Annotated in this window: 110 protein-coding genes, 2 tRNA genes and 3 pseudogenes (2 of these 115 cut by a window edge); 58 read left to right on the top strand and 57 right to left on the bottom strand. The window is 59.0% G+C overall.

The annotated features are described in order from the left end of the window. The 3 genes in view from AC0V6M_RS12550 to AC0V6M_RS12540 are tightly spaced (at most 10 nt apart) and all read left to right on the top strand, a layout consistent with a single transcriptional unit that may run on beyond the window. On the top strand, positions 1-175 hold the end of the coding sequence (locus tag AC0V6M_RS12550; protein WP_486139141.1) for an enoyl-ACP reductase FabI. 614 nt of this gene lie to the left of the window's left edge; only the last 175 of its 789 coding nucleotides appear in the window; the start codon falls outside the window, past its left edge; the stop codon is at positions 173-175. Positions 176-185: 10 nt separating this feature from the next. Then, the gene (locus AC0V6M_RS12545; RefSeq protein WP_486139140.1) at positions 186-656 is read left to right on the top strand and encodes a GNAT family N-acetyltransferase; all 471 of its coding nucleotides are present in this window, start codon (positions 186-188) and stop codon (positions 654-656) included. Then, positions 653-1,741 (top strand): esterase/lipase family protein, encoded by a 1,089-nt coding sequence (locus AC0V6M_RS12540; RefSeq protein WP_486139139.1) that lies wholly within the window; start codon positions 653-655, stop codon positions 1,739-1,741. Before AC0V6M_RS12545 ends, AC0V6M_RS12540 begins: the two co-directional genes overlap by 4 nt. Before the next feature lie 15 nt (positions 1,742-1,756). Here AC0V6M_RS12540 and AC0V6M_RS12535 read toward each other — a convergent pair whose 3' ends face one another. Both AC0V6M_RS12535 and AC0V6M_RS12530 read right to left on the bottom strand, forming a co-directional pair. Further along, positions 1,757-3,073 (bottom strand): ammonium transporter, encoded by a 1,317-nt coding sequence (locus tag AC0V6M_RS12535; protein ID WP_486139639.1) that lies wholly within the window; start codon positions 3,071-3,073, stop codon positions 1,757-1,759. Between the two features lie 129 nt (positions 3,074-3,202). Continuing rightward, complete coding sequence (locus tag AC0V6M_RS12530; RefSeq protein WP_486139138.1) at positions 3,203-4,225, bottom strand: 2-hydroxyacid dehydrogenase; 1,023 nt, start codon at positions 4,223-4,225, stop codon at positions 3,203-3,205. 82 nt (positions 4,226-4,307) lie between these two features. Between AC0V6M_RS12530 and AC0V6M_RS12525 the strand changes: the two genes are divergently transcribed. Next, positions 4,308-4,790, top strand: a complete 483-nt coding sequence (locus tag AC0V6M_RS12525) for an SH3 domain-containing protein (RefSeq protein WP_486139137.1) — start codon at positions 4,308-4,310, stop codon at positions 4,788-4,790. Positions 4,791-4,800: 10 nt separating this feature from the next. Here AC0V6M_RS12525 and AC0V6M_RS12520 read toward each other — a convergent pair whose 3' ends face one another. Together AC0V6M_RS12520 and AC0V6M_RS12515 are read right to left on the bottom strand one after the other, a co-directional pair. Beyond that, entirely contained in the window at positions 4,801-5,244 is a 444-nt protein-coding gene (locus AC0V6M_RS12520; RefSeq protein WP_486139136.1) for a hypothetical protein, read from the bottom strand. Then, the gene (locus AC0V6M_RS12515; RefSeq protein ID WP_486139135.1) at positions 5,244-6,440 is read right to left on the bottom strand and encodes a thiolase family protein; all 1,197 of its coding nucleotides are present in this window, start codon (positions 6,438-6,440) and stop codon (positions 5,244-5,246) included. Before AC0V6M_RS12515 ends, AC0V6M_RS12520 begins: the two co-directional genes overlap by 1 nt. 189 nt (positions 6,441-6,629) lie before the next feature. On the opposite strand from AC0V6M_RS12515, the gene AC0V6M_RS12510 reads away from it, so the two are divergent. The 23 genes and pseudogenes from AC0V6M_RS12510 (at position 6,630) to AC0V6M_RS12400 (ending at position 28,243) form a co-directional block, all read left to right on the top strand. Then, positions 6,630-8,060, top strand: a complete 1,431-nt coding sequence (locus AC0V6M_RS12510) for a coniferyl aldehyde dehydrogenase (RefSeq protein ID WP_486139134.1) — start codon at positions 6,630-6,632, stop codon at positions 8,058-8,060. A 202-nt stretch (positions 8,061-8,262) separates the two neighbouring features. Continuing rightward, positions 8,263-8,637 carry an NADH-quinone oxidoreductase subunit A gene (locus AC0V6M_RS12505; RefSeq protein WP_472640909.1) on the top strand — a complete coding sequence of 125 codons (375 nt, stop codon included), beginning with the start codon at positions 8,263-8,265 and terminating at the stop codon, positions 8,635-8,637. Next, positions 8,634-9,233, top strand: a complete 600-nt coding sequence (locus AC0V6M_RS12500) for a NuoB/complex I 20 kDa subunit family protein (protein ID WP_486139133.1) — start codon at positions 8,634-8,636, stop codon at positions 9,231-9,233. The genes AC0V6M_RS12505 and AC0V6M_RS12500 overlap by 4 nt, the downstream gene beginning before the upstream one ends. After that, a pseudogene (locus AC0V6M_RS12495) lies at positions 9,230-9,844 on the top strand (NADH-quinone oxidoreductase subunit C); the annotation flags it as partial. The gene AC0V6M_RS12500 and the pseudogene AC0V6M_RS12495, both read left to right, overlap by 4 nt. 184 nt (positions 9,845-10,028) lie before the next feature. After that, the gene (locus AC0V6M_RS12490; RefSeq protein ID WP_486139132.1) at positions 10,029-11,246 is read left to right on the top strand and encodes an NADH-quinone oxidoreductase subunit D; all 1,218 of its coding nucleotides are present in this window, start codon (positions 10,029-10,031) and stop codon (positions 11,244-11,246) included. Between the two features lie 320 nt (positions 11,247-11,566). Next, positions 11,567-11,803 (top strand): hypothetical protein, encoded by a 237-nt coding sequence (locus AC0V6M_RS12485; protein WP_486139131.1) that lies wholly within the window; start codon positions 11,567-11,569, stop codon positions 11,801-11,803. After that, on the top strand, positions 11,796-12,464 hold the full coding sequence (locus AC0V6M_RS12480) for a complex I 24 kDa subunit family protein (protein ID WP_486139130.1): 669 nt from the start codon (positions 11,796-11,798) through the stop codon (positions 12,462-12,464). Before AC0V6M_RS12485 ends, AC0V6M_RS12480 begins: the two co-directional genes overlap by 8 nt. Positions 12,465-12,588: 124 nt before the next feature. Next, a complete protein-coding gene (locus tag AC0V6M_RS12475; protein WP_486139129.1) occupies positions 12,589-12,777 on the top strand; it encodes a hypothetical protein in 189 nt (62 codons plus the stop codon). Continuing rightward, a complete protein-coding gene (gene nuoF, locus AC0V6M_RS12470) occupies positions 12,764-14,056 on the top strand; it encodes an NADH-quinone oxidoreductase subunit NuoF (protein WP_486139128.1) in 1,293 nt (430 codons plus the stop codon). Before AC0V6M_RS12475 ends, nuoF begins: the two co-directional genes overlap by 14 nt. Beyond that, entirely contained in the window at positions 14,053-14,526 is a 474-nt protein-coding gene (locus tag AC0V6M_RS12465) for a hypothetical protein (RefSeq protein WP_486139127.1), read from the top strand. Before nuoF ends, AC0V6M_RS12465 begins: the two co-directional genes overlap by 4 nt. Further along, the gene (gene nuoG, locus AC0V6M_RS12460) at positions 14,519-16,552 is read left to right on the top strand and encodes an NADH-quinone oxidoreductase subunit NuoG (RefSeq protein WP_486139126.1); all 2,034 of its coding nucleotides are present in this window, start codon (positions 14,519-14,521) and stop codon (positions 16,550-16,552) included. The genes AC0V6M_RS12465 and nuoG overlap by 8 nt, the downstream gene beginning before the upstream one ends. Before the next feature lie 160 nt (positions 16,553-16,712). After that, positions 16,713-17,762 carry an NADH-quinone oxidoreductase subunit NuoH gene (gene nuoH / locus AC0V6M_RS12455; RefSeq protein ID WP_486139125.1) on the top strand — a complete coding sequence of 350 codons (1,050 nt, stop codon included), beginning with the start codon at positions 16,713-16,715 and terminating at the stop codon, positions 17,760-17,762. Then, complete coding sequence (locus AC0V6M_RS12450) at positions 17,759-18,250, top strand: hypothetical protein (protein ID WP_486139124.1); 492 nt, start codon at positions 17,759-17,761, stop codon at positions 18,248-18,250. The genes nuoH and AC0V6M_RS12450 overlap by 4 nt, the downstream gene beginning before the upstream one ends. Next, a complete protein-coding gene (nuoI, locus tag AC0V6M_RS12445) occupies positions 18,247-18,732 on the top strand; it encodes an NADH-quinone oxidoreductase subunit NuoI (protein WP_486139123.1) in 486 nt (161 codons plus the stop codon). The genes AC0V6M_RS12450 and nuoI overlap by 4 nt, the downstream gene beginning before the upstream one ends. Positions 18,733-18,759: 27 nt before the next feature. Next, on the top strand, positions 18,760-19,383 hold the full coding sequence (locus AC0V6M_RS12440) for an NADH-quinone oxidoreductase subunit J (RefSeq protein WP_472645246.1): 624 nt from the start codon (positions 18,760-18,762) through the stop codon (positions 19,381-19,383). Continuing rightward, positions 19,380-19,700, top strand: coding sequence for an NADH-quinone oxidoreductase subunit NuoK (gene nuoK, locus AC0V6M_RS12435; protein WP_472638715.1), 321 nt, complete (start codon positions 19,380-19,382; stop codon positions 19,698-19,700). The genes AC0V6M_RS12440 and nuoK overlap by 4 nt, the downstream gene beginning before the upstream one ends. A 7-nt stretch (positions 19,701-19,707) precedes the next feature. Next, a complete protein-coding gene (gene nuoL / locus AC0V6M_RS12430) occupies positions 19,708-21,699 on the top strand; it encodes an NADH-quinone oxidoreductase subunit L (protein ID WP_486139122.1) in 1,992 nt (663 codons plus the stop codon). A 15-nt stretch (positions 21,700-21,714) separates the two neighbouring features. Continuing rightward, positions 21,715-23,268 carry an NADH-quinone oxidoreductase subunit M gene (locus AC0V6M_RS12425; RefSeq protein ID WP_486139121.1) on the top strand — a complete coding sequence of 518 codons (1,554 nt, stop codon included), beginning with the start codon at positions 21,715-21,717 and terminating at the stop codon, positions 23,266-23,268. Further along, a complete protein-coding gene (gene nuoN, locus AC0V6M_RS12420) occupies positions 23,268-24,746 on the top strand; it encodes an NADH-quinone oxidoreductase subunit NuoN (RefSeq protein ID WP_486139120.1) in 1,479 nt (492 codons plus the stop codon). The genes AC0V6M_RS12425 and nuoN overlap by 1 nt, the downstream gene beginning before the upstream one ends. A 29-nt stretch (positions 24,747-24,775) precedes the next feature. Then, positions 24,776-25,507, top strand: a complete 732-nt coding sequence (locus AC0V6M_RS12415; protein WP_486139118.1) for a biotin--[acetyl-CoA-carboxylase] ligase — start codon at positions 24,776-24,778, stop codon at positions 25,505-25,507. Between the two features lie 6 nt (positions 25,508-25,513). After that, a complete protein-coding gene (locus tag AC0V6M_RS12410) occupies positions 25,514-26,290 on the top strand; it encodes a type III pantothenate kinase (protein WP_486139117.1) in 777 nt (258 codons plus the stop codon). Between the two features lie 10 nt (positions 26,291-26,300). Then, a complete protein-coding gene (locus tag AC0V6M_RS12405; RefSeq protein WP_486139116.1) occupies positions 26,301-27,959 on the top strand; it encodes a ribonuclease J in 1,659 nt (552 codons plus the stop codon). Beyond that, complete coding sequence (locus AC0V6M_RS12400) at positions 27,959-28,243, top strand: DUF1467 family protein (protein ID WP_486139115.1); 285 nt, start codon at positions 27,959-27,961, stop codon at positions 28,241-28,243. The genes AC0V6M_RS12405 and AC0V6M_RS12400 overlap by 1 nt, the downstream gene beginning before the upstream one ends. A gap of 23 nt (positions 28,244-28,266) precedes the next feature. Here AC0V6M_RS12400 and AC0V6M_RS12395 read toward each other — a convergent pair whose 3' ends face one another. Both AC0V6M_RS12395 and AC0V6M_RS12390 read right to left on the bottom strand, forming a co-directional pair. Further along, positions 28,267-29,226: a hypothetical protein gene (locus tag AC0V6M_RS12395; RefSeq protein ID WP_486139114.1), complete on the bottom strand. Its 960-nt coding sequence runs from the start codon at positions 29,224-29,226 to the stop codon at positions 28,267-28,269. Continuing rightward, a complete protein-coding gene (locus AC0V6M_RS12390; protein ID WP_486139113.1) occupies positions 29,195-30,922 on the bottom strand; it encodes a hypothetical protein in 1,728 nt (575 codons plus the stop codon). Before AC0V6M_RS12390 ends, AC0V6M_RS12395 begins: the two co-directional genes overlap by 32 nt. Positions 30,923-30,992: 70 nt before the next feature. Here AC0V6M_RS12390 and AC0V6M_RS12385 point away from each other — a divergent pair, with 70 nt between their 5' ends. The 4 genes from AC0V6M_RS12385 to AC0V6M_RS12370 all read left to right on the top strand — a co-directional run bounded on the left by AC0V6M_RS12385 (position 30,993) and on the right by AC0V6M_RS12370 (position 34,990). After that, entirely contained in the window at positions 30,993-31,301 is a 309-nt protein-coding gene (locus AC0V6M_RS12385; protein WP_486139112.1) for an Hpt domain-containing protein, read from the top strand. A gap of 85 nt (positions 31,302-31,386) precedes the next feature. Further along, positions 31,387-32,589 (top strand): hypothetical protein, encoded by a 1,203-nt coding sequence (locus AC0V6M_RS12380; protein WP_486139111.1) that lies wholly within the window; start codon positions 31,387-31,389, stop codon positions 32,587-32,589. Positions 32,590-32,628: 39 nt separating this feature from the next. Beyond that, positions 32,629-33,588 (top strand): hypothetical protein, encoded by a 960-nt coding sequence (locus tag AC0V6M_RS12375; protein WP_486139110.1) that lies wholly within the window; start codon positions 32,629-32,631, stop codon positions 33,586-33,588. A 7-nt stretch (positions 33,589-33,595) separates the two neighbouring features. Further along, complete coding sequence (locus AC0V6M_RS12370; protein WP_486139108.1) at positions 33,596-34,990, top strand: sensor histidine kinase; 1,395 nt, start codon at positions 33,596-33,598, stop codon at positions 34,988-34,990. A gap of 30 nt (positions 34,991-35,020) precedes the next feature. Here AC0V6M_RS12370 and AC0V6M_RS12365 read toward each other — a convergent pair whose 3' ends face one another. From AC0V6M_RS12365 to gltX, 3 genes are read right to left on the bottom strand one after another with little or no spacing between them, the layout of a single operon-like run. Next, on the bottom strand, positions 35,021-35,230 hold the full coding sequence (locus tag AC0V6M_RS12365; RefSeq protein WP_486139107.1) for a hypothetical protein: 210 nt from the start codon (positions 35,228-35,230) through the stop codon (positions 35,021-35,023). 24 nt (positions 35,231-35,254) lie between these two features. Then, positions 35,255-36,541 carry a citrate synthase gene (locus AC0V6M_RS12360; RefSeq protein ID WP_486139106.1) on the bottom strand — a complete coding sequence of 429 codons (1,287 nt, stop codon included), beginning with the start codon at positions 36,539-36,541 and terminating at the stop codon, positions 35,255-35,257. A 59-nt stretch (positions 36,542-36,600) separates the two neighbouring features. After that, on the bottom strand, positions 36,601-38,016 hold the full coding sequence (gene gltX / locus AC0V6M_RS12355; protein ID WP_486139105.1) for a glutamate--tRNA ligase: 1,416 nt from the start codon (positions 38,014-38,016) through the stop codon (positions 36,601-36,603). 28 nt (positions 38,017-38,044) lie between these two features. Here gltX and AC0V6M_RS12350 point away from each other — a divergent pair, with 28 nt between their 5' ends. Beyond that, a complete protein-coding gene (locus AC0V6M_RS12350; protein ID WP_486139104.1) occupies positions 38,045-40,261 on the top strand; it encodes a ComEC/Rec2 family competence protein in 2,217 nt (738 codons plus the stop codon). A 33-nt stretch (positions 40,262-40,294) separates the two neighbouring features. Here the strand turns inward: AC0V6M_RS12350 and lexA are convergent, their stop codons facing one another. From lexA to AC0V6M_RS12305, 9 genes are all read right to left on the bottom strand, one after another. Further along, a complete protein-coding gene (gene lexA, locus AC0V6M_RS12345; protein ID WP_486139103.1) occupies positions 40,295-40,996 on the bottom strand; it encodes a transcriptional repressor LexA in 702 nt (233 codons plus the stop codon). Between the two features lie 132 nt (positions 40,997-41,128). Beyond that, positions 41,129-42,331: a molybdopterin molybdotransferase MoeA gene (locus AC0V6M_RS12340; RefSeq protein WP_486139102.1), complete on the bottom strand. Its 1,203-nt coding sequence runs from the start codon at positions 42,329-42,331 to the stop codon at positions 41,129-41,131. Continuing rightward, a complete protein-coding gene (gene moaC, locus AC0V6M_RS12335; RefSeq protein ID WP_486139101.1) occupies positions 42,328-42,801 on the bottom strand; it encodes a cyclic pyranopterin monophosphate synthase MoaC in 474 nt (157 codons plus the stop codon). The genes AC0V6M_RS12340 and moaC overlap by 4 nt, the downstream gene beginning before the upstream one ends. Positions 42,802-43,092: 291 nt before the next feature. Further along, positions 43,093-43,878, bottom strand: a complete 786-nt coding sequence (gene trpC, locus AC0V6M_RS12330; RefSeq protein ID WP_486139100.1) for an indole-3-glycerol phosphate synthase TrpC — start codon at positions 43,876-43,878, stop codon at positions 43,093-43,095. Between the two features lie 9 nt (positions 43,879-43,887). Then, the gene (gene trpD / locus AC0V6M_RS12325; protein WP_486139099.1) at positions 43,888-44,880 is read right to left on the bottom strand and encodes an anthranilate phosphoribosyltransferase; all 993 of its coding nucleotides are present in this window, start codon (positions 44,878-44,880) and stop codon (positions 43,888-43,890) included. Then, the gene (locus tag AC0V6M_RS12320; RefSeq protein WP_486139098.1) at positions 44,877-45,476 is read right to left on the bottom strand and encodes an anthranilate synthase component II; all 600 of its coding nucleotides are present in this window, start codon (positions 45,474-45,476) and stop codon (positions 44,877-44,879) included. Before AC0V6M_RS12320 ends, trpD begins: the two co-directional genes overlap by 4 nt. A 15-nt stretch (positions 45,477-45,491) precedes the next feature. Then, on the bottom strand, positions 45,492-46,340 hold the full coding sequence (locus AC0V6M_RS12315) for a phosphodiester glycosidase family protein (RefSeq protein WP_486139097.1): 849 nt from the start codon (positions 46,338-46,340) through the stop codon (positions 45,492-45,494). Then, a complete protein-coding gene (trpE, locus tag AC0V6M_RS12310; protein WP_486139096.1) occupies positions 46,337-47,926 on the bottom strand; it encodes an anthranilate synthase component I in 1,590 nt (529 codons plus the stop codon). The genes AC0V6M_RS12315 and trpE overlap by 4 nt, the downstream gene beginning before the upstream one ends. Further along, positions 47,877-49,814 (bottom strand): peptidylprolyl isomerase, encoded by a 1,938-nt coding sequence (locus tag AC0V6M_RS12305; RefSeq protein ID WP_486139095.1) that lies wholly within the window; start codon positions 49,812-49,814, stop codon positions 47,877-47,879. Before AC0V6M_RS12305 ends, trpE begins: the two co-directional genes overlap by 50 nt. 204 nt (positions 49,815-50,018) lie before the next feature. Here AC0V6M_RS12305 and tpiA point away from each other — a divergent pair, with 204 nt between their 5' ends. The 3 genes from tpiA to pyrG all read left to right on the top strand — a co-directional run bounded on the left by tpiA (position 50,019) and on the right by pyrG (position 52,985). Further along, the gene (gene tpiA / locus AC0V6M_RS12300) at positions 50,019-50,780 is read left to right on the top strand and encodes a triose-phosphate isomerase (protein WP_486139094.1); all 762 of its coding nucleotides are present in this window, start codon (positions 50,019-50,021) and stop codon (positions 50,778-50,780) included. Positions 50,781-50,880: 100 nt separating this feature from the next. Next, positions 50,881-51,246, top strand: a complete 366-nt coding sequence (gene secG, locus AC0V6M_RS12295; protein WP_486139638.1) for a preprotein translocase subunit SecG — start codon at positions 50,881-50,883, stop codon at positions 51,244-51,246. Positions 51,247-51,350: 104 nt separating this feature from the next. Then, entirely contained in the window at positions 51,351-52,985 is a 1,635-nt protein-coding gene (pyrG, locus tag AC0V6M_RS12290; protein WP_486139093.1) for a CTP synthase, read from the top strand. 374 nt (positions 52,986-53,359) lie between these two features. Here the strand turns inward: pyrG and AC0V6M_RS12285 are convergent, their stop codons facing one another. Continuing rightward, complete coding sequence (locus AC0V6M_RS12285; protein ID WP_486139092.1) at positions 53,360-53,836, bottom strand: Hsp20 family protein; 477 nt, start codon at positions 53,834-53,836, stop codon at positions 53,360-53,362. 208 nt (positions 53,837-54,044) lie between these two features. On the opposite strand from AC0V6M_RS12285, the gene grxC reads away from it, so the two are divergent. The 4 genes from grxC (at position 54,045) to AC0V6M_RS12265 (ending at position 55,997) form a co-directional block, all read left to right on the top strand. Then, a complete protein-coding gene (gene grxC / locus AC0V6M_RS12280; protein WP_472645275.1) occupies positions 54,045-54,308 on the top strand; it encodes a glutaredoxin 3 in 264 nt (87 codons plus the stop codon). 10 nt (positions 54,309-54,318) lie between these two features. Then, positions 54,319-55,137 carry a carbon-nitrogen hydrolase family protein gene (locus tag AC0V6M_RS12275; RefSeq protein ID WP_486139091.1) on the top strand — a complete coding sequence of 273 codons (819 nt, stop codon included), beginning with the start codon at positions 54,319-54,321 and terminating at the stop codon, positions 55,135-55,137. A gap of 8 nt (positions 55,138-55,145) precedes the next feature. Then, the gene (locus AC0V6M_RS12270; RefSeq protein ID WP_486139090.1) at positions 55,146-55,751 is read left to right on the top strand and encodes a DUF1178 family protein; all 606 of its coding nucleotides are present in this window, start codon (positions 55,146-55,148) and stop codon (positions 55,749-55,751) included. A gap of 169 nt (positions 55,752-55,920) precedes the next feature. Next, a tRNA-Arg gene (locus AC0V6M_RS12265) sits at positions 55,921-55,997 on the top strand. Positions 55,998-56,003: 6 nt separating this feature from the next. On the opposite strand, the gene AC0V6M_RS12260 is transcribed toward AC0V6M_RS12265, so the two are convergent. From AC0V6M_RS12260 to AC0V6M_RS12250, 3 genes are all read right to left on the bottom strand, one after another. After that, the gene (locus tag AC0V6M_RS12260; RefSeq protein WP_486139089.1) at positions 56,004-56,258 is read right to left on the bottom strand and encodes a hypothetical protein; all 255 of its coding nucleotides are present in this window, start codon (positions 56,256-56,258) and stop codon (positions 56,004-56,006) included. A 7-nt stretch (positions 56,259-56,265) separates the two neighbouring features. After that, positions 56,266-56,919: a haloalkane dehalogenase gene (locus tag AC0V6M_RS12255; RefSeq protein WP_486139088.1), complete on the bottom strand. Its 654-nt coding sequence runs from the start codon at positions 56,917-56,919 to the stop codon at positions 56,266-56,268. Positions 56,920-57,027: 108 nt separating this feature from the next. Next, entirely contained in the window at positions 57,028-57,891 is an 864-nt protein-coding gene (locus tag AC0V6M_RS12250) for a mechanosensitive ion channel family protein (RefSeq protein WP_486139087.1), read from the bottom strand. 261 nt (positions 57,892-58,152) lie between these two features. On the opposite strand from AC0V6M_RS12250, the gene AC0V6M_RS12245 reads away from it, so the two are divergent. The 4 genes from AC0V6M_RS12245 to AC0V6M_RS12230 all read left to right on the top strand — a co-directional run bounded on the left by AC0V6M_RS12245 (position 58,153) and on the right by AC0V6M_RS12230 (position 61,454). Then, positions 58,153-58,470, top strand: coding sequence for an FtsB family cell division protein (locus AC0V6M_RS12245; RefSeq protein WP_486139086.1), 318 nt, complete (start codon positions 58,153-58,155; stop codon positions 58,468-58,470). A gap of 322 nt (positions 58,471-58,792) precedes the next feature. Continuing rightward, positions 58,793-59,806 carry a pyruvate dehydrogenase (acetyl-transferring) E1 component subunit alpha gene (gene pdhA, locus AC0V6M_RS12240; protein ID WP_486139636.1) on the top strand — a complete coding sequence of 338 codons (1,014 nt, stop codon included), beginning with the start codon at positions 58,793-58,795 and terminating at the stop codon, positions 59,804-59,806. Beyond that, a complete protein-coding gene (locus AC0V6M_RS12235; RefSeq protein WP_486139085.1) occupies positions 59,806-60,078 on the top strand; it encodes a hypothetical protein in 273 nt (90 codons plus the stop codon). The genes pdhA and AC0V6M_RS12235 overlap by 1 nt, the downstream gene beginning before the upstream one ends. Continuing rightward, on the top strand, positions 60,078-61,454 hold the full coding sequence (locus AC0V6M_RS12230; RefSeq protein WP_486139084.1) for a pyruvate dehydrogenase complex E1 component subunit beta: 1,377 nt from the start codon (positions 60,078-60,080) through the stop codon (positions 61,452-61,454). The genes AC0V6M_RS12235 and AC0V6M_RS12230 overlap by 1 nt, the downstream gene beginning before the upstream one ends. 90 nt (positions 61,455-61,544) lie before the next feature. On the opposite strand, the gene AC0V6M_RS12225 is transcribed toward AC0V6M_RS12230, so the two are convergent. The 3 genes from AC0V6M_RS12225 to AC0V6M_RS12215 are packed head-to-tail and all read right to left on the bottom strand — an operon-like array spanning position 61,545 to position 64,887. Beyond that, complete coding sequence (locus AC0V6M_RS12225; RefSeq protein ID WP_486139083.1) at positions 61,545-62,264, bottom strand: TadE/TadG family type IV pilus assembly protein; 720 nt, start codon at positions 62,262-62,264, stop codon at positions 61,545-61,547. Beyond that, the gene (locus AC0V6M_RS12220) at positions 62,261-62,866 is read right to left on the bottom strand and encodes a TadE/TadG family type IV pilus assembly protein (RefSeq protein WP_486139082.1); all 606 of its coding nucleotides are present in this window, start codon (positions 62,864-62,866) and stop codon (positions 62,261-62,263) included. Before AC0V6M_RS12220 ends, AC0V6M_RS12225 begins: the two co-directional genes overlap by 4 nt. An 8-nt stretch (positions 62,867-62,874) precedes the next feature. Next, positions 62,875-64,887, bottom strand: coding sequence for a pilus assembly protein TadG-related protein (locus AC0V6M_RS12215; RefSeq protein WP_486139081.1), 2,013 nt, complete (start codon positions 64,885-64,887; stop codon positions 62,875-62,877). 188 nt (positions 64,888-65,075) lie between these two features. Between AC0V6M_RS12215 and AC0V6M_RS12210 the strand changes: the two genes are divergently transcribed. After that, positions 65,076-65,738 carry a hypothetical protein gene (locus AC0V6M_RS12210; protein WP_486139080.1) on the top strand — a complete coding sequence of 221 codons (663 nt, stop codon included), beginning with the start codon at positions 65,076-65,078 and terminating at the stop codon, positions 65,736-65,738. A gap of 46 nt (positions 65,739-65,784) precedes the next feature. Next, complete coding sequence (locus AC0V6M_RS12205) at positions 65,785-66,249, top strand: EF-hand domain-containing protein (RefSeq protein ID WP_486139079.1); 465 nt, start codon at positions 65,785-65,787, stop codon at positions 66,247-66,249. Positions 66,250-66,255: 6 nt separating this feature from the next. On the opposite strand, the gene trmFO is transcribed toward AC0V6M_RS12205, so the two are convergent. Then, the gene (gene trmFO, locus AC0V6M_RS12200) at positions 66,256-67,641 is read right to left on the bottom strand and encodes a methylenetetrahydrofolate--tRNA-(uracil(54)-C(5))-methyltransferase (FADH(2)-oxidizing) TrmFO (protein ID WP_486139078.1); all 1,386 of its coding nucleotides are present in this window, start codon (positions 67,639-67,641) and stop codon (positions 66,256-66,258) included. Between the two features lie 65 nt (positions 67,642-67,706). Between trmFO and AC0V6M_RS12195 the strand changes: the two genes are divergently transcribed. Further along, positions 67,707-68,393 (top strand): lysoplasmalogenase family protein, encoded by a 687-nt coding sequence (locus tag AC0V6M_RS12195; RefSeq protein WP_486139077.1) that lies wholly within the window; start codon positions 67,707-67,709, stop codon positions 68,391-68,393. Between the two features lie 110 nt (positions 68,394-68,503). Here the strand turns inward: AC0V6M_RS12195 and gyrA are convergent. Then, positions 68,504-71,261: pseudogene (gyrA, locus tag AC0V6M_RS12190) on the bottom strand (DNA gyrase subunit A). 357 nt (positions 71,262-71,618) lie between these two features. Here gyrA and AC0V6M_RS12185 point away from each other — a divergent pair. Further along, positions 71,619-72,998, top strand: a complete 1,380-nt coding sequence (locus AC0V6M_RS12185; protein ID WP_486139076.1) for a hypothetical protein — start codon at positions 71,619-71,621, stop codon at positions 72,996-72,998. A gap of 75 nt (positions 72,999-73,073) precedes the next feature. On the opposite strand, the gene AC0V6M_RS12180 is transcribed toward AC0V6M_RS12185, so the two are convergent. From AC0V6M_RS12180 to AC0V6M_RS12165, 4 genes are read right to left on the bottom strand one after another with little or no spacing between them, the layout of a single operon-like run. Further along, positions 73,074-73,802 (bottom strand): NYN domain-containing protein, encoded by a 729-nt coding sequence (locus AC0V6M_RS12180; protein WP_486139075.1) that lies wholly within the window; start codon positions 73,800-73,802, stop codon positions 73,074-73,076. Between the two features lie 57 nt (positions 73,803-73,859). Continuing rightward, positions 73,860-74,501 (bottom strand): carbonic anhydrase, encoded by a 642-nt coding sequence (locus AC0V6M_RS12175; protein ID WP_486139074.1) that lies wholly within the window; start codon positions 74,499-74,501, stop codon positions 73,860-73,862. Further along, entirely contained in the window at positions 74,501-74,809 is a 309-nt protein-coding gene (locus AC0V6M_RS12170; protein ID WP_486139073.1) for a P-II family nitrogen regulator, read from the bottom strand. Before AC0V6M_RS12170 ends, AC0V6M_RS12175 begins: the two co-directional genes overlap by 1 nt. Continuing rightward, positions 74,806-75,798, bottom strand: a complete 993-nt coding sequence (locus AC0V6M_RS12165) for a sodium-dependent bicarbonate transport family permease (protein ID WP_486139072.1) — start codon at positions 75,796-75,798, stop codon at positions 74,806-74,808. The genes AC0V6M_RS12170 and AC0V6M_RS12165 overlap by 4 nt, the downstream gene beginning before the upstream one ends. 111 nt (positions 75,799-75,909) lie before the next feature. Between AC0V6M_RS12165 and lipA the strand changes: the two genes are divergently transcribed. Together lipA and AC0V6M_RS12155 are read left to right on the top strand one after the other, a co-directional pair. Then, positions 75,910-76,875, top strand: coding sequence for a lipoyl synthase (gene lipA, locus AC0V6M_RS12160; RefSeq protein WP_486139071.1), 966 nt, complete (start codon positions 75,910-75,912; stop codon positions 76,873-76,875). Continuing rightward, entirely contained in the window at positions 76,875-77,336 is a 462-nt protein-coding gene (locus tag AC0V6M_RS12155) for a type II toxin-antitoxin system RatA family toxin (protein WP_486139070.1), read from the top strand. The genes lipA and AC0V6M_RS12155 overlap by 1 nt, the downstream gene beginning before the upstream one ends. Here the strand turns inward: AC0V6M_RS12155 and AC0V6M_RS12150 are convergent. From AC0V6M_RS12150 to AC0V6M_RS12140, 3 genes are read right to left on the bottom strand one after another with little or no spacing between them, the layout of a single operon-like run. Then, positions 77,297-77,797: a CinA family protein gene (locus tag AC0V6M_RS12150; RefSeq protein WP_486139069.1), complete on the bottom strand. Its 501-nt coding sequence runs from the start codon at positions 77,795-77,797 to the stop codon at positions 77,297-77,299. The two genes, AC0V6M_RS12155 and AC0V6M_RS12150, sit on opposite strands and share 40 nt — an antisense overlap. After that, entirely contained in the window at positions 77,794-78,360 is a 567-nt protein-coding gene (locus AC0V6M_RS12145; RefSeq protein ID WP_486139068.1) for a hypothetical protein, read from the bottom strand. The genes AC0V6M_RS12150 and AC0V6M_RS12145 overlap by 4 nt, the downstream gene beginning before the upstream one ends. A gap of 12 nt (positions 78,361-78,372) precedes the next feature. Continuing rightward, complete coding sequence (locus tag AC0V6M_RS12140; RefSeq protein WP_486139067.1) at positions 78,373-79,530, bottom strand: bifunctional 2-C-methyl-D-erythritol 4-phosphate cytidylyltransferase/2-C-methyl-D-erythritol 2,4-cyclodiphosphate synthase; 1,158 nt, start codon at positions 79,528-79,530, stop codon at positions 78,373-78,375. Between the two features lie 80 nt (positions 79,531-79,610). On the opposite strand from AC0V6M_RS12140, the gene dusB reads away from it, so the two are divergent. From dusB to hflX, 7 genes and pseudogenes are all read left to right on the top strand, one after another. Then, the gene (dusB, locus tag AC0V6M_RS12135) at positions 79,611-80,627 is read left to right on the top strand and encodes a tRNA dihydrouridine synthase DusB (RefSeq protein ID WP_486139066.1); all 1,017 of its coding nucleotides are present in this window, start codon (positions 79,611-79,613) and stop codon (positions 80,625-80,627) included. Between the two features lie 2 nt (positions 80,628-80,629). Next, entirely contained in the window at positions 80,630-81,745 is a 1,116-nt protein-coding gene (locus AC0V6M_RS12130; RefSeq protein WP_486139065.1) for a two-component system sensor histidine kinase NtrB, read from the top strand. Next, complete coding sequence (locus AC0V6M_RS12125) at positions 81,742-83,154, top strand: sigma-54-dependent transcriptional regulator (RefSeq protein ID WP_486139064.1); 1,413 nt, start codon at positions 81,742-81,744, stop codon at positions 83,152-83,154. The genes AC0V6M_RS12130 and AC0V6M_RS12125 overlap by 4 nt, the downstream gene beginning before the upstream one ends. A 59-nt stretch (positions 83,155-83,213) precedes the next feature. Further along, entirely contained in the window at positions 83,214-85,439 is a 2,226-nt protein-coding gene (locus tag AC0V6M_RS12120) for a sensor histidine kinase (RefSeq protein ID WP_486139063.1), read from the top strand. 69 nt (positions 85,440-85,508) lie between these two features. After that, complete coding sequence (gene ntrX, locus AC0V6M_RS12115; RefSeq protein WP_486139062.1) at positions 85,509-86,897, top strand: nitrogen assimilation response regulator NtrX; 1,389 nt, start codon at positions 85,509-85,511, stop codon at positions 86,895-86,897. Positions 86,898-87,090: 193 nt separating this feature from the next. Further along, positions 87,091-87,633, top strand: a pseudogene (hfq, locus tag AC0V6M_RS12110) (RNA chaperone Hfq); the annotation flags it as partial. A 27-nt stretch (positions 87,634-87,660) separates the two neighbouring features. Further along, positions 87,661-88,965: a GTPase HflX gene (gene hflX, locus AC0V6M_RS12105; protein WP_486139634.1), complete on the top strand. Its 1,305-nt coding sequence runs from the start codon at positions 87,661-87,663 to the stop codon at positions 88,963-88,965. Positions 88,966-88,971: 6 nt separating this feature from the next. On the opposite strand, the gene mazG is transcribed toward hflX, so the two are convergent. The 11 genes from mazG to AC0V6M_RS12050 form a co-directional block, all read right to left on the bottom strand. Continuing rightward, on the bottom strand, positions 88,972-89,748 hold the full coding sequence (gene mazG / locus AC0V6M_RS12100) for a nucleoside triphosphate pyrophosphohydrolase (RefSeq protein WP_486139061.1): 777 nt from the start codon (positions 89,746-89,748) through the stop codon (positions 88,972-88,974). An 83-nt stretch (positions 89,749-89,831) separates the two neighbouring features. Then, a complete protein-coding gene (locus tag AC0V6M_RS12095) occupies positions 89,832-90,002 on the bottom strand; it encodes a hypothetical protein (protein ID WP_486139060.1) in 171 nt (56 codons plus the stop codon). Beyond that, complete coding sequence (locus AC0V6M_RS12090) at positions 89,999-90,766, bottom strand: MBL fold metallo-hydrolase (RefSeq protein ID WP_486139059.1); 768 nt, start codon at positions 90,764-90,766, stop codon at positions 89,999-90,001. The genes AC0V6M_RS12095 and AC0V6M_RS12090 overlap by 4 nt, the downstream gene beginning before the upstream one ends. Beyond that, positions 90,763-91,539 carry a TatD family hydrolase gene (locus tag AC0V6M_RS12085; protein WP_486139058.1) on the bottom strand — a complete coding sequence of 259 codons (777 nt, stop codon included), beginning with the start codon at positions 91,537-91,539 and terminating at the stop codon, positions 90,763-90,765. The genes AC0V6M_RS12090 and AC0V6M_RS12085 overlap by 4 nt, the downstream gene beginning before the upstream one ends. Beyond that, positions 91,539-93,119, bottom strand: coding sequence for a methionine--tRNA ligase (gene metG / locus AC0V6M_RS12080; protein ID WP_486139057.1), 1,581 nt, complete (start codon positions 93,117-93,119; stop codon positions 91,539-91,541). Before metG ends, AC0V6M_RS12085 begins: the two co-directional genes overlap by 1 nt. Beyond that, the gene (locus tag AC0V6M_RS12075; protein WP_486139056.1) at positions 93,112-94,074 is read right to left on the bottom strand and encodes a DNA polymerase III subunit delta'; all 963 of its coding nucleotides are present in this window, start codon (positions 94,072-94,074) and stop codon (positions 93,112-93,114) included. The genes metG and AC0V6M_RS12075 overlap by 8 nt, the downstream gene beginning before the upstream one ends. After that, complete coding sequence (gene tmk, locus AC0V6M_RS12070; RefSeq protein WP_486139055.1) at positions 94,071-94,721, bottom strand: dTMP kinase; 651 nt, start codon at positions 94,719-94,721, stop codon at positions 94,071-94,073. The genes AC0V6M_RS12075 and tmk overlap by 4 nt, the downstream gene beginning before the upstream one ends. Beyond that, on the bottom strand, positions 94,718-95,848 hold the full coding sequence (locus tag AC0V6M_RS12065) for a D-alanyl-D-alanine carboxypeptidase family protein (protein ID WP_486139054.1): 1,131 nt from the start codon (positions 95,846-95,848) through the stop codon (positions 94,718-94,720). Before AC0V6M_RS12065 ends, tmk begins: the two co-directional genes overlap by 4 nt. 103 nt (positions 95,849-95,951) lie before the next feature. Next, a complete protein-coding gene (locus AC0V6M_RS12060) occupies positions 95,952-96,998 on the bottom strand; it encodes a lytic murein transglycosylase (RefSeq protein WP_486139052.1) in 1,047 nt (348 codons plus the stop codon). A 79-nt stretch (positions 96,999-97,077) separates the two neighbouring features. After that, positions 97,078-97,815, bottom strand: a complete 738-nt coding sequence (locus AC0V6M_RS12055) for a sulfotransferase-like domain-containing protein (protein ID WP_486139051.1) — start codon at positions 97,813-97,815, stop codon at positions 97,078-97,080. Beyond that, entirely contained in the window at positions 97,812-98,729 is a 918-nt protein-coding gene (locus AC0V6M_RS12050) for an aminotransferase class IV (protein ID WP_486139050.1), read from the bottom strand. Before AC0V6M_RS12050 ends, AC0V6M_RS12055 begins: the two co-directional genes overlap by 4 nt. A gap of 69 nt (positions 98,730-98,798) precedes the next feature. On the opposite strand from AC0V6M_RS12050, the gene AC0V6M_RS12045 reads away from it, so the two are divergent. Further along, a tRNA-Ser gene (locus tag AC0V6M_RS12045) sits at positions 98,799-98,888 on the top strand. 48 nt (positions 98,889-98,936) lie between these two features. Here the strand turns inward: AC0V6M_RS12045 and lpdA are convergent. The 4 genes from lpdA to AC0V6M_RS12025 are packed head-to-tail and all read right to left on the bottom strand — an operon-like array spanning position 98,937 to position 102,456. Next, positions 98,937-100,346 carry a dihydrolipoyl dehydrogenase gene (gene lpdA, locus AC0V6M_RS12040; protein ID WP_486139049.1) on the bottom strand — a complete coding sequence of 470 codons (1,410 nt, stop codon included), beginning with the start codon at positions 100,344-100,346 and terminating at the stop codon, positions 98,937-98,939. A gap of 31 nt (positions 100,347-100,377) precedes the next feature. Beyond that, positions 100,378-100,761, bottom strand: a complete 384-nt coding sequence (locus AC0V6M_RS12035; RefSeq protein ID WP_486139048.1) for an acyl-CoA thioesterase — start codon at positions 100,759-100,761, stop codon at positions 100,378-100,380. Then, positions 100,754-101,164, bottom strand: coding sequence for a hypothetical protein (locus AC0V6M_RS12030; RefSeq protein ID WP_486139047.1), 411 nt, complete (start codon positions 101,162-101,164; stop codon positions 100,754-100,756). The genes AC0V6M_RS12035 and AC0V6M_RS12030 overlap by 8 nt, the downstream gene beginning before the upstream one ends. Further along, complete coding sequence (locus AC0V6M_RS12025; protein ID WP_486139046.1) at positions 101,161-102,456, bottom strand: pyruvate dehydrogenase complex dihydrolipoamide acetyltransferase; 1,296 nt, start codon at positions 102,454-102,456, stop codon at positions 101,161-101,163. The genes AC0V6M_RS12030 and AC0V6M_RS12025 overlap by 4 nt, the downstream gene beginning before the upstream one ends. 121 nt (positions 102,457-102,577) lie before the next feature. On the opposite strand from AC0V6M_RS12025, the gene AC0V6M_RS12020 reads away from it, so the two are divergent. Further along, positions 102,578-103,027, top strand: a complete 450-nt coding sequence (locus tag AC0V6M_RS12020) for a universal stress protein (RefSeq protein ID WP_486139045.1) — start codon at positions 102,578-102,580, stop codon at positions 103,025-103,027. Between the two features lie 27 nt (positions 103,028-103,054). On the opposite strand, the gene rnr is transcribed toward AC0V6M_RS12020, so the two are convergent. The 8 genes from rnr to AC0V6M_RS11980 form a co-directional block, all read right to left on the bottom strand. Then, a complete protein-coding gene (gene rnr, locus AC0V6M_RS12015) occupies positions 103,055-105,364 on the bottom strand; it encodes a ribonuclease R (RefSeq protein ID WP_486139044.1) in 2,310 nt (769 codons plus the stop codon). An 82-nt stretch (positions 105,365-105,446) separates the two neighbouring features. After that, positions 105,447-106,853 (bottom strand): M28 family peptidase, encoded by a 1,407-nt coding sequence (locus tag AC0V6M_RS12010; protein ID WP_486139042.1) that lies wholly within the window; start codon positions 106,851-106,853, stop codon positions 105,447-105,449. Positions 106,854-106,892: 39 nt separating this feature from the next. After that, positions 106,893-108,437: a proline--tRNA ligase gene (proS, locus tag AC0V6M_RS12005; RefSeq protein WP_486139041.1), complete on the bottom strand. Its 1,545-nt coding sequence runs from the start codon at positions 108,435-108,437 to the stop codon at positions 106,893-106,895. 92 nt (positions 108,438-108,529) lie between these two features. After that, positions 108,530-109,132, bottom strand: coding sequence for a polyhydroxyalkanoate synthesis repressor PhaR (phaR, locus tag AC0V6M_RS12000; protein WP_486139040.1), 603 nt, complete (start codon positions 109,130-109,132; stop codon positions 108,530-108,532). A gap of 75 nt (positions 109,133-109,207) precedes the next feature. Next, positions 109,208-110,266, bottom strand: coding sequence for an alanine racemase (gene alr / locus AC0V6M_RS11995; RefSeq protein WP_486139632.1), 1,059 nt, complete (start codon positions 110,264-110,266; stop codon positions 109,208-109,210). After that, positions 110,256-111,929 carry an MFS transporter gene (locus tag AC0V6M_RS11990; RefSeq protein WP_486139039.1) on the bottom strand — a complete coding sequence of 558 codons (1,674 nt, stop codon included), beginning with the start codon at positions 111,927-111,929 and terminating at the stop codon, positions 110,256-110,258. The genes alr and AC0V6M_RS11990 overlap by 11 nt, the downstream gene beginning before the upstream one ends. Before the next feature lie 68 nt (positions 111,930-111,997). After that, positions 111,998-112,426: an iron-sulfur cluster assembly scaffold protein gene (locus AC0V6M_RS11985; RefSeq protein ID WP_486139038.1), complete on the bottom strand. Its 429-nt coding sequence runs from the start codon at positions 112,424-112,426 to the stop codon at positions 111,998-112,000. Positions 112,427-112,436: 10 nt separating this feature from the next. Further along, positions 112,437-112,833, bottom strand: the 3' portion of a protein-coding gene (locus AC0V6M_RS11980; protein WP_486139037.1) for a CvpA family protein. The gene runs 143 nt beyond the window's last position; 397 of the gene's 540 nt are visible here — the last part of the coding sequence; its start codon lies beyond the right edge, outside the window; the stop codon is at positions 112,437-112,439.

The following is a 112,833-nucleotide window of genomic DNA, read 5'->3' as shown; positions in this document are numbered from 1 at the left end:
AACCTATCGTCACACGGACACCAATGCCCCGATGCGCAGCAATGCGACGCTGGAGGCGGTGGGCGGCACGGCGGTCTATTTGTGCAGCGATGCGGGCGCTTTTACGACTGGCGAGATCATCCACGTCGATGGCGGCTTCCACGTTCTGGGCATGCCGCAGCTCGAAAATTTGTGATCGGTGATTGATGATCATGCATTTTGGTGAAGCCAGCCTTGCGGATGAGAGCGTCCTGAAACTGCTGGAATACCACCATGCGGATATGCAGGTCGTCTCGCCGCCGGGCACGGCCTATGCTTTTGATATCGAGCGTCTCAACGCGCCTGACATTCGACTGTTTGGCGCGTGGGAAGAGGGTGTCTTGCTGGCGGTAGGCGCGCTGCGTTCCCACTCAGATTTTGCCGAAATCAAGTCGATGCGCGCCGCGCCCGAGGGAGCTGGGCGAGGGGCGGGCAAGGGATTGCTCGCTCGCATGCTGGAGATTGCGCGCGCCGATGGCTTTCATACCGTAAAGCTCGAGACCGGAATCAGTCCTGCTTTCGATGCTGCAAATGGCCTTTATCGCAGCTTTGGTTTCACTGAGACCGAGCCGTTTGCCGGATATCAGGACAATGGCGACAACCGCTTCTACGCCCTCTCTTTGAGTGCTGCGCAGTGACCGAGACCAAACCTCCACGCCCCGGCTTTTTGAGCCTCGCCAGCGAGCTCTTGGCTCTGCCCAAGGTGATTGTTGCCCCTCTGCGTTCCGCCGATCCGGTTGAGCCATTTGCGAACGGCAAAACTGCTCTGGTCATTCCCGGAATGCTATCAAACAATGCCGCGACCGCGCTGCTGATCGCAAACTTGCGGCAGGCCGGGTTTGACGCGCATGGCTGGGAAAATGGTCTCAATACCAAGGTTACGCCTGCGCGCATCACCGCCGTGGAAGAGCACGCTGCAAGATTGTCAGATCAGGCCGCGCAAAAGATCGTCGTGATTGGCTGGAGCCTTGGCGGTTTATACGCACGGCTGCTGGCACACCGCCTGCCGCATCACATTGATCTGGCCGTGACATTGGGATCGCCGTTCTCAGGCGATAGCCGGGCAAACAATGCCTGGCGTCTGTATGAGGCGATGAACGATCACAGCGTCGATAACCCGCCGTTTGACGAGGATTTGTCGGTTAAACCGCCTGTGCGTACTCTGGCGATTTGGTCGAGCAGGGACGGGGTGATCCATCCTGAATGCACCGCTGGAACGCCAGAGCAGTCGGACCTGCGGATTGAACTGCCCTATAAGCATCTCGAGCTCGCCGCATCGCGCCGCGCGATCCGCGAGCTGGTGGGTATCCTGCGCGAAGAAATGCGTGACGGCGCGCCTTCTGCGCTCGCCTTGGCCCGGCTGCCTGTTCTGACGGACGAAGAAATCGCCCGCAGGCTGCCCGTTTGGACGGTGCTGTCGGACACGTTCCTAGACACCGAACTCGACGAGCATCACTATTTCCGCATCGCTGAGATGATCACTGAGGCGGGCTATTCCAAGGAAGAGCTGGAGACGATCTACCGCTGCGAGGTGGAGCCAGCGTTCTCGTTCAACCTGCTAAACCCTGCGGGCGAATGGGCTGGGTGGCCTGAGGAATTCATCTTGGAACGCGTACTCGCAAGCCGCAAAACACCCGAGACGCAGGCCCGGCCGCGCGTCATCATGCACGATCACATCAAATCGGAATGGGTGAAGATCAGCCGCGCTTTGGACGCGCTCTAAAACCTCGCCAAATCCTTAGTCGATGTCCCAGGCGCGCTCGCCGTGGCTGGTCACATCCAGGCCTTCGATCTCTTCATCCTGTTTGACGCGCATTGGGAAGAATGCGGAAACCATCAGCGCAAGGATCGCCGTGCCAATCGCGCTCCACAAGGCAACCGCGCCAACACCAACGAATTGTGCGAGCAACTGGCTGCCCATGTCCATGCCGGGGAAATAGCCTGTTCCGCCAAGCTCTGGGGCGAGGAACACCGCGAGCAGCATAGTGCCCAGCAATCCGCCCACGCCGTGAACCGCAAACACATCGAGCGAATCGTCAATGTGCCATTTCAGCTTAATCAGCTGGATCGCGCCGTAACACACCAGCGAACCCGCTATACCGAACAGGATCGCTGCGCCGGGTGAGACAAACACTGCCGCTGGCGTTATCGTGGCGAGGCCCGCAATCGCGCCCGTCGCCCAGCCAATCGTGGTCGGCTTACCCAGCGCGAGCCGTTCAACCAGCAGCCAGGTTAGCGCGGCTGCACTGGCGGCAATATGAGTGTTGATGATCGCGGAGGACGCGTTGTCATTCGCGCCTAGAGCAGAGCCGCCATTAAACCCGAACCAGCCCACCCACAGCAGCGCTGCGCCTACCATGGTCAGCGCGGGCGCATGCGGCATAATCATCTTCTTTGGAAAGCCGTCTCGCTTGCCCAGCAGCATTGCGACCAGCAGAGCTGAGACACCGGCGGTGGTGTGGACCACCAGGCCGCCCGCAAAGTCGAGCGTGCCAAACTGGGTTGCGAGCCAACCGCCGCCCCAGAGCCAATGCGCAACCGGCGCGTAGACGACGAGGCCCCAAAACCCGCAAAATGCCAGCACCCATGCAAAGCGCGCGCGTTCAACCCATGCGCCTACCATCAGCGCTGGGGTGATCACCGCGAAAGTCATCTGGAAAAGTGCAAATGTGCTTTCCGGCACCAAAGTGCCATCGCGCACCGTGCCCAAATTATCGAACATCAAGGCGTTGCCCGCACCCATCCAGCCAGTCGTCACCTGACCAAAGGCGACAGTGTATCCAGCAATCACCCACAGAACGGAGGCAAGCGCGGCAATCGCGCCGCATTGCAGGACGACCGAGAGCAGGTTTTTAGAGCGCACTAGGCCGCCGTAAAACAGCGCCAGACCCGGCAGGGTCATCAGCAGCACGAAGGCGGAAGAGGCCAAAATCCATGCGGTATCGCCCGTGTCCGGTACCACAGCAGCTGGCACCGCGGCTTGCACAGCCTCTTGCGCCGAAAGCGGTGCGGCCAGACCCGCAGCAACGATGAGTGAAAGCGCCTTGCGCAGCATCCTAATGTCCCCCCAATGCCGCATTTTGTTACGGTCATTGCTCAAATTGATCCCTTTGCACGCGCTTTGTTTCAATCCGCGCACAATATCAATGGCATTAATTACAGTTACCCAGCGATCATTGCGCAATTATTGGGCGATCAGTGCCTCCAGCACTTGATCAGGCGGGCGGTGCCCATCGGCCCAGAAGCGGATATTGGCGATTACCTTCTCGCCAGATGCCTCGCGCCCTTCCGCCGTCGCGCTGCCGATATGGGGCAGGGTCATAACATTCGGGTGCTGGAGCAGGCGTTTATCGACGTTCGGCTCATCGGGATAAACGTCCAGGCCCGCACCGGCGAGATGGCCGCTGTAAAGCGCCTCGATCAACGCTTCTTGATCGATCAATTCCCCGCGTGCGGTGTTGATCACGCTTGCACCCGGCTTCATCAACGCAAAGCGCCGGGCATCCAGCATATTGCGTGTCTCATCGGTCAGCGGGCTGTGGAGCGTGACGATGTCGGCCTCAGCCAGCAAATCATCGAGCTGTTCGACGAAGCGCGCTCCAAACATCTTCTCAATCGCCTCTGGCAAACGCTTGCGATTGTTATAGACGATTTCCAGCCCGAAAGCGCGTGCGCGGTGCGCGACCGCCTGACCAATCCGGCCCATGCCGACAATTCCCAGCGTCTTTTCGCCGAGTTTACGGCCCAGCAGTCCGGATGGCGCCCATCCGGTCCATTCGCCGCGCCGGACCAAGGCCGTGCCTTCACGAATGCGCCGCGGCACACCGATAATCCCCGCCATCGCAATATCGGCGGTGTCATCGGTGAAGACACCCGGCGTGTTGGTGACGAAAATCTTGCGCGCCGCTGCGGCCGCCAGATCAATATGCTCAATCCCCGCACCGAAACTCGCGATCAGGCCCGGCTGCTCGCCAGCCTCGGCGATCATTTCCGCATCAATCCGGTCGGTAACGGTTGGGACCAGCACATCGCAGGTTTTCATCACCTCGATCAAAGCCTCGCGGCTCATTGGCTCGTCAGTGGTGTTGAGCTGGCAATCGAACAGCTCGCTCATCCGCGCCTCCACAGAAGGCATCGGCTGGCGGGTCACCACCACTTTCATTTCGCGCGCATTGCGGCGCTGGGTCTGCGCAGGTTCATTTGGCATGGGCTAGGGCTAATGGCTTGTGGGCGCACAGGTCAAGCGCGCTTGAAGCCGCGTGCCCAATGAAGCTATGGATGGAGCTGTTATGAAACGATTTGTTGTCTCTGTCTTAACCGCGCTGGGCCTGCTCGCTTTGGTGCCCCTTGGCGCGCCGCTGAATGCGCAGGACCGCGAGACGCCCTATTGGGCTTCGATTGATTCTGAGCAGGTCAATATGCGGGTCGGGCCGAGCGTCGATTACCCGATTGAATGGGTCTACAAACGCAAAGGCCTGCCGATCAAAGTCATCCGCTTGCGCGAAGGCTGGCGCTTGATTGAAGACCCCGATGGCCAGCAAGGCTGGGTCACGCGCAGTCTGCTCAGCGCCGCGCGCACGGCCATGATCATCGGCGAGGGGCCGATTGACCTGCGTGCCTCCTCCAGCGCCGCTTCTGCGCTCAGATGGCGGGCCATGCCGGGCAATGTCGGCAGGCTGGGAGAATGCGAAGCGGGTTGGTGTGAGCTCGATATTGCCGGGCGCAAGGGTTGGGCACCGGAAGACCGCCTATGGGGCACCGGCGCTCCCTGACGGACACGCGCTATTCCAGCGGCGTGATCTCATAGCTTTCGCTGCCGTCTGACAGTGTTGTGGTGAAGCTGCCATCAGCATTGGCCGCGTCATTATCCCAGCAACGTTGCTCTCGCGCTTCGCCATCTTCGCCGCGCGGATTGAAGCAAAACGTCGCGCCATCAACGTCCCACGTGCCGCTGCCCACGCGGACATTCTGCGGATTGTAGTCAATGTAGGTTCCGTCCGGGTCCAGCTTCGTCTTGGCGTAGATCGTGCCATTGCTGCCAATGGCATACAGGCCAGGGACCATCACAAAGCCTGGCGCATCGGTGGTTTCAGCGCGGGCAGGGGCCTCGGCTGCTTCACCGCTGACTTCCGTATCATCCGCGCCGCCGGTCGCCGTCTCACCACAAGCACTGAGCGTGATTAGCGCTGGCAGAGCGAGACAAGCGGCGACTTTGCGAAACTGCATCAAACGATCTCAACCGCAACGGCGGTTGCTTCACCGCCGCCGATGCACAGGCTGGCGATGCCCTTGGTCTTGCCCTGTTTTTTGAGCGCATTGAGCAAGGTCACAATGATCCGGGTGCCGCTGGCGCCGATGGGGTGCCCCAGGGCCGTGCCGCCGCCGTTGACATTGATGTTCGCGTGATCAATGCCGAGGTCGCGCATTGCGAACATGGCCACGCAGGCGAACGCCTCGTTCACTTCCCACAGCTCAACATCGTCAACCGACCAACCGGCACCCTCAAGCACTTTTTCAATCGCTCCAATCGGGGCAACAGTGAAATCCTTCGGCTCGCGCGCATGGGCGGCCATGGCGACAATCTTGGCGACCGGTATCGCGCCCTTTTCCGCCGCGACGCTTTCGCGCGTCAGAACGACCGCTGCCGCGCCATCAGAGATGGAGCTGGAGGTTGCCGCCGTGATCGTGCCGTCCTTGGCGAAGGCTGCACGCAATTGCGGGATCTTGTCCGGCCGGCCTTTGCCCGGTGCTTCGTCAGTGTCGACGGTGACATCGCCCTTGCGCGTCTTGAACGTCACCGGCACGACTTCATCCGCAAACGCGCCGCTTTCAATCGCAGCATTGGCGCGGCGCAGGCTTTCGATGGAATATTCGTCCATTTCCTCGCGCGTCATTTGATAGTCGTTCGCTGTGTCCTGAGCGAAAGTGCCCATCGCGCGGCCTTCCTCATAGGCATCTTCGAGCCCGTCGAGAAACATGTGGTCATAGGTCGTGTCATGGCCGAGCCGCGCGCCAGAGCGGTGCTTCTTCAGCAGGTAAGGCGCATTGGTCATGCTCTCCATGCCGCCGGCGACCACCATATCGATCGTGCCCGAAGCCAAAGCCTCGCTGCCCATTATCACCGTCTGCATGCCAGAGCCGCAGACCTTGTTGACCGTGGTCGCTTGGACAGTTTTCGGCAGACCAGCCTTGATCGCGGCCTGGCGGGCAGGGGCCTGACCCAAACCAGCAGGCAGCACGCAGCCCATATAAGCGCGGTCGAAGTCTTCGCCGTTTACACCCGAACGCTCTACCGCAGCCTTCACTGCTGTTGCGCCAAGGTCCGTCGCCGAAACATCGGCCAGCGCGCCTTGCATTCCGCCCATTGGCGTGCGCGCGTATGAGAGAATGACGATCGGATCATTGGCGGAAAACTGGGCCATTTGGGGTTCCTTGGCTAAAATCTTAAGTTTCGTATCACTGAGTGATGTCATGCGCGATGTAATGCTGCGCTGCGGCATTGGCAATGTGCAGTTTCATGGTGCGACGCGCACTCGCATTGTGCTTGTCACCTGCGCGTTTTTTGGCGACAAGCATGGCAAATCAAAACTCAAATTTCTGGAGAGAACCCCATGGCCGATGATCGCAAAGCAGACTTGGACGCCATTTTGCGGCGCCAGCGAGAGGCCTTTACCGCGTCCCGTCCCGAAAGCATGAACATGCGCAAAGACCGGGTAAAGCGGGCGATGGCGCTGCTGAAGGATCACAGCGAGAACCTGTGCAAGGCGATGAGCGCGGATTTCGGCAATCGTTCCGTCGATCAATCAATGATCACCGATATTGCGGGCACAGTTGGTGCAGGCAAACATGCACTGAAGAACATGGACAAATGGGCCAAATCTGAAAAGCGGCCCGTACAATTTCCCTTGGGGCTGCTGGGTGCAAAGGCCGAGATTCGTTATGAGCCAAAAGGCGTGATCGGCATTCTCAGCCCGTGGAACTTCCCGGTGAACCTCGCGTTCTCGCCGTTGATGCAGGTTTTGGCAGCGGGCAATCGCGCGATGATCAAGCCGAGCGAATTTACTGAGCGCACCAGTCAGCTGATGGCGGAATTGGTCGATGAGTACTTTACGCCAGACGAGGTCGCTGTGATCACCGGCGGGCCAGAAGTGGCCGCTGCGTTCTCCGAACTGCCATTTGATCATTTGGTCTTCACTGGCTCCACGCCAACCGGGCGCCGCGTGATGGAGGCTGCATCAAAGAACCTGGTGCCAGTAACGCTAGAGCTGGGCGGAAAATCGCCTGTTATCATGGGCAAGAGCGCCGACTTTGCCAAAGCGGGTGAGCGCATTGCGCTGGGCAAAATGATGAACGCAGGCCAAATCTGCCTCGCACCGGACTATATGTATGTCCCTCAGGACAAGCAGGAAGAAGCAATCCAAGGTGTCTCCGACGGGGTGGCCAATATGTATCCGACCCTGCTCGAGAATGACGACTACGCCTCCATCGTCAGCGATCGCCATTTTGAGCGCCTTCAAGACATGGTCGCCGATGCCCGCGATAAGGGCGCGGAGGTGATCGAGGTCAATCCCGGAAATGAGGATTTCAGCTCGGCAAACCAGCGCAAAATGCCGCTCACCATCCTCAAAAATGTGACCGATGAAATGGAAGCGATGCAGGAGGAGATTTTCGGACCTGTCCTGCCGGTAAAAACCTACAAGACTGTCGATGATGCCGTTGATTATGTGAACGAAAATGACCGTCCGCTGGGCCTCTACTACTTCGGCCAAGACACCGAAGAGCAAGAGCGCGTGCTGACCCGCACAATCTCTGGCGGGGTCACCACCAACGACGTGATCTTCCACGTTTCAATGGAAGACCTGCCGTTTGGCGGCGTCGGACCATCGGGCATGGGCAGCTATCACGCAATCGAAGGCTTCAAGGAATTCAGTCACGCCCGCGCGGTCTATCACCAGCCCAAGATCGACATTGCCAAACTGGGCGGGTTTAAGCCGCCTTATGGCAAAGCCAGCCAGAAAGCCGCCGCAACAATGATGAAGTGATGGGGAAAACCACGCGCTGCTGAATGCTACGTTTTTGCGTCGCGGAACCCAAGCACACTTCAATCCACGCAAAGCCGCCGGATCGGGCGGTTTACCTAGTCTCATCAAATGATGCAGGAAATGCCTGATTCGCGGGCTTGCGCGGCGTGCACGAGAGGCCTAAGCGACCCCCTGGGATATTAATCACTGTCTGGACTTTATCGTGGTCGACCTTAGCCAGTATCTGCCGATACTGATTTTCATCGCCATAGCCTTTGGCTTGTCGTGCCTTTTCGTATTTCTGCCAATGGGCGTCTCGCGCCTTACCGGGGCGCACAATCCAGACGCTGAAAAGCTGTCTGAATATGAGTGCGGCTTTCCTGCGTTTGAGGACGCGCGCAGCCAGTTTGACGTGCGCTTTTACCTCGTCGCGATCAGCTTCATCATCTTCGATCTAGAGGCCGCATTCCTGTTCCCATGGGCAGTTAGCCTGGGCGAGACAGGTTGGGTCGGATGGATCGGCATGATGACGTTCCTCGGCATTCTGGCGATTGGCCTCACTTACGAATGGAAGAAGGGGGCTCTGGACTGGGAATGAGCACTTCAGCAAACATCACCCCGGGTAGCCCGATCCTTGACGCCGCTGGCAAGCCGATGAGTGGCCTGCCCACCGCGCAAGGCGGCGAAGTGCGTCAGCCTGATGCGGATTACTTCAATGCGCTCCAGACAGAAGTGAACGACAAGGGTTTTCTGGTCACTTCGACCGAAGACCTGTTCCAATGGGCGCGCACTGGCTCGCTGTGGTGGATGACGTTCGGCCTCGCATGCTGCGCGGTTGAGATGATCCACGTGAACATGCCGCGCTATGATATGGAGCGGTTCGGCATCGCCCCGCGCGCGTCACCGCGCCAATCGGATGTGATGATCGTCGCTGGCACCCTGTGCAACAAGATGGCTCCGGCCCTGCGCAAGGTCTATGACCAGATGTCCGACCCAAAATATGTGATTTCGATGGGCAGCTGCGCCAATGGCGGCGGCTATTACCACTATTCATACAGCGTCGTGCGCGGATGCGACCGGATTGTTCCGGTTGATATCTACGTGCCTGGCTGCCCGCCAACGGCAGAAGCGCTCCTCTACGGCGTGATGCAATTGCAGCGTAAGATCCGCCGCACCGGGACGATTGTGCGATGACAGTCCTCCATTCCGCTCCCAAAATTGCCTCCAATGAAGGTGTGCTGGATGCGCTGACCAAGGCGCTGGGCAAATCCGTCATTTCTGGCGAAGAAAAGCATGGCGAGATCATCCTCACCGTAGCGCGTGACAGCATTGTCGATGTGCTGCGCACCTTACGCGATGACCATGCCTATCAGCAGATGATGGAAATCGCCGGGGTCGACTATCCTGACCGCGCAGAGCGGTTTGAAGTCGTCTACATGCTGCTCTCGCTGACCAAGAACCACCGCATCATGGTCAAGCTGTCGACCGATGAGGCGACCGCCGTCCCATCGATCACTGACCTCTGGCCGAACGCTGGCTGGTTGGAACGCGAAGTGTTCGACATGTACGGCGTGAAGTTCGCCGGGAATCCAGACCTGCGCCGCATCCTCACCGACTATGGCTTTGAAGGGCATCCGTTCCGCAAGGATTTCCCGATGACCGGCTATACCGAGCTGCGGTATTCCGAAGACGAGAAACGCGTTGTCTATGAGCCGGTAAAGCTGGCGCAGGACATGCGGACTTTCGACTTCCTCTCACCATGGGAAGGCGCGGAATATGTGCTGCCCGGTGATGAAAAGGCGGACGAAGAAACCAACGGCAAGGGAGGTGACAAATGAGCAGCTTCCCCAACCCGTTCGCCCTGAGCCTGTCGAAGGGCTGTTTTTCTTCTCGCAAGCCACAAAGAGGTGAAGTGCAGGGCTTCGGAGTCGAAGACGGCGCAAAGCGCCACCGGCTCAGCCCGAACGGTTTCCTTTGGAGAGCTATGTCATGAGCCACGGCATACAAATCGAAGAATCGCCGACCACTGACGGCGATGTGATCACCAATTACACGATCAATTTCGGGCCCCAGCACCCTGCGGCGCACGGTGTGTTGCGGATGATTATGGAGCTGGATGGCGAAGTGATCGAGCGGGTCGACCCGCATGTAGGCCTGCTCCACCGCGGCACCGAAAAGCTGATCGAGCATAAGACGTATCTGCAAGCGCTGCCGTATTTCGACCGCCTGGATTATTGCTCTCCGCTTTGCCAAGAGCACTCTTATGTGCTGGCGATTGAGAAGCTGCTGAACATCGAAGTGCCAGAGCGCGCGCAATATCTGCGGGTGATGTTCGCGGAGCTCACACGCATCTGCAACCACATGCTCAATATTGGCGCGCACGTGATGGATGTTGGCGCGATGACGCCGAACCTATGGGTGTTTGAGCTGCGCGAGGATTGCCTCAATTTCTTCGAACGCGCATCGGGCGCGCGCATGCACTCCGCCTGGTTCCGCCCCGGCGGCGTGCATCAGGATGTGCCAGAAAAATTGCTCGTCGATATGGGCAATTGGATCGACAACCGCCTGCCGGAATTGTTCGGCGATGCGATGAGCCTAGTGATCGACAACCGCATCTTTAAACAGCGCAATGTCGATATCGCCGTGGTCAGCCGCGATGACGCGATTGCATGGGGCTTTTCCGGCCCGATGATCCGTGCCGCAGGCATTCCATGGGACCTGCGCAAATCGCAGCCTTACGATGTCTATGACCGGATGGAGTTTGACATTCCTGTCGGCACCAATTCCGATTGCTATGACCGGTTCATGGTGCGCGTGAAGGAAGTTTATGAAAGCGCCAAGATCATCAAGCAATGCCTCGCGGAAATTCCAGAAGGTCCGATTGCGAGCCAGGACGGCAAGGTTTCCCCGCCAAAACGCGGCGAGATGAAGCAGTCGATGGAAAGCCTGATCCACCACTTTAAGCTTTACACAGAGGGCTTCCACGTGCCTGAGGGCGAGGTTTACGTCGCGACTGAAAGCCCGAAGGGCGAGTTTGGCGTCTACCTAGTCAGCGATGGCAGCAACAAGCCGTACCGCTGCAAGATCCGCCCAACCGCGTTCAGTCACCTGCAAGCGATGGATATGATGAGCAAAGGCCACATGCTGCCCGACGCGACCGCCATTCTTGGCGCTATCGATGTGGTGTTCGGGGAGTGCGACCGGTGAGCCGAATGTCCGATACTCAGTTCCAACGTTATTATGCCATACTGGGCTTGATCTCCGCCGCGCTCCTAGTGGCAATGATGTTGTCTGGTGCGGAATTTGACGACGCACTCCGATTTGCGGGTAGCTTTTTAGGCATAACGGGATTTGCGCTTCTTGGATTTGGCCTGTGGACCCGCCGTTATCGTCACAGTGAGAAGAATAATGGCTGATCGTACACCCGCACCTGATACGCCGGAACGCCGCGCACGCTGGGCTCTTTCGAATGCGCGAGCGGAGCACTGCTCGTCGCGGTCGACGTCATATTTTGGGGAGTGTGACCGTTGAAATTTCTTAACATGTTCGTTTCGTTTTTGAGTGGGATCGCGATTGCTATCGGTGTGGCCTACATCATCATCGGGCTGTGGGGCGTCTCATCACCCGATTCCTTGGTCGACTTTCTAGGTGGCGGCTGGGTTTCCAATGATTATCTGGTGTGGGGGCTTATCCTGCCTATCGTCGGCTATCTCGGCTTGCTGAGAGCAAAGGCTGAGCGCGGAGAGCTAACGAACAATGGCTGACCGTACACCTGCACCCGATACGCCGGAACTCCGCGCACGCTGGGGCTCTTTCGAATGGACGAAAGAGAACCGTAAAAAGGCGGATTACCATATCGCCAAATACCCTGATGGGCGGCAAAAATCGGCAGTAATGCCGCTGCTCGACCTTGCGCAACGTCAGGTTGGCGAAGAGACCGAGACGCAGGGCTGGTTGCCGCTGCCGGTGATTGAATATGTCGCGAAATATATCGACTTACCGGTGATCCGCGTGCTCGAGGTCGCGACGTTCTATTTCATGTACAACATGAAGCCGGTCGGGAAATATCACGTGCAGGTATGCGGCACGACGCCGTGCATGCTGCGCGGGTCGGATGACATTATCTCTGCCTGCAAGAAACGCGGGATGGAGTTCGGCAAGGTCTCCGAGGATGGTCTCTGGACCCTGACCGAGGTCGAATGCATGGGCAATTGCGCCACTGCGCCAATGGTCCAGATCAATGATGACAATTACGAGGATCTGACGCCAGAACGCCTCGACACGGTGCTGGATGCGCTGGCCAAGGGTGAGCAGCCCAAGCCCGGCACGCAAGAGCCAGGGCGCCACACGTCTGAGCCGGCCAATGCACTGAGCAACCTTACCGATATGGTCGATGCCAACCACGATTATCGGGGTGACTGGTGATGTGTTTCCAACTCCCCGTCTGCCCTGAGCCTGTCGAAGGGCTGTCCTTCACCCGTGGCGCTTCGTCCGAAGAAAAATCAGTGCGCCGACAAACTCAGCACGGACGCGCTGGGGAAATCGCGCAATGAACGGCGCGACACTCGCTTATACCGTCATGGGTCTCGGAGGTTTCGGCCTCGGAGCGTATATGAGCGCGACGGGTGAGCGCACTATGGGTATCGTATTTATGGCGGCGGGCCTCGCGTTTCAGGTGCTGGCCCTGCGGACCCTCAAAAAGGCACGAGAAAAGGATTTGACCGATGCTGGCCGATAAGGATCGCATCTTCACCAATGTCTATGGCTTCCAGGATTGGGGCCTGAAGGCGGCGCAAAAGCGCGGCGATTGGGACAACACCAAGGCGCTGATCCAGCGCGGCAACGATGCGATCATCGACGAGATGAAGGAATCGGGCCTGCGCGGACGGGGCGGGGCGGGCTTCCCAACCGGGCTCAAATGGTCGTTCATGCCGAAGGAAAGCAAAGACGGCCGTCCAAGCTTCCTCGTCATCAATGCCGACGAATCTGAGCCGGGCAGTTGCAAAGACCGCGAGATTATCCGCCACGATCCGCACAAGCTGATCGAAGGCGCATTGGTCGCTGGTTTCGCGATGCGGGCCCGCGCGGCCTATATCTACATTCGCGGTGAGTACATCCGCGAGGCTGAGACGCTGCAAAAGGCGATCGACGAAGCTTATGACGCCGGGCTTATCGGCAAGAACGCCAGCGGTTCAGGCTATGACTTTGACGTGTTCATGCACCGCGGCGCGGGCGCATATATCTGCGGCGAAGAAACCGCGATGATCGAAAGCCTTGAGGGTAAGAAAGGTCAGCCCCGGCTGAAGCCTCCTTTCCCAGCGGGCGCGGGCCTTTATGGCTGCCCCACGACGGTCAACAATGTCGAGAGTATCGCGGTTGTGCCGACGATCCTGCGGCGCGGGGCATCGTGGTTCAATTCCTTCGGGCGCGAGAACAACCACGGCACCAAGCTGTTCCAGATCAGTGGTCATGTGGAGCGGCCATGCGTCGTCGAAGAAGAAATGAGCATCCCGTTTCAAGAGCTGATCGAGAAGCATTGCGGCGGCATCACGGGTGGTTGGGACAATCTGCTCGCGGTGATTCCGGGCGGTTCATCCGTGCCTCTGGTGCCAGCGGAGCAAATTCGTAGCGCGCCAATGGATTTTGACGGGCTGAAAGAGCTTGGCTCTGGCCTGGGCACGGCAGCGGTTATCGTGATGGACAAGAGCACCGATATTGTCCGCGCGATCTCGCGTCTCAGCTATTTCTACAAACACGAGAGCTGCGGCCAATGCACGCCGTGCCGCGAGGGCACTGGCTGGATGTGGCGCATGATGGAGCGGCTACGCACTGGCGATGCCGCCATCGAAGAAATCGATATGCTGCAAGAGGTTACCAAGCAGGTGGAAGGCCACACGATCTGCGCGCTTGGCGATGCGGCGGCCTGGCCGATCCAAGGCCTGATCCGTCACTTCCGCCCAGAGCTGGAAAAACGCATCCACGATCACAACGCACAATTCGCGGAGGCGGCGGAATGAGCGCGTGGCTAAATCGAATCTCAAAGTCGAAACTTACTTTGGCATGCTATGCGTTAGGAGCACTGGCGTGCCTTCCCGCATTAAAGCTATCAGCATTAGGAGCTCTCTTTTTCGGATCTCCAGTTCTTGTGCTTGGCTTGACGCCATTGCTGGTTTTCGTGCCAATCGGCGTTGCGGTCAGCCAGTTGGAAGACGTACATTATAATCTTACCGCCGATTATAACTTGTGGGATGCCGGTCGCTCAAACCTTGCTACATTTGTTTTTGTGGTAGCGCTTATAGTTGTTGCCTACACGACCTACCGTGTCATCTCTGGCCCCGCGTTTGGCTTCAATTTTCGTTCCTTTGAGAGATTGCTGGCTAGCCTGGCATATCCAGGCCTCCTCTTTGTATTCGCGCGAGCCGCTCGCATGCTTCATGAGATCAGATTTGTTGTGAACACACATTACACCGAGATTGCCGATGCCTAAGGTAACCGTAGACGGCGAAGAAATCGAAGTCCCCGAAGGCGCGACTGTCCTTCAGGCGGCGGAGCTAGCCGGTAAGGAAATTCCGCGTTTCTGCTATCATGAGCGCCTGAGCATTGCGGGCAATTGCCGCATGTGTCTGGTCGAAGTGAAGCCGGGGCCGCCAAAGCCTCAGGCGTCTTGCGCGCTCCCAACCAGCGAAGGGCAGGAAATCCGCACCGACACGCCAATGGTCAAAAAGGCGCGCGAAGGGGTGATGGAGTTTCTGCTCATCAACCACCCGCTTGATTGCCCTATTTGCGACCAAGGCGGCGAGTGCGACTTGCAAGACCAAGCGGTGGCATACGGACGCGGCGGCTCGCGTTACGAGCGAGAGAACAAGCGCGCCGTTACCGAGAAATATATGGGCCCTCTGATCAAGACGATCATGACCCGCTGCATTCATTGCACCCGCTGTGTGCGCTTCTCCGAAGAGATCGCAGGCGTGGACGAAATCGGCGCGCTTTACCGCGGCGAAGACATGCAGATCACAACCTATCTGGAGCAGGCCGCCAGCCACGAGCTATCCGCGAATGTGATCGACCTGTGCCCCGTCGGCGCTCTGACGTCGCGCCCCTATGCGTTTGAGGCCCGTCCGTGGGAATTGAAACGCACGCTCAGCATTGATGTGTCGGACGCGATTGGCGCCAACATCTCGCTGCATTCGAAGGGCCGCGAAGTCATGCGGGCGCTGCCGCGCGTCAATGATGACGTCAATGAGGAATGGCTGTCGGACAAGGGCCGCTATCAGGTCGATGGCCTGATCAAGCGCCGTCTCGATAAGGTCTTTATGCGCCAGAAATCAGGGAAGGGGCGCGGCAAGCTGACCGAGGCGAGCTGGGACGAAGCGTTTAAGGCCATCGCAAAGCAGCTCAAAGGCGCACCAAACAGCATCGCGGCCGTCGCGGGCGATATGGTCGATTGCGAAACCATGTTTGCGGCCAAGGCGCTGCTCAAGGCTAGCGGATCGGACCTTACCGAAGCGCGCCAAACCGGCATGACCTATGATGTGTCAAACATCGCAGCGGTCAATTTTAACTCGACCCTGGCAGGGATCGAGACCGCGGATTGCATCCTGATCGTGGGTAGCCATGTCCGTTGGGAAGCAGCTTTGCTCAACGCTCGGCTGCGCAAGGCGGTGAAGGGCGGGGCCAAGGTCTATGTGATCGGCCCAGAATGGGAAACGACCTATCCGGCGACCTTCCTGGGCAGCGATCTGTCTGTGCTGAACCGCATCCCCAAGGCTTTGGGCGATGCGATGAAGGCGGCAGAGCGCCCGGCGGTGATCCTGGGCGGCGCGGCTTTGGCGAAGGGGGCCTTGGCTCCGGCGCTGAAACTGGTCGACAAGTTCAAACTGGTTCGCGACGATTGGAACGGCTTTAACGTGCTGCACATGTCGGCGGCGCGCATGGGCTCTTTGATGCTCGATTTCACTGTGCCGGGCGGCGTGGCGGATCTCGCGGAGGCGGCGCCCAAAGTGGTGCTGTCACTCGGCGCAGATGAGATGAACCACGAGCCGTTCGCGGACAGCCTCAAGGTCTATATCGGCCATCACGGCGACAAAGGCGCGCATATGGCGGACATCATCCTGCCCGCTGCAAGCTATGCGGAAAAAGCCGGAACCTATGTGAACACAGAAGGCCGCGTACAGTTCTCCGAAAAGGCTGTGTTTGCACCGGGTGATGCCCGTGAGGATTGGACGATCCTGCGCGCTTTGGCTGACGCTCTGAAAGTGAATGTCGGGTTTGACAGCTTTGCAGAGCTGCAAGCCAAGATGATCGCGGAAGTGCCGGCGCTGGGTGAAGAAGGCCTTGCAGATTATGGCGCTCTTCCAAAGGCGGACAGCAAAGCGAAAGCAGACGGCCTGATCGAGAGCTATCCGATTGCCGATTTCTACCTCACCAACCCCATCGCGCGAGCCAGCGATGTTATGCAGCGATGTTCAGCGGAACTGCTCCACGGTGATGATGTGCGGGAGGCGGCGGAATGAGCGATGCACTAATAATAACTGGTGGAGTGATCGTAGCGTTGGCCTTGGTCGTTACGATCATGAGAGTTTCCGATTGGATTACAATGCGGAAGACTAACGAAGACCTAAAGAAGCGTGTTCCTGACGCTTCCAAAATTCATGAATCGAGTTGGCACGGCTAATGACCGAATTCTTCCAATCTCTCGGCATGAACTACGATTTTGCGTGGTTCACGGCCACCATCGTCGGTATTCTCGCGATTTCGCTGATCGTGATGTTTTCGGTCGCGATGGTGATCTATGTCGACCGTAAGGTGCTGGGCGCGATCATGCTGCGGCGCGGGCCCAATGTGGTTGGTCCGTTTGGCTTGCTGCAAAGTTTCGCCGATGGTCTGAAGGTCTTCCTGCAGGAAACCATCATTCCCACCGCGGCGAATAAGGGCATCTTCCTGCTCGCGCCGATCATCACCTTTACCGTGGCGCTGGCCGCGTGGGCGGTGATCCCGTTCGACGCGGGCGTGGTGCTGGCCGATATCAATGTCGGCCTGCTCTATGTGCTAGCGATCAGTTCGCTGGGCGTTTACGGCGTCGTGATGAGCGGGTGGGCGAGTAACTCCAAATACCCGTTCTTCTCCGCCATGCGCGCCGCCGCGCAGATGATCTCTTACGAGGTCTCCATCGGCTTCGTGCTGGTCTGCGTCGTCCTCTACGCGGGGACGTTCAATATGACCGGCATTGTCGAGGCTCAGCGCGGCCACGGACTGGGCGTGGTCAACGGCTTCTTTATCAATCCGCTGCTGTTCCCGATGTTTGTGGTGTTCTTCATCTCAGCCTTGGCCGAGACCGCGCGCGCGCCGTTCGACCTGACCGAGGCGGAATCGGAGCTCGTCGCTGGCTATCAGACCGAATACAGCTCAATGAGCTTCGCGCTGTTCTGGCTCGGGGAATATGCCAACATCTTGCTGATGTGCTCGCTGTGCACGCTGCTGTTCATGGGCGGTTGGTTGCCGCCGATTGAGTGGGCGCCGCTGTATTATGTGCCGGGGATCGTGTGGTTCCTGGTGAAGACCTTCATGTTCTTCTTCATGTTCAGCTGGATCTGGGCGACTGTGCCGCGTTACCGCTATGACCAGTTGATGCGTCTTGGCTGGAAAGTCTTCCTGCCGATGAGCCTGCTGTTTGTGGCGCTGATCAGCGGATACCTGATGGCGACGGGGCATTTCGCAAAATGATGCGCCTCGCTCCCACCCTCGCATTGGCTCTAATGGCTAGCGGGACAGCCGCAGCCGAGGGAGACGTGCGCGAGCTGACTTTCCATTGCCAGGTGGCCTCGCTCGATGGTGATGTGCGCCCAGTCAGCGGCACAATCACGGATGTTGAAAGCAAACATCCTAACAGTGGGGCCTATCTGAAACGCGCCGTCAAAATCTCTGATCGTGATGAGCAGTTATCAAGCAAGTTTAACGTGTCTCTCCGCTACGGTGCCATTCCTAACAGAACGTTCGAAGCTGTCATCATGTCTGATCCTGTTGAGGGTGCGCCGGCCTTTGGCCCAATAACGCATTTCAGATCCTATGACTTTGATTGGAATGGATCTGTCGAAAATGAGGCCATTGTGGTGCTTCAACACTGGCACGAAAAGCGTCCGGCCGTCAGATCCGGTCTGACCCGTACTGGCGCGGGTATTTGTAAATTTGAAGAAAAGGGTATCGCGGCATGAACGCGAAACAACTCATTAAATCCTTCACCCTGTGGGAATTTCTCAAGGCGCATGCGCTGACCTTGAAGTATTTCTTCAAGCCCAAGGTGACGATCAATTATCCGTTCGAAAAGAACCCGCTGAGCCCGCGTTTTCGCGGAGAGCATGCTTTGCGCCGTTATCCCAATGGTGAAGAGCGCTGCATCGCGTGCAAGCTGTGTGAGGCCGTGTGCCCGGCGCAGGCGATCACGATTGAGAGCGAACCGCGTGACGACGGTAGCCGCCGCACCACGCGCTATGACATCGACATGACCAAATGCATCTATTGCGGCTTCTGCCAAGAAGCCTGCCCAGTGGATGCCGTGGTCGAGGGGCCAAACTTCGAATATGCGACCGAAACGCGCGAAGAATTGCTCTATGACAAGGACAAATTGCTGGCCAACGGGGACAAGTGGGAGCGAGCCATCGCTGCAAACCTTGAAGCCGATGCGCCCTATCGCTAGGGGCGCGCGGGACGGACACCGGGGATCATGATTCAAACTCTCGCCTTTTATCTCTTCGCCAGCCTAGTCGTGGCGAGCGCCGTCATGGTCATCATGGCGCGCAACCCGGTGCATTCTGTGCTGTGGCTCATTCTGGCCTTCTTCAATGCGGCCGGCCTGATGGTGCTGGTCGGCGCGGAATTTATCGCTGCGCTGCTGGTGATCGTTTATGTTGGCGCGGTTGCGGTGCTTTTCCTGTTCGTGGTCATGATGCTGGACATCGATATGGCCGCGATGCGCGCGGGCTTTATCCGCAATTTCCCATTTGGTCTGGCAATCGCCGCGATCCTGCTGGCGGAGCTGTTTCTGGGCATTGGCGCTTACCAAGCAGGCGGTCTGACACTGGGCACACCAGATGGCACCGGTCAGGCGGCGATGGGCGCGAGCAATATCGAGGCCATCGGTGCGCTGCTGTATGGCAAATACATCGTCCTGTTTGAGATCGCGGGCATCATCCTACTGGTCGCTATGATCGGCGCGATTGTGCTGACCCACCGCGAGGCCAAGCCTGGCGCGCGTGGACGTCAGGACATCGGCAAGCAAATCAGCCGCCGCCCTGAAGAGGCGACAGTTATGAAGAACCCGAATACGGGCGAGGGGGTCGAACTATGAGCGACTTAGGCGGAATTGGCATTGAGCACTTCCTGGTCGTCGGCGCGATCCTGTTCGTGCTCGGCGTGCTGGGGATTTTCCTCAATCGCAAGAATGTGATCGTGATCCTGATGTCGGTCGAGCTGATCCTGCTCGCGGTAAACATCAATCTGGTCGCCTTCAGCGCGTTCATGAATGATCTCACTGGCCAGGTCTTTGCCATGCTGGTGTTGACCGTAGCCGCAGCAGAGGCCGCGATTGGCCTTGCGATCCTAGTGATTTACTTCCGCAACCGCGGGACCATCGCGGTTGATGACGTCAATCGGATGAAGGGATAATCGGTCCATGCATTCGATACTGATCATCGTATTCCTGCCGCTGCTGGCAGCTATCATCGCCGGGCTGGGCAACCGTATGCTTGGCAATGTCGCGGCAAAGTCGATCACCACTGGCGCGCTGTTCATTTCAGCCGCGCTTAGCTGGCCGATCTTCCTAAGCTTCCTGAGCGGCTCCGCGGAGGCTGAGGTTGTCCACGTCCTCGATTGGGTACGCTCGGGCGATATGACGTTCGATTGGGCGCTGCGCGTCGATGCGCTGACCGCCGTAATGCTGGTCGTCATCAACAGCGTGTCTGCGCTCGTGCACCTCTACAGCTGGGGTTATATGGAGGAAGACCCGGATCAGCCGCGTTTCTTCGCTTATCTCTCGCTATTCACCTTCGCGATGTTGATGCTGGTGACCGCGAACAACCTGGTCCAAATGTTCTTTGGCTGGGAAGGGGTGGGCCTGGCGAGTTACCTGCTGATCGGGTTCTGGTTTAAGAAACCAACCGCTGGTGCCGCCGCGATCAAAGCCTTCGTGGTGAACCGCGTCGGCGACCTTGGCTTTATGCTGGGTATCTTCGGCATCTATCTAGTGTTCCAAACCACATCGATCCCAGAGATTTCGGCCGCCGCGCCCGCGATGAGCGGGTCGAGCATCGGCTTTCTCGGCATGCGGCTCTACACAATGGATATCATTGCGATCCTGCTGTTTGTGGGCGCGATGGGTAAGTCAGCGCAGCCGCTGCTGCACACCTGGCTGCCAGACGCGATGGAGGGCCCAACGCCCGTTTCTGCGCTGATCCACGCCGCAACCATGGTGACCGCTGGCGTGTTCATGCTGTGCCGCCTCTCGCCATTGTTTGAGACCGCTCCAACGGCACTGATGATTGTGACCGTGGTGGGCGCGGCGACCTGTTTCTTCGCGGCGACCATCGGCACAACGCAGTGGGACATTAAGCGCGTGATCGCGTATTCGACCTGCTCTCAGCTCGGCTATATGTTCTTCGCTGCGGGCGTGGGCGCGTACAATGTGGCCATGTTCCACCTGTTCACGCACGCGTTCTTTAAGGCGCTACTCTTCCTTGGTGCGGGCAGTGTGATCCATGCCATGCATCACGAACAAGACATGCGCTATTACGGCGGCCTGCGGAAACAGATCCCGATCACCTTCTTTGCCATGCTTATGGGTACGCTCGCGATCACCGGTCTAGGCGTCTACCACCTCGGTATGGGCTTTGCCGGCTTCTGGTCGAAAGACGCCGTGCTGGAGGTCGCCTTTGCGCGTGGGACAGAGATTTCAGTCACTGCCTTCTGGCTCGGCGTGGTCGCTGCTCTGCTGACCAGCTTCTATAGTTGGCGCCTGATGTTCCTTACCTTCTGGGGCAAGCCGCGCTGGATTGAGAGCGAGCACATTCAGCACAGCGTTCACAAGACGCCTGCTGAGGCTGGCGAGGACACAACCGGCGGATATCACCCGCATGAAAGCCCGATCACGATGCTGATCCCGCTTGGTCTGTTGACCATTGGCGCGGTAGCCGCTGGTCAGGCGTTTGCGCCAAGCTTCCTAGATGATGCAGCGTTCTGGGCTGGTTCAATCTTCTACAACGCAAACCTGATGAGCGCGATGCACGCCGTTCCGTATTGGGTGAAGTACTCAGCTTTGGTCGTGATGATCATCGGCTTTGTCGGTGCCTATGTCGCCTATATCGCGAAGCCAGACATTCCCGCGAAGTTCGTTGCGATGTTCCCATGGCTGCACCGTTTCGTGTACAACAAGTGGTATTTCGACGAGCTCTATGACGCGATCTTCGTCAAGCCAGCATTCTGGTTTGGCCGTCAGTTCTGGAAACTGGGCGATATCGGCACTATTGACCGCTTTGGGCCAAACGGCGTTGCCTGGGTGGTGGAGCAAAGCTCTGTCGCGGCGAAGAAGGTCCAATCGGGCTATCTCTACACTTACGCATTGATCATGTTGCTGGGGCTGGTGGCCGCTGTGACATGGGCCTTGTTCTAAGGGGGGCATGGAATAATGGACGGCTTCCCAATTCTCTCGCTCATGATGCTTGTGCCCTTGGCCGCAGGCATCGGTTGCTTCTTCGTTGGCGCAAATACTGCGCGCTGGCTCGCTTTGATCGGCACTTTAATCACCTTCGTGCTCGGCGCGCTGCTGTGGGCCAATTACGAAATCGGCGGTCCGCAATGGCAGTTCACTGAAAGCGCTGAGCTGTTTGCGGGCTTCAAATATGCGCTTGGGATCGATGGCATCGCCTTGATGCTGATCATGCTCAGCGTGTTCCTGATGCCGATCTGCATCATGGCCAGTTGGACCGCGATCCAGAAACGCGTTGGCGAATACATGGCCGCCTTCCTGTTTATGGAAGTGCTGATGATTGGCGTGTTCGCCGCGCAGGATCTATTCCTGTTCTACATCTTCTTCGAAGCCGGCCTGATCCCAATGTATCTGATCATCGGCGTGTGGGGCGGCGATAACCGCATCTACGCCAGCTATAAATTCTTCCTCTACACGCTGCTCGGCTCGGTTCTGATGCTGATTGCGATGTTCTGGATGGTCGCAGAGGCCGGCACGTCAGACATCCCGACGCTGATGCAGTACGACTTCCCGGTTGGCGCGCAGACGTGGCTGTGGCTCGCATTCTTCGCCAGCTTTGCGGTGAAGATGCCTATGTGGCCGGTTCACACATGGCTGCCCGATGCGCACGTTCAGGCGCCCACGGCGGGCTCTGTGATCCTTGCCGGCGTCTTGCTGAAACTTGGCGGCTACGGCTTTATCCGTTTCAGCCTGCCGATGTTCCCCGATGCCAGTGCTCAGCTTGCATGGCTGGTGTTCGCCTTGTCGATGGTCGCAGTGGTCTACACGTCGCTCGTCGCGCTGGTGCAGCACGATATGAAGAAGCTGATCGCCTACTCATCGGTGGCGCACATGGCGATTGTGACGGTCGGCCTGTTCGCCTTCAACATTCAGGGCCTCGAAGGCGCAATGATCGTCATGCTCAGCCACGGGCTGGTCTCTGGCGCATTGTTCCTGTGCGTTGGCGTGATCTATGACCGGCTGCACACCCGTGAGATTGACCGCTACGGCGGGCTTTCGATCAACATGCCGTATTACGCGCTGTTCTTCTTGCTGTTCACCATGGCCAGCATTGGCCTGCCCGGCACCAGCGGCTTTGTGGGTGAGTTCCTCTCGCTTGCCGGCATTTATCAAGTGTCGACCTGGGTCGCGCTGATCTGCACCACAGGAATCATCCTGGGCGCAGGCTACATGCTGTATCTCTACCGCCGCGTCGCCTTTGGCGATCAGAAGAACGCGGATGCGGCAGTCATGCTCGACCTCGACAAGCGCGAATGGGCCATGCTGGCTCCAATCGCCGCCGTCGTGCTGTGGATGGGCGTGTATCCAGAGAGCTTCCTTGCGCCCATGCGCGCAGATATCGCGACGTTGGACGCACGGCTCGCCTCGGCTGCACCAGAGGGTGACAGCCAGCTTCAAGCCGGTCCGCCGCGCGAGTCCGCCGCCAATGCGGTGCCAGAACCAGAACATGGAGAGGGTGAGGGCGCCCACTGATGGACTACGCAACTTCCTTCGCGCTGATCGCGCCTGAATTGCTGCTGACGGTCTCTGGCCTGATCCTGCTGTTGGTCGCTGCCTTTGGCGGCGACAAAATGGCGCGGCCAATCGCTATCCTCGCAGCGGCTACCCTGTTTGGCGCAGGCTTTATGCTGGTGCCCGGCCTCCACAGCGGGGTTATGGGCTTAGACACCTACGCCTTTGGCACTTTGATGCGGGCAGATGCCTTTGCCCTGTTCGCCAAGGCGATGATCTATCTTGCCGCCATCGGCTGTCTGGTGATTGCGCCAGCTTATTTCGCGACCGCCAGCAATGGCAATGAAAGCGGAATGCGCGCGGAATATCCGATCCTCGTGCTGTTCGCCGTGCTCGGCATGAGCATCATGGTCTCGGCCAGCGATTTCATGACCCTATACCTCGGTCTCGAGCTTAACAGTCTAGCTGCTTACGTGCTCGCATCGGTGCTGCGCAATGATGGCCGCTCGTCTGAAGCCGGCCTGAAGTACTTCGTGCTCGGCGCGCTGGCATCGGGCATTCTGCTTTACGGCATGAGCCTGCTCTATGGCTTCTCTGGCAGCACAGAGTTCGGCGCGGTTCGCGCCGGACTGTCGGGAGAGCTCGCCACTGGCGCACTGTTCGGCCTCGTGTTCGTGCTTGCAGGCCTCGCGTTTAAGATCGCCGCTGTTCCGTTTCACATGTGGACCCCGGATGTTTACGAGGGCGCACCTACGCCCGTCACCGCATTCTTCGCCACCGCGCCAAAAGTTGCCGCTGTTGCGCTCACCGCGCGCGTCACTTTGGAAGTGTTTGGCGAGCAATCTGATGCGTGGCGTCAGATCGTCATGTTTGTCGCTTTGGCGTCAATCATTGTCGGGGCGCTGGGTGCTATCGGTCAGAACAATCTGAAGCGACTGCTCGCCTATTCCTCGATCAACAATGTCGGCTTTATCCTTCTGGGCCTTGCGGTGGCGAACACCGCCGGGGCGAGCGCGATGATGGTCTATCTGTTCATCTATGTCGCCATGTCATTGGGCAGCTTTGTTGCCTTGCTGATGCTGCGCGGTGAAGACGGGACTTTGTTCGAAACTTTCGACGATATCAAAGGCCTCGCCACCACTCAGCCTGTCATCGCATGGTGCCTCGCGGCGCTGATGTTCAGCCTGGCCGGTATCCCGCCGCTGCTCGGTTTCTACGGCAAATTCGTTATCTTCCAGGCCACCGTTGAGGCGGGCCTTGTCGCCTTTGGCGCAATCGCGATTGCCGCCAGCGTGATCGGCGCGTTCTACTACATCAAGTTCGTGAAGGTCATGTTCTTCGACGATGAAGTCGGCCTGGTGAAGGGCAAGAGCGACCTGTCGCACTGGGTGCTCCTGATCATCACCACCTTGATCATCTCGCCGCTCGGCTATCTGCTGACCCCGTCGATCACCGATCTGGCAAACAAGGCTGCTGAAGCTCTGTTTCTGGTCGGGTAGCGCGGCCAAGGAAGTTCAGCAGCCACGCCTTGACCAATATTGAAACCATTGCCGAGACCGGATCGACCAATGCCGATCTGCTCGCGCGTGTGCAGCGCGGCGAGGCACTGCCTGAGGGGCACTGGCTAAGAGCGGAGCGTCAAACGGGTGGGCGAGGGCGGTTGGGCCGCAAATGGGAAAGCCCCAACGGCAATCTGTTTTGCAGCACCGTGGTACACATTGGCGCCGCTGATCCCGCGCCGCACACGCTCAGCTTTGTCACCGCACTGGCCGTGTTTGACACGCTCAAGCGCAGCCTGCTTGCCAATACGCCTATCATCCTCAAATGGCCCAATGATGTGCTGGTGGATGAAGCAAAGATCTCCGGCGTTCTGCTCGAACGCAGCGGCGATACCATCGTCGTAGGTATCGGCATCAATGTCTGCCACGCCCCGAAAATGCCGGATCGCAAGACCACCTCCATCGTCCATGAAAATGGCAAGCACGGCGGCAGCGCGGAATTGGTGCTCTCCATTCTCGCAGAGAACTTTGCCGCGCGATTGGCCCGCTGGCGCAGCGCCGGGCTTTCGGCAACGCTGGACGATTGGACCGAGCGCGCGCATCCAATCGGTTCAAGGCTATCACTCAAACCCGGCGATGATAGCCCGGTCACTGGCCAGTTCGCTGGTCTCGATAATGAAGGCGCTTTGCTGCTACGCTTGGAGAATGGGGCGATGCGCACTATTCACGCAGGCGACGTCTCCATGATTGCTCAAGGATAACCGCCCATGTTGCTCGCCGCCGATGTCGGAAACACCAATGTCGTCTTTGCTTTGTTCGACGGGCAGGAAGTGCGCGCGCGCTGGCGCATCGCAACCGACCCGCGCCGCACGGGCGATGAATATGCGGTGTGGCTGCTCCAATTGTTGGAAATTGAAGGCGTTGCGCGCGAAAAGATCACTCAGATAATCTTTGCCAGCGTCGTACCGCGCGCTGACCATAACCTCACGGTTCTGGCGCAGAAATACTTCAAGATTGATCCGCTGTTCGCGGGCAAGGATAAGGCCGCTTGGCGCTTTGAGATTGATGTCGATCAGCCCAGCTCGCTTGGCGCAGACCGCGCGCTCAACATCGTTGCCGCGCATGCGAAATATGGCGGCGATTTGATCGTCATCGACTTTGGCACCGCGACCAAATTCGAAGCGATCGATTTCAACGGCACTTACAAGGGTGGCTCCATAGCCCCAGGGATCAATCTGTCGCTTGATGCATTAGTCGGTAAAACGGCAAAGCTCCCCCGCATTGCGATCCGCGCGCCCGACAGCCGCAGCGTTATTGGCCGCAACACAGAAGACCAGATGCTGATCGGTGTGTTCTGGGGCTATGTCGCGATGATGGAGGGCATTGTTGAGCGTATGCGCGCAGAGATTGGCCGCCCTGCAAAAGTGGTCGCAACCGGCGGCCTTGCGATCCTGTTTGACGATGCGACTGACATCTTCGACCACGTTGATGCGGACCTGACAATTCAAGGCTTGGCGATCCTCGCCGAGCAAGCTGAGAGCTAATAAACCTTACGTGAAAAAGAACTTCACTCCTGAAGACGAACTGCTGTTTCTGGCCCTGGGCGGATCCGGCGAAATCGGCATGAACGTCAACCTCTACGGCTGCAAAGGCAAGTGGCTGATGGTTGATCTGGGCATGACCTTTTCCGGCAATGAATATCCCGGGCTCGACCTCGTCTTTGCTGACCTTGAGTTTATCGAGGAACGCACCAAAGACCTGCTCGGCATTGTGTTGACCCATGCTCACGAAGACCACATTGGCGCGGTTCCCTATTTTGCAGGCGAATTGGGCGTGCCGCTTTACGCAACGCCGTTCACCGCCGATTTGGTCGCGCGCAAGCTGGAGGAAGCCGGGCTGACCGGTCAGGTCGAGCTCAATATTATCGAGGAAGACCACGGCCAGATCTCGCTCGGCCCGTTCGACATCACCTATGTTCCGCTGGCGCACTCGATTGCGGAGGGCAACGCCCTGCTGATCGACACCCCGCATGGGCGGATTTTTCACACCGGCGATTGGAAACTCGACGAAGAGCCGATCATTGGCGAACCGACCACGGAGGAAGAGCTGAGAGCAATGGGCGACGAGGGGGTGCTCGCTCTGGTCTGCGATTCGACCAATGTCTTCAATCCCAACCCCAGCGGTTCAGAAGGCGGCGTGTATCGCGGCCTGATGGAAGAGGTGGCGAAGCACACCGGCAAGCGGGTGATGGTGACAACCTTCGCGTCTAACGTGGCGCGGCTTCAGACACTGGGCGATGTCGCCCGCGAAACTGGTCGGCAATTGTGCGTCGCGGGGCGCTCGCTCGACCGCATTATCGAAGTCTCGCAAGACAATGGCTATCTTCAGGATTTCCCTGAAACGGTTGATTGGAACACCGCAATGGGCCTGCCTCGCGGCGAAATCCTAATCCTCGCAACCGGCGGGCAGGGGGAGCCTCGCGCTGCTCTGTCACGCGTGGCCGATGAGAACCACCCGATCTCGCTCACCAGCGGCGATGTCGTGCTGTTTTCGAGCCGCCAGATACCCGGCAATGAGATTGCGATTGGCAAGGTGCAAAACCAGCTGGCGCGGCGCGGGATCACGATGGTCACCGACCGTCAGAGCGAGATCCACGTCTCTGGCCACCCTGGCAGGCCGGAACTCGAAGCGCTCTACAGCCGGATTCGCCCAGAAGTGCTGGTGCCCGTCCACGGCGAAATGCGCCACATGATGGAGCAAGCGCGGGTCGGCAAAGACAATGGAATTCCGCACAATATCGTGCAGGCCAATGGCGACATCGTCCGCTTGGCCCCGGGTGAACCGGGCAAGCTCGCCGAGGTCCGTAACGGCCGCCTCGTGCTCGACGGCGATATCATCGCGCCCGCTGATGGCGATGCGATTGTGATGCGCCGCCGGCTCGCGCGTGAAGGCGTGGTGTTTGTTGTGCTCGCCCCGAATGGCGAATCTGAGATCGAGGCACTCGGACTGCCGCTCGATGAGGATATGCCGGACTTTATCGCCGAGGCGAAAGCCGACGTACTAAAGGCGGTGCGCAAGCTGAAAGACCGCGATGTCGCCGAGATTTCCGAAGCCGCCCGGCTCGCGACCCGCCGCGCGGCTCAGCGCTGGTCTGGTAAGCGACCACAAGTGCGTGTGATCCTGCCCGGATTGGACGGCAAAGGCGCCCGCTGATGCAGTGGACCTCTATTGCCGCGATTTACCTGCTGTTTTGGGTGATGACCGCGTTCATGATGCTGCCCTTCGGCATCCGCACGCATGATGAGGTGGGTGAGGCGCGTGTCCCCGGCCAGGCGGAAAGCGCACCTGCGAATTTCCGGCCGGGCAAACTGCTGTTCCGGGCGACCATCATCTCGACCGTTATGACCGTGCTATTCGTGCTCAACTACGAATATGGCTGGATCGGCCCGGACGATATGAACATCTTCCCAGAGCCACCTGAGCAAACTCAGCGATAGGCCGCAGACCGATCCCCTATGGATCAGTTGCGAAGCCGCTCAATCGCTTGTGCCAGCAAGACATAGAGCTTGCCCATATCAGAGCCCAGCACAGTCACACCCAGCGCGTTGCCATCGCGGGTGGATAGCAGTGAGCGCAGCATCGCCTCAAAGTCGTGGATGTAGCGGCTGACATTGCCCCGGAACACATCGTCTGACTGATACAGCTCTGCGATCTCGCGCGCCTCGCCATTGTCGATGATCCGCACAGCCCGACGGGTGAATATCCCGCGGTCGCCTTTAAGGTAAGCCTCCCAAGCGGTGTCCGTCACATCGGTTGATAGCGCGGTTGTGATGTCGATCGCATTGGAATTGAGGCTGTCAGTGATGAGAGCCATACGGCGTGAGAAGTCATTGTTCGCCTGCTCTTCTGCCAGTTCGCGAGCGCGCGTAACGCGTTGCTCAAGATTGCCGGTCAGCTCGTTCACCTTGGACAGCTGATCGCGCAATTGCATAGCAGCCTCGCGGCCAGCGCCAGAGGCCTGCGACGCGGTTTCTTCCAAGCGGGCAATCGCCTCCATGCTCTCGCTGCGCAGCGCATTCTCCAATGTCGTCACCGCTTCCGCGCCCATGTTTTCGGCCATTGCGCCGATCCGGTCGCGCGCGCCGTCTTCAATGGTGGCAAAGGCAGAATGCGTCGCCACTTCGAGAGAAATGATCGCTTCACGCAGCTGTTCCTGCGTCTCGCTGGACAGCGTATGGGTCTCGTCCGAGAGCTTGGCCAATCCGCCGCGAAGCCCTTGGAGTTTCGCAATTGTCTCCTCGGTCTGTTCGCCCAGCTTGATGTGGAGCGCCTCTATGGAGTTATCTGTCTCGCTGATGTGAGCCTGTGCCGTCTCCAGATGGCAGGCGAGGGCATCGCCATGCTGGGTCGTCTCGCCCATGCTCTTGCTCAGCATGAAGGTGCGGTTTTCAACGTCGGACGAGCTGCTCAGATGTGGCATCAACCGCTTGCGCAAAGTCTTCGCGCGCCTGTTTTGCACCCGATTGGATGATCTCAAGCAAGCGCACACCGCCTTCGGTCAGCGATGCGATTTGTTGTTCGGTCTCGGCCAATTCCGTGCGGTTGCCCGCCAATTGCTCACCCAAAGTGGCAAGACCAGCATCGACACTAGCTCGCGCGTTGTCGCCTTGCTCGGTGATGTCGGCAAACAGACTGCTGAGTTGGTCCAGCTTCTCGGCCATATCCTGACCGTGACTTACCAACTTCTCGGTCTCGGCAATCTGCGCCTCGCGCCGCTCTGACAGAGCCTCGTCAAGTTCGGCCAGACGCTGCGCCAGCACCTCGGTTGCTTGGGCTTCGCGTGTGTCAAAGTCATCCTGACGCTTGGCCATATTCTCGGCAAAAGACAGGTCACGCTCAGCGAGGGTTTGCTCAAACCGGCTCGCTTCGGCATTCAGCCCAGCGATCCGTTCACTTGCTCCGCGCGCAGCTTTAGCATCCAATTCCTCAAGGTTTTGGATCACCTCAGTGATTTCATCGCGCAGCTGATCTTTCGATTTGCGCAGTGCATCCAGCGATTCCGCCTCAGCTTCACGCAGGCTAGCGGCCAGAGCCTCACCTTCACCGCGCAGCAGCGCAATACGTGCCTTCAACGTCGTCAGCGACTTCTCCTCCTGCTCCGCAAAATCGCCGTCGAGCTCAGAGAGGCCCTCGCGCAGGTGATCCGCGCGCTGACGCATCGCCGCAAGCGCGCCAACCTCGCGATTGTCGAGCTCCGTGCGATAGGCGTCCGTCTTTTCGTTGAGGGCCGCAAAGCGCGCGGCGGTCTGCTCTTCGATTTGCGCCATTTGCGCCTCGAACCCAGCCAAAGTCTCATCAACCTTGCCGCTGAGGGCTTTGACCTGCTGCTCGCTGGCCTTGCCAAAGTCGTTAAGACGCTCAAATCCAGCGATCAGCTTCTCCGGCTGGTCACTCGCGGTGCGTCCGGCATTCCCAACTTGGTTGGACACATCGCGCGCTGAGGTCGCGATAACCGGCAAATCATCCCGCAGACGGCTCATATTCGCCAGCGCCGTGTCGCTTGCCTCGCCAATCCGGTCGACTTGCTTACCATTCTTTTTGATCAGCGTTTGCAGCTCATCGGCATGCGTAGAAATACGTTCACTGGCAACTCGGCCCAGCGAATCCAGCTCACGCGACTGGCTGCCCAAAAATTCGCGCGCAAGACTCAGCTCGCGGTTGACCACGCCAAGGCGAGTCTCAAGCTCCGCAGATTCCGCCGAAAGCATCGCCGCCGTGTCGGCAAACCGGCGCGCCTCGCGGCTCGAATTGCGCATGGCGACCAGCCATGCAATGCCGATCAGCAGAACCGGCACAGACCAATCGATGATCCATTTGGTCCATTGCTGCGGCGTGCTCGAAACGCTGAGAAGTTCGCCGCGCAAGGCCCAGATATAAAATCCGCTCCAGGTCGCGATTGCCGCGATCGCCAGGGTCGGCACCACCCAGCCAAAGCGCGGGCGGGGCGGGACGTAATCCTTTTCCTCCAGGAGATAATCATCGCTGTAGTCATCGGACAGCTCAGCCTCATCCTCGGCCTCGAGGCTGGTCTCCAGCTCCACGCCTTCGATGGGTTGGTTGGGCGCATCCTGCGCGGCTTCGGACCCTACGGCCCGGATATGTGGTTCGCCAGACATGTATGGTTAAATACCACACAACCACAAAGGATAAACCCCGCATTAACTCTCACACGATAAAGCGAGGCATATGGCGTATGAAAATGGTGCTCTTGATGCAACACTAGCGGCCGCAGCCGGAGATGATCCCGCTTTGCGGCAAGAGCTGCGCGCAGCTCTGATTGAAAGTGCCCATAAGCAGCTGGACCTGCTCAAACGCTCTCGCTGTGATGGCAATTGGCACGTTGCGGCCATGCGCCTTAAAGGCCTCGCCGCCAGCTTTCACGCAGAAGACCTGCTAAACGCAGCCGAAGATGCACTGGCCAGCGCGCCCGGCGAACCCGCCGCAATCCGCGCGATTGAGGACGTGTTGGCGCAGGTTGCCGGACCCAAGCGCTAAAAGAATATCGGTAAAAGCGCCGCGCCACCGCTTGGCATAGCGCGTCTATTGCCCTTACCCCCGATGTATTCGGAGGGAATTGGCCGTGCGCACCGCCTTATTAGCCGCGCTGAAATGCACAGAGACCGGCGAAATTCGCGCGTTCTTGCCGCTTGCCGGACGCAGTGTGCTGGCATGGCAGTTTGACCTTGCACGCTCGCTTGGTTGCGAGCGGGTGATCTGCCTATGCAACGCCGCCGGGCCTGAGATCCTCGACATCCAGCACGAAGCGGAGACCGCTGGCGTGCAATTCCACGCGATTAAAGGCCCCTTGCAACTTGTTGGCCTGACCACCGCAGATCAAGACCTGTTGATGATGCTGGATGGTCTGGTGATGGAGCCAGAGCTAGCCGCATCGCTCAACCAGCAAGGCCGAGTGGTTGCGACCATTCCCGCAAGCAGCGGCCTAGCCCAAGAGCATTCCGCTGACTTTGAGCGCATCGACGCAGAGCGCGCCTGGGCCGGGCTCGCCATTCTGCGCGGGCGATTGGCGGAAAAGCTCGCTGATCTACCCGGTGATGGTGATACTATGTCGCTGTTGCTGCGTTTGGCGCTGCAAGCGGGTGAGAAAAGCGTTTCCGTCGATGCGGAGAGCCTGAGCGGTGGCGGATTGCTGCTGACGACTGACGCCGGTGCGCTGGAGAAACGTCAGATCGCTCTCATTGAACGCAGCGCCCAAAACACGCCTTGGACAGGGCCATCGCAGGCGGCAGCGGCTTTGCTCGCTGCCAAAACTGCACCGGCAGGATTGGAACGCGGCCCGGCAATTTCCGCCACTATCGGGCTCGCCAGCTTGGTCACCATGGTCGGAGCATCATGGCTAGACCAGGCCGCCGGAGGGTTGTTCGCCGGGGCATTTGGAGCATTGGCCTTGGCCTTCTCTGATGCAGGCACCCGGCTCAAATCTGCGCTCTATGGATATGCAGAGGACGCCAAACAATCTCGATTTACGAATGGCTTGCGCGATATTCTTATCGCGTTCGCACTATGCCTTAGCATGTATCACGGGATGGAAAGTGCCAATCTGACGCTCGTTTTGCCGCTCCTCATGGTCGGCCTTTTGCACCTCGCATCCGCCGCTGAAAACGCCCGCTGGCGCGCTTTTTGGGGCGAGCGAACACTGCAGCCGGCAGCGCTCGGGACATGTGCCATTTTCGGACAGCTGACAGCGGGGATTGCCGTTCTTGCGCTAGGCGCTTTAGCGCATGCTTTGCTGCGTCTTCAGAAAGCTGAAACGACGCGCGAGTAACATGCGTGCTGAGAGGCGTGCAACGGGGGCAAAGCCACGATGGAAAGATCCGCGTATACCGCGATCGAAACCATCCTGAGGGATGAATTGGCGCGTGGTGACACCGCATTGAGCGGGGTCGCGCCCGTTCTTGCACACATGCTTTCCGGTTCTGGCGGCTCATTGGTAAGCGAAGCGATTGTCGCGAAATTGCGCGGAATGCTGAGCCATATGGCGAACCAATTGCTTGCCTCCAAATCACCCGATTTCGGCGCAGACGAGGCTGACCGACTGTCCGCCGCACTCGCCAGCGACAGCGCGATTTTGAGCCATTGCTATGCAGCGGCGATGGAAGGCCATTTGGCCGAACGGTTGGAGCGTAAGACCGCGCTCGATCAGGTTCTTACGCCCCTGATGCAAGAACTGATCGCATCCGAGAGCAGCGATGTTGCCGAGCTCGCCATGGCGGCCATGGCGGCGCAATCGCGCTTTGTGCAATATCAAAAGCGGATGCATCTGCCTCTCACAGAGCTGCCCGCAGAGCTGTTTCAGAGCCTGCTCCACAACTGGTCCCAAGCGCCTGAGAACACAGCGAATGAGGCCGAAATCGCAGCGACACGCGCTGGGACAGATCAATTGAAGGCGTCCTATGACGAGGGCGCGACGCGTGTCGGTCTGCTCTCACGCCTCGTTTCGGCCATGCGGGGCGGGGCGAGGGCATCACTTGAGCTCGAACATGCGGGATTTGCCCTGTTTGCCACCGCCTTAGGCACGCTAACCCGGCAAGCCCGCGAATTGGCTGTGCTGTCCTGTCATGAACGCCAATCCGCACGGCTCGCGCTGGGCCTGCGCGCGGCGGGAATGATTGAGCGCGAGATCGAACGCCAATTTGCTCTGTTGCACCCGGACCAACAATTGCCCGGCGGATTTGACGATTTGCTCCCCGATCGCGCGCAAAGCCTGCTAGGGCACGCCGCGATGCGTGTCGATAAGAGCGCGGTAACGAGCGGAACGACCTAAACGGACGATGAGCAGCAGTGATACTTTGCTGGCCGCGCGAGGCCTGACCGATGATCAAGATCGGTTGCTGTCGGCTGATGAGCCGCTGGCGGACCTGCACGCCCGCTGCGGCGGCGCTCTGCCAGGCGTTTTGGCGGTTCCAGAGCTGTTGGAGTTGGTGCGGCAAGGGCGGACCTTTGGCCTGCGGCTCGCCCGCGAATTTGCCGCCTTTGACGGCGAAGATATGGTTTCCGGCTTTGTCCGCATCCACCCACTCGCCGGGGACGCTGGTGGTGGATGCGAGATCCTGATCGAAAACTGGCACCGGCGCGAGGCCCGGCCCGACAGCGAGGCAAAGCTCGCCAAACGGCTTGATGCCATCGACCGCGCCACCGCAGAGATCACTGCGCGGCTTGATCGCAAGCAGAATGTTCAATTGCTGAGCGCAGGGGCAAGCGATGCTGGCGAGCTGGAGGAAGCGGTTAGCCGCGATCCCGGCAAAAACTGGACGGATTACATCGGGTTGGAAGGCGTAGCCCATCATCAACCGCTGCACTGGCGCTTGCTGGATGGCGCAGCCTGTACGATTCCCGGGTCTCAGCGCCATTGGCGTGCGCGCTTAATCCCGCTTGGCCCAGCAGCGGAGGCTCCGCGCGGGTTTGAGCTGCTGCTGACTTCTGACGAGCCACTCGTCACAGAAGTTGTAGGCGCTGGCGGCGGGAAAACGCGCGAAGATGCGCATATGGAATTGATCGGCAGCGCGCTGACACCCGCTTTGCGTCAGCCGATTGCGCGCGTCATTGCCAATGCGGAGACCATCAGTTCAAAACTCGCCGGTCCACTGCGCGATGAATATGCCGAATACGCTGGAAATGTCGCCTCGGCGGGCAAGCATCTCAACGCGATGCTGGAGGATCTCGTCGACCTGCAAGTGGTTGAAAGCGATGGGTTCAAAACTGCGCGCGAGAGAGTCGATCTGGTCGATGCGGCGCGGCGCGCAGGGGGCATACTGGGTGTGCGAGCGCAGGCGCGCAACATCACGCTCGATTTGCCAGACGAAGGCTCCAAAGTGATCGCGATTGGCGAGTTTCGCCGTGTGCTTCAGGTGCTAATCAATTTGATCGGCAATGCGATCATCTACTCACCGGACAGCAGCACAATCACCGTCAGCGTCGATGATCACGAGGGTGAGGCGGAGCACGCCAGTATCACCGTGGCCGACCAAGGCCCCGGCGTGGCTTCTGCGCAAACCGCTCGGATTTTCGATAAGTTTGAGCGGCTTGGCCGCGAAAATGATAGTGGTTCAGGGCTAGGGCTCTACATCTCGCGGCGCTTGGCGCTGGCGATGGACGGCGATTTGATGCTCGAGAGCGAAGCGGGCGAGGGTGCGCGCTTTACGTTGAACCTACCCAAAAAGAAGTAGGCAGAGACTGCAAGGGGCGCGGCGGTGCCGTTACCTGCGAATACGCTCAGCCGCCCACAGTAGCAGCGCACCAATTAGCAATGTGATGAGACCGTAAAGCGCCCATTCGCGCTTTGCGAGCATGAAGCTGTTCTCGGGCCAGTTGAGCACGCCCGCGCCCTGCAAAGCCCACATTCCGCCCGAGAAAACGAGCGCGGCACCAAAAACTTGGAACACCAGTCTTGCGACAATGCGTCCCATTAGTGCCGCGCTCCTTTATCTGGCCTAGCGTTTGTCCAGTGGCACGTAGTCGCGGGTCGTCGGCCCAGTGTAAAGCTGACGCGGACGGCCGATGACCTGACCTGGATCGGAGATCATTTCGTTCCACTGCGCGACCCAGCCCACAGTCCGCGCAAGCGCGAACAGAGCGGTGAACATGGTGGTAGGGAAACCGATCGACGACAGGATGATCCCGGAATAGAAATCCACGTTCGGGAACAGCTTCTTTTCCTTGAAATAATCGTCGTTTAGCGCGAGTTCTTCAAGCTGCAGAGCGGTCTCAAACACGGGGTCTGTGACGTTCAATGCTTCAAACACTTCACGCAAAGTCTGCTGCATCACGGTCGCGCGCGGATCGTAGTTTTTATAAACCCGGTGGCCAAAGCCCATCAGGCGGAACGGATCGTTCTTATCCTTCGCGCGCTCAATGTAGTGCGGGATGCGATCAGGTGTGCCGATTTCCTGCAGCATGTTGAGCGCCGCTTCGTTGGCGCCGCCATGCGCCGGGCCCCAGAGGCAGGCAATGCCCGCTGCGATACAAGCGAATGGGTTTGCGCCCGAAGAACCGGCCAAACGCACGGTTGAAGTCGAAGCGTTTTGCTCGTGATCGGCATGCAGGATGAAGATGCGGTCCATCGCTTTTTCGATGGCTGGGTGCACCTCATATTCCTCAGCCGGAACGCCGAAGGTCATGCGCAGGAAATTGCCCGTATAGCTGAGATCATTCTTCGGCTGCATGAAAGGCTGACCGACGGCATATTTATACGCCATCGCTGCAATCGTTGGCATTTTCGCGATCAAGCGGTGTGAGCTGATCTTGCGGTGCTCTGGATCAGAAATGTCGGTGCTGTCGTGATAGAACGCAGACAGGGCGCCAACCACGCCGCACATGATCGCCATAGGGTGCGCATCGCGGCGGAACCCCTGGATAAACTGGCGCAGCTGATCGTGCAGCATCGTGTGCCGCGTGATCGTGTAATTGAAGTCTTCCATTTCGGCGGCATTGGGCAGCTCGCCGTTGAGCAAGAGATAGGAGACTTCCATAAAGCTGGAATGTTCCGCCAGCTGGCCAATGGGATAGCCGCGGTGCAGCAGCACGCCTTCGTTCCCGTCGATGTAAGTCAGCGCACTTTCACAGCTCGCTGTAGACTTATAGCCAGGATCAAACGTGAACGCGCCCGTTTGGCCATACAGCTTGCGGATGTCGATAACATCGGGTCCGGTGCTGCCTTCGAGCACTGGGAAATCGTAGGTTTCGCCCCCCAGCTCGAGCGTTGCCTGTTTGTCTGCCAAAACCTGTCTCCTCAAATTCAACCTACCGCTTCTAAGCGCGATCTCACTCGCGCTCAGCCTCAGCCGGCTTGCGCGTCCAAGCGCGCCAAAGCTTCTTCCCGTCCCAATAGGACCAGAACATCGAAAATACCGGGCGAATTCATCGTTCCGGTGAGAGCTGCACGCATAGGCTGCGCGAGCTTGCCAAAGCCCAGCTCGTGGGCCTCAGCTAGTGCCTTCGTAGTGGCTTCGAGGGCCTCACTTGTCCAGTGATTTTCCTGCGATAATGCTTGCACAACGAGCGAAAGCCGCGCTCGGCCATCCTCGTCGAGCGATTTTGCCGCCTTTTCCGTCATTTCCAGCGGACGCTGCGCAAACAAAAAGCCAGCCCCTTCAGCCAGTTCGTCAATGTTTTTCGCTCGCACTTTCAGCACTGGCATAGCTTTGGTCAAAAGCTCTAGATTCGCGTTGCTTTCGATCCGGCCCATGGCGAGTTTCGCCAACATCGCGTCATCGGCCTCGCGAATGTAGTGCCCGTTGAGGCTTTCCAGCTTCTTCAGATCAAAACGGGACGGGCCTTTGCCAACCCCTGACAGATCAAACAGCTCAATTGCTTCTGCGCGGGTAATCTCTTCACGGTCGCCATGCGCCCAGCCAAGGCGGAGCAGGTAGTTGAACAAAGCGTCGGACAGTATGCCCATCTCATCGCGGTAGGCCTCTACGCCAAGCGCCCCGTGACGCTTCGACAATTTTGCTCCGTCCGCCCCATGGATCAGAGGAATGTGGGCATATGTCGGCTCAGGCCAATCGCCCTCAACTTTATCCATCGCATGATAGATCGGCAGCTGGCGAAAGGCATTGTTGAGGTGGTCATCACCGCGGATCACATGGGTCACGCCCATGTCGTGATCATCAACGACAACGGCCAGCATATAGGTCGGCGTTCCATCAGCGCGCAGGATGATGTAATCATCGAGCTCTTCGTTCTTGACCGAAACGGAGCCTTGCACTTCGTCGGCGATGGTCGCCTCGCCCGATTGCGGGGTTTTGAGCCGAACGACATAAGGCGCGCCTTCTGGTGCTTCGGATGGATCGCGGTCGCGCCAGCGCCCGTCATAGCGCATGGGCAGCTTTTTCTCGCGTTGCTCCGCGCGCATGGCTTCAAGCTCTTCCGGCGTAGCAAAGCACTTATAGGCGTGCCCTGCATCCAGCAGCTTATGCGCCACTTCTGCATGGCGATCCGCTCGCTTAGATTGGAATACCGGCGCGTCGTCATAATCGAGGCCAAGCCAATCAAGCCCGTCGATTATCGCATCAATCGCCTCCTGAGTGGACCGCTTACGGTCGGTATCCTCAATGCGCAGCAGAGCCTTGCCGCCGTGATGACGGGCATAAAGCCAGTTGAACAAGGCCGTGCGCGCGCCGCCAATATGCAAAAAGCCTGTGGGCGAGGGGGCAAAGCGGGTGACAATCGCTTTTGCGCTTTCGCTTGCCATAGCCTGTGAATTCCTTTTCAAGTTGCTCATGGGCCAAGAGGGGGCGCCAAATGTGCCGATTGGCGGCGGGGCTGGTGAAAGCCCCAATGCCAGTGATGTTGCAGTGCAGCGCCATTGGCGCAAGGCCCCGGCTTTGTCCAGTATCGGGTCCAGTATTGGCCCGGGCCTAGCCTCCAAAATTGAAGGTTTTTTAGCTGGGGCGGGTTTCGACCGCGCACCGTGGATCGCTGTGCTGTTCGCAGGCGGTATTCTATCATGGTTCGCGCTTAGCTCGCCGCTGCAATGGGCGGCGGGGATCGGGGTAGGCCTGCTGCTAGCCATCGCGGGCGCCGCAATTTGGCGCGGGGTCGAGGACCGCGTCTTGCTCAGGCAGACAATAATCGCCGTCGGGCTGGTGTTCGCCGCCGGGATTGCGACCATTTGGATGCGCTCAGAACTGGTGGGGGCAGAGCCCATTGAGCGCCCGATTGTTGAGCGGGTTCAAGGCTTTGTTCTCGAACGCGAAGATCAGCCCGCGCGCGAGCGGATCCGATTGGTCCTGGCCATGCGGGACGCTGAGAATGGCGAAAGCCGCAAGATCCGTGTGAATGTACCACAGGATAAGGTCGTGGACGGCTTGAGCGAGGGATCGGTGGTGCGCCTGCGCGCGCGCTTGATGCCGCCAGCCTCGCCGATGCTGCCAGGCTCATACGACTTTGCCCGCGCCGCCTGGTTCCAGGGTTTAGCCGCAACCGGCAGCTTGGTTGGCGAGATCGAGCTGATGGAGGGTGGGCGTGACACCGGCGCCATTCCAAAGGTTCAGCGCGTGCTCTCGGCCCATGTGCGCGAGCGGGTGGACGGCTCAGCAGGCACAATCGCGGCAGCTTTTGCGAGCGGCGACCGTGGCGGGATTGCAGAGGCCGACGAAATCGCGATGCGCGATGCGGGACTAACCCACTTGCTCTCGATCAGCGGGCTGCATGTCAGCGCCGTCATCGCTGCGGCCTATTTGGTGACGTTGAAGTTGTTGGCTCTCTTTCCGGCGGTGGCGCTGCGTGTGCGCCTGCCGATCTTGGCCGCGGGGGCAGGGGCGCTTGCGGGCGTTGGATACACGCTGCTGACGGGGGCGGAGGTTCCGACTGTGCGCAGCTGCGTCGCGGCAATGCTGGTGCTGATAGCGCTCGCCATGGGCCGCGATGCATTGTCGCTCAGAATGGTGGCGATGGCGGCGATATTCGTCATGCTGCTGTGGCCGGAATCGGTGGTGGGGCCGAGCTTTCAGATGAGCTTTTCTGCCGTGATTGCGATTGTGGCGCTGTCGAGCTCTGGACCGGTGCGCGCGTTCCTCGCTGCGCGGGAGGAGACATGGCTGCGGCATGTCGGCAGACGGGTGATCATGCTGTTCATTACCGGTCTGGTGATCGAGATCGCGCTGATGCCGATTGTTCTATTCCATTTCCACAGGGCAGGGGTCTACGGCGCTTTTGCCAATGTCATCGCGATCCCGCTGGTCACCTTCATCTCAATGCCACTCATTGCCTTTGCGTTGTTCCTTGATCTGATCGGCCTTGGCGCGCCCGCCTGGTGGCTGGTGGAACGCTCGCTTGAGCTGTTGCTTGCGATTGCACATTGGACGTCGAGCCAGCCCGGTTCGGTCAAACTGATGCCGCAGATGGGCAGGCTCACTATCGCGCTGTTCGTTATTGGCTCACTATGGCTTGCCTTATGGAATGGCCGCGCGCGGTTGCTGGGATTTGCACCCGTTGCGGCGGCTTCGATCATGCTCATGGTGACGCCTATTCCTGATGTGCTGATCGGGCGCGATGGGCGCCATGTCGGTGTGACGATGGATAGCTCGCTGTTGTCGCTGCGCAATTCGCGTTCTTCCTATGCGCGAGACAACCTGCTCGAACTCGCCAGCGTTTCTGCTGATCCCATTCCGATGGCGGAATGGCCCGGAGCGCGGTGTTCTACCGAGTTCTGCCTTCTCCAGATTGAGCGCGGAGGCCGCGACTGGACAATACTGATGGCGCGAAACCGAGAGCTGATCGAGGAACGCGCACTCGCCGCCGCTTGCGCGAGAGCCGACATCGTCGTGGCCGACCGTTATCTGCCGTGGTCTTGCAAACCCAAATGGCTCAAAGCCGATCGCGGGTTTCTACAAGAGCATGGCGGGCTGGCGCTCGATCTGTCATCGGAGCGGATCACCAGTGTTGCCAGCAATCAGGGCCAGCATGGATGGTGGCGCGGGAAAGCCGACGATTAGCCAGCCACCCCGCGCGACCTATTCACATCGCAATTAGTGGTAGCGCCGCAGGAGGCCTGCGAGCTTACCCTGAACCTGAACTTCGCCCGGTTGATAGACCTGCGCATCATAGGACGCATTGGCCGGATCAAGCCGCACTGTCCCGCTGTCGCGGTGGAGGTATTTGAGGGTTGCTTCCTCGCCGCGCACCAGGGCCACAACGATTTCGCCATCTCGCGCGGCGTCCGTGCGCTTTACCAGCGCAAAGTCACCGTCGAAGATGCCAGCCTCAATCATCGAATCGCCAGACACCTCAAGGGCGTAATGCTCGCCCGGTCCCAGCAAGGCCGCCGGTACGGGAAGGCTGCTTTGTCCCTCAAGCGCCTCAATCGGAGCGCCCGCTGCGATCCGGCCATGCAATGGCACCTCGATCACGTCATTTGCAGGCTCTGGACTGGTGTCATTCGCGCTGGGCATGGATGTCGCCCGCGAGACCACATCATTCGCCACCGCCGCCGCAGCGCGCGGAGCAGGCGTTGCATCCTCAGGCTGCTTGATCACCTCCAGCGCGCGCGCCCGATTGGGCAGCCGCCGAATGAAGCCGCGTTCCTCCAATGCCGAAATCAGTCGGTGCACACCCGACTTGCTCTTAAGGTCGAGCGCTTCCTTCATTTCTTCAAAAGAGGGTGAAATTCCCGTCTCTTCAAGCCGCTCTTGGATAAAGCGGATCAATTCGTGCTGCTTTGCCGTCAGCATTACGATAGTCTCCCTAAAACAGGTCGATCGCCCCAGCGCCGGTTAGGGTGGCGAGGGACCATTTCGCGCACCAATAACGTGAACGAATAAGGAACAATTAGGAAACTTCATTCACCGAGTCAAGTCGGCAACTCACGCAATACCGCCATTTTCGAGGGTTAATGCGGTGACGAGCTCTCCTGCGCTCGCTGCGTCGGCGCCTTCGCGCCGCAGGATCAGGCAGTTCGCACCCGCCAATGCCGCTAGCGCGCTGGAGTCCTGAGAGCCAACGCGGCGCACCGTGCGGCCGTCGTGAACAGCGCGCAGAAACTCACGCCGCTTGCCAATCGTGGGCAGGTCTTCCGCCAAAGGCAGTGTCAAAGCCGGGGGAAGGGGAGACTCGGCCCCCATGGCCGCGCGCACAAGCGGCAGAGCGAACAGGAAGCACGTCACGAAGCTGGAGACGGGATTGCCGGGCAGACCTAGGATCACCTGCCGCGTGCCACCCGCGCGTTCCCGCGTCGCCACCATCAGCGGCTTGCCGGGTTTGATCGCGACCTTCCAGAACGCGATTTTTACGCCCCATGCCTCTAGTGCTGGCTGGATCAAGTCATGGTCGCCCACCGATGCACCGCCGGAGGTGATGAGTATGTCCGCATCCACCGCCTTGGTCAGCGCGCTCGCCAAGGCATCGTGATCATCCGGCACCGGGCCGATGCGCGCGACATCGCACCCGAGCGGGCGCAGCATGCTGGCGATCATCGCGCCATTGCTTGCCGGGATCTGGTCAGCGCCGCATTGCTCCGGGTCGGCGGCTAACTCGTCCCCGCTGTCGAGCACCGCCACGCGCGGAGCCGCGCCCACCATGAGCCGACCGTGCCCCGCCGATAGCGCGAGCGCGAGTTGTCCTGGCCCGATGCGGGTGCCAGCGGTTAGGACCGTGTCGGCTTGCGCAAAGTCGAAGCCGCGCATCCGCACGTGCTTTCCCGGCGGCGGCGTATCGCTCGCGCTCACCAACGCGCCGTCCACATCGGCGTTCTCTTGGATCAGCACGCTGTCCGCGCCATCAGGCATATGCGCACCGGTCGATATCCGCACGCATTCGCCATTGGACAATGCGCCTGCAAACGGCGTGCCTGCTCGGCTCTCTCCCACGCGCTCCCACGGGCCATCACCAGCAATCGCATAGCCATCCATCGCCGACAGGTCCGCTGGTGGCTGAGTGCGCCGTGCGGTGAGGTCTTGCGCGAGGTAGCGCCCCAGCGCTTCCTCTGCGGGCAGCTCGCATGTCGCCATCTCTGGCGCGAGCTCCAGCAGCCGCGCCTGCGCGTCTTCCAAGGTCAGCAGAGCGCTCAAAGGTCGGCCTTCCAATGCCCGCTCTTGCCCCCACGCTTCTCGATCAGGCGTACCTCGCCGATCACCATGCCCTTATCGACCGCCTTGGCCATGTCGTAGATCGTGAGCAGCGCGCTCGACACCGCGACCATCGCCTCCATCTCCACGCCCGTCTTGCCGGTCAGCGAAGCGCGGGCGGTTGCCCGGATCGCGTCCTCTTCGAAGGTGAAGTCGAGCTCCACCGCGTCCAGCGCGAGCGGATGGCACAGCGGGATCAACTCGCCTGTCCGCTTGGCCGCCATGATCCCGGCAATCCGCGCGGTCCCCAGCACATCGCCTTTGGGCGCATTGCCATCGCGCACGGCCGCCAGCGTCTCTGCGGTCATCGCGATCCGGCCAGAGGCGATGGCGACGCGTTCGCTCGCGGCTTTGCCGCCAACATCGACCATGCGGGCCGCGCCGTCTTCGCCGAGATGGGTGAGTTTACTCATGGCTTTGCTCCCTTCGCTTCACCGTGCGTAGAGCACGCTTGGAACACCTGGAACACAGTACAGGGGTTTAAAACCAATCGATCACAAGCGCGGCTATTGATCAAATTTATCGATTGAAAAGATTGAGCCGCTCCGCCCGCACCCTCCACCCTTCCACCAGGATGATCACTCCGGCGTACAATCCGGGTGGAAGGGTGGAGGGCGCGGGTGGATCTGCACTTGGTCGAAAAAGCCATATCCATCTTCTGCCAGCTTTGAAGAATGTAGGACAGACCCTGCACAATGGGCCGCCTAGCCGTTCAGCAGGGTTCGCGTCGCCGCCGCCACATCATCCGCCCGCATCAGGCTCTCCCCGACCAGGAAAGTACGCACACCCGCCCGCGCGAGCCGAGTGCAATCTTCATGGCTGTTGATCCCGCTTTCGCCGACGATCAACGCGCCTTCAGGAGCGAGCGGAGCAAGCCGCTCGGTCGAAGCAAGATCAGTGGTGAAGGTCTTGAGATTGCGATTGTTCACCCCGACCAAAAGCGACTTGAGCGAATGCGCACGTTCCATCTCTGTCTCATCGTGCACTTCGACCAGCACATCCATGTTATGTTCGCGCGCGGCCGCCTCGATTTCCTGCATCTGAGCGTCTTCGAGAGCAGCAACGATGATCAGGATCGCATCCGCGCCAATCGAGCGAGCCTCGGCGCATTGCCATGGGTCAACCATGAAATCCTTGCGCAGGACCGGCAGTTTGCAGGCGGCGCGCGCCTCAATCAGAAAATCCTCATGACCCTGAAAATAGGGTTTATCGGTGAGCACGGACAGGCAAGTCGCCCCGCCAACCTCGTAATCGCGCGCATGGTCCGCCGGGCGGAAATCTTCGCGGATAATCCCTTTGGAGGGTGAGGCCTTTTTGACCTCTGCGATCAAGCCAAAGCCGGATGTGCTCGCTTGGCGCAATGCCGATTCAAACCCGCGCACCGGGCTTTGTTCGCTCGCCCGGCTCTCCAGATCAGCAAGCGAGGTCAAAGCCTTGCGCGCATCGACTTCGCGGCGCTTGGTGGCGCAGATTTCTTCAAGTTTGTTCATGATGCTGGCCTATTTCGCCAATTCGATCCAGCGGGCAAGCAATTGTTTCGCCTTGCCGCTGTCCAGCGCTTCCGCCGCCATTTCAGCGCCAATGCCCCAATCGTCGGTCTTGCCCGCGACGATCAGAGCCGCCGCCGTATTGAACATCACTGTATCGCGATAGGCGCTTTTCTCTCCGTCAAGCAGAGCGGCAAGCGCTTTCGCATTGTGCTGCGGGTCGCCGCCGCGGATCGCTTCCAATGGTGCGTGGTCTAGCCCCGCAGCGCTGGCATCGACGCGCTTCATGGTAAAATCGCTCCCTGTCACGTCAGCCACTTCATTGCCGCCGGCGAGGCTCAATTCATCGAGTCCTTCATCGCCGGACACGATTAAAGTGCGTTCTGTGCCCAATCGCGCGGTCGCATCGCCATAGATCGGGACGTAGCCGGGACGAGCAATGCCGATCAGCTGGCGCTTGACGCCGACGGGATTGGACAGCGGCCCCATAAGGTTGAAAATCGTCCTGCGGCCCAGTTTCTTGCGGATCGGTTGGATGCGTCCCATCGCCGGGTGGTGATTGGGCGCGAACAGAAAGCAGATACCGATTTCACCCAGAGTCCTCACAGCCGTTTCGCCCGCGACCTTCATATCGAGGCCGAGCACTTCCAACGTATCGGCCACGCCTGCTTTGGACGAGATCGCGCGGTTGCCGTGACGCGCCACGGGCACGCCGCAAGAGGCGACAACCAAGCCGACAGCGGTTGAGACGTTTAGCGTGTGATGACCATCGCCGCCTGTGCCGCATACATCAATGGCATTGTCCGGCCCCGCGACCGGGACGAGGCGCGCCCTCAATGCCCGGGCGGCTCCGGCAATTTCTTCCGCAGTCTCGCTGCGCTCGGTCATTGCGAGCAGAAAACGCGCAATTTCTTCGTCGCTTGCTTCGCCATCCAGGATCCAGCCAAACACCTCTTCAGCCTCGGCCTCGCTCATATGCGGGACGGCTAGCGGTAGAGTTTTCATGCGAGCTCCTTCGTTGGCAATCCGCAAAGCGTCATGAAATTGGCGAGCAGATCATGGCCATGCTCGGTCGCAATGCTTTCTGGGTGAAATTGTACGCCGTGGATCGGCAGGCTTTCGTGGCGGAAACCCATCACCGCCGCGCCGTCGAGGCCGGGGGTCGCGCTGTGGGCGTTGGCGATCAGGCCAATGGGTTCCTGCTCGACGACCAGGCTGTGATAGCGCGTCGCATTGAACGGCGAGGGCAGGCCAGCGAACACGCCGGTGCCGTCGTGTGTGACGGGCGAGGTTTTGCCGTGCATCAAGCCGCCGCGCACCACTTTGCCGCCGAAATGCTGGCCGATGCTTTGGTGGCCAAGGCAAACGCCGAGCAAGGGCCTCTCCGCATCCGCGCAGGCCGCGACCAGGTCGAGGCTGATGCCTGCCTCATCCGGTGTGCGCGGGCCGGGTGAGATCAGAAAACCGCTGGCATTTGTAGCGATCGCTTCACGCGCGCTCATCGCGTCATTGCGCTCCACCCGCACATCCGCACCTAGCTCCATCAGATAATGGACCAGGTTGAAGGTGAAACTGTCGTAATTGTCGATGACGAGTATCATGCGTGCATCCCCGGCTCAGCGATTGGTAACAGCGATGATCGGGCCAAGCCCGGTGCGGCTGTCGAGCCGCTCGCTCGCCGGATCCCACAGCGATGAAACCTGACCATCGAGATAGAGCGCATCGGGCACGTTCAGCTCGTCGCGGTAAAACCGGGCGAGCTGGCCAAAGCTGAGCGGCGCCTCTGAGCGCACGAAATGCGCCTTGCCATCCTTATCAATGCCAACCCCATTGCGGATCGCCCGGCTTGGGCCATTTTCCGCGATTTCCGGGTGCAGCTTTCCGCCGATCACCAGCATCGGGCCGGATTGCGTCCCGAATTGCGGGCGGTCGCGGACGTTTGAAAAGAAGCTGTCAGAGGTGCGGATGCGCCATGAACCGCCCGTTCCATAGAACACGCCATTGGGCTTCAGGTGGAAATTGCCTGAGCCATCAGAACGGTTGAGCTCTTTGATCCGGTCGCCGCCTTGCACGTAATAACCGATGGGCTGGCCGTTATCGCCGTACATGCCCCCGTTCACCGCAAAGGCGACGGTACTGTGATCAATGCTGCGGGCAAAGGCACTAAGCGAGCCGTAGGCCGCCCCGCCGCTGGGGCCGAGCGCGGTGCGAATGCGGTGCTTGGCCGGGTCTGCAACGCAGTGGGTTAGGCGCACGCCCTCGAAGGTGGCGGATTTGCAGACGGAGGCGACCGATGGGGTTTCTTCGACCTCAGGCACATCTTCTTCGGCCACTTCCACCACTTCTGGTGCGGGCATATCGGAATGATCGCCAATCGCGGCTCTGGTAACAGGCTCGCCCGCTGGCTGCTCCTGACAAGCGGCGAGAGCGAACATCGCGGCGAGGGCGAGGGGAAAACGCTTCATTGGCCGAACCCCGGCTCGCCCGCGACCCGCACGGCTTCGCGTGCAGCGGCAATCAACGCGCCCGCTTTCGCGCCGCATTCCGCGAGCTCATAGTCTGGATCGCTATCGGCGACGATTCCGGCGCCAGCCTGCACATGCATCATTCCATCCTTCACCACGGCCGTGCGCAAGACAATGCACGAATCGACCGATCCATCGGGCGCGAAATAGCCCACCGCCCCGGCATAGGCCCCACGTGTTTCCGGCTCCAGCTCAGCGATGATCTCGCACGCCCGGATCTTGGGAGCGCCAGACACTGTGCCCGCTGGAAAACCCGCAAACAGCGCATCGAGCGCGTCTTTGTCTTCCGCCAGCTCGCCAATCACATTGCTGACAATGTGCATGACATGGCTGTAGCGCTCGATCGTGAAGCTGTCTGTCACCTCCACACTGCAGCGCGCGGCCACTCGGCCCACATCATTGCGTCCCAGGTCAAGCAGCATGAGATGCTCTGCCAGTTCTTTCGGATCAACCAGCAGGCTGGCCTCATTGGCCTTGTCCTCGGCCGCATCCATGCCGCGCGGCCTGGTGCCAGCGATGGGGCGAATGGTGACCTCTTTCTTGCCGCTCGCATCATCGCGCACCCGCACGAGGATTTCTGGGCTAGAGCCAACAATCGCAAAGCCCGGCAGGTCGAGGAAATAGAGAAACGGCGAAGGGTTCACCCGGCGCAGCGCGCGGTACAGCTCCAGCGGGGGCAGCCGAAATGGACAGGTGAAACGCTGGGCCAGAACCACTTGGAAAATATCGCCTGCGGTGATGTAGTCCTTCGCACGGGCGACCATCGCTTTGTAATCCGACGCGTCCATCACTGGCGACAGCTCAGGCTCAGCGGGTTCATTCATGCGAACAGGCGCAGGGCGGCGCTGCGAGAGCTTGCTCAGCGTCTCGTCAATCCGCTCCCCAGCGCGGGCAATGGCGCTATCAACCTCTCCCGCCTGCCAAATTGGCGCGATGCAGAACAGTTCATCCGTCAGCCCGTCGAACACCAGAATGATGGTCGGACGCACAAACAGCATGTCGGGCAGTTCAAGCGCGCTGTCCGGCGCGCGCGGCAAGCTCTCGACCAGTCCAATCGTTTCATAGCCAAAATAGCCGACCAGACAGGCAAGCGCTGGCGGCAATGCCTCCGGCACATCAATGCGGCAGGCCTGCGTCAGAGCGCGCAGCTCCGTCATCGCATCGCCGCTGCACGGCTCAAACGCCTCACTATCACTACGCCACGTGCGATTGATCGCGGCCGTCTTGCCTTCGCCGCGAAACACGAGGTCAGGATCGAGACCCAGCAGGCTGTAGCGCCCGCGAATCTCGCCGCCTTCGACCGATTCGAGCAGAAAATCGCCGCGCCCCGGCTCAATCAGGCGCTGGGCCGCGCCCACAGGCGTATCGCTATCCGCGATAATCCGGCGCCACACCAAAGCAGGCTTTCCCGCCCGCAGCAGTTCGGCCGCGGGCCTCGCATTTTCAGGGGCACCACTCACAGCAATGGCGGCGCGCTTAGGTTTCGCCGGCGAGCTGCTTACGCACCGCCTCGATCGCGTCTTCATTGCGGTCCACGCCCAGCTCTTCACGCATCGCTGCGGTCAATTGCTCGGCATATTCGTTGGAAATCGCCGGGCCCAGCTGAGTAAGCGTCGCTTGCAGCAAGGGATCATCATCCGCGACTTCGTCGGTGCTGATCTCCTCCAAATCGACCACGAACCAGCCCAGACGATTTGCCCCTTCAAGCCGCTTCGTCGTGCCTTCTGCCATGCTGAACAGCAAAGCGAGCGGCGGAGCAGGGCGCTGCTGCTGTTGCAGCAATTCGGTGCGTCCCAGATCAATCGTCTGGATCGGAGGCAGGCTGGTCTCTTCCGCGTTCACCGCTTCGACCAAAGTGCCTTCGCCGCGCATCCGCTCAAGAATGCGGTCAGCCGCCGCCTGCGCAGCGCTGTGCCCTTCGAACAAGCGCCAATCGAACTCAACGCGCTGGCGAATGTCAGCCAGCGCCGCGACCGAGCTTTCGGTGACTTCTGGCACTTCAAACACGATGAACACCTGGCCGCGAACAACCTCGGCCAATTGCGGCTCGCCTTCTTCCATTTCGAAAGCGGCACCGAGCGCAGTCTGAAGCTCCGGCGGCGCCGTTGCGCCTTCCGCGCTGTCGAACACGCGGCCATCAGCGGTGAGGGCAGGTGTAGTTTGCAAGGTCAGACCAAATTCCTCGGCCACATTGGACAGCGAGATGCCTTCATCCACCTGCTCTTCGATCCGAGCGCTGAAATCGGACAAAGCGGCGGCGCGTTTTTCCACCGTGAGGCGCTCTGTGATTTCTGGCGTTGCATCGGCGAGGCTGCGGGCTGGCGTGCTGACGACATCATCGACGCGGGCAATATACCAACCGAGCGAGCTACGCGCAGGCTCGGCCAATTGACCGCGCGGCGCGGCAAACACTGCAGTGGCAACGGCGCTGCTGGTGACAGAGGCCAGCGAACTTTCGGTCTGACCCTCACTAGAAGAAACAGAGAAACCTGCGCTTTGCGCAGCGGCCTCTAGCGAGGTTCCGGAACGGACCGCATCACGAATCGCATTGGCGGCGTCTTGGGTCGGAACAAAGAATGAGCTGATATTGCGCGTTTCGACCGCGGCATATTGGACCGCATCGCGCTCATAGCGCGCCGCGATCTCCGCAGCGGTCGGCTCAACACGGGTGTTGATATCTGCCTCGCTAAAGGTCGCATAACGAATGGTTCGGCGCTCTGGCTGGATGTAGCGAGTGCGGTTTTCTTCATAAAAGGCGCTGATTTGCGCGTCTGTGGGATCGCCTTCCGGCGCAAAAGACGTGCTGGGAATAAGCGCGATCGTGCCTTTGCGGCGCTCCCGCAGCAGAGCAGTGTAACGGCGAGCAATGCTGCTGGGCACTTGCGGCGCGCCGAGCGATGGCACCAGCATTTGTTGGGCCAGCAGGCCATCGGCCAAATCGCGGCGAAGCACCGCATCAGTCAGGTTCTGCGAGCGCAGCGCATTTTGATAGACAGCCTCGTCAAATTCGCCGGTTGCCCCACGAAACGCCGGGATCTGCAGAATTTCGCTGTTCACCAGGTTTGTGCCCGCGCGCAGGCCATATTTTTCGGCGTATCCCGCAATCGCATAGCGATCGATCAACTGGTCCAGCACCTCTTCCAGGCCGCCTTGCTCGATAAACATCGGCATGGTTGTGGTCGGGCTTTGCTCGCGCACTTGGCGCAAAGCCGAATTGGCCAATTGGTTCAGTTCTGAACTGTCGATGCGGTCGTCGCCAACCACGGCGATCCGATCATTGCCAGCAACCCCGCCAAAGGTGTTGGTGTTAGCCACATCGCCGCTCGCAAATGCGAATGCGATCAGCACCAGGAACGCCAAGGTCAGGCCAAGGCCAATTTTCGATTGAAAGAATCTGCGAAAGAACGAAATCATCTGGTCTTTAATTCCCAAGCCATTAGGGGACTAACACCGCGGTTAGCGGAAAACTGGTTCGGCTTTATCCGCCCTGCGACCTCGCGGCAACAGTCCACTATGCGTTTTGACTGGATCACTTTCCTCAGCTAGCGGACGCGGCCCCCTGCTCCTAAGTAAGGGGTGAGATTCGAATAACGCATAATATTGGCGCAGGAAATTAATATGGCCCAGCGGCCTTACATCGTCGGAAATTGGAAAATGAACGGCACTCGCGCCATGCTTTCTGAAGCACGCGCAGTGGACCGGGCCGCTCAGCGGCATATGAAGGTGGAGGTCGCATTGGCCCCGCCATACACACTGATTCATGCGGTTCACCGCGAGGTGGAGCAGATTTGGGTTGGTGCTCAGGATTGTTCACCCAATCCCGATGGCGCGCACACGGGCGACATCTCAGTGCCCATGATCGCGGATGCCGGCGCGAAGTTTGTAATTCTGGGCCACAGCGAGCGCCGCCAAGGCTACGGCGAGACGAACGAGCTGGTCCGAGAAAAGGCCGAAGCCGCGCTCGAAGGCGGACTGCGCGTAATCATCTGCTGCGGCGAGGCGCTGGAAACCCGTGAGGCGGGCCAAGCAGAGGCGTTTGTCTCCGAACAATTGAAGGCGTCCTTGCCGAAACTTGAGGATGCTGGGGAAAAAGTCACCGTCGCTTACGAACCGATCTGGGCGATTGGTACCGGTAAAACCGCAACCGTGGATGATATTGCCGCGATGCATGCGATGATCCGGGCACTGCTGGTCGAAACCTATGGCGAAGAGCAAGGTGCAGAGGTCCGCGTGCTGTACGGCGGCTCGGTTAAGCCTGAAAACGCTGGGGAAATCCTCGGCACTCCAGAGGTTGGCGGCGCGCTGGTCGGCGGGGCCAGCCTGTCGGCAGAGACGTTTATGAACATCGCTCTGGCCGCCGGAGATACGGTCGAGGGATAGGGTCCGATACCTCTCACCGGGTAATCAGGCTTGTGCGCGCGCCGCTGCGCACCTAAATGGCGGTCTCATTCAGATAGGTTTTGTGTAGCTCATGTCGTCGATTTTTCTGTTTCTCACTGTTGTTCAGGCGATTGTCGCCGCTGCGCTGGTTGGCGTGGTCCTCATGCAGCGTTCAGAGGGCGGCGGCTTGGGCATTGGCGGCGGCGGCAACCCCGGCGGCGCACTGGGCGCACGCGGTGCGGCAGATTTTCTGACCCGCGCGACCAAATGGCTGGCGGTGACATTTGTTGCGCTGTCTATCGCACTCGCAGCCGTGGCTGTAGATGCGACGGGCGGCACCGACATCAGCACTACGATCGACCGCGATGTTCCCGCCGCTGACCCGCTCAGCACTGGCGGCGCAGCAGGCGCGGCACCTGTTCCCGTAGAGCCGACCGGCGAAGAAGACCCGCTCGCCGCTGAATAAGCGCGACAATTTCGTAACACTTTGTGATGGCTGTGGATGGGCGCACTTTTCAGTGCGCAATTCGCTTGCCACGAATCCACTTCGAGGCTTAATCCCCAACTCCCATGGCGCGGTACATTTTCATAACCGGCGGCGTGGTCTCCTCGCTCGGCAAAGGTCTCATGGCAGCAAGTCTTGCTGCCCTCCTACAGGCACGCGGGTACAAGGTCCGCATTCGCAAGTTCGATCCGTATCTCAATGTCGATCCCGGCACGATGAGCCCGTATCAGCATGGCGAAGTCTATGTGACCGATGACGGGGCCGAAACGGACCTCGATCTTGGCCACTACGAACGCTTTACCGGCGTTTCTGCGCGGCAAAGCGACAACATCACCTCTGGCCGGGTCTACCGCGATATCATCACGAAAGAACGCCGGGGCGATTACCTTGGCGCGACCGTGCAGGTGATCCCGCACGTGACCGACGCGATCAAACAGTTCGCGCTCGATGATCAGGACGATCTCGATTTCATCCTGTGCGAGATTGGCGGAACGGTAGGCGACATCGAATCGCTGCCGTTTATGGAGGCGATCCGGCAACTTCGGAACGACCTGGAGCCGCTGCAAACGCTGAGCGTGCATGTGACGCTGGTGCCTTACATCGCGGCCGCCGGTGAGCTGAAGACCAAGCCAACGCAGCACTCTGTGCGCGAGCTTGCCAGCCTCGGCATTAAGCCCGATGTGCTACTGTGCCGGGCAGAGCATCCCATTCCCGATAGCGAGCGGCGCAAGATCGCCAATTTCTGCAATGTGCGAATGGAATCGGTGATCCCGGCGCTCGATGCGCCGTCAATCTATTCCGTACCGCTGCAGTATCACGAGCAAGGCCTGGATGCAGAGGTTCTGCGCGGCTTTGGCATCACTGACGCGCCGCCGCCTGATCTATCCCAATGGCATGATGTCACCGACCGCTACTTCAACCCAGAAGGCGAAGTGACCATCGGCGTGATCGGCAAATATGTCGGCCTACAAGACGCCTACAAGAGCCTCAACGAAGCGCTGGTCCACGGCGGCATGGCCAACCGGGTCAAGGTCAATATCAAGTGGATCGATGCGGAAATCTTCGAAGGCGACGAAGACGAAATCATCGCAAAGTTGGAGCCGCTGCACGGCATTTTGGTGCCCGGTGGATTTGGCGAGCGCGGCAGCGAAGGCAAGATTGCGAGCGTCCGTTTTGCGCGCGAGCGCAATGTTCCCTTCTTTGGCATCTGCCTCGGCATGCAAATGGCCTGCGTCGAAGGCGCACGCGATGCCGGTATCGATGCGGCATCCTCAACCGAATTTGGTGAAACCAGCGAGCCTGTGGTCGGCATTATCACCGAATGGATGACCGAAGAGGGCTTGCAAACCCGCGAAGATGGCGGCGATCTGGGCGGCACCATGCGGCTTGGCGCTTATGATGCGAAGCTCGGCGCGAACAGCCACGTCTCGCGCATTTATGGCGGCGCAGCGGAAATATCTGAGCGCCACCGCCACCGTTACGAAGTCAATGGCGCCTATATTAAACCGCTGGAGCAGGGCGGTCTTGTATTCTCCGGCATGTCACCCGACGGCTTGCTGCCCGAGATTGTGGAGCGGCCCGACCACCCATGGTTTGTCGGCGTGCAATTCCACCCAGAGCTGAAGTCGCGTCCGTTTGATCCGCACCCCTTGTTTGCCGGCTTTATCTCAGCCGCGCTGGAGCAATCGCGCCTCGTCTAAGCGCGCTTTGAAGCCACACATTTGCGCCGCGAATCGCCGCCTGTCGCTAACAAAACGAGCCATCAGTTCGTCATCTGCAACCTATTTTTGCAGCGTTCTTAAAGCCCTACAAAAATGACCTTGCACCGATTGCAAGTTTACCCTTACCGACGCGGTAAGGAGCCTAGCGGCTTCAACAGGTGGTTGGGGGCAACTCGCCTTATGCAAATAGCGGGACCGTATTGGCGGCCCGTGCACTGCTCGACGCGAGTCTCACCGTCTTCTGCGACCCAGACGGTAAGCCTTGCTAGAGGCGGCAAATGTCGCGGGGGCGGACTTTGACGGTCCGCCCCCACATTTTTTCAGAGAGCTTGTAAGTTGGAGAAGCGAGCGGCTTAGGCAGCGTTCGCATCATCCTCTGGCGTGTCAGGAACCGCGGTCAGAGTCGCCGCGCCGTTCACTGCAATCTTCTTCGGCTTCATCGCCTCTGGCACTTCGCGCACCAGATCAATCACCAGCAGACCATCGGCCAGATCAGCGCGCTCTACGCGGACGTGATCGGCGAGCTCAAAGCGGCGTTCAAACCCGCGATTGGCGATGCCAACATGCAGCATCTCTGCCGCTTCGTGGCTTTCTTCGCGCTTCTTACCCTGGACGGTCAGCAGGTTTTGCTGAGCCGTGATCTCAATGTCTTCCGGGCGGAAGCCTGCAATCGCCAGCGTGATGCGGTAATTGTCTTCGCTGCTGCGGGCGATGTTAAACGGGGGGTAATTATCGCTGGAATTGCTGCGAGCCTGGCTTTCGAGCAGGTCGAACAAGTGGTCAAAACCAACGGTGGTCCGGCGATAAGGGGTAAAATCTAGACGTGACATAATTTCAAATCCTCGTGTTTGAGCAATCTGTATTTTCAAAGCGGGCCTGCCGAATGCAGCACCCATTTGCGCCAGCATTAATCCCCAAGACTGGCGGATCGTGCTGACACAGCATATCTAGGATGCCATACAGTGCCTTTCAAGAGGTAGTGCGCTGGATAAAAGGCACGCGCTTTCAGCCCCTTAAATAAGAAAAGAAGAGTTTTTAATGACCCAGCCTAATATCGATATCTACTCCAAATTCACCTGCCCATTCTGCGTTCGCGCCAAGAATTTGCTGAAGAGCAAGGGCGCAGAATTCAATGAGTTTGATATCACCATGGGCGGCCCGAAAAAGGCTGAGATGCTGGAACGCGCGCCAAATGCGCGCACCGTGCCGCAAATCTTCATCGGCGATCTGCATGTGGGTGGCTCTGACGATTTGGCAGCGCTGGAAAGTTCGGGGCAGCTTGACGCCCTGCTCGCGGGATAGGGCTTCTAACGTGCCCAAGATTGCTGTCTTGCAAATGACCTCGGGCATCGACCCGGAGGCGAATTTCTCGACCATTGAAAAAGCGGCACATGATGCGGTCGCTGAGGGCGCTGTCATGCTATTCGCGCCCGAAATGGCAGGTCTGCTTGATCGCAACCGGGCTCGCGCCACCCCATGGATCACCGGGTCCGGTCCAGGGGCGATGGCGGAACGGCTCAGTGAGCTTGCGCAGCTCCTACAAATTGACCTCGCTATCGGATCGATCCCTGTGGCGGGCGAGGGCAGCAAATTCGCCAATCGCGCGTTTTACGTCCCCGCCAGCGGCGCGCCTAGCGTAACTTACGACAAGATCCATATGTTCGACGTCGAACTCGCAAATGGTGAGACTTGGCGCGAAAGCTCAGCCTATGAGCCGGGCAAAGATGTCGTCACTGTTCCAGGCACCCCGCTGGGCACGCTCGGCCTCACCATCTGTTATGATATGCGCTTTCCCGCCCTGTTCGAGGCTCTCGGTCAGCGTCAATGCGACGCCATTGCTGTTCCTGCTGCCTTCACCGTGCCCACCGGCAAAGCGCATTGGCATGTTCTGCTGCGCGCCCGCGCGATTGAGGCGCAGGCCTTCGTCATCGCGGCTGCGCAGGTGGGCAACCACGAGGACGGCCGCGAAACCTATGGGCACAGCCTGGTGATCGACCCCTGGGGCGAAGTTTTGCTCGATATGGGCGGTGAGGGGCCGGGCCTCGGCTTTTGCAACATTGATCTGGAGCGAATTAAAGAGGTGCGCGGGCAGCCGCCCAGCCTTGCTAATAAGCGGGAAATCCCCAAATAGGGCGCATCATGATCGTCTTCGACCTCCATTGTGAAAGCGGCCACCGTTTTGAAGGCTGGTTCCGTTCCTCCAGCGACTTTCTCGACCAGAGCGAGGCGGGCTATGTCGCCTGTCCAAAATGCGGAACCACGCGTGTCGCCAAAGCGCCCATGGCGCCGGCTGTTCCGGTAAAGGGTAACAGCGCGCGCAGCGATGCGAAAAAGGCAGAGGCAGCGAAGGAAGCCGTCGAGGCGGCATCGCAAGCTGCGGCTGAAACCAAGAAATCAGACGCTTCTGGCACAGGTGACACTGCCAAGCTGTCGTCGGACCTAATCAAGACGCCCGATACTTCGGCGGTTCCTGTGAGGGCCGGGCAGTTGTCCAACACGCCAATGACCGCAGAAATGAAATCGGCCATCGCGAAACTCGCAAAGGCGCAGGAAAAGGCGCTCAAAGACAGCATGTGGGTTGGCAATAAGTTCGCCGAGCAAAGCCGCGAAATGCATTACGGCGAGCGTGATGAGGCCCCAATCCACGGGCAGGCGAGCCTCGATGAAGCCAAAGCTCTGGCCGAAGAAGGCGTGCCGATTGCGCCGCTACCGTTCCCGGTTGCACCACCAGAAAAACTGAATTGATCGATTTTGTTTGCGCCCGCCCATCCGGGCGAGCGATTTCCTCGCTCATGCGATCAAAGATCGGGTGGCCTATGGCCGTCTCCGACTCCGCTGCGGGCGGCCACAAGGGCCTTGCGGCGCTGCGCGCCGATATTGCGCGAATAGTAAACCCTGTTATTGGGCATCGCGGGGCCCCGTAGCTCAGCCGGATAGAGCACCAGATTCCTAATCTGGGGGCCGCGTGTTCGAATCACGCCGGGGTCACCACCTTCTTTAGATCAGAAAACCGGCCTTTTTCGCGGTGTCGATTACGCCTTGCGCGAGCTCAACCGGGCGATCCTCCTGACAGAAATGTCCGCAGGTGGAGAGCATCGCATGCGGTTGCCCTTTGGCTCCTGCGATACGCTCGCTCAGCGCCTCGCCAAGCCCGCCGGTCACAGGATCGTCTTCGCCAAACAGAGTGAGGAACGGCTTATCGAACGCGCTCAGGCCCTCCCACGCGGCGGTGTTCTCTGCGATACCAGCCATGCCATCTTCAACCGGGACCAGCTCGAGGGAAAGCCCGCGCGCCAGCCTTGCTCGGTTCGTCGGGGAAGGGCGCATCATAGGCGGCGACTTCTGCTGCGGTCCGCTCGGTTGCGGTTGCACGTTGGAGCAGATCGCCGATCTGAAAATCCGGTGAAGCCTTGGCAAATTCGCGCCACGCCAGAAACGCGGGCGAGGGGGTGCCGCCAGTTGGCAGGAAAGTGTTGCTGGCCACGACGCAGGCGAAACTGTCCGGCGCCTCGCCAACCATGCGCAGGCCCAGCAATCCGCCCCAATCCTGACAGAACAGAGCGGCGGTTTGAGGCACAACCTTGGAACGCCATTGGCCAAGCCAATCCATGTGCCGCTGATAAGTGTAGAAGCCGATGTCATCTGGCTTATCGCTTTTACCGAACCCGATCAGATCTGGCGCGAGACAACGAAACCCTGCATCCAGCAGAACCGGGATCAACTTGCGGTAAAGATAGCTCCAGCTCGGCTCACCATGAAACAGCAGGACGGGCGGGGCATCCTTCGCCCCCTCGTCGAGGTAATGCATCCGCCCGGAATGCCCGTCGCCCAGATCAATGTCGCACCAATTCTCCGCGAAAGGATAATCGGGCAGGTCGGCAAAGCGGACGGGATCGTAGGACAGAACTTGCATCAGCGGGTCTCCTCTATCCCCGCTGGGTATCATACAGCGCCGCGATCAACAGCCACAATCTGAGCTATTGCGCGACGCCCGGTCCCGCTCAACCGAGCGTGCTGTTAATCAGACCTCTTCGCCCACATCCTTGCCCATCGGCACGCGCTCTTTGAAGGTGTGCGTGATATATGGGAATGGAATCTCGATACCGGCGTCATCAAGTCCGCGTTTAATCGCGCGCACGACCTGGTCCTTGCTCTCGCGCCCATCGCGCGGCTTTGAACCAGACCACCAACGCACGAGGAAATCGACGCTGCTGGAATTGAATTCCTGCGCGAACACGTCGACGCCTTTTTCAGAATCGACGTCGTCAATGGCCTCCACTGCTCTCGAAATAACGTCAGAGGCCTTGTCCAGATCGGTGTCGTAGGACACGCCGATCACAACGCTGTGACGGCGCAATTCTGCATCGGTCAGGATCTCAACTGGGTTCTTAAACAGGATCGAGTTAGGCAGAACGGTCAGTTCACCAGACATCTGCCGGATATGGGTCTCACGCAGAGTGATATGCTCCACCTTGCCGTAAATCCCCTCGCATTTGATGATGTCGCCAATGCGCATCTTCTCGCGCACCATGATGAGTACACCAGCAAGGAAGTTCTCAAAGATATCCTGAAACGCGAAACCAATCGCCACCGCGCCGATACCAAGCCCTGCGATGAGGCTGGCCGGGGTTAGGCCGGGCATCATCACAATCGCCGCAATCATCAAACCGACGATCCAAACGCCCAGCTTCACCAGCGTCTCGATTAGATTGCGCAGGCTAGGGCGCAGATCTGTTGTGCCGATGATTTTGTCTGTAATTCTAACCGCGAATTTCGCGACTATCGACGTGATAATGACGATGATCAGCGCAATGGCCATCGCCGGCAGGGCGGCGACAAAACTTTGCACCATGCTTTCGATCTGATTGGTGAGTGTTGTAAGCATAAGTGGATTGATTTTCCTCTATTTTGGCCATTAACGAGGCAAACAGGCCGATGTTCCGAAATGGCGCGTCCTGGCGGACTGCCTGCGATAACGCCGCGATCCGACAAACGACAAGCCGGCGCTCCATTTCCGATCAAACACCGCTTGTTTGGGCCCGGAAAAGCGGCAATTTAGCCCGCATTGTAAATTAAAGTTACATTTATGACTGTGTCTGTCGTTTTGTGCTTGAACCGCGCACTTAACTATGATTCTGTGAGATTTATGGGACGTCGGGGAAAACTTCAGCAATTGCCAGCAGATCAGGCCAAACAAGGCCTGGCTCTGCTCGTGCTGCTTGTGCTGACCGCGCTCGCCATTGCGGGCCCAACCGGCCTGCTCGCATGGAATGAAAACGCAAACCTTTTAGACAAGCGTCAGGCCCAAATCGCGATGCTATCGGCAGAGCGGGATGAGCTGCGCAATCGTGTGAGCCTGCTCGATCCCGGCGCGGCCGATCCTGATTTGGTCGGCGAATTGCTGCGCCGTAACATGAATGTTGTGCACCCTGATGAGGTTGTGATCACGGTCGAAGACCAGTGATTGGCTGATCGCACACATTTGAACCTTTCTCAAAATGCAGCACGCCAATCTGGTTAGCCTGCGCACGCCCTTTCACATACGTATGCTGAGACAAATTTGGCCAAGAAATGGTCTGCTTTACGTTGCGTCTTGCCCGAAAACACGATTATAGCGCGCTAGCAATCTTCTCCCCAATGGCGGCGCTGTGCGCGCGGCCAATCAAAGGAAAAACGCATTGGCTAAACAGCCCTCAAACACCGCTGCTTCTGCAAAACAGAGTAAGACCAAAGCGAAGGCCGCCGAAACGAGCGCCGTCGCTGCGCCATCGGATGATCCCGATTTCATGCTGAATTCGCTGCAGGCAGAATTCGAAGATCAGAAGCGCTTCAATGCAACGCCAGAGCAAATGCTCAAATTCTATGAGCAAATGCTGCTGATACGCCGCTTTGAAGAGAAGGCTGGCCAGCTTTACGGCCTCGGTCTGATCGGCGGTTTCTGCCACCTTTACATCGGCCAGGAAGCGGTTGCGATTGGACTGCAAAGCGCGCTCGACAATGATCGGGACAGCGTGATCACAGGATACCGCGATCACGGACACATGCTGGCTTACGGCATTGATCCCAAGGTCATTATGGCTGAGCTGACCGGCCGCGAAGCCGGCATTTCCAAGGGGAAGGGCGGCTCGATGCACATGTTCAGCACCGAGCACAAATTCTACGGCGGTCACGGCATCGTCGGCGCGCAGGTTGCGTTGGGCGGCGGGCTCGCGCTGGCGCACAAATACAATGAAGATGGCGGACTTTGCCTTGCATATTTTGGCGATGGCGCGGCGAACCAGGGTCAGGTCTATGAGACCTTCAATATGGCGTCCCTATGGAACCTGCCAATCGTCTTTGTGGTTGAGGACAACCAATATGCGATGGGCACGTCAACCGCGCGTTCGTCGGCTGAAACACGCTTTTACCGGCGCGGAACATCTTTCCGGATTCCCGGCATGGAAGTGAACGGCATGGACGTTCTCGAAGTGCGCGCCGCAGCCGAGGTCGCGTTCAAGCATGTGCGCGATGGCAAGGGCCCGGTCCTGATGGAACTCAACACCTATCGTTATCGCGGGCACTCAATGTCTGATCCGGCCAAATACCGGACTCGCGAGGAAGTGCAGGAACAACGCGACACGCACGATCCGATTGAACGCCTCAAGAAAACCTTGATCGAAGGTGGTAAATCAGAAGACGACCTCAAGACCGTCGACAAAGGCATTCGCAAGGTCGTTGCCGAAGCCGCTGATTTTGCAGAGACTTCGCCCGAACCGGAAGCTAGCGAGCTCTACACCGATGTTCTGGTGGAGGAGTACTAATGACCAAGCCTCCCAGGTCCAAATACGCCGTGATCGTTAAACCAAGTGCGCTGACAAGGCGCGCTTTGCAGGGCGGGCCAGGTGGCCCGACCAATGAGCGTAACGCTGCTCAGCGTGCTTGGTTTAACGACCGCAAAGCGGCGGACCAATTGGGCCCGAACCCCGCGTCTTTCGTCAATCACAAAGAGGCCACTTTGCTCTCTCCTCACTCCTTGTTTTCGAGCCCAATTGGCTCCGTCACGACGCATTTGGACCTGGGAGGTTTGGTCTAATGGGTATTGAACTCAAAATGCCGGCCCTCTCGCCAACCATGGAACAGGGCACGCTCGCCAAGTGGCTAAAGGCTGAAGGCGACACGATTGAGCCGGGCGATATCATCGCCGAGATCGAAACCGACAAGGCGACGATGGAATTTGAAGCGATTGATGAGGGCGTATTGTCCAAGATCATGATCGCTGAAGGTACCGAGGATGTCGCCGTTGGCACCGTTATCGCGATGATGACGGGCGAAGGCGAGGATGAAGGCGACACCAGCGCGTCTGAACCTGCCCCTGCCGCCGCTGCTGAACCAGCAGCTGATCCCGAGCCAGCAGCTAAGCCTGCGGCGGAAAAGCCAGCACCAGCGGCGCTTGCACACGATCCAGAAATCCCCGAAGGCACCAGCTTCACTAGCACCGCTGTACGTGAAGCCTTGCGCGATGGGATGGCGGAAGAAATGCGCCGCGACGAACGCGTGTTCGTGATGGGCGAGGAAGTCGCCGAATACCAGGGTGCCTATAAGGTCACACAGGGCCTGCTCGATGAGTTCGGTCCAAAGCGCGTGATCGACACTCCGATCACCGAATATGGCTTCGCCGGCATTGGCACGGGCGCGGCGATGGGCGGCTTGCGCCCAATCGTCGAATTCATGACGTTCAACTTCGCGATGCAAGCGATTGACCACATCATCAATTCCGCCGCCAAGACGAACTACATGTCTGGCGGCCAAATGCGCTGTCCAATCGTCTTCCGCGGCCCCAATGGCGCGGCGAGCCGCGTTGGCGCGCAGCACAGCCAGAACTACGGCCCGTGGTACGCAAGCGTGCCCGGCCTGATCGTGATCGCGCCTTATGACAGCGCCGATGCGAAAGGCCTGATGAAGGCCGCCATCCGCAGCGAAGATCCGGTCGTCTTCCTGGAAAACGAGCTGGTCTACGGGCGCAGCTTCGATGTCCCAGACCTCGATGACCATGTCCTGCCCATCGGCAAGGCGCGGATTATGCGCGAAGGCTCTGACGTGACCATCGTTAGCTATTCTATCGGCGTTGGCCTCGCGCTCGAAGCGGCTGAGGAACTGGCAGGGGAGGGCATCGACGCTGAAGTCATTGATCTGCGCACCCTGCGTCCGCTGGACAAGCAAGCGGTTCTCACCAGCCTAGCCAAGACCAATCGCCTGATCGTGGCGGAAGAGGGCTGGCCGACATGCTCCATCGCGTCTGAAATTCAGGCGATCTGCATGGAGGAAGGCTTCGACGATCTCGACGCCCCCGTCCTGCGCGTCTGCAACGAAGACGTCCCGCTGCCATATGCCGCGAACCTAGAGGAATTGGCGCTGATCAATGCCAGCTCCATCGTCGAGGCGGCTAAGAAGGTCTGCTACGCCGACTGAGGGCGGACGGAATAACAACCCACGCAAAAAAGGAGGCTGAACTGCAAGAATGCGGCTCAGCCCCTTTTCTTATTTCACGCGGTATGACGTTTAGAACGTTTCAAAGCGGTCACATGTGGCAGGCGTAACGCCGTCTGAATCATAAAGCTGAGCCAAATCGCGCACGTCCCGCACATTGAACGCTGCAGTGTAGCGAATTTGTTTGGTCGAGATGATTTCATCAAATGGCGTCAATCCGGGATAGTCGTAAAAGACTTCCACGAACATCACGGCCGTACCAGGCGATGCGGTAATTTCGCTACCCGGATCACCCATCCCCTCGAAGGTATCCCCGTTCTGACCGTCGCCCTCAACACCATAACTGGAGCCGATATTCTTCAACCCCATACAACGCTGCCAAGCGATGAATTGCTGAGAATCGTCGACGCCATCGCTGGGTGTTGGGTCATATTCCTGAAGACTAGAGAGGACGACACGGCCATTGTCGAGGATGTCCAAACCACCGCCCAGCTTCCATGCACCGATAAACACTTCTGTGATATCGGCCTCGGTCACCCGGCGCGCTTGCAGCACTTCTTCAGAACCCACTCGCGACGCGTTATCGGCCAGCCGCACGGCAACCTGACTAATGCGCATGTGGGTAACGGTGTAATTGGCAACTTCGGTGCCAAACATGCCCAATGAAAGGACAATTGGCATGGCGAACGCGAATTCTGTCAGCGCTAGACCCGAGGTATCATCGCGCAACAAAGGCAGTCGCGCTGCCCCGTCCTTGAGTGCCCTGAGTGCTTTTTTCGAACGGGCGATCATGTGCAATTTCCTGTTTCGAGTGTGCGATCTTGTTCATCAAACGGTTGGTTTCGAAGTACCGTTGAGGCCGCTAAAGTTACATTCTCGTCTAGCCCTATCAGACCAGCCATCGGGAATACCCGTGGGTAGGTGACGGTTGCAGTGTAAAGAACGGCGTCTCGCGCACTACCAATGCCGGCCTGGCCGCGATCGGGGTCCCATTGGCCATTATCATTCATGTCTTCGAACAATTCATTGTTGTTGCAAATTCCATCACCATTATCGTCTGTGAAGAACTCAGGCTGGCCAATATCCGAGAAGTCAAAGTGTGACAGTTTCTCTAGATCCACTTGGGCCGTGTTGGGCAGCACCTCTGTAACGATATTGATCACTTGCCCGTCAATCGCGCTCTGCTGACTGCCAGCACTTTCAAGTGTCAGGTCCCGTCCAGCTTTCTGCATTGCGCCATTGAGCAAAGCGCTGGTGTATTGCGTATGAGCCAGGTCAAACACACCCATAACCAGCACGATAAGGATGGGGGCTACAAAGCCGAATTCGACCAAGGTCGCCCCGCGCTCATCCTTGGCTAGCTTGCGCATGCTCAAGCGGGAATTTTCAAACATGTGTCCGATCATGATGTCAGCCTCAGTGCAGCGATTTCTTGTGCGATTTCGCGGAAAGTATCCGACAGGCTGTCTCCGTTTTGAGGGAAGTAGGCTCTGTTGGGACTTGCACAGGTGGTAAGATCTTGGACAGTTTCATCGTTAGGGTCCGTTGGATCGATGTTGTCACCAAAGCCGATGGTCCAAACTGTGATGTTCTCTTGACGCGCTGCCCGACAAACCGCCTGGAAACGGGCCGCATGGCGTTCGGTCAGATCAGTAAAGCCATCATCCGTGACGCGTGGCTGCCACCATTCCAGTCCATAGGTGGTGTACAGTCGATCGATTGGCTGAAGGATACCATCGGTCATGTAAACGATATGGCGTGCAATCGCGTCGCCATTTGGAGCTGAGGCGTTATCAGCAGCAAAGATGCCGTTCGGTGAAATGAACCGGCCACCCCAGATCATTCCAATGTCATGATAGGTGTTCCCGCCTGGGTTCAGGCTGTTCAGATACGTAACCAGATTGCCACGGGTAAAGCCGGTTGGGCTGTCAGGACCAATCTCTTCAAGGCGTCGTGCCGGAGCAGGACAGCCATTTCCAGGTTGATTCTTGTTCGCAGTGGTCGTTTGTTGACCTCGAATTCGGTCATTACGACTTACTTCGCTCTCACCATCATCGTAACGATAGAACACCGCACCTGGAATGTGCGGCTTCCAGCGTTCGGCCTCAGTCGAGGGTATAAGATTGATGTTCAAATCAGGCGTCGCGTCAGTAATCGTATCAAAATTGTCGAGGCTGTCCGTTGTCGCCTCCTCAATACAACCACCCCAAGGCACGTCAATGAAATCACCTTGATTGCCCACTGGAAGGCTGATCTGATTGTTTGTGTAGATGCTTGAGAAGTCGATCGTCTGCCAATCTGTCGCTTCTGCTGGTACGTTGGCAGTGTCCAGATCGAGATAGGTGTAATCTGCGAAGGTCCGAACCTCCTCCTCAATGAGGGTGTAGTCTACCTGCGCGGTTGATTCAAAAATATCATATCCGACCCTACAAAAACCACTGTTGCTGTATCGGAAATTTGGCTCACGGCGCTCAATTTCAACTGTCGCACCGGTCCCGGTTGTGGTCCGAATTCCGCCCGAAACAGTTTGACTTGTGACTGAACCCGACGAGGAGTCCAAAGAGTCTTCATCTATTGTCTCGCTTGGACCGTCCGTGAATTCCGGGACGGCCTCTTCGCATCTTGATTGCGAAACACTGCCTTGTGCAGTCGTCAGAAAACTATCAAGCGTCTCTGGCCCACGGCTAGTGATGCCATCACTGGTAAGGCTTACAGTGCGCCAATCGATATCAAAGTTCGCATAGCGTGTGGGATAGATATGGTTCGATGCCATGTGCTCAACGGGGATCGAACCACCAACGTTCACATTCATCGAGAACGGTACGAAACCATATCGGATCTGAGCGCTGCGCGCACTCGAACCTTCTACCGCGTCGTAAAAGTCCAGTACGGCCGCGCGGAGCGCTTCGATACGCGTTTGACCGGGTGTGCCGGAGGCGCCGCCCATCGACCCCGTCACGTCCAATACGAACATGACATCGGTGTTGGCGATGTTCACCTCAGCCGAACATCCGACGGAAAGATCAAAGCCTTCAAAACCGAAGATGTGCATGAGTGTCGTTGGCAAGCGACCGCTCGCCGTGCCCTCAACGCGGTCGTCATCCGGCGCTGTGAATGAATGAGTTAAGTTCTCGAGGCCGAAGAGGCCATCGTCATAATTTTCTTCGAAAAAGTCCGAACCAACTCCGCCGTGAGTGCTCGAGTCGAACGCGGTCGCATCTCCCATGGCTCGGCGAGCGGCGAGAGCGCCAGCATCGCAGGCTGCCTGCAAACGGGTGGAGGCCATGTAGTAGCGGCTGGCATCAACTGCGCCGCCGACCATGCCGACCAAGGGCACGAGAGAGGCTGCTGCGATGACGATGGTATTCGCTGTTGGGTCTTTTGCTAGCGCCCTGAAAAACGATGGGTTGCCCATGACTTTCGATATCCTTGCGAGAAAACACTTGTGTTGGGCTGACATAACGGCACTAGGTAATCGCAATCTCAACGTGCATGGTAAATTTTGAGTGAATACGCAGATTGTGTTTAACCATGATTTTGTTGAATAAAGTCGGGCCATGAAAAGGGTGTAAAAACCGTCTCTTTGCCGCTAGCGCAGGGCCCGTGGACACCATTGAAACCGACATTCTGGCGAGCGAGTTTGAGCTAGCGCTGGCGCATACGCGGGCAGACATGCGCCCGCGGCTGCGCGCTTTATGCGCTCTGGATCAGAGGCTTGCGCGGATTATCGGTAAGGCAACCGAGCCTATGCTGGCACAGATGCGCTTGTCGTGGTGGCGCGAAATGCTGGAGCAGGAACTCGCACAGCGGCCCCAGGGTGACACGGTGCTCGATGCAATCGGTAAAAATTGGGCCGGTGAAGAGGCCGCTTTGCGCGATCTTGTTAACGGTTGGGAGCATTTGCTGGCCGATCCGCCGTTGCCCGAAGCCGAAGCTCAGCAATTCTTGGAGGCGCGGGCAGGGGCGATTTGCGCCTTTGCTAGGGTTTCGCCGGGCCAAAAGGCATACGAATGCGTTAACCTTGCGGCCCAAACCTGGGCAATTGCCGACCTCGCGGCCAAGGTGCACTCCGACACGGAGCGCAATCTGCTGCTCGATATGGGGCGGCGGCTGTGCGCTCAAAAACCAGAAAAACTAAGGGATTTTAAAGGTCTCGCAGTGCTTTCTGCTTTGGGACGGCGGGCCATCGCAAATGGTGGCCGCCCGCTAATGGAAGGACGCGGCGCCGGTTTCACCGCTTTTCGTGCCGCTTTGCTTGGCAAGTAAAACACGCTAGTACCCTTGCATCGGTGCAATTCATGGGGAGGGGCCCATGCGGCAAGTAGTTCTCGGGGCGTTTCTTGGCTTGATCATGGCCGGTGTTGGCACGTTTTGGTGGCAGGGCCGCGCTCAGGTGGAGGACAACGCGCCGCCACCGCCTGAGCCAGAAGAAACCGCACCTACACCCGATGTTTTGCCAGAGGCCGATCCGGGCGATCTCACCGGCCCGGCACCGCCAAAGGCCAGCGAGCTGACCAAAGAGGAACGGCGGTTCTTCCGCTATGACCGCAATCGCGACCGAATCATCACCCGCAATGAAATGCTCTCATCCCGCTCGGATGCGTTCCGAAAACTCGACAAAGATGGCAATAATTTGCTGACTTTTGAGGAATGGGCGGTGACAACCTCAAAACGTTTCGAGGGCGCGGATGCGGATGGTAATGGGCAGTTGACCACGGCCGAATTCGCCAGCACCGCTCCGAAACGTTCAACCCGGCGGCCAACCTGCCGCTGCTAATCTAGCTTAGGCCGGGACCGGCTCTCCTGCTTTGAGCCATTCGGCCAGTTCCGCCTTGGCCCGGTTGGTGTAGGCTTCCTTGCGCTGTTTCTTGCCCACCTCATGCAGCGGTGGGAACAGGCCGAAATTCACATTCATCGGCTGAAATGTATCCGCCTCTGCATCGCCAGTAATATGGCTGAGCAGAGCGCCGATTGCTGACGCCGCTGGGGGAGGGGACCAATCGCGCCCGGCGAGTTCCTCTGCCGCCATCATCCCCGCGATCAGGCCCACGGCAGAGCTTTCGACATAGCCCTCACACCCCGTCACCTGACCGGCAAAGCGGATATGCGGCGCGGCTTTGAGGCGCAGCCGACGGTCCAGCACCATTGGAGAGTTGAGAAAAGTGTTGCGATGCAGGCCACCTAGGCGCGCAAATTCCGCGTTTTTTAGGCCGGGAATGGTGCGGAACAGCTCCACCTGAGCGCCATATTTCAGCTTCGTCTGAAAGCCCACCATGTTCCAAAGCGTGCCCAGCTTGTTGTCCTGCCTCAGCTGGACCACGGCATAGGGCCAGCGGCCTTGCGGAAATTCCTCGGTAACATCGCGCGGATTGTCGAGCCCCACTGGCTTCATCGGACCAAAGCGCAAGGTATCGACCCCGCGCGCCGCCATCACCTCAATCGGCATACAGCCATCGAAATAGGGCGTGTCCTTCTCCCATTCCTGGAATTCGGTTTTATCGCCGTCGATAAGCCCCTGATGAAATGCGAGATATTGTTCCTTCGTCATGGGGCAATTGATGTAATCGCCGCCCTCGTTGGAGGCAGAGGTCGTCTTGTTCCAGCGCGATTGGATCCAGCAGATGTCCATATCGATGCTGTCGCGGTGAACAATCGGCGCAATCGCGTCGAAAAATGCCAGCCGCTCTTCACCCGTTGCCTTCACAATGCTCTGGGCGAGTGACTGCGCGGTGAGCGGTCCGGTGGCCACAATCGTCATGCCGCTATCGGGCAGGGCATCGACCCGTTCCCGCACAATTTCGATATTGGAATGCTCGCTCAGAGCCTTCTGCACCTCGGCGGAGAAGACATCGCGGTCCACCGCCATCGCGCTGCCAGCCGGCACGCGGGCGATCTCTCCGGCGCGCATCACAATGCTGTCCATCGCGCGCATCTCATGATGCAGCAGGCCAACCGCATTCTTGGTATCATCATCGGAACGGAAGGAATTGGAGCACACCAGCTCTGCCAGCCCGTCGGTCTGGTGGGCAGGCGTCATCTCACCGCCTTTGTCCTCGGGCGCGCCGCGCATTTCAGACAGGCGCACGCGCACCCCGCGCCGAGCCAATTGCCAGGCCGCCTCGCTGCCTGCGAGACCGCCGCCGATTATGTGAACATCATGTGATTTCATACGCACGGACCTAGTGCTTGCACGCCCCACACTTCAAGTCCAAGAAGCGCAAATAGGGGTTCACAATGGCAAAAGACGCAGCAAACTCTTCCGATCACGCGCTTGCCGCGCACCGCCCATGGCTGCTGGTTAGCTTGGCAGCGGCGATTGCCTATTACTTCCTATGGAACAATCCCATCGGCGGCGTCTGGCTGATTGCACTGAAGGGGGCGTGCGTTGGTTTTCTGGCGCTCTACGCGATGCGCCGCACCCGTGAGGTGAGGCAAAGTGTAGATGCCGCGCTGATTACCGTGTTCCTGGCCCTGTGCGCGGGCGCAGATATGGCAATTGAGCTGAGCTTTAGCGTAGGCGGTGCGGTGTTCTTCGCCGCGCATTTGGCAGCTATTGCTCTGTTCCTGCGCAACCGGCGGGAGAAAACGGTGCTCAGTCAAAAGCTGTGCGCGGCCGCTTTGCTTATTGGTGTACCCATCATCTCTTACCTGATCGCGAAAGACCCGCTTGTCGGGCTCTATGGTCTGGGGCTTGGCGCAATGGCAGCTTCCGCTTGGATTAGCCGCTTCTCCCGTTATCGGGTGGGGATCGGTGCTGTGCTGTTCGTGCTATCCGATATGCTGATCTTCAGCAGTATGGGCAGCATCGATCTGGGTTCGATACCCGATGTGGCGATCTGGCCGCTCTATTACCTGGGCCAATTCCTGATCGCGACTGGCGTGGTTCAGACCCTGCGCGGGGATCTGCCCAAATCCAACTAAGCTAGGGTAGGGCACCGCTCTGGTGGGCGCTGTATTATTGCGAGCACGCCAACGAGAAAGGGCCAAGCAAGCTCTCGCTCACCTGACCCCGAGTACTCGTCAGAACTTTGTTATTCCGGCGGGTCTTCGCCGATGTCATCATCGCTCTGCGGCGGGGTGTGCGGCGTGGTCTCATCATCACCGCCCCGGCGATCGACCATTTCCTCAGTCACCGCTTCTTCCGCGGCGTCCTCAGGCTCCTCCGTCTCGTCGATCTTCACCGCGCTGACGATCGTCTCGCCTTTGCCGACATCGAACAGGCGCACACCAGCGGTGTTGCGGCCAAGAACGCGCAAGGTATCGAGGCCGATGCGGATAAGCTTCGCCTGATCCGTGACCAGCATCAATTGCTCGCCCGACAACACAGGGAAGCTCGCCACAACTTGTCCATTGCGGGCAATGTTGTCGATATTGGTGATACCCATGCCCCCGCGTCCAATCCGGCGGTATTCATAGGCGCTGGAAATCTTGCCATAGCCATTGGCGCAAACGGTGAGGATGAACTGCTGCTTCTCTTCAAGCTCGGCAAAGCGTTCCTCGGTTAGTTCCGGCGAGCCTTCCCTGTCAGCCTTCCATGGCGCGAACTTGAGATATTGCTCGCGTTCTTCTGGTGTGGTGCCTGTCGCACCTAAGACTGAGAGCGATACGACCTCATCATCAGGCTTCAAGTTCATGCCGCGCACCCCGGTTGAAGTGCGAGAGGTGAATTCGCGCACATCCATGCCGGCAAAGCGGATTGCCTTACCCTGACGCGAAGCGAGCAGAACATCGTCCGTTGCATCGAGCAGAGCGACACCGATGAGCTTATCATCGCTATCGGCATCAAACTTCATCGCGAACTTACCGTTCGACGGGATATTGGTGAATGATCCCATCGAGTTGCGGCGCACGCGGCCCTTAGCCGTGGCAAACACAACCGAGAGCGCCTCCCAGCTCGTCTTCATCCTCTGGCAGCGGCAGAACCGTGCGGATCGTCTCACCGTCATCGAGCGATGGCAGCAGATTGACAATCGGCCGCCCGCGCGTCGCCGGGCCGCCTTCGGGCAGCTTCCAGACTTTCAAGCGGTAAACCTTGCCCGAAGTGGAGAAGAACAGCACCGGATTGTGCGTCGAGGTGACGAACATTTCCGAGATTGCGTCCGCATCCTTGGTCGACATGCCCGCGCGGCCTTTGCCGCCGCGATTTTGCGCGCGGAATGTGGAAAGCGGCGTACGCTTGATATAGCCGTCGTGCGTAACGGTGACGACCATCTCATCGCGCTCGATCAGGTCTTCATCATCGAGGCCATCCCAAGCCGGCGCAATTTCGGAAACGCGCGGCGTCACATAGGTCGCGCGCACTTCTTCCAGCTCTTCGCGCATCACCGCGTAGAGCTTTACCCGGTCGGCGAGGATCGCGAGGTAGCCTTCGATCTTATCGGCCAGCTCTTGCAGTTCGCCGCCGATCTCATCGCGCCCCATCGCCGTGAGACGGTGCAGGCGCAGTTCGAGAATGGCGCGAACCTGCTTCTCTGAGAGGGTGTATGTGCCGCCCTCCTGATCAGCCGTCGGCTCGATTGCTTCGATCAGACTGATATATTGCGCAATGTCGCCAATCGGCCATTCCTTAGCCAACAAGGTCGCCCGTGCAGCCGCCGGATTGGGCGCACCGCGGATCATCGCAACGACCTCGTCCAGATTGGAGACCGCAACCACCAGACCAAGCAAGAGGTGCGCGCGTTCACGCGCTTTGTTCAGTTCAAACTTGGTGCGGCGCGTGATCACTTCCTCGCGGAAGCTGATGAACGCCTGAATGATGTCGCGCAGCATCAACGTCTCTGGACGCCCGCCCCTGATCGCGAGCATATTGGCCGGGAAGCCTGATTGCGCCGGTGTGTAGCGCCAGATTTGGTTGAGCACGACCTCGGCGCTCGCATCGCGTTTCAGATCAACGACAACACGCATACCCTCGCGTGAGCTTTCATCGCGAATGTCCGAAACACCTTCGATCCGCTTGTCCTTGGCGGCCTCTGCGATTTTCTCGACCAAGCCGGATTTGCCGACCTGATAGGGAATCGAAGTGAGCACGATGCTCTCGCGGTCGCCGCGCTTCGTCTCAATCTCATGGCGGCAACGCATCAGAATCGATCCGCGGCCCGTCGTATAGGCGGATTTCGCTCCGCTGGTGCCTAAGATCAGTGGGGCCGTGGGGAAATCGGGGCCGGGGACATATTCGATCAGTTCCTCGGTCGTGATCGCCGGATTGTCTATATAGGCAAAACAGGCGTCGATCACCTCGCCAAGGTTATGCGGCGGGATGTTCGTCGCCATGCCAACCGCGATACCACCGGCGCCATTGACCAGCAGGTTAGGAAAGCGCGCTGGCAGAACCTGCGGTTCGGTCAATTGCCCGTCATAGTTTGGTTGGAAGTCGACTGTATCCTTGTCGAGATCGTCGAGCAGACTGTTCGCGACACGGGCAAGGCGCGCCTCGGTATAACGCATACTCGCAGGCGGATCGGGATCCATCGAGCCGAAGTTACCCTGGCCATCAACCAGCGGCACGCGCATGGACCAATCCTGGGTCATACGGGCCAGCGCATCATAAATCGCGCTGTCACCATGAGGGTGATAATTGCCCATCACGTCGCCGACGATCTTGGCGCTCTTACGATAGGGCTTACCAGCGACAAAGCCGCCTTCTTGACTGGCGTAGAGAATCCGCCGGTGCACCGGTTTCAGCCCGTCGCGCACGTCTGGTAAAGCGCGGCTGACGATCACGCTCATCGCGTAGTCGAGATAGCTCGTCTTCATCTCATCGACGATGTCGATGCGCTCAAATTCTTCCATTGGGGTCGGGGGCGTTAGGGTTTCGCTATCGTCGCTCAATGTAGGGCCATTTCTGTGGTTGCCGTATCAGGTATTAATAAGCCTCGTAGCTTACGCCTCAGCACGGCGTTTCGCCACCTTGGAAAGCGAGGAAGCAGGCCCAAACGCCCGGTTTTCCACACCTGACACGGGTGAAGGGCGAGGGGAGGCAGTCCCGTCTCATTTCGGCGCAAGTAAAGAACCATTCAAAGGCCATTCAGGCGCCATAGGCTAAGCCATAATTGCAAAACTGCCCGCCTGCGTTAATGGCGTTAGACAGACATGAATCACCAGCGCGATAACACGCGCCACACCCTAAATTGTTTCAGGAGAGACGACATGCGGATTTTTAACATGGGCAGCGCTCGTAAAAAGACCGGTTCACACCTCGCGCTTGCGATTGCACTGGCAACCGGAACGGCCGTAATTGGCTCGACCGCGTTCGCCGATACCGCTCATGCGCAGGACAAAAAGAAGAAGAAAAGGAAAGAAGAGAAGGCGCAGTATTCTGAAGAGTTTATCGCGGCCTACACACCGCTTAACACCTCGGTGAACGAGGAAGGTGCGGACGTCGCATCGCTCAAGTCGCAGCTCATTTCTTTGGGTTCTTTGTCAATCTCACCGGATGAAAAAATCGCTGCAGGCGGCTTGATTTACAACGCCGGTGCGAAGACGAGCGATCGTTCGCTACAGATCCAGGGCATGGAATTGATGCTGCAAAGCGGCAAGGTTGAAGCTGCCAATCTCGGGCGTTTCAACTTCATCGCCTATCAGCTGAAAAATGCCGAAAGCCAGTTTGCCGAAGCGCGTCCGTATCTGCAGGCCGCAATCGATAACAATTTCACCACGGACACGGTAACCTTAGCTGATCTTCAGATCGCTATGGCAGAGAGCTTCTTCTCCGAAGAACGCTACCGGGATGGCTTGTCCTATCTCAACAATGCAATCGCCAATACCAAATCGGCTGGCGGTACGGTGAATGAGCAATGGTATCGCCGCGGTCTGACCGTTGCATACAACAATGAAATCGTTCCAGAAGTCTATGACATCGCAACCGCTTGGATTGCCGATTATCCATCAGAAACGAGCTGGCGTGATGCAATCAACCTTACCCGTAATCTGAGCGATTATCAGGGTGGTGAGATGCTCGACCTTATGCGGCTGGGCCACAAAGTGAAGTCGCTGCAGAGCAAGCAGGACTACATCGAATATATCGAAGCAGCGGATGCCCGCCTGCTGCCGAAGGAAGTATCTGATCTTATTGAAGAAGGTTATGCCAGCGGCGTTGTGAGCCGGGACGACATTTATGTCGCTGACTCGCTTCAAATCGCTAAGGGCCGGGTCGCGTCAGACCGTTCTGACCTGCCAGCATTGGAGCGTGATGCCCGCGCAGCCGGCGCTGGTCTGCGCACGATCAAGGCCGCCGGTGATACCTTCCTGAGCTACGGCGAACATGCCAAGGCCGCTGAGTTCTTCCAAAAGACGCTGGGCATGCCCGGTGTTGATACGGCGGAAACTCTAACCCGCCTGGGCATCGCGCAAGCTGGCATGGGCCAGTATGACGCAGCGAAAGAGAGCTTTGCCAAGGTCGAAGGCCCGCGTAAGCCAATCGCGCAATTGTGGGCCGCTTATGCTGGTCAGAAATCCTCGCCTGTGGCTCCTACTACAGCGACGGCTGCACCAGCGGACACGCTTGAAGCACCTGCAACAGGCGGCTAATCCTGCACAGGATTGTTGCACAGAAATGAGGCGCTGCGGCCCAAGTCGTGGCGCCTCATTGCATCATATGAGCGGTCAGCGGAGCCGTTTGACGATGGGTTGGTTGTCTGGCCCGCGTTCGACATCAAAATTGCCGAGCGAACGGAACAGGTCGGATAGGCTTTTGAACCCGTAATTTCGCACATCGAAGCTGGATCGATTGCCGGCGATCTGGCCGACCTGTTGTAGTCTTGCGTAGCCTTTATCATCACGCTTCGCTTCAGAATAGGCCGCAGTGATCAATTCGATCAAATCCTCATCGACCAGTTCGGTTTTCGTTTTGGAATCGCTTTCACCGCCATTCGATTTCTCGTCAGCATAGGTCGATATCAACTGCTGGATATCGATAAAACGCGTGCAGACCGACTTAAAGGCGTCAGGCGTTTTCGCCTCGCCAAAGCCATAGACGAGTATCCCATCCTGGCGCAGGCGCGTGACCAGCGGCGTAAAATCGCTGTCAGAGGTCATAATGCCAAAGCCATCAACCTTGCCCTGATTGAGCAGATCAATCGCATCAATCGTCATCGCCATGTCAGTGGCGTTTTTGCCTTTAGACACATCGAATTGCTGCTGAGGCCGAATACCGAATTTGTTGGTGAGGTTACCCCATTTCTTCAGGTTATCCTTCGCGAAATTGCCATAGGCGCGGCGGATATTCACTTGACCCAGCTCGGCCATAACGGTCAGCACAGGGTCGATGCCCTGCGGGGTGGTGTTGTCTGCATCAATCAGCAGAGCGATGTTTTTCAATTCTGTATTAGACATGCAACGTTAAATGGGCGCGCAGGGCAGGGGGTACAAGCGCTTAATCTGCGCAGCTGTTCACGCGAGTGCTTCGAAATCGCCTGTTTCCTCGTCCAGCGAGTACAACACGCCATCAGGAATGGCGAAGTGCGCGCCGCGCAATTTCAAATGGCCAGCATCTTCTGCTTCTTTGACGAAGGGATAGGAACGCAGGTTGGCTAAGCTCTGCCGAACAGCAGCCAGTTCCATCGCACGTTCCGCATCTTTCCCTTCGCGCCCCAATGCCCGGCCAATCGCTTCTGCAGGTTCGCTAAGGTGTTCAAGCCAACCGGATAGCAATCCGCCGCTCCCCGGCTCCGTATTGTCGAAAGAGTGCGCCAGCGCGGCCTTGCAACCACCGCATCTACCGTGGCCCATCACAACCACCTGCTTCACTTCGAGCATTCTCACAGCGAACTCGATCGCTGCGGGTGCTTCGGGTTGGTCAGCGGCCTTTTCAAACGGGGGCACAAGCGCGGCGACATTGCGCAAAACAAAGATGTCGCCGGGATCAACGTCAAAAATCTGAGCGGGGTCCACACGGCTGTCGCTGCAGCCAATGATCATCAGCTTTGGATGCTGACCCTCAGCGACGGTTTGGTCAAACCGAGCCTGCTGGCGGGGGTATATCTCTTTACGAAAACGCTCATAGCCTTTTAAAAGTTCTGCAAATTCAGGCATTAAAAGCGCTCCCCTCGAATAACCTCCACATCCCACATCGATAGGATGAAGCCATATTTAGTCAGTTCTGGTGCCAGCGCCTCTGCCAAAGCCTGCGCTTTGTCTTCGGCGGCAATAGTGAGCACGAAAACTTTGTCTGTGCCCATCACCCGCTCTTCGCGCCAGCGCCCCTCACGTCCTTTGCCGGAGCTTACTGGAACCACTGTCCAACCGGTGATTTCCATCCGCTCAATCTCATCGGTAACCCGCTTGAGAAGGGCGGTATCGGTGAGGATCTCAATCCGCTTGCGAATGACGGTTTCAATCATGGAATTGCTCCTACGCTGCCCGGATTACCCGTTAGAGCGCTCGCCAGCATGCTAATCAAGCCGATATTGATCAGGATGTTGAACGGGAAGGTGATTGACAGCGACATGGTGAGGTAAATCCCCGGATCCGCCTCTGGCAGGGCAAGCCGCATCGCGGCTGGCACCGCGATATAGCTGGCACTGGCGCACAGCACGCCGAGCGCTGCAGCGGAGCCGACATCAAGCCCGCATGCGGCCGCCGCCGCGGTACCAATCGAACCGTTGAGCAGCGGCAGGCCAATCGCGATCACCACGAGCCTCCAGGTGATCGCACGGGCGTCCATCATCCGCCGCGCCGCGATCAGGCCCATATCGAGCAGGAACAGGCATAGCACGCCCTTAAATCCAGCCTCGAAGAACGGCGCAACTTCGCCAAATCCTTTTGCGCCGGAAATCATGCCAATGGCGAAGGAGCCCAGCAGCAAGACGACCGATGCGTTGAAGAACACCTCGTGTAGCAAATCGCCGGTTTTCTGCCCGTCTTTCGAGCCCATCCCGCGCGCCAATAGCAAGCCGGTAAGGATCGCTGGCGTTTCCATCGCGGCCATCACCGCCACCATATAACCGCCCGGTGGCTTGCCCTGCGCCTCAAATATCTCAACCGCTGTCACAAAGGTGACCACGCTGACCGAGCCATAATGCGCCGCGACCGCGCCGGCATTGATCCGGTCGAGCTTTGCAAAGCCCTTCAGCGCGATATTTGCGATGAACGGCATCAGGAAACTGGCCGCTATCCCTAGGGCCAAGGCGATCAAGACGGTCGAATCGATACCCGATTTAGAAACGGCCACGCCGCCCTTTAGGCCAATTGCCGCCATCAAATAGAGCGACATGCCCTTCGCAATCGCCTCTGGAATGGCGAGGTCAGAGCGCGCAAAGGCCGCGAGCAACCCGAGCACAAAGAACAGCACCACGGGAGATGTAAACGTCTGAAGAGTGGCTGCATCCATGACGCTACGGCCTAGAGGCGACGTGCAATTCTCACAAGCCACGTTGCATCCGCCATACACAGGCATTTCGGGCCATTGCGAAGGCGCAGCGCATTGCCTAAGTGGGCAGGCATGAACGACCTAGCGAACACCCCTGGCAAGACCCCAGAACGCCCGCCGCGCCAGCGCAAACCGGATTGGATCCGCGTTCGCGCGCCTGTGAGCGAGGGTTATCAGGAAACGCGCCGCATGATGCGCGAGCTCAACCTCAACACCGTGTGTGAAGAGGCAGCATGCCCGAACATCGGCGAATGCTGGAGCAAAAAGCACGCAACGGTTATGATTCTGGGCGATGTGTGCACCCGCGCCTGCGCGTTCTGCAATGTCAAAACCGGAATGCCGCGCGCGGTTGACCCGCTGGAGCCAGAGCACACCGCTATTGCAGCGGCGAAGATGGGGCTGGAGCACATTGTCATCACCAGTGTCGATCGTGACGATCTGCCCGATGGCGGCGCATCGCAGTTCGTAAAGGTGATTGAGGCCCTGCGCCGAACCACGCCCGACACCACGATTGAGATTCTCACCCCGGATTTTCGCGGCAAAATGCGCCCGGCGGTGGAGGCAATTTGTGCCGCCGGTCCCGACGTTTACAACCACAACCTGGAGACTGTGCCGCGTCTGTACCCCACCATTCGGCCCGGCGCGCGCTATTACGCTTCGCTGCGCCTGCTCGAGGAGGTCAAATCTCACGATCCGATGATCTTCACCAAGTCCGGCATCATGCTGGGGCTGGGCGAGCAACGCCTCGAAGTGCATCAGGTGATGGATGACATGCGCAGTGCGGATGTGGATTTCATGACCATGGGCCAATATCTGCAGCCAACGCCGAAACATGCCGCGGTAGAGGAGTTCGTCACGCCTAAGGCGTTTGGCGCCTATGGCTCAATCGCCCGGGCAAAGGGCTTCCTGCAGGTTGCCTCGACCCCGCTGACCCGCTCCAGCTATCATGCAGGTGAGGATTTCGCCGAGATGAAAGCGGCAAGGGCGGAAAAGTTCGCAAAGCAGGCCAAGCGCCAAGCGGATACGCTCAAAATCTGATGCCGGGAATTCGCGAAACTCGCAGATTGCCATACAGCGCGGAGCAGATGTTCGATCTGGTCGCGGATGTAGGCCGATATCGCGAGTTTCTGCCCTGGGTTATCGCCACGCGGGTGCGCTCCAACAGCGAGACCGAAATGGTCGCGGATATGGTGGTGGGCTTCAAGAGCCTGCGCGAAAGCTTTACCTCGCGCGTTCATAAGGAGCGCGCGAAGCTGATCGATGTGCATTACATGGATGGCCCGCTCAAAGACCTCGACAACACGTGGACTTTTCGCGCCATGGATGATGGCGGCTGCGAGATCGACTTCTCAGTCGATTTTACATTTAAAAACCGCATGTTCGAGGCGATAGCCGGACAGTATTTTGACCGCGCGTTTCGGCGTATGGTTGAGGCTTTTGAACAGCGCGCAGCCGCGCTTTACGGCAGCAGCAATTCGAGCGCCACCAGCGCCGCCTGATGGCGGATCGCGGCGCGATCTTTCACATCAAAGTGCTTTAGCTCGCCCTCTGGCTCGCCATCGGAATTGCGGATGGCGCGCGCGAATACGACCGTACCAACCGGCTTTAGCTGAGTGCCGCCGCCGGGGCCGGCAACGCCGCTGATCGCGACTGCGCAGTCCGCATTGGAATTCTTGAGCGCGCCCTGAGCCATGGCCCACACACAGGCGATGGAAACCGCACCAAAGGTCTCGATAATATCCTGCGCCACATCGAGCGATTCCATCTTGGCCTCGTTCGAATAGGTCACAAACCCGCGATCGAGCACAGCAGAAGAGCCCGGTATCTCGGTCAGAGCCGCCGCGACGAGGCCGCCGGTGCAACTTTCGGCCAGCGACAGCACACGGCCAGCGGCTTTGTTCTCATCAACAACACGCTGAGCCAGCGCGATGATATCATCGGGCAGCAGGCTACCAGTCATTCGTCACCCGTATATGGGCAGACTTCGGGGTCTTTAAGGTCAGCCATATCGGCAATAAAACTCACCAAACCGCCAATATTCTCTGGCGGTAAAGGCGCAACCAAGGACATGCCGCGCTCCACCTTTGTGCAGTCCGCCGGTTTGATTGATCTAGCGATCTGCTCAACCAAGACAGCATCAATCAGAGGCCGAAAAGCGCTCATACTTTCGGGATCGCTAGAGTTGAGCAATCCGGCCAATGGATTCGCTTCGCCGCCTTCGCTCGCCATTGTCTTGTCCATGAACACACCGAACATGCGCGACATGCCGGGCCAACTGCGCTCTTGCAGGCGCGCAAATTTCGCGGTGAAGGCCGCGCCTTCGGTGGCCCAAAAGCCATCGGGCGACAGTTCGCTCGCGCAGGTCCGGTCGAGCGCCTGGCTCACCAGCGGCATCGCATAAATCGCCGCATCGCTGAGGTCCGCTTGATCGACGCAGGGCGCCTGAGCCTGCGCAACTTGGGCCTGCATCAATGCCGCGGTGGCCAGCGCAAAAGCGGCCGCTTTGGTGAATGTGCGTTTCATATATCTGTCCTTCTAAGCGCTGGTATACAGGCTGATGATAGCCTGCGCCGCGATACCTTCGCCGCGACCGGTAAAGCCCAGCCTCTCGGTCGTGGTTGCTTTGATACTAATGGCGTTTTCTTCCAGACCCGTCATCGCGCCCACCGCCGTGCGCATGGCCGCGCGGTGAGGGCCGATCTTGGGTGCCTCGCAAATGAGGGTGAGGTCGATATTGCCGAGCGCAAAGCCGGCTGCGCCTGCCAATTTGACCGCATGCTCCAGAAACTGCGCAGAGCGCGCTCCGGCCCATTGCCGGTCGCTGGGCGGGAAATGCGTGCCGATATCCCCGTCGCCAATCGCGCCCAGCACAGCATCGGTGATCGCATGCAGAGCGACATCGGCATCGCTGTGGCCGGATAAACCTTTGTTATGGGGTATTTGCACGCCGCACAGCCATAATTCCTCGCCTTCGACCAGACGATGGACGTCAAAACCCTGACCTACCCTGAATGGCGCTGAATGTGCGTTCATGAAATCCTCTGCGAATGTGATCTTTTTGAGGCGTTCGTCCCCTTGGACAAGGGCGATGCTGCCACCGTTCTCGGTCAGCACCTGCGCATCATCGCCAGCGGTTTTTGCGCCATCCCATACGCGGTGGGCGGCGAGGATATCAGCGTAGCGGAAGGCCTGAGGGGTTTGCACCCGGCGCAAAGCCTCACGGTTGGCCTTACCCGCCATCATATTGCCATCACCAGCCACCGCGAGGCTGTCGACCACCGGAAGCGCCGGAATGGCGCCCGAATGGTCTGTCAGCGCCTCTAACAGGCGGCGGATCACTTCATTCGGCAGATCAGGACGCGCGGCATCATGGATCAGCACAGTCTGCGGCCCGTCAGAGGCCAACGCCTCCAGCCCATTGGCGACCGATTCCTGCCGAGTTGCACCGCCGCTAACCAATTCGATCCCGCCAATCCCGGCGAGCGCTTCCTCGGCCAGTTCACGGGTACCCTCGGCCAAGACCACCACAATCGGAGCTGCCCCCGCAGCGGCCAAAACCTCCACCGAATGCCGGACAAGCGGTTTTCCGCGAAACTTGCGGAACTGTTTCGGCAGTTCACCGCCTGCGCGCAGGCCCTTGCCAGCGGCAACAACAATCGCAGCGAATTGGGGGAGGGTGGGTTCATCACTCATATGGTCCAGCGCGCTTAAGGTCTGGACGGAATTTGCGCAATCCACTATGCGCTGCCCAAATTTTAGGCACAATTGATAATATGACCGCGCTTCCACCTCCTCCGGCCCTTAAGCCCATTCAGATCGGCCCTGTCCAGATCGACGACCCTGTGGTTCTCGCCCCGATGACGGGCGTGACGGATATGCCGTTCCGCACTCTGGTGCGCCGTTATGGCTCTGGCCTCAATGTGACCGAGATGATCGCCAGCCAAGCCGCCATCCGAGAAACTCGGCAATCTGTGCAAAAGGCCGAATGGGACCCGATTGAGGAGCCCGTGTCGATGCAGCTCGTTGGGTGCGATCCCGTCAGCATGGGCGAAGCGGCGAAATTGCAAGAAGACAATGGCGCCGCGATCATCGACATCAATTTCGGCTGCCCAGTACGCAAAGTCACCAATGGCATGGCGGGCAGCGCGCTGATGCGGGAAGTGCCGCTGGCGACCAAACTGATGGAAGCGACCGTCAAAGCCGTCGATGTTCCGGTGACCGTGAAAATGCGGATGGGCTGGGATCACGACAGCCTCAACGCCCCGGAAATGGCGCGGATTGCCGAGGATCTTGGGGTGAAGATGATCACCGTCCACGGCCGCACTCGCAATCAAATGTATAAGGGCAGCGCCGACTGGTCCTTCATCCGCAGAGTGAAAGAGGCGGTCTCCATTCCGGTCATCGTCAATGGCGACATTTGCACCATCAATGATGCTTCCACTGCGCTTGAGCAATCAGGTGCAGACGGACTGATGATTGGCCGCGGCGCTTACGGAAAACCGTGGCTGCTGGGCCAAGTCATGCATTGGTGGAAAACCGGCGAAGCGCTCGAGAGCCCCAGCTTTGACGAGCAATATGAGACACTTGTTGAGCATTATGAACGCATGCTCGACCATTATGGCAGCGAGGTCGGCTGCAAGGTCGCGCGCAAGCATATTGGTTGGTACACCAAGGGAATGCACGGCTCAGCGGAGTTCCGCAACAAGGCCAATTTCATCGAGGATCCCAAGCAAGTGCTGGGCGAGATTGAGCGCTTTTACGAGCCATTCCTTCGGCGCAGAGCAGCATGACCATGGCCGAAACACGGCCTTCCAAAGACCCCGTCACCGATCACGCCAACAGACCCGATGCCGCCTCGCAAATCGGCGGGTTGATCTTTGCCGTGGTGCTGGTCGATCCTGATACGCGCATCGCAGAGGCCAATCACGCAGCAGAAAACCTGCTGGGGCAAAGCGCAAAGCGTCTGGTCGGAAGATCTGTGCGCGAAGTCGCCGAAATGCTTGATGCGCGCGTGCGCAACCACATTCGCACTTCGCAGGATGCAGTCGTTGCCCGCGACGTAACCTTGCGCATTAACCGCGAGGAAAAGCGGGTAAACCTGACGATTTCGCCGCTGACGCAGCATCCCGGATGGCGGGTGATCACCCTCTCAGAAAGCGCGCGGGATGACACCGGGCGCGATGAGCAAAGCGAAGCGACACTCGGCGGTCCAGCGATCCTGGCGCATGAAATCAAGAACCCGCTCGCCGCCATTCGCGGGGCAGGGCAGCTAGCCGCGCGCAAATTGCCGCATGCCGACAAATCGCTCGCCCGGATGATCACCGACGAGGTGGACCGCATTGCGCGCTTGATCGACCGGATGCAGCAATTAGGCAGCAAGCAAACCGACCCGGTCGCGCCCTGCAACCCGCATGAGGCGATCCGATCCGCGATAGCCACCGTGCGCGCTGCGGGCAGCAATGGGGTGGAGATCATCGAGGAATTTGATCCCTCTCTGCCGCCGGTTTTGGCCAATCAGGATGCGCTGGAGCAGGTGCTTATCAACCTCATATCCAATGCCCGCGACGCAGCGCAGGAGCATGAAAACCCTCGCATAATCGTTCAGACACGGTTTGTGAGCGGGCTCGCCTTCAACGCAATTCGCATGGGCCGCGCGGTCCGCCTGCCGATTGAGATTACAGTTAGCGACAGCGGGCCGGGCATTGACGAGGCCCTGCGCGATCATGTGTTTGAGCCGTTTGTGTCCTCCAAGAAATCCGGCCAGGGGCTGGGCCTCGCGCTTGTACGCAAGCTGGTGCGCGATATGCAGGGCCGGATTGGCCACGAGCGAGACGCCAGGGCGGGCCTGACCCGTTTCCGCATACACCTGCGCCAAGCCAAGCCTGGCGTGCAAGGAGCGGCGGCATGAGCGGCAAAATCTTACTTGTCGAAGATGATGGCGCGATTGCCACCGTCATTATCGCGGCGCTCGAAGACGAAGGCTTTCAGATTGATCGGTGCAGCAGCATCGCGGAGCGCAATCGGCTGCTTGATTCGGGCGAATATCTCGTGATGTGCACCGATGTGATGCTGGAGGATGGCGACGGGCTTGCCTCCATGCACGAGGTGAAATCGCGCGCGCCGGATATGCCGGTGATCGTCCTTTCGGCGCAGAACACGCTCGATACCGCCGTACGCGCCAGCGACAGCGAGGCGTTTGAGTATTTCCCCAAGCCATTTGACCTCGATGAGCTCGTCCAGGCTGTGCACCAGGCCGCTGGCCAGCGCAGCAAGACCGCCGCCGCGCCGGAAATGGAAGGCGACGGCATGCCCCTGGTCGGGCGCAGCCAGGCAATGCAGGGCGTCTACCGGATGATCACGCGCGTTCTGCGCAATGATCTCACTGTGCTGGTCACCGGCGAAAGCGGGACGGGCAAGGAATTGGTCGCCGAGGCGATCCACGAGCTTGGCTCGCGCCGCACGGGGCCATTTGTCGCGGTGAATGCGGGCGCGATCCCCGCCGACCTGATCGAAAGCGAGCTGTTCGGGCACGAAAAGGGTGCCTTTACGGGCGCGATCGCCCAAGCCATTGGTAAGTTTGAGCAGGCCAATGGCGGCACCCTGTTCCTCGACGAGATTGGTGACATGCCCGCAGAGGCGCAGACCCGCCTGCTGCGTGCACTCCAATCGGGCCAGATCCGCCGCGTTGGCGGGCGGCAGGAAATCGCCATCGATGTGCGCATTATCGCCGCGACCAACCGCGACCTTGCACCGATGATTGCCGCGGGGAACTTCCGCGAAGATCTGTTCTACCGCCTCAACGTGGTTCCAATTGAGCTGCCGCCTCTGCGTGAGCGGCGCGAGGACATTGAGGTGCTGTCGCAGCACTTCCTCGCTCAGGCAGCGGAAGATGGCTTGCCGCGACGGCAATTGGCCCCAGAGGCGGTTGAAATGCTGGAAGAGCGCAACTGGCGCGGCAATGTTCGCGAGCTGCGCAATGTGGTCTACCGTCTGGCACTGATGGCGCGTGATGATTTGATCGATAGCGCGAGCCTCTCCGACATTATCGGTGCAGAGACGCAGCCGGGAGGCGAGGGCGCCCCAAGCGGGTTTGCTGGTGCGCTGGACCAATGGCTGGCTGACAACAATCCTCAAAACGGCGCGCTTTATCACAGCGCTTTGGCCGCTTTTGAAAAACCCCTAATCGAACATGCGTTGGCCGAAACAGGCGGCAATCAACTGCGCGCGTCCAAGCTGCTGGGGATCAATCGCAACACTTTGCGCAAGCGGATCGGTGATCTTGAGATAGAGCCTGACCGCTTCACAAGACCGCTTTAACGCAATCGCCACAGTTTGGCCTTGCAATTGAGCAACACTGGCGTTGTAAACTCGCAACGATGGACACGGCGATAGCAACATCAACTCAGCGCTCACCGCGCTGGTGGCGGCGGCTCATCGTTCGTTCGCGGCGCGCCAACATGTTCGCTTGGCTCGAAGCACTATCGGCAATCACTCTGATTGTTGCTTTGTGGGCCACCTGGTTCGCCTATTCCTCCGCCCCGCAAGAAGACGAATTGCTGCCCAGCCTGCAGGTTTCGCTGCTGCTGATGGCGACATTGGTCCCGGCGATGGCGTTGCTCGTCCTCATCGGACGGCGGCTCGCGCTGAGGCGCGCTGCGGGCAGCACCGCTCGCCTGCACGTGCGACTGGTGTTTTTCTTCTCACTCATCGCCGCAATCCCAACGCTGCTCGTGTCCGGTTTTGCTGCATTCCTGTTCCAATCGGGCGTGGATTTTTGGTTCAGTGATGATTCCAGAGGCTTGATGCGCAACGCCAATGAACTGGCGCAGAATTATTACGACCAAAACCAGCGCGATGTGGAAGAAGAAACCATCGCCATGGCCAGCGATATGCGCTTCATCCTGGAGCGCATTTCTATCGCCGACGAGGGTTTTGCCGACCGCTATGCCTATCAGGCGCAGGCCCGCGAAATCTCGGAAAGTGCTGTGCTGCAACGGCTAGATGACAACACGCTGAGAACCGCCGCCATCATGAACCTGATGGAGGACAACAGTCCGCTCGCCTTCAGCCAAGAGGTGCTGTCCCGGCTAGATTCGGGCGAATTTGTGGTTGTTCGGGGAAGCCCGGAACGGATTGTCGCACTCGCACCCATCGACCGCGAGAGTGGCATCTATCTCTATAATGCCCGCACATCTGAGGAAGATTCCTTTGTTTACTGGGAAAAGGCGCAATCTGTTGCCGCCAGCTATAACGCGCTGACTGCCGATGCGCGCACCCTGCAATTGCGGTTTAACCTCGCGCTGGTGGTGGTCAGCCTGCTGCTGGTGGGCCTCGCCATTTGGTTCGCTCTGCGTTTTGCTGACCGACAGGTTGAGCCGCTGACTGATCTCGTCGGGGCCGCACGCAAAGTGGGGCAGGGCAACTTCGCGCTGCGGGTAGAAGGGCGCACCGGGGCGGATGAGATCGGCCTGCTCAACCGCGCTTTCAATCGCATGACATCGCAGCTCGAAAAGCAGACCGATGATCTGATGAACGCCAACCGCCAGATCGATGATCGGCGGATGTTCACAGAGGCGGTGCTGGAATCGGTCAGCGCAGGTGTCATTTCGGTCGACGATGAGAGCCGCGTGATGCTGATGAACAATTCCGCGCAAGCTCTGCTCGCCGATGACACCGACACCGATCTGACCGGCAGCTCAATGTCGGATCTGTCTCCAGAGATTTGCGCGATCCTGCGCGAGGGCAAAGAACGCGGCCTTGTGACCCATGCCAAGGGATCAGAGCTACTGACACTGGCGGTCAAGATTGCGCCGGGAATGCGCGGCCATGTGATCACCTTTGAGGACATCACGCGCCAATTGCTCGATCAACGTCAGGCCGCTTGGTCGGACGTCGCGCGCCGTATTGCCCACGAGATTAAGAACCCGCTCACGCCGATTCAGCTCGCAACCGAGCGGCTCAAACGCCGCTATCGCAAGCAGATTGAGACCGATGGCGAGCTGTTTGACGAGCTGACCAGCACAATCGTGCGACAAGTCGGCGACCTACGCAAAATGGTCGATGAGTTTTCGTCGTTTGCGCGCCTACCAAAGCCGGTGTTTCGCAATGAAGATGCGCTCGATCTGGTGCGCCAATCGCTGTTTTTGCAGGATGTCGCCCACCCCTGGGTCAACTTCCAGCTCAACTATGATCAGCTGATGCGTGAGGATATCTTGCACAAGACGCTGAGCTGTGATCGGCATCAGGTTGGCCAGGCCATGACGAATATCCTCAAGAACGCGGTGGAAGCAGTCGAATCGCGCCGGGCTGATGCGGAGCCTGATTTCCAAGGCCAAGTGACGGTCGAAATGGCCAGCGATGAGACCACGTTCACGATCTCGGTCGAGGACAATGGGATTGGCCTGCCGCAAGAGCGCGAGCGGATCACCGAACCCTATATGACGACCCGCGAGAAAGGCACTGGCCTCGGCCTCGCCATCGTCAATAAGATCGTCGATGAACACGGCGGCGATATGAGCTTTGCATCCGCGCCAAGCGGCGGCACCCGGGTGCAATTGCGCTTTGCCCGCGATCCGCAAGTGACCGAAAGCGAGCCCTCATAATGCCTCTAAAATTCGCCCAAACTCTGTTCCCCCCAATGCCCCCAAAAATGCCTCAGGGAGAAGCCAAAAATGGCTATTGAAATCCTGGTTGTCGATGATGAACGTGATATTCGCGAGCTGGTCGCCGGAGTGCTCGGCGATGAAGGTTATGAATGCCGAACCGCCGCCGATAGTACTGGTGCTCTAGCCGCGATTGATGAACGCCGTCCGAGCCTAATCTTACTCGACGTCTGGCTGCACGGCAGCGAGATGGACGGGCTGGAACTACTCGATGCGATCAAATTGCGCGAGCCGGACCTGCCGGTCATCATCTTCTCTGGTCACGGCAATATCGACACCGCCGTATCTGCCGTCAGCCGCGGGGCGATGGACTTTATTGAGAAGCCATTTGAGGCTGAGCGTTTGCTGCTGCTCGTCGAACGCGCGACCGAAACAGAGCGTCTGCGCCGGGAAAACTCGCGGCTGCGCGAGGGCACAGTGGAAGGCGCTGAATTCACCGGCAATTCCTCCGCCATCAACACCGTGCGCGCGACCCTCAAACGGGTTGCAAACACGGGCAGCAGGGTCCTGATTTCTGGCCCAGCGGGGGCGGGCAAAGAGGTCGCCGCGCGCCTACTTCATTCTTGGAGCCCACGCGCGGAAAGCGCCTTTGTTACGGTCAATTCTGCCCGCATCACATCAGAGCGCTTTGAACGCGAGCTGTTTGGTGAGGAATCGAACGGCAAGCTGGTTCAACCTGGTCTGCTTGAATTGGCCGATGGTGGGACATTGTTCCTCGATGAGATCGCCGACATGCCGATGTCGACCCAGGCACGCATTTTGCGCGTCCTCACCGAACAAAGTTTCGTGAGGGTAGGGGGCACACGCCAGATCGGCGTCGATGTCCGCGTGGTGTCCGCCAGCTCGCGCGATCTCGCGCTCGAAATGGAAGAAAAACGCTTCCGCGAAGACCTGTTTTACCGCCTCAATGTGGTGCCGATCACTATACCGTCATTGGCCGAGCGGCGCGACGACATCCCCGCGCTGGCTGATCATTTCTTCACGCGCTATTCGACCGACCAAGGGATTGCGCCTCCGCAAATCTCTGAGGAAGCCATGGGCGCGCTTCAGGCCTATGATTGGCCCGGAAATGTTCGCCAATTGCGCAATGTGGTGGAGCGCACCATCATCATGACCCCGCGTGAGAAGCTAACCGTGGTCGAAACGGAGATGCTGCCATCGGAAATCACGGGCGGAAAGCTCTCCGCTTCTGGTCAGGGCTTTTCCGCCATGATGGGTGTGCCACTGCGCGAGGCGCGCGAAAGCTTTGAGCGCGAGTATCTGACCATCCAGATCAGACGTTTTTCGGGAAACATCTCAAAAACGGCAACTTTCATTGGAATGGAACGCTCCGCCTTGCACCGCAAGCTAAAGCTGCTTGGCATGGCCGAACGGCGCGAGACGGCGCGCAAGGAATAGCCCAAACCCCAAGTTATTCGTCCAACTGGCCATTTGCGCCGATTAACACGAAGCTTGCATAAAACTCAGCCATTGCCCCAAGGCAAAGCAATCGCCATGTTACGGGCGAAACGGCATGAGGGATGGGTGGGCTATCCCTCGGCCAGATTGCGGACCGAACAAATCGGCCGCCAAAAACAATAGGAGCATAAAAATGTCCGATGGGCGAACTCTCTCCCCGCGCCCCCGCAGCGAACCGGCTGAGCCAGCAGGCAAAGCAGTGGCAAACGATGGCAAGCAAGCCAATTTGCAAGATGTGTTTCTTAACATGCTGCGCAAGAACAAGATTCCTGTGACGATGTTTCTCGTCAAAGGCGTGAAACTGCAGGGAATCGTCACGTGGTTTGACAATTTCTCGATCCTGCTGCGCCGCGATGGACAATCGCAATTGGTCTATAAGCATGCGATCTCTACGATCATGCCGGGCCAGGATATGGACGCCGATCAGTTTCAGATCCGCGCCGGCAATAAACGTCAGCGATTGCTGCAGGATATCTTCCTCAGCCGCGTGAGCGAGGCCGAGGTGCAGGTCACCATGTTCCTCGTCAACGGCGTGATGCTGCAAGGCCGCATCGCGTCTTACGACCTGTTCTGCATGCTGTTGGAGCGTGATGGCGCCGTGCAATTGGCATATAAACACGCTGTTTCGACCATTCAGCCCGCCGGGCCGGTTGACCTCAGCGATGATGGCGAAGAGTTCGGCAGCCGAAGTTTCGATGACGATCTGCAGGATGAGGTAACTCGCGGGGCGCGGGCCCTTGTGCTGTGCCCGGATATCCGCACGCTCAAATACGATCTCGACGCGCCGGAACGGCTCGAAGAGGCGCAGGGCCTCGCGCTCGCGATTGGCGTGGTCATCGCGCATTCCGAAATTCTGCCGATCCGGCAGATGCAGCCAAACACATTGTTTGGCTCTGGCCAGGTGGAGAATATCGCCGCCTGGTGCGAGCTGCACGAGGCAGAATTGGTGGTGGTGGATGGCGCGTTGACGCCGATCCAGCAGCGCAATCTTGAGGACCGGCTCAAGCGCAAGGTGATCGACCGCACCGGCTTGATCCTGGAAATCTTTGGTGAGCGGGCGGCGACGGCGGAAGGCCGATTGCAGGTCGAGCTTGCCCATTTGGACTATCAGCAAAGCCGCCTGGTGCGCAGCTGGACCCACTTGGAGCGGCAACGCGGCGGCTTCGGCTTCCTCGGCGGCCCGGGCGAGACCCAGATTGAGGCCGACAGGCGGATGATCCGCCAGCGCATGGGCCGGTTGCGCCGCGAGCTGGAGCAAGTGCGCAAGACCCGGCAATTGCACCGCGACCGGCGGGGCAGGGCACCGTGGCCCATAATAGCGCTGGTCGGCTATACGAACGCTGGGAAATCCACGCTTTTCAACCGCTTGACGGGCGCTGAGGTGATGGCGGAAGACCTTCTGTTCGCCACGCTCGACCCGACAATGCGCGCGATCAGCATGCCCGGCGTTGAGAAGGCGATCCTGTCAGACACCGTTGGTTTTATCTCTGACCTGCCGACGCAATTGGTCGCGGCATTCCGTGCGACCTTGGAAGAAGTCACTGGGGCGGACATCATCCTGCATGTGCGCGACATGGCCAATCCGGCCCACCAAGCCCAAAAGAAGCAGGTCATGGACGTGCTCGGCGAACTCGGCGTGGTTGAACCGACCACGGGCGCAAGCGATATTCCGATCCTTGAGGTTTGGAACAAGATTGATTTGGCAGAGCCTGAGCGCGCCGAGGAACTGCGCACAGCCGCCGAGGCGTATGATGATTGCGCCGTAATTTCAGCGATTAGCGGCGAAGGAATCGACGAGCTTCTCACCGTGGTTGCCGATCTGCTGACATCGAAGGCCCAAGTGATCACCGTGACACTGCCCGCCAGCGACGGTCGGCGGATCGCATGGCTGCATGCGCACGGCGATGTGGTGGATGAAAGCGACGCTGGGGAAGGGGACACCGGTCCTCTAAGAGCGTTGACCGTTCGGCTCAATCCCAAGGAATTGGGGCAATATGAGACGCTTTAGCGCCGTTTAGTCAGGCTTTTCGTTCCGCTTTACCTGTTGCCACAGCCGTTCTTGCTCATCGAGCGATAGATCCGCGAATGCGCCTTCGCTCAGCGCCTCCATGCTGCGAACCCGCCGCTCAAACTTGGCATTGGCCGCCCGCAAGGCATCCTCAGCGCTGATCCCATGCGCGCGGACGTAATTCACCGCCGCAAACAACAGATCGCCCGCTTCCTCAGCCTTGTGAATATCCGAAGATGCCGCCTCAAGCTCCTGCATTTCTTCAGTTACTTTGGCGGCAGGCCCAGCAGTGTCCGGCCAGTCAAACCCAGTTCGCGCGGCGCGCTTTTGCAGTTTTTGCGCCCGCATCAGCGCCGGCAGCGCCAAGGCAACGCCGTCCATCGCGCTGGTTTCGCCTTTTTCGCTGCGTTCGGCCTCTTTCAGGTTCTGCCAGCGGGTTTCCCCCATGGTTCCGTATTCACCGCCGAAGATATGCGGATGGCGCGCCTCCATCTTGTCTGAAATCGACCGGGCGACGTCCTCAAAGGCGAATTCACCGTCTTCCTCAGCCATGCGCGCATGAAACACGACCTGCAGCAGCAGATCTCCAAGTTCACCGCGCAATTCATCCATATTCGCGCGCTCAATCGCATCGGCCACTTCGTAGGCTTCTTCGATCGTATAAGGCGCGATTGTCTTGAAGTTTTGCGCGACATCCCATTCACAGCCGGTCTCGGGATCGCGCAACCGCGCCATAATACCGAGCAATCGATCAATTTGACTGGATGGGGGAGTATCGCTCATTGGGCCCGCAGTTCCGTAATATAAGATTGATAATATATATTATGTTAAATAACAGACAATGTACCAATGGCCTATGATGCCCCTCAGCCTCTGATCAGACTTACCAACAGAAACGCTCCGCCGAAGATCGCAACCCACGTCAGAGCCTGCTGTGCGGTCTTACCCCAGTCTTTCTGGTAAGACGCATAAGCGCTGCCGACCAAAACCAGCCAACCAATCGCCAGGACAATCTGCAAAACCGCCATCTCTGTCATGCGATAAGCTCCAATCCATCATAGCCGACCACCACGTGATCCGGCGTCTCATCAACGAGCGTCTGATAATCCATGCTCTTATCCAGATGGCTCAGCACCAGTTTCTTCGCGCCGCAGCGTTCGGCCAGTTCCAAAGCCATCGCCAGATTGGCGTGCGTTGGATGCGGATCACGCCGCAAACAATCGCTCACCAGGATATCGACGTCCTCATAGAGCTCAACCATCTCTTCCGAGATTGCGCTAAAGTCCGTTGCGTAAGCGATTGATTTGCCGTCCGCTTCGAACCGATAACCGGTTGTTTCGCCAGGACCGTGTTCCATTTGGCACCATTCCACGCCGAAACCCGCCGCCATCCGAATATTATCGAGCGTTTCCAGCTTGGCGATGGTCGGATAGCCTTCTTGCCCGGCGAACACATAGCCAAAGCGTTGGCGCAAACGCCGCGCGGTGTCCTCACCGGCAAAGCCCGGAATTGGCGCGGCTCGGCCATAGCGCATCACGCGCAGGTCATCGATCCCGTGGCAGTGATCTGCGTGATCATGGGTCCAGAACACTGCATCAACCTTGCCAATCTTGTTGGCCAGCAATTGCGCGCGCAAATCAGTCGACGTGTCGACCAGCACGCGCGATCCATCATTGCTCTCAACCACGATCGATACGCGGGTGCGGCGGTTTTTCGGCTCGTTCGGGTCGCAATCGCCCCAATCATCGCCAATTCGCGGGACCCCTGTCGAGGTGCCCGAGCCGAGCATGATGACCTTCACAGCGCCGCCTTGCTGAACAATTGTTTGAAATTCGCGGTGGTTTGCTCCGCTAATTCTGAGAGTTCTTGACCTCTCAGCTCCGCCACAAACCGCGCCGTATCAGCAACAAAGGCCGGCTCGCATGGACGCCCGCGATGCGGCACGGGAGCGAGGAAAGGACTGTCTGTTTCAACCAACAAGCGGTCCGACGGTACATCCTTAACCACGGCCTGTAAGTCTTTGGCGTTCTTGAATGTTACGATGCCAGAAATCGAGATCGATAGGCCCAGATTGAGGACTTTCTGCCCAAACTCAGCCGAGGCTGTGAAACAATGGATCAGCGCCGGAAACGCGCCCTTCTCCATCTCGTCGGCGAGGATTTCCAGCGTGTCCTCTTCGGCATCGCGCGTATGAATAATCACCGGCAGCTGAACCTCGCGCGCGACATCAATATGCATGCGGAACAGGCGCTTTTGCGTCGCTCTGTCGGAATGCTCGTAATAATAATCGAGGCCCGTTTCCCCAATGCCAATGACATTGGGATTATCAGTCGCCGCGAGCAATTCTGCGCGGGTCAGATCACCATGCTTGTCCGCCTCATGCGGGTGGATGCCGACGCTCGCGAACACGTCCACCTCACGATTGGCGGTGCCAACCACCTGATCCCATTCGCTTTTCTTGGTCGAAATGTTGAGAAATGCGCCAATCCCGGCGCCGCGCCCACGCTCCAGCACGCCCTGCTGGTCCTCAATCACGCCCTTATATTCAAGGTGGCAATGGCTATCGACGAGCATTATTCGGCCCCCTCGCCCTCTGGCAGGTCGAGCCGCGGGAAGATTGGCGTCGGCTTGCCGACGGTAAAGCCGCTTTCGACAAGGCGCGCATACCACTGGGTATCGCTCAGGTTTGCGTAGGCGCGCTCATCCGCTGGAATGCCCGGCTGGTCGAGCAACGCAGCGGCTTTTTCAGGCACGACGGGCTGGATCGCTATGCCAAGATCGCGCAGCGCCATGAACAAAGTGAGCAGCACGACCTTCATCCGCTCTGGATCGGTCTTGCGCAAAGTCCAGGGTGCCTGCTCATCAACATATTGATTGCACGCATAAACGGCCTTGATCCACTCCTCGATGCCGACTGAAAACGCCAGATCGTGAAACGCGTTCGGCAGGCCGTCCGTGGCCGCTGCCCTCACCTGCGACAGCAGCATTTCATCGGCCTCGGTAGGCGCGACATTCTCCAAAACGCCATCCATATTCTTGGCGATCATCGACAAGGTGCGCTGCGCCAGATTGCCGAAGGAATTGGCGAGTTCCGCATTGGCACGGTTTACAATTGCCTCTGGGGAATAACTGCCGTCCTGGCCAAAGGCGACTTCGCGCAGCAGGAAATAGCGCAGCGGCTCCACCCCAAAAGTCTCTGCCAATTCAATTGGATCAACGACATTCCCGGCACTCTTACTCATCTTCTCGCCGCCGCGAGCCAGCAAGAACCCGTGCCCAAACACCCGCTTAGGCGTCGGCAGGTCAGCGCTCATCAGGAACGCGGGCCAGTAGATCGTGTGGAAGCGCACGATATCCTTGCCGATCAGGTGCAGATCGGCGGGCCAGTATTTCGCATAGTCGCCGGTCTTATCCGGATAGCCAAGCCCGGTGAGATAATTGGTCAGCGCATCGACCCAGACATACATGACGTGATTATCTGAACCGGGCACTTTCACACCCCAATCGAAGCTGGTGCGGCTGACCGAGAGGTCGCGCAGCCCGCCTTCAACAAAGGCCATCATTTCATTGCGGCGACTTGCAGGCTCTAAAAAGCCCGGTGTGCGCAGCAGCTCGAGCAATTGGTCCTGATATTTCGACAGGCGGAAAAACCAGCTTTCCTCAACTGTCCATTCAACTGGCGTGCCTTCAGGAGAGAGCTTTTCGCCCCCCTCGCCCTGTTTCAACTCGCTTTCGTCATAATAGGCCTCGTCGCGGACCGAATACCAACCTTCGTAGCGATCGAGGTAAAGGTCGCCCTTGGCCTCCATCGCCTGCCAAATGGCTTGGCTCGCGCGATGATGATCGTCTTCAACCGTGCGGATAAAGCGGTCATATTTCACATTCAGCGCGTCGCACATATCCTGAAAATAGCCGGATATTTCATCCGCCAGCTCACGCGCGGTGCGGCCTTGTTCTTCGGCCTTGCGAGCCATTTTGAGGCCATGCTCATCCGTGCCGGTTTGAAACCGCACATCGCGCCCTTGCAGGCGCTGAAACCGGGCGATCACATCAGCGGCAATCGCCTCATAGGCGTGGCCGATATGCGGCCGCCCATTGGGGTAGCTAATCGCGGTGGTGACGTAGAACGGATCGGTGTTTTGAGGCTCAGACATTGGGCCGTGCGCTAGCGCCAGAGGCGGAGACAAGCAAGGTTCCGATCTCCATCGCCAGCAGGCCGGCGTCATAGTTGAAGGTCGGCGCCTGTCCCGCAAGCGCGACAAGCTCTCCATGCGCCTCGATCAGAGCCATGCGCTGCGCCGGATCGGCGGAGCGTGCGGCCTGCGCCGTGATGGCCTGCGCCAGTTCGAGCACGGCTTGCAATCGTTCGCGGTCTGGGCGGCCGCCGATTAGGCGGGCCAGCTCTCCCCGCCCAGTAAACTGAGGGTCGCCTTCGCGCAGCAAGCCGCCAATGCTGGCTGCAATCGGTGCGAGGTCTTGATTCATAAAGCGCAAAGCCGCGCCGTAAGATCCGCCGCTGGCAAGCCGCGCTGCCTCCAGTGCCGCCGGATTGGTCTCGCCCGATTGCTCGCTGAGCATCTCCTCCGGCTGGCGAGCGTTCAGCACAGGAAAGCGCATGATGCGGCAGCGCGAACGGATCGTCGGCAAAAGCCGCGATGGACGGTGCGTCACCAGCAGGAAAAACGTGCCCTGCGGCGGTTCTTCCAGACTTTTGAGCAGAGCATTGGAGGCGGAGGTCTCCATATCATCGGCCGGGTCGACAATGATGGCGCGCCGCGAACCCAACGTCGGCCGAGTGTTGAGCCGCTTTTGCATCGCGCGGATCTGCGCGACGGAGATATTGCGCTTGATTTGGTAGGGCTTGCCCTCCTCGCGCTTCTTCTCTTCCTTATCGTCCTTGGGCAGATGGGTTAGCGTGATGATATCGGGATGCTCGCCCGCAGGTTGCGGCACGCCCGGTTCATCCACCAGCTCGCGCGCGGCGGCCAATGCGAAGTCATGTTTGCCAAGCCCGCTCTTGCCCGCGAGCAGCCAGCCATGGTGCATCCGCTCACTGGTCAAGGCATCGCGCCATTGCCGCCATGGGCCATCGTGATTGGGCCAATTCATGCAGAAGCGCTCAGCATTGGCTCGAGCGCCGCGAGAACACGGGTTTGAACTTCCTCAGGTGAGCCGCCGCCGTCGATCACTGCAAATCCGTTCGGATCGCTTGCTGCGAGAGCACGAAACGCATCCGCCACGGCGCGGTGATAGTCACGGCTGCGCCCGCCAATCGCGTCGCTGGCATCGCCGTCCCGCTCGGCCAAGCGCTCCAACATACGCGCCTCGTCAATTTCCACGAGGATGGTGAGGTCTGGGCGCAGGCCGCCGCTGCCGATTCGGTGGAGTGCTTGCACCGCCTCATCGCCGACATGCCCTGCCCCGCCTTGATAGGCGCGGCTTGAATCGACAAAGCGGTCGCAGATCACCCATGCGCCGCGCTCTACCGCCGGGCAGATAACGCGGGCGACATGGTCGGCGCGTGCAGCCGCGAACAACAACGCCTCAGCCTGTGCGCCCCAGCCTTTTCCGGGAGGATCGAGCAACAGATTGCGGATCGCTTCCGCCCCCGGTGTACCGCCCGGTTCGCGGGTTAGGACCGCCTCGATCCCGCGCGCTTCCAAGGTCTCGGCCAGCATTCGTGCTTGAGTTGATTTGCCCGCTCCTTCGCCGCCTTCAAAGGCGATGAAACGGCCATTTCGAGCGCCCCCACTCATGGGAGCCACCCAGTCAGACCATTGATCAGCCGGTCAAACACGCCAGCCTCGCCTACGTCCTCTTTTGCTAGCAATGGGACATTGGCAGGCTCCATGCCCTCGACTGAGATCTGCAAGCTGGCGACCTGTTCACCCGCGGCAATGGGAGCGCGCAGCGGGCCGTCATAGGTGATCGCCACTGAAACCTCAGGCGATTGCCCCTTCGGCACATTCACGAACACTGGACCATCTGTGACCAGAGCGACCCGCCGGCTTGCGCCATTCTGCACCCGCGCAAATCCGACCTGTTTGTCGCCGCCAACAACGCGGCGGCTGTCAAAGGCGGAAAAACCCCACTCGAGATAGCTCTTGGCTAGCCGCGCCCGTGCGCTTTGGCTGCCAACACCACCAATCACCATAACGAGCCGCTGGCCATCGCGTTTCGCTGTGCCCAGAAAGCCAAAGCCGGATTCGTTGGTGTAGCCGGTTTTGATCCCGTCCCCGCCCTCAAACGATCCGACTAAAGGATCGCGATTGCTTTGCGTGATGCCGTTATAGGTGAACTGCCCGCGCCCGATGAAACGCGTGTATTTCTGCGTATGCTTCGATGTCAGCGCTGTGCCCAGCGTGACAAGATCGCGCGCGGTCGTGAAGGTCTTGCCTTCGTCGGGCCAGCCATTGGGCGTGCCAAAGCGGCTGTTCGTCATCCCAATCGACAGCGCCTTTTCATTCATCAGCGCGGTCCACGCGGCAACCGATCCCGCATGCCCCTCTGCCAAAACGATGGAGCCATCATTGGCCGAGACGGTTGTGATCCCGGTCAGCAATTCATCAACCCGAATGCGCGCATCAGCGGGCAGCCACATGGTCGAACCCTTGCCATTCCACTCGCGCCAAGTCTCTGGACGAATGGTGAAAACTTCAGCGGGCTGGAGCACGCCTTCTTCCATCAGTTCAAAAGCGAGAAAGGTCGTCATCGCCTTTGTCATGGAGGCTGGAACAAAGCGGCGGTTTTCCTCGCGCGCATGCAGGACTTGCCCGCTGGTGACATCCACTAACAAGGCAATCGGCGCTTCACTGTCAGTCGGAACCGCAGGCAACAGCGCGCTTTGCCCGGACGCTACGCTCGGGGCGCAGAGCATGGCCATAAAAGCCGCCGCAATCCGGGCTTTAGCTTGCAAATTTGAGACGCTAACACTCACCAGCGCAGCTATAACCACAGCCTTTCGCCTTGGCGAGACGCCGCGCGGTTTAGTTCACGATCTCGTCAGCCAGCAGCCCAACGCTCATCGCGTAATAGTTGGAGCAATTGTACTCCAGGATCACGCGGTAATTGCTGGTAAGCAGCCATGCGGGCCGTCCCGGGCCATCGGGCTGGAACAGCGAGGCGAGCGTATCATCCGCCAGCGGTCGCTGAGGCTGAACCCCAAGCTCGCGCCATTCGCGCACTGTCTTCCACTGGCTGTGGCGTTCGTGGACACGCGGGCACACCGGCGCACGCAGTTTCGTCTTATAGGCATCGACGTTGAAACCACTCGGCACGCGCGCACGCACGCCCCATGGCTGACCCGTGCGCCATCCCGCGTCTTTGAAATAGTTCGCAATCGAGGCAAATGTATCCGCGCGGTTGGAGAAGATGTTCGCCCGGCCATCGCCGTCCCCATCTTCCGCCAAACGCAGATAGACCGAGGGTAAGAACTGCGGATTGCCAAAGGCACCCGCATAGCTGCCGACCAATTGCTGGCGTGAATAGCCTTTGTCGGCGACCTTCATTAGCGCGACCCATTCGCCGGAGAAGAGTTCGCGGCGGCGCCCCTCCCATGCGAGCGTTGCGAGGCTGCGCGACAGGTCAAAATTGCCGCGGATCCGGCCATAGCTGGTCTCATGCCCAAAAATCGCGACCATGATTTGCGCTGGCACGCCATATTCGGCCTCTATACGGCGCAGGGTTGTGCGGTTTTCGCCAAACACTCGGCGTCCGCCGGCAATGCGGGTCGGGTTCACATGCTTTGAGATGTAGGGCGCAAGCGCGGGATAGCCGCGCCGGGTTGGGCTGCCCGGTTGTCCGCGATCAAGCCGGATCACCCGGTCATTCGGAGTCAGATCGGTCGTCATCCGCCGGATTGTCGCCTCGCTAACACCTTCGGCCCGCGCGCGCGCTTTCAGCGTTTCCATATAGGCCCCAAACGACTGCGTCGCAGAGCTGCTCTGCTGAGCGATTGCTGGGGTAGACGCCGGAGGGGTGCCGAGGGCCGCCATGAGAGCGGCGGCGGTGATTGCGAGTTTGTTCAAAGCCATGCCCCGGTTATTCTCACAGCCAACATGAATTGCCAATTATCGAATGCAATCTAATCGACAGACTTCACGAAAAAATGTGTCAGTCGGAATGAAATGCACGGCACGCGAGATATTCGTAGTCTTCGCGGCAGGCATCAGCGACTTTGCGATATTGCCCCTCCAGCTCTGGCAATGAGCCCGGCGCAGGGCCAAAGCCGGTCGAGGCGTTGACCTTGTCATACCAATGCGCGCCCCACACGCCGTCTTCGGGCAGCGGCCCCTTTTGCCATTCAAGCATGGCCAGATCCCAAGCGATCTCAAGCGCAGCGCACAGGCCCGAAAGCACCTTTGGCGGATCACGCAAAATCGCGTCGGAATCAACCACCACTGGCGCTATCCCGCTGCGATCTGCCTCTATATCGAAATATTCGCGCAGCTGCGCAAACCCCAGCATTTCCGGGCGTCGCAGCTCATTCTTGGCACGGTAACTCGCAACCACACGCTCTGGTGCGCGGATCAGAAATGCGTGCGTATGATCTGGCATATCGCGAATATGCACACCGCCAATCATGTGATGCGGCATATGCTTCTGATACCAGACAGGCGCGCCGCCCGGCACTGGGCCAGATTGCGCGGCGAGCACGCTATGCCAGTCGCAATCCATATCGGCGATTGTCTCTGCCGCCATGGGATGGGGCTCGCCGCTGTGTTTTAGGAACGCGCCGTAAAAGGGCTCATCGCTAACCGCGCAGTCGGCGCGTGCGCCAAAACTGCGCATCATGGCGGTGGAGATATTGCGCGGACCGCTCCACATCGCGATGCGGATCGGCGCTGTCATTGCGCAACATCCCGGTCGATCAGTTCGCGGTAGTGGCCTTGCAGTCGTTCGACCAACGGCCCCCTCCCCTGCGTAAGCACCCGGCCGTCCACTTCCGTCGCGGGAACAACGCCCGCAAAAGTGCCGGTGACGAACGCCTCATCCGCGCCATAGACATCGGTGAGCGAGAAGTTCTTTTCGAACACCGGAATGCCCTGCTCTCGGCAAATCTGGATGACGTTCGACCGAGTGATACCGCCAAGGCAATAATCCCCGCTGGAGGTCCAAACCTCACCGCTGCGAACAATGAAGAAATGCGTCGAATTGCAGGTCGCGACAAAGCCATGCGGATCGAGCATCAGCGCCTCATCCGCGCCCGCCTGTGTCGCTTGGATACAGGCGGTGATGCAATTGAGCTTTGAATGCGAATTGAGTTTCTGATCCTGAACCGCCGGGTCGCCGCGCCGCACATGCACGGTGAACAACCGAATGCCGTCCTCAATGGTGCTGGGCAGCGCCGTCTTATATTCCGGGATAATCACGATAGTGGCAGGCGAAATGACCACGCGCGGGTCTTGATAGGGCGTTGAGCGAATGCCGCGTGTCACCATCAGGCGAATGTGCACGCCTTCTTCGCCCTCCATCGCATTACCTGTGATGGTGGCATAGAGCCGCTCTGTCAGTTCCTCTCGCGACAGGCCGATGTCCATCGCAATCGCCTTTGCGCCCTCAAACAGACGGTCAAGATGCGCTTTAAGAAACGCGACCTTGCCCTTGTGAACGCGCAGTCCCTCCCACACGCCATCGCCCAGCATAAATCCGCTGTCGAACACGGAAACGCTGGCCTCTGCTCGCGGCACGAGCGCCCCGTTGACGTTGATCAGAATGGTGTCATTGCGCGGGTCAGCCGCGTAATCATGAGTGCCTTTTGCCATATTTGCGTTTTAGGCTGACCTTTATGGGTGACAACAGCGAATTCAGTCGCTAGCGAGCGTCCCCAGCGCGGACAGTTGGCAGAGTGGTCGAATGCACCGGTCTTGAAAACCGGCAAGGGTGCAAGCCCTTCCAGGGTTCGAATCCCTGACTGTCCGCCACTAAAAGGCTCCACATTTGTGGGGCCTTTTTGCGTTTAGAGGCTGGCTCTAAAAATGCAGCGCGCGGCCATAGGCGTCGAGCACGCTCTCATGCATCATTTCTGACAAAGTCGGGTGCGGGAAGACCGTTTGCATCAGCTCTTGCTCGGTCGTCTCCAAGGTCTTGCCCACGGTATAGCCTTGGATCAGCTCAGTGACCTCCGCGCCGATCATATGCGCGCCTAGCAGCTCGCCCGTGCCCGCATCGAACACCGTTTTGATGAAGCCTTCCGCTTCGCCGAGCGCGATGGCTTTGCCGTTGCCGATGAAGGGGAAGTTGCCGACACGAACCTTATGCCCTGCCTCCTTTGCCGCCGCTTCGGTCATCCCGACGCTGGCGATTTGCGGGTGGCAATAGGTGCAGCCTGGGATGTTATTTCGATCAAGCGGGTGCGGGTGAACATCCTTATTGCCCAGCTCCTGAGCGATCGCCTCGGCGCAGCTCACGCCCTCGTGGCTCGCTTTATGCGCCAGCCATGGCCCAGGCGTGCAATCGCCAATCGCCCAGAGGCCTTTGGTCTTGGTGCGACCAAACGGATCAATCTGAATAAAGCCGCGGTCCATTTCAGCCAGCTTTTCCACCCCGATATTCTCAGTATTGGGCTGGATCCCGATGGCGGTGATCACATGGCTGAATTCTGTGGTCGAGGCTTTGCCAGCCTTGTCCTTAATCGTCGCGGTGACGCCTTTGGCGCCAACTTTCAGTTCATCCACTCCGGCGCCAGTCATCACTTTGATGCCTTGCTTGGTAAGCGATTTTTCGAGGAAAGTAGAAACGTCAGCATCCTCAACTGGCACGATCCGGTCGAGCATTTCGACCACCGTCACATCCGCGCCCATATCGTTATAGAAGCTTGCAAATTCGATACCGATCGCGCCCGAACCGATTACCAACAGCTTGCTCGGCATTTCAGGCGGGGTCATTGCGTGGCGATAGGTCCACACGCGCTTCCCATCAGCGGGCGCAAACGGCAGGTCGCGAGCGCGCGCGCCGGTCGCGACGATCACATGCTTGGCGGAGAGCTTCTCCTCGCCCTTATCGCCCTTCACAGTGAGGCTGGTCGGCCCAGTCAGCTTGCCTTCACCCATGTGAACGGTGATCTTGTTCTTCTTCATCAGGTGGCCAATGCCCTGATTAAGCTGTTTTGCGACGCCGCGGCTGCGCTTCACCACAGCCTCCAAATCGGCCTCAATCCCTTGCGCCTTCAGGCCGTAATCGCCCGCATTCTGCATGTAGTGAAATATCTCCGCCGAGCGCAGCAGCGCCTTGGTCGGGATACAACCCCAATTGAGGCAGATACCGCCGAGGTTCTCACGCTCAACAATCGCCGTTTTGAGGCCCAGCTGAGCACAACGGATCGCTGCAACATAGCCGCCGGGGCCAGAGCCAAGAACAACCACATCATAAGAATTGGCCATCGAGAATATCCTTCCTTGGGGAGAAAAGCGCCTAAACGATCTGAGGCGGCGCAGCGAGCGCGCGCGGCCGATCATTGGCATCCAGAACTACAAATTTGAAAGTGCCTTGAGAAACTTTGGTGGTGGCCTCGCCATTCCGTGTTCGGGCGATGCCTTCCGCCTGAATAGTCAGTGATGTGTTGCCGCGCACGCTGATCTCGCAATAGATCGACAGTTCATCGCCGACCTCCATCGCGCCCGGAAAGGCGAAATCCGTCGCGGCCACGACCACCGCTTTGCCTTGTCCCTCGCGGCTCGCCAAAGAGCCAGCGCCCAGCGCCATTTGGCTCATCAGCCATCCGCCAAACACACCGCCATAGGGGTTGGTGTCAGCAGGCATAGCCGTGACGCGGATAAGAGGGCTGCGATCAGACATTCGCAGCCTCTCGCTCCGGCTTTAGAATCCAGAACCAGCCAAGAGTGGCAAAGACCAGCGCTGCGATCAGAGATGGGACGCCAAACATCAACGCCAAGAACCTGTCACCAAACACGAGGCAGACGAGGATCATCACCACCCCGGCGAGCGCCGCGATTGTGAACAAAGTCAACGGCGATTGCATGAGATGTCGCCGCGCAAGGAAGTAGGTTAGGAGCGACACCGGCAGGCCAACACAATAGCTGCCGAGCAAGGCAATAGTGCTCCCCTGACGCACCGGCGAGGCAGGATTGAGATCAAGGCTATCCCCGTTAGAAATCAGATATGCGATGGGAAACAGCCACGCCGTAAGAGCGGCTATAAACGCAATTATGATCGCCTTGCCCAATACGGCAATTGTCACACCACCAGCCCCATTGGATTTTCGATCAGGCTCTGGAATTGAGCGAGCAATTTCGCCCCGTCCACCCCGTCGATTGCGCGGTGATCGAAACTGCCCGTCACAGTCATCACGGTCGCAATGCCAAGCGCGCCATCAACGACCGCTGGCCTTTGTTCGCCCGCGCCGACGGCCAGGATCATGCCCTGCGGCGGGTTGATCACGGCATCAAAATGCTTGGTGCCGAACATGCCGAGATTGGAGAGCGAAGCCGTGCCGCCCTGATATTCATGCGGCATCAGCTTGCCATCGCGTGCCTTGCCAGCCAGCTCCTTCATCTCGGTTGAGATTTCAGCGAGCCCCTTGCGCCCGGCATCGCGGATCACGGGCGTGATCAGGCCGGAAGGCGCAGCCACCGCGACAGAAATATCCTGGCGGCTGTACTCATGCATAACGTCGCCTTGGAAGCTGACATTGCATTGCGGCTCACGTTGCAGCGAGCGTGCCAGCGCCTTGATGATCAGGTCGTTGACGGAGAGTTTCACCCCGTCTGCCTCAAGCGATGCGTTGAGTTCTTTACGCAGTTTCAGCAGCGCATCGAGCTGAACATCGACCGTCAGATAGATGTGCGGAATTTGCTGCTTCGCCTCGGTCAGGCGGCGAGCAATGACCTTACGAACATTGTTGAGCTTCGCCTCGCTGTAAGGCGCGCCGCCATCATCGGGCGACATGGAGGGCGTGGGCGCAGCCGCTGGCTGAGCCGCAGGTGCAGACGCGCTTGCAGCGGGCGCTGCACTGGCGCTCGAGTCCTCGACATCTGCTTTCACAATCCGGCCATTCGGGCCAGAGCCGGTGACGTGCGAGAGATCGACACCCTTTTGCTCCGCGATCCGCTTCGCCAAAGGAGAGGCGACAATCCGCCCTTCCGATGATGCAGCCGCAGATCTTGCTGCTGGCGCAGGCGCTGCTGGAGCAGGAGCTGCCGCTGGCGCAGCAGGCGCTTCAGCCGCTGGCTCTGCCGGGGCGCTTGGCGCAGGCGCGGCGCTCGGCGCGCTCACATCGCCAATATCTTCGCCTTCTTCCGCCAGCATCGCGATAACCGTACCGACCGCAACGTTCTCGCTGCCTTCCTCGACCAAGATCGCCGCGATGGTGCCTTCGTCGACCGCTTCGAATTCCATCGTTGCTTTGTCGGTTTCAATCTCGGCCATGATCTCGCCAGAGTTCACAGTATCGCCGACCTTCACCAACCATTTGGCAAGCGTCCCCTCCTCCATCGTTGGAGAGAGAGCGGGCATCTTGATTTCTACGGCCATGGAGCGGTCAAATCCTCGTCGCTGGTGTTGTTTTGCCCGTGTGACGAATTCAGCCGCTTCGGGCAAGGCCTTGCATACGAAACCATTTGAAAGGATAGCTACCTCAACGGGAGCGAAGAATATGCGTACATTCCTGGTTGTGATGGACGAGAGCGAAGAAGCGCGGGCCGCATTGCGCTATGCCGCGCGGCGCGCCGTCGCGGTAAAAGGCGCGGTGCACATCCTTGCGCTGGTCGCTCAGCAAAACGTTAGCGCGTTTGGCGCGGTGCAAGACACCATTGAACAAGAGGCGCATGACCGGGCAGAAATGCTGGCCAATGGGATCGGCGGAAATTTGCTGGCGGAAAGCGGGATCATGCCAACAATCTCGGTGAAGGTCGGCAACAACCAATCAATCGTCAGCGACTTTTTGAAGAACCACAAGGAAGTGGCCGCATTGGTGCTGGGCGCGGCGAGCGGCAATCCAGGCCCGCTGGTCACGCACTTTTCCACGCATGCGGGCGAGCTGCCCTGCCCGCTCTATGTAATCCCGAACGACTACGACGAAACCAGCAGCGATCACGGAGTGTGATTGCGGCTTAGCGCAGGCTTACCGATCCTATTTGCGGCGTCCTTGATGGCGGATGTTGCCGGGACGGCCGCGTTTGCCGGCGGCGTATTTTCCCTTCTTCGGCGGACCCTTTTTATAGCTCGGTTTACCTCGTCGTGGCGGCGGGCGATTTCCGCGCGGCTCAATCGCTTGACCATCGGCATCAACTGGCACAAATTTCAGCGCACCGGTGAGCGCATTTGCCTCCGCCAGTTGCAGCGTCAGTTTATCGCCGGGCGAATAGCTGGTGCCGCTGTCCTCACCCACCAAGGATTGCGCCGCTTCTTCATAGCGGAAATGCTCTGCGCCCAATGTGGAAACCGGCACGAGGCCATCACCGCCAAGACCTACGATTGTGGCGAAGAAACCAAAGCCCTGAACGCCGGTAATACGCGTTTCAAAATTCTCACCAACTCTGCCGGATAGCCATGCGGCGACATAACGGTCGATCGTATCGCGTTCCGCCTCCATCGCCCGGCGCTCTGTCTGACTGATCGCGTCAGTGATCTGTTGCAGATTGTCGCGGTCACGCTCTGACAGCCCGCTTTTCTCTGGCAAGGACACCTTCGGCTTAGGCTGCTCCAGCTTATACGCGTCCACCAAAGCGCGGTGCACCAGAAGGTCTGCGTAACGCCGAATGGGCGATGTGAAATGCGCATACGAACTGAGCGCCAGGCCAAAGTGCCCCGAATTGGCTGGGCCATAATAGGCCTGCATCTGAGTGCGCAGGACGGCTTCCATCACCTGCGCCTTTTCATCCTCATCGCTCACATCTTTGAGCATGCGGTTAAACAGGCTCGGCGTGATGACCTGACCCAGAGCGAGCTTTTGCCCAAAGGTCTCCAGATAATCGCGCAGCGCGATCAGCTTCTCTCGGCTTGGTGTCTCATGCACGCGGTAGACCACAGGCGAGCTCTTCGCCTCCAGCGCCTGAGCCGCCGCGACATTGGCCGCGATCATGAAGTCTTCGACCACGCGGTGGGCATCGAGCCGTTCGCGCACAGCGATCTCTGCGATCTGACCTTGCTCATTGAGCACAACCCGCCGCTCTGGCAGGTCCAAATCAAGCGGATCACGCGCTGCCCGCGCCGCCGCGAGCACTTTCCATGCTGCCCACAGATTGCCGAGAAATTCCGGTGTGTTGTCACCGTCCACCGCCGCCTGCGCATCTTCGTAAGCGATATTGTGATGGATGCGGACAATCGCTCTGGTGAAGCGGTGGCTGGTGATCTTGCCCTTGGAATTGATCCGCAGGTGACATGCCATCGCGGCGCGATCTTCGCCTTCCCGCAAAGAGCACACATCGGCGCTCAATATCTCTGGTAGCATCGGCACGACGCGGTCAGGGAAATAGACCGAATTGCCGCGCTTTCGCGCTTCCTTGTCGAGCGCGCCGCCGGGACGGACATAATACGACACGTCAGCAATCGCGACGAGCGCTTTGAACCCGCCCTCGCCATCAGGCTCCGCCCAGATAGCATCATCGTGATCGCGCGCATCGGCGGGATCGATTGCGACGATGGGCAGGTCGCGCAGGTCCTCGCGCTTTTCCTCGGACAAGGTCAGCTCGGTCGCGGTCTGCGCTTCCGCCAAAGTCTCTTCTGGGAAGGTTTGCGGGATGCCATGCTTGGCAATCGCTATCAGGCTGAAACTCTTGGGAGCCAGCGGATCGCCGATCACCTCGACAACTTTGACACCGGCGCGTTCAGAGCGGCCCACCCGCTCACACAGGACCAGCTGCCCCTCTTCCGCTTCGCCCACATCGGCGATGGGTGAGGAATTGCGGATGCGTTTATCGACCGGCGCCAGCCATGCCTTGCCGCGTCCATCGAGCTCAACCACGCCAAGCAGACCGTCGCTGCGCGCGGGCAATTTCTTCATTGGATGGGCGACCCAGCCAGCATCGGTTTCTTCGGTGCGGGACAGCACCCGGTCGCCGCGTTTGAGCGCAGGCATGCCTTTCGCCCCGCGCCCGCCTTTCAGCTCTTTGACCGTCAAACGCGGCGGCTTATCCGGCGCATCGGCATCCCAATTCTCCGGGACTGCAATTGCTTCGCCATCTTCGATATCGACAACCTTCAGAACGGTCACTTTCGGAACGCCACCCATCCGGTGATAAGCGGTCTTCTTACCGTCAATCAGGCCTTCCTCGGCCATGTCCTTGAGCAACCGCTTAAGCGCGATCTTCTCCTGACCTTTCAGGCCAAACGCTTTCGCGATCTCACGCTTACCCGTGGGGCCGTGCGCAGTCTGAATGAACTCCAGCACCTGCTTCGCACTCGGCAAGCCCGCGGGGCGTTTCATTTGTCTTTTGGCCATGAGAATTCCGTTCGCGCTGAGCCTGTCGACGTACAAACACTTGACTGGGCTCGCCCTTCGACAAGCTCAGGACGAGCGGTCTCTAATCGTTATCGGCAGCTTTCGCCACCGGCGCGAATGCTCCGCCGGGGACTGCGCTGGAAACGGGCGAGCAATAGCTGCCCGTGCAGGCGGCCACACCCAGCAGCCAGTCATCACCGCGCAGAGGAACGGCTAGCTCAATTTTGGGAGCATCGGTTGCGGGGATAGCGCTTTGGATGTCCTCACCCTTAGTGCCATTGGGCAAAACGCCGCGCCAATAGGATTCATCCGTACGGCGGGCCTTGATTACATAGCGATCCGCTCCGGGAACCGCGTCCAATTCCAGCGCTGTGTCCACCCGCACGGCCGCATCGGCGGTGACCGCTGGCGGCATCGGTGCCTTGGCCAGACGGTGAAGCGCGCGGACGTTAAATTGCGAAGAGCGGGTCAGATAGTCAAAGTCGATCTCGTCCACGGTATCGCCGTATTTGATGCCGTTCTCGGTGCGTAGATCCTGGTGCTGATGCTCATAATCTTCCACGGAGACCGCGATGCGGATGGCCGGATAGCCCTTGTCTAAGAACGGGATTTGGTCCCCGCCTCGCCCCATACGGTCCGTCCGCCAGATCTGACGAACTTGCATGCCGTCAGGATTGGCCTGAGCCAGATCCCCAAGCCAGCGGGCGAGATTGCGCCCGGGCATATCGTTCTCACCGCCAAAACGGCGCTGTCTTGCGCGCAGCTCTTCGGTGGAATCGGCGCGGGGCCCTTCGGAGAAGACGCGCACATGTTTCGCGTCGCACACGCCGTCCGACCCGCAGGAATTTCCGATCATGTCGTTGTTGAGCACGGCCTTCACGGTCATGCCCTGCTCCTCGACCCAGTCGGCAAGGATGCGCGCTCCATAAAGGCCCTGCTCCTCACCGGTCAGCAGCGCGTAAATAATGGTCGAGGGATATTGCTGTTTGGAGAGGATACGGGATGCCTCCAGGATCATCACGCTGCCCGAACCATCATCATTCGCGCCCGGTGCGTCGTCGGTTCCATTGAGCGGGTCGGTGACCCGGCTGTCATAATGCCCCTGCACGATAATCACTTCATTGGGACGTTCGGTCCCGCGCTGGATGGCAACCGCATTGCGCACCAAGGTTGGCTGAGGAATGCGCCGCCCATCGGGCTCGACCACGCGCTCGACCGATTGAACCTCCAGGCAATCATCGCAGCCCGTCCCAATCCGGCGAAACTCATCCAGCGCCCAATTCACCGCCGCGCCAATTCCGCGCTTCGGATCGGTTTGGGACGACAAGGTGTGCCGCGTACCGAACGAGACGATCTTGTCCATATCCGCACGCAGGCGCTCTTCGGAAACCTGCGCTGCAAGACTGTCGTCAGTCGCGGCCGGAACATGGTCATCAGCGGCCAGCGGCGTGGCAATTAGCGAAGCGAGAATAGCGAGTTTTTTGATCATGCCGTGATGTTTGCCGCGACATGCGAATGCGTGCAAGCTCTAGTACGCGCGCGCCACCAAAATTCGCTCGGCCGCAGGTTCACCGGTGAAGATGCAAGCGCCGTCTGCCGCATCGCTGCGGCGCGGAACATTACGGAAAGTGAGCTTGTGTTCTTTTAAGCGCTCGACCACTTTTTCCAATGCGTCCCCGCTTGGCTTTGACCACTGAACCTCGACCCAACCCGGATACTTGCCGCCATTTGCAAAGTGGCTGGCCACGTCAGCCCAATCGCTGATCCCGCGGGTGATATTCGCATCGCGCCGATCGCGCGCTTCGTTAAAGAGGTTCGCCTGAATGTCTTCCAGCATTGCGCCAATTTCGCCCGCGACATCATCGCGTTTCGGCGCAGCAAAGGCGACTTTGCCGTTCTCTGGGTTCCACATCTTGTCGCGGCGCAGCAGGCTGACGACGCCCGCCTCCATATCGCGCCCGCCAACCTCAATGATAATAGGCGCGCCCTTGCGCACCCAATCCCAGCGTTTGGCGGTTGCTTTGCCAGGCGCCGTGTCGAGCCAGATGCGGGTCTTTTCACCCAGCACAGTTTGTGCCGTCGGCTGGCCATAGAGCTCTCGGCAATATTCGAGCAGCGCCTCATCCTCAGGTTTGTCGCGCAGCATGGGCAGGATGATGACTTGGTGCGGCGCAATCGCGGGCGGCACGCGCAGGCCATCGTCATCGCCGTGGGTCATAATGACGCCGCCGACCATGCGGGTTGACACGCCCCAACTGGTGGTGTGGCAATATTGCTGAGCGCCCTCGCGGTCTTGAAACTGGATGTTGGCTGCCTCGGCAAAATTGGTGCCGAGATAATGCGATGTGCCCGCTTGCAGAGCCTTGCCGTCCTGCATCATTGCCTCGATCGACCACGTCTCGACCGCTCCCGGGAAACGCTCGTTCTCTGGCTTCTCGCCAGCGACCACTGGCATGGCCAAATCTTCTTCGGCGCAGGCGCGGTACATTTCGAGCGCGCGGTGCGTCTCTTCTTGGGCCTGCTCCTGATTTTCGTGCGCAGTGTGCCCCTCCTGCCAGAGGAACTCACTGGTGCGCAGGAACATACGCGTCCGCATTTCCCAGCGCACGACATTGGCCCATTGGTTGGTCAGCAGCGGCAGGTTGCGCCAGCTCTGGATCCAGCGTGCCATCGCATCGCCAAAGATCGTTTCTGAGGTTGGTCGAACCACCAGAGGCTCTTCCAATTTCGCCTCAGGATCAGGCACCAATCCGCCCTCTCCATCGGCGATCAAGCGGTGGTGGGTGACGACAGCCATTTCCTTGGCAAAGCCATCAACATGCTCCGCCTCACGCTCAAAATTCTTGAGCGGGATGAACAGTGGGAAATAGCAATTTTGCACGCCGGCAGCTTTGATGCGGTCATCGAGCAGTCGCTGAATACGCTCCCAAATGCCGTAGCCCCATGGTTTGATCACCATGCATCCGCGCACGCCAGATTCCTCGGCCAGATCAGCCTCGGCAATTACGGTTTGATACCATTTGGCGAAATCGTCTTCGCGCTTCACATTCAGAGCGTGGCGGATGTTAGACACAGTGGGTCTCTCTCAAAATCTTAGAGCGGGTATTGGGTTGATCGAGCGGTAGCGCTAGGCCCGCCGCTCGCAATTCGCAAATGGTGTCGCGACTATTTGCTCAGCTCATCAAGCTTCTTTTGCATCTCGGCCATTTGCTCACGCAGCGCATCGATCTCGCCATTGGAGCTAGAACCAGCGGCCGCTTTCGGCGCGGCGGACTTGCGCTTGCTGGCGACGCCCGGAATGAGGACATCCGCCGCAGCGCGCATCATCGCCATATTGGTTTCGTGGATCGCCGAGATCGGATTATTCGACATGCCTTTTTCAAAGGCTTCGCGAATCTTCGTTTGATTGTCGCGAAAATTGGCCATGCTCGCCTCAAGATAAGACGGCACCATCGCCTGCATGGAATTGCCGTACATGCCGATCAATTGGCGCAGGAAACCCACGGGCAGCATTTGCTCACCATTGGCTTCTTCGTCCATGATGATCTGGGTCAGAATCGAATGCGTGATGTCATCGCCGGACTTTGCATCAAGCACCTGAAATTCAACATTCTCGCGCACCATTTCAGCCAGATCATCAAGCGTGATGTAGCTCGAGGAGCTGGTGTTGTAGAGCCGCCGGTTGGCGTATTTCTTGATGATGATTGCATCACCGGCCTCGCCAGTTTTGCGCGAGCCTGATTTTGCGGCTTTTGACTTGCCTGCCATTATTTGGATCCCATGAATTTTTGCGTTGCAGCGCGCTTAGCATCTGCACAATGTGCAGCGCAACATGAACGTTTTCTAGGATCCGAAACGCTGTCCCAGAATGGTCAGCAATTCATATTGCGATAGGCCGCTTTGCTGCGCAGCATTTTGCAATTCATACGGCACAGATAGCCAGTCGCCCTCGCGCAGGCTTGGCGCGTCGCTGAGGTCGACCACCACCATATCCATGGAGACCTTGCCGAGCAGCGGCAGCGGGGTTTCAACGTGAAGGAAATGCGCGCCGCTGCGCCCATTCACATTGCCCCAACTGCGCAGGAAGCCATCGGCATAGCCCAGCGAAACGGTCCCAACACGCATATCGAGGGGTGCGGTGAATTCGCTATTATAGCCAACGGCGTCGCCAGTTTTTAGGTCACGCGTCTGGATGATAGCCGCCTCTGGAAAGGCGACTTGTTTGATGACGCCCGCAAGTTCCTGCCGCGCGATGCCGCCGTATAGAGCAAGGCCTGGTCGTGTGAGGTCAAAGGCATAGTCGCTGCCCAAGGCGATCCCGGCGCTGTTCGCCAGACTTAGGGAATTCCAATCGATATGCGCCTGCACCTCGCGAAAGCGCGCCAATTGCCGTGCGTTCATTTCGCTGTCTTCATCAGCGCAGGCGAGGTGCGACATCAGCACGTCGACATTGAGCTGTTTGATGGCCTCATCACCAACCTCAGAAGGCGCGATGCCAAGCCGGTTGATCCCGGTATCCACCATCAGGTGACAGCGGCCACCATCCGCCTCGTTCCATCGGCGAGCCTGCTCTAACGAGTTGATGACAGGCACTGCTCCGCTGGCCTTTGCATAGGCGGCATCTTGCGGCGTGATCGGACCATGCAGCACCGCAATATCGCTCGCGTGAACATAGTGCGCAGCCGCTTCGACCTCGCTCCAATGCGCGACGAAAAACTCCTCCGCCCCGGCATCACGAAGTGTCGGCAGGCAGTGCTCTACGCCTAACCCATAGCAATCGGCTTTGATCGCAGCGCCCGCGGAGGCATCACCTGACATGCTATCAAGCGCACGCCAATTGCTGGTCAATGCCGCATGGTCAATCCTCAAACGAAGACTTGGCGTTGCAGGATCAACCAACATCGTCGGAGAAGTCACGCGGCGGCCCAGACGGCAGGCCCCACCAGGCGACGACGAGCCCAAAGGCGACAACGATCCAGGTGTACCAAAGCCCTGAGTAGATGTTGCCCGTGCTCGCGACGATCACCCCAGCGATCAGCGGCAGGAACCCGCCAAGATATCCGGCCCCAATGTGATAGGGGATCGACATGGAGCTGTAGCGGATACGCGGCGGGAACATCTCTGACAGCAGCGCCGCGACCGAGCCATAGGTGAGCGCAGACAGGACGCCGAGAGCCAGCAGCGCAGCTATGATACCCACGATGTTGATCAGTGGCGGAACCTGACGCGAGAAATCGAACCCTGACTGGGTCAACGCCTCTTGCAAGCCTGCTGTCCGCGAAGCCGCACCTTCTTCGGTTTCTTCGAGCCATTCCGGCGCAATGGCAACCGGTTCGCCGCCAACGGTAACGCCTAGATCGCCGCCCGGCTGAAGCGTGTAGGACACGCCGCTGCTGGTCAGGCTGCTCAAGATTTTGCCGCACGGCGTCTGTTCGCGGTCAAACAATTCGGCGAATGGATCGGTGACGCATTGATCGCCGCTGACAACAACCGGAGTGCGCTCCGCTGCCTCGGCTAGGCCAGGATTGGCCAGGCTGCCCATGAACCAGAAGATCGGGAACAGCGTCGCGAGCGTCGCCAAAGCGCCAATGATGATCGGCTTCTTGCGCCCGACCGTATCCGACCACTTGCCAACGATCAGATAAAGACCGAGCGAGAGCAGCCCCGCGATCAGCAAGATGACTTCAACCGTCCCCTCATCAAGCCGCATATTACCCTTCAGGAAGGATAGGCTTGAGAAGAATGCGGTGTACCAAATGGTCGTCAGAATACCGCTGACACCGAACAGAGCGACAAAGATGCGCTTCTTATTGCCCGGATAGGTGAAGCTCTCAATGAACGGATTGCCCGAGGTTTCTCCCGATTCCTTCATCGCCTGAAACACAGGGCTCTCAGACAGTTTGAGCCGCATCCACAGCGATATGCCGAGCAGGATGATCGACAACAGGAATGGCACGCGCCAGCCCCAATCTGCGAAGGCTTCTTCAGGGATGATCCAGCGGCACAGCAGCACAACAATGATGGAAAGCACAAAGCCCCCCGCCACGCTGGCCTGAATGAAACTGGTGTAGAAGCCGCGCTTTTCAGGCGGGGCATGTTCAGCGACATAAATCGCCGCGCCGCCATATTCGCCGCCCAAGGCGAGGCCTTGAAGCACTCGCAGGAATATGACGATGATGGGGGCAATAATCACATACCCCTCACCATAGTTTTCTTTGAGCGTATCGACCGTGGGAATCAGCCCGACGCCAGCGGTCGCAATGCCCATCAGAGTGACAGTCACGAGGAACGTGTATTTGCGCCCCAGCCTATCGCCGAGAAACCCAAACAGAATTGCGCCAATCGGACGGAACGCAAAGCCGAGCGCGAAGGTGGACCACACTAGCAGTAGCGCCAGTGTCGGGTCATTCACGTCGTAGAATGCGTCTTTGAGGATGTAAGCAAGCGTGCCGTAGATAAAGAAATCGTACCATTCAAAGATGGTCCCGGCGCTGCTCGCACCGATCACAAGTTTGATTTCTTTCTCGCTTGGCTCGCGCTGCTTTAGCGCTTCTGCATCCACCATAAGCCCCGTGGTCCTCTTCTGACTGGCCGGTTTTCCTTGGCCTTATTCCAGTAGCACTAGCTGCTCGGCTACTGCGAGGAAAGCGCGTTACTCGCAGCCTTCCACACGAGCATTAATGCGCCATGCCGCGCCGGATGCTCCAATGCTGGCGCCAAAGCATCAAAGCCCGACCAATCTGGCCGGCCGCCTTTGCTGCTCAACCATTGCTCAATTTCACGCGTCTTGGTGATTATATCAGCTGCGCTGCGCCCTTGGACATCAGCGGCCATGATCGCCGCAGACGCCTGTCCGATCGCGCACGCGGTCACTTGCATGCCGATCCGCTCAATTGATCCGTCTTCCCGGCAGTCGAGTGCCAATTTGATTGAACTGCCGCATGTACGAGACCGCGCCTCGCCGGGGAATTGGAACGCATTGCTGAGCGGATAATTGGCAAGCCCTGCGGCAAGACCAAGCAATTGAGGCGAGTAAAGCTTAGTCGCCTTTACGCCTGCCACAAGCGATCCATCATTCAGTCAGGCTGGCGTCGTCAGCAGTCTCTTCCTCGTCAGAGAGCTTTGCGCGACGCTCAGCAATGGCGGACACCAATTGGCGGGAGAACGCATCAGCGGCCGGGTAGGTGCGGGCGGCCGTAATCCATGTCGGACGACCTTTGAAACCCCAGACCGTGTCAAAGCCTAGCGCCAGGACGGAGAAAGCAAACACCACGATAAGTGCGCCTTTAACCGCACCAAAGCCAAATCCAAGCACCCGGTCAATTGGGCCAAGAATGGAATTGCGCGAGGCCTCACCCACATTGTTCGCAATTACCTTCATCGCCGCATATGGAATGAGCAGTAGGAGCGCAAAGGCGAGTATCGGCGTTCCCGGGTCGGCATCGATAAAATCGCGCAGGCCCTCGGTC

Source organism: Erythrobacter sp. JB3-1, assembly GCF_057364995.1.
This window is presented reverse-complemented; position numbering and strand designations above follow the sequence as displayed.

Coding starts and splice junctions, on each gene's coding strand:
- AC0V6M_RS12545 (WP_486139140.1), top strand. CDS start 186: ATGATCATGCATTTTGGTGAAGCCAGCCTTGCGGATGAGAGCGTCCTG.
- AC0V6M_RS12535 (WP_486139639.1), bottom strand. CDS start 3,073: ATGCTGCGCAAGGCGCTTTCACTCATCGTTGCTGCGGGTCTGGCCGCA.
- AC0V6M_RS12530 (WP_486139138.1), bottom strand. CDS start 4,225: ATGCCAAATGAACCTGCGCAGACCCAGCGCCGCAATGCGCGCGAAATG.
- AC0V6M_RS12525 (WP_486139137.1), top strand. CDS start 4,308: ATGAAACGATTTGTTGTCTCTGTCTTAACCGCGCTGGGCCTGCTCGCT.
- AC0V6M_RS12520 (WP_486139136.1), bottom strand. CDS start 5,244: ATGCAGTTTCGCAAAGTCGCCGCTTGTCTCGCTCTGCCAGCGCTAATC.
- AC0V6M_RS12515 (WP_486139135.1), bottom strand. CDS start 6,440: ATGGCCCAGTTTTCCGCCAATGATCCGATCGTCATTCTCTCATACGCG.
- AC0V6M_RS12510 (WP_486139134.1), top strand. CDS start 6,630: ATGGCCGATGATCGCAAAGCAGACTTGGACGCCATTTTGCGGCGCCAG.
- AC0V6M_RS12500 (WP_486139133.1), top strand. CDS start 8,634: ATGAGCACTTCAGCAAACATCACCCCGGGTAGCCCGATCCTTGACGCC.
- AC0V6M_RS12490 (WP_486139132.1), top strand. CDS start 10,029: ATGAGCCACGGCATACAAATCGAAGAATCGCCGACCACTGACGGCGAT.
- AC0V6M_RS12480 (WP_486139130.1), top strand. CDS start 11,796: ATGGCTGACCGTACACCTGCACCCGATACGCCGGAACTCCGCGCACGC.
- AC0V6M_RS12475 (WP_486139129.1), top strand. CDS start 12,589: ATGAACGGCGCGACACTCGCTTATACCGTCATGGGTCTCGGAGGTTTC.
- nuoF (WP_486139128.1), top strand. CDS start 12,764: ATGCTGGCCGATAAGGATCGCATCTTCACCAATGTCTATGGCTTCCAG.
- AC0V6M_RS12465 (WP_486139127.1), top strand. CDS start 14,053: ATGAGCGCGTGGCTAAATCGAATCTCAAAGTCGAAACTTACTTTGGCA.
- nuoG (WP_486139126.1), top strand. CDS start 14,519: ATGCCTAAGGTAACCGTAGACGGCGAAGAAATCGAAGTCCCCGAAGGC.
- nuoH (WP_486139125.1), top strand. CDS start 16,713: ATGACCGAATTCTTCCAATCTCTCGGCATGAACTACGATTTTGCGTGG.
- AC0V6M_RS12450 (WP_486139124.1), top strand. CDS start 17,759: ATGATGCGCCTCGCTCCCACCCTCGCATTGGCTCTAATGGCTAGCGGG.
- nuoI (WP_486139123.1), top strand. CDS start 18,247: ATGAACGCGAAACAACTCATTAAATCCTTCACCCTGTGGGAATTTCTC.
- AC0V6M_RS12440 (WP_472645246.1), top strand. CDS start 18,760: ATGATTCAAACTCTCGCCTTTTATCTCTTCGCCAGCCTAGTCGTGGCG.
- nuoK (WP_472638715.1), top strand. CDS start 19,380: ATGAGCGACTTAGGCGGAATTGGCATTGAGCACTTCCTGGTCGTCGGC.
- nuoL (WP_486139122.1), top strand. CDS start 19,708: ATGCATTCGATACTGATCATCGTATTCCTGCCGCTGCTGGCAGCTATC.
- AC0V6M_RS12425 (WP_486139121.1), top strand. CDS start 21,715: ATGGACGGCTTCCCAATTCTCTCGCTCATGATGCTTGTGCCCTTGGCC.
- nuoN (WP_486139120.1), top strand. CDS start 23,268: ATGGACTACGCAACTTCCTTCGCGCTGATCGCGCCTGAATTGCTGCTG.
- AC0V6M_RS12410 (WP_486139117.1), top strand. CDS start 25,514: ATGTTGCTCGCCGCCGATGTCGGAAACACCAATGTCGTCTTTGCTTTG.
- AC0V6M_RS12400 (WP_486139115.1), top strand. CDS start 27,959: ATGCAGTGGACCTCTATTGCCGCGATTTACCTGCTGTTTTGGGTGATG.
- AC0V6M_RS12395 (WP_486139114.1), bottom strand. CDS start 29,226: ATGCCACATCTGAGCAGCTCGTCCGACGTTGAAAACCGCACCTTCATG.
- AC0V6M_RS12390 (WP_486139113.1), bottom strand. CDS start 30,922: ATGTCTGGCGAACCACATATCCGGGCCGTAGGGTCCGAAGCCGCGCAG.
- AC0V6M_RS12385 (WP_486139112.1), top strand. CDS start 30,993: ATGGCGTATGAAAATGGTGCTCTTGATGCAACACTAGCGGCCGCAGCC.
- AC0V6M_RS12375 (WP_486139110.1), top strand. CDS start 32,629: ATGGAAAGATCCGCGTATACCGCGATCGAAACCATCCTGAGGGATGAA.
- AC0V6M_RS12370 (WP_486139108.1), top strand. CDS start 33,596: ATGAGCAGCAGTGATACTTTGCTGGCCGCGCGAGGCCTGACCGATGAT.
- AC0V6M_RS12365 (WP_486139107.1), bottom strand. CDS start 35,230: ATGGGACGCATTGTCGCAAGACTGGTGTTCCAAGTTTTTGGTGCCGCG.
- gltX (WP_486139105.1), bottom strand. CDS start 38,016: ATGGCAAGCGAAAGCGCAAAAGCGATTGTCACCCGCTTTGCCCCCTCG.
- AC0V6M_RS12350 (WP_486139104.1), top strand. CDS start 38,045: ATGGGCCAAGAGGGGGCGCCAAATGTGCCGATTGGCGGCGGGGCTGGT.
- lexA (WP_486139103.1), bottom strand. CDS start 40,996: ATGCTGACGGCAAAGCAGCACGAATTGATCCGCTTTATCCAAGAGCGG.
- moaC (WP_486139101.1), bottom strand. CDS start 42,801: ATGAGTAAACTCACCCATCTCGGCGAAGACGGCGCGGCCCGCATGGTC.
- trpC (WP_486139100.1), bottom strand. CDS start 43,878: ATGAACAAACTTGAAGAAATCTGCGCCACCAAGCGCCGCGAAGTCGAT.
- trpD (WP_486139099.1), bottom strand. CDS start 44,880: ATGAAAACTCTACCGCTAGCCGTCCCGCATATGAGCGAGGCCGAGGCT.
- AC0V6M_RS12320 (WP_486139098.1), bottom strand. CDS start 45,476: ATGATACTCGTCATCGACAATTACGACAGTTTCACCTTCAACCTGGTC.
- AC0V6M_RS12315 (WP_486139097.1), bottom strand. CDS start 46,340: ATGAAGCGTTTTCCCCTCGCCCTCGCCGCGATGTTCGCTCTCGCCGCT.
- trpE (WP_486139096.1), bottom strand. CDS start 47,926: ATGAAGACGCGATCGAGGCGGTGCGTAAGCAGCTCGCCGGCGAAACCT.
- AC0V6M_RS12305 (WP_486139095.1), bottom strand. CDS start 49,814: ATGATTTCGTTCTTTCGCAGATTCTTTCAATCGAAAATTGGCCTTGGC.
- tpiA (WP_486139094.1), top strand. CDS start 50,019: ATGGCCCAGCGGCCTTACATCGTCGGAAATTGGAAAATGAACGGCACT.
- pyrG (WP_486139093.1), top strand. CDS start 51,351: ATGGCGCGGTACATTTTCATAACCGGCGGCGTGGTCTCCTCGCTCGGC.
- AC0V6M_RS12285 (WP_486139092.1), bottom strand. CDS start 53,836: ATGTCACGTCTAGATTTTACCCCTTATCGCCGGACCACCGTTGGTTTT.
- grxC (WP_472645275.1), top strand. CDS start 54,045: ATGACCCAGCCTAATATCGATATCTACTCCAAATTCACCTGCCCATTC.
- AC0V6M_RS12270 (WP_486139090.1), top strand. CDS start 55,146: ATGATCGTCTTCGACCTCCATTGTGAAAGCGGCCACCGTTTTGAAGGC.
- AC0V6M_RS12260 (WP_486139089.1), bottom strand. CDS start 56,258: ATGGCTGGTATCGCAGAGAACACCGCCGCGTGGGAGGGCCTGAGCGCG.
- AC0V6M_RS12255 (WP_486139088.1), bottom strand. CDS start 56,919: ATGCAAGTTCTGTCCTACGATCCCGTCCGCTTTGCCGACCTGCCCGAT.
- AC0V6M_RS12250 (WP_486139087.1), bottom strand. CDS start 57,891: ATGCTTACAACACTCACCAATCAGATCGAAAGCATGGTGCAAAGTTTT.
- AC0V6M_RS12245 (WP_486139086.1), top strand. CDS start 58,153: ATGGGACGTCGGGGAAAACTTCAGCAATTGCCAGCAGATCAGGCCAAA.
- pdhA (WP_486139636.1), top strand. CDS start 58,793: ATGCTGAATTCGCTGCAGGCAGAATTCGAAGATCAGAAGCGCTTCAAT.
- AC0V6M_RS12235 (WP_486139085.1), top strand. CDS start 59,806: ATGACCAAGCCTCCCAGGTCCAAATACGCCGTGATCGTTAAACCAAGT.
- AC0V6M_RS12230 (WP_486139084.1), top strand. CDS start 60,078: ATGGGTATTGAACTCAAAATGCCGGCCCTCTCGCCAACCATGGAACAG.
- AC0V6M_RS12225 (WP_486139083.1), bottom strand. CDS start 62,264: ATGATCGCCCGTTCGAAAAAAGCACTCAGGGCACTCAAGGACGGGGCA.
- AC0V6M_RS12220 (WP_486139082.1), bottom strand. CDS start 62,866: ATGTTTGAAAATTCCCGCTTGAGCATGCGCAAGCTAGCCAAGGATGAG.
- AC0V6M_RS12215 (WP_486139081.1), bottom strand. CDS start 64,887: ATGGGCAACCCATCGTTTTTCAGGGCGCTAGCAAAAGACCCAACAGCG.
- AC0V6M_RS12205 (WP_486139079.1), top strand. CDS start 65,785: ATGCGGCAAGTAGTTCTCGGGGCGTTTCTTGGCTTGATCATGGCCGGT.
- trmFO (WP_486139078.1), bottom strand. CDS start 67,641: ATGAAATCACATGATGTTCACATAATCGGCGGCGGTCTCGCAGGCAGC.
- AC0V6M_RS12195 (WP_486139077.1), top strand. CDS start 67,707: ATGGCAAAAGACGCAGCAAACTCTTCCGATCACGCGCTTGCCGCGCAC.
- AC0V6M_RS12185 (WP_486139076.1), top strand. CDS start 71,619: ATGCGGATTTTTAACATGGGCAGCGCTCGTAAAAAGACCGGTTCACAC.
- AC0V6M_RS12180 (WP_486139075.1), bottom strand. CDS start 73,802: ATGTCTAATACAGAATTGAAAAACATCGCTCTGCTGATTGATGCAGAC.
- AC0V6M_RS12175 (WP_486139074.1), bottom strand. CDS start 74,501: ATGCCTGAATTTGCAGAACTTTTAAAAGGCTATGAGCGTTTTCGTAAA.
- AC0V6M_RS12170 (WP_486139073.1), bottom strand. CDS start 74,809: ATGATTGAAACCGTCATTCGCAAGCGGATTGAGATCCTCACCGATACC.
- AC0V6M_RS12165 (WP_486139072.1), bottom strand. CDS start 75,798: ATGGATGCAGCCACTCTTCAGACGTTTACATCTCCCGTGGTGCTGTTC.
- lipA (WP_486139071.1), top strand. CDS start 75,910: ATGAACGACCTAGCGAACACCCCTGGCAAGACCCCAGAACGCCCGCCG.
- AC0V6M_RS12155 (WP_486139070.1), top strand. CDS start 76,875: ATGCCGGGAATTCGCGAAACTCGCAGATTGCCATACAGCGCGGAGCAG.
- AC0V6M_RS12150 (WP_486139069.1), bottom strand. CDS start 77,797: ATGACTGGTAGCCTGCTGCCCGATGATATCATCGCGCTGGCTCAGCGT.
- AC0V6M_RS12145 (WP_486139068.1), bottom strand. CDS start 78,360: ATGAAACGCACATTCACCAAAGCGGCCGCTTTTGCGCTGGCCACCGCG.
- AC0V6M_RS12140 (WP_486139067.1), bottom strand. CDS start 79,530: ATGAGTGATGAACCCACCCTCCCCCAATTCGCTGCGATTGTTGTTGCC.
- dusB (WP_486139066.1), top strand. CDS start 79,611: ATGACCGCGCTTCCACCTCCTCCGGCCCTTAAGCCCATTCAGATCGGC.
- AC0V6M_RS12130 (WP_486139065.1), top strand. CDS start 80,630: ATGGCCGAAACACGGCCTTCCAAAGACCCCGTCACCGATCACGCCAAC.
- AC0V6M_RS12125 (WP_486139064.1), top strand. CDS start 81,742: ATGAGCGGCAAAATCTTACTTGTCGAAGATGATGGCGCGATTGCCACC.
- AC0V6M_RS12120 (WP_486139063.1), top strand. CDS start 83,214: ATGGACACGGCGATAGCAACATCAACTCAGCGCTCACCGCGCTGGTGG.
- ntrX (WP_486139062.1), top strand. CDS start 85,509: ATGGCTATTGAAATCCTGGTTGTCGATGATGAACGTGATATTCGCGAG.
- mazG (WP_486139061.1), bottom strand. CDS start 89,748: ATGAGCGATACTCCCCCATCCAGTCAAATTGATCGATTGCTCGGTATT.
- AC0V6M_RS12095 (WP_486139060.1), bottom strand. CDS start 90,002: ATGACAGAGATGGCGGTTTTGCAGATTGTCCTGGCGATTGGTTGGCTG.
- AC0V6M_RS12085 (WP_486139058.1), bottom strand. CDS start 91,539: ATGCTCGTCGATAGCCATTGCCACCTTGAATATAAGGGCGTGATTGAG.
- metG (WP_486139057.1), bottom strand. CDS start 93,119: ATGTCTGAGCCTCAAAACACCGATCCGTTCTACGTCACCACCGCGATT.
- AC0V6M_RS12075 (WP_486139056.1), bottom strand. CDS start 94,074: ATGAATTGGCCCAATCACGATGGCCCATGGCGGCAATGGCGCGATGCC.
- tmk (WP_486139055.1), bottom strand. CDS start 94,721: ATGAGTGGGGGCGCTCGAAATGGCCGTTTCATCGCCTTTGAAGGCGGC.
- AC0V6M_RS12065 (WP_486139054.1), bottom strand. CDS start 95,848: ATGGCCATGCTCTGCGCCCCGAGCGTAGCGTCCGGGCAAAGCGCGCTG.
- AC0V6M_RS12060 (WP_486139052.1), bottom strand. CDS start 96,998: ATGGCTTTGAACAAACTCGCAATCACCGCCGCCGCTCTCATGGCGGCC.
- AC0V6M_RS12055 (WP_486139051.1), bottom strand. CDS start 97,815: ATGACAGCGCCGATCCGCATCGCGATGTGGAGCGGTCCGCGCAATATC.
- AC0V6M_RS12050 (WP_486139050.1), bottom strand. CDS start 98,729: ATGGCAAAAGGCACTCATGATTACGCGGCTGACCCGCGCAATGACACC.
- lpdA (WP_486139049.1), bottom strand. CDS start 100,346: ATGGCCAATTCTTATGATGTGGTTGTTCTTGGCTCTGGCCCCGGCGGC.
- AC0V6M_RS12035 (WP_486139048.1), bottom strand. CDS start 100,761: ATGTCTGATCGCAGCCCTCTTATCCGCGTCACGGCTATGCCTGCTGAC.
- AC0V6M_RS12025 (WP_486139046.1), bottom strand. CDS start 102,456: ATGGCCGTAGAAATCAAGATGCCCGCTCTCTCTCCAACGATGGAGGAG.
- AC0V6M_RS12020 (WP_486139045.1), top strand. CDS start 102,578: ATGCGTACATTCCTGGTTGTGATGGACGAGAGCGAAGAAGCGCGGGCC.
- rnr (WP_486139044.1), bottom strand. CDS start 105,364: ATGGCCAAAAGACAAATGAAACGCCCCGCGGGCTTGCCGAGTGCGAAG.
- AC0V6M_RS12010 (WP_486139042.1), bottom strand. CDS start 106,853: ATGATCAAAAAACTCGCTATTCTCGCTTCGCTAATTGCCACGCCGCTG.
- phaR (WP_486139040.1), bottom strand. CDS start 109,132: ATGGCAGGCAAGTCAAAAGCCGCAAAATCAGGCTCGCGCAAAACTGGC.
- alr (WP_486139632.1), bottom strand. CDS start 110,266: ATGTTGGTTGATCCTGCAACGCCAAGTCTTCGTTTGAGGATTGACCAT.
- AC0V6M_RS11990 (WP_486139039.1), bottom strand. CDS start 111,929: ATGGTGGATGCAGAAGCGCTAAAGCAGCGCGAGCCAAGCGAGAAAGAA.